The sequence below is a fragment of the Deinococcus depolymerans genome (assembly GCF_039522025.1).
GTDB classification, from domain to species: Bacteria; Deinococcota; Deinococci; order Deinococcales; family Deinococcaceae; genus Deinococcus; species Deinococcus depolymerans.
Genome location: NZ_BAAADB010000019.1, coordinates 53,862 through 168,473 on the forward strand (window position 1 = coordinate 53,862; position 114,612 = coordinate 168,473).

The following is a 114,612-nucleotide window of genomic DNA, read 5'->3' on the forward strand; positions in this document are numbered from 1 at the left end:
TGGACACCGACCTGCGTCTGGCCAGCACCGTCGGCATCCGCGAGGCCCTGATGGCCAACCCCAAGGAATTCGACCCCCGCAAGATCTTCGGACCGGCCCGCGACGTCATGAGCCAGGTCATCGAGCACAAGATGCGCGTGCTGGGCAGCGTCGGCAAGGCCTGAACACCGACCTCCGCCGCGGCGGAGCAGGAAAGGAGGGAGCCGGGAACCGCGCCGCAGGGCACGTTCCCGGCCCCCTCCTTCCCGCTGCAGGGCGCGCCGGCCACACCCGCCCCTGCCAACCTGACGGCCCGCTGACGCCCTCCTCAGGAATGAGGGCCCCTTCGGCGGGGAATTCTCACCATGCCGCACTATGCTCGCGAGTGCATGAAGGTGGCCTGGCCTCTCCCCGCAGTAGTGATGACGCTCGGCCTGCTGATCAGCGGCCTGGGCCGCGGCGCCTCCACGCCGCCCGCGCTGCCGGCCGGTTGGCAGCCGCGCCTCGCCGCGCTGCTGCCCGCCACCTCCCAGACCGCCACGCTGCTCGAGCGGCGCCCCAGCATCTCCACCGTCGAGCTGCAGTTGCGGGTCGCCAGCGTCGGCGGGAACCCGGAAGCGCTGCAGCAGGTGATCGTGAACGCCGCGCGCGGCCTGCAGCCCACCTACGACGAACGCCTCGGCATCTCCCGCGAGGAGTTCAAACGGTACGTGGTGTTCCAGGAGGTCCTGGCGTCCACCGGGAAGTCCTTCCGGCTGGCCGTCACCCGCGACGCCAGCCACGTCACCTTCGGGGACGGGCCGTACATGGACGGCGTGCTCAGGGGCGTCAGCATCGACCTGAAAACCGGCGAGATGCGCGGCCCCGAGGGCTTCAGTGCGCGCCCCACCACCGTCACGCCCAGCGCCGCGCCCGACCGCGGCCTGGATGTCCGCAGCGGCTTCCAGTGGCGCATGACCGGCAGCAACGCCACCACCGGCAACGGCGTGCGCGGCACCCTCAGCCTGCTGCACCTCAGCAGTGGCCGCGTGGTCCTCAGTTACACCCGCACCAGCATGATCCGCCGCGCCGTGGACACCGGCGAACTGATCGTCGAGTACACCCGCTGAAGCCCGGAGCGCACCGGACGCTGACCCCCGCCTGACCGCAGCTCAAGGCTTCCTCACCGTCCCTTCAGGGGCCGTCACGCGCCGCCGCATAGGCTGAGCGGCATGAAGAAGCGGAATCTCATGATGCTCGGCGCAGCCCTGACCCTGGGCGGCCTCAGTCAGGCCAGCGCCGGACGCCTCTCCCCGACCCTGCTCGAGCGGGCGAAGAAGGGAGACCAGACCCCGGTCGGCGTCATCGTCCGGTTCCAGTTCGCCAACGACGCGCAGGGCCGGGCGCAGTTCAAGAACCTGCGCGCCCAGCTGAGCGGCAAGATCGCGCAGCTCGGTCCGGCGGCCGGGTTCCTGAACCAGGCCATCAACTCGGGCCGCGCCACCTCGCTGTGGCTCGACCAGAGCGTATACCTGCCCATGACCCCGGTCCAGGCGCGCACGCTGGCCGTGCTGCCCTTCGTTTCGGACGTGTTCGAGAACTTCAAGGTGCAGATCCCGAAACCACAGCGGGCCGTGGCCCTCAGCGCCGCCGCCGCCGCGCCCGGCGAGGCCTGGCACCTCGCCAAGATCGGAGCGCCGCAGGCCTGGGCCGCCGGGTTCAAGGGCCAGGGCGTCAAGATCGGGCACCTGGACAGCGGCGTCGACGCCAGCCACCCGCAGCTGAACGGCAAGGTCGCGGCCTTCGCGGAATTCAACGCGGAAGGCGACCGCGTGCCCAACGCGCAGCCGCACGACACCACCAACCACGGCACGCACACCGCCGGGCTGCTGGTCGGTGACACGGTCGGCGTGGCACCCAGCGCCAAGGTCATCAGCGCGCTCGTCCTGCCGAACAACGAGGGCACCTTCGCGCAGGTGATCGCCGGGATGCAGTACGTGTTGGACCCCGACAACAACGCCGACACCGACGACGGCGCCGACATCGTGAACATGAGCCTGGGCATCCCCGGCACCTTCGACGAGTTCATCGTGCCGGTGCAGAACATGCTCAAGGCGGGCGTGGTGCCGGTGTTCGCCATCGGGAACTTCGGGCCGACCTCGGCCAGCACCGGCAGCCCCGGTAACCTGCCCGACGCGATCGGCGTGGGCGCCGTGGGCCAGGACGGACAGGTGGCCAGCTTCAGCAGCCGCGGGCCCGTCAACTGGAACAGCGCCATCAAGGGTGTGTTCGTGAAGCCCGACATCGCCGCGCCGGGCGTGGAGATCACCAGCGCGTTCCCGAACGGGCAGTACGGCGCCCTGAGCGGCAGCTCGCAGGCCAGTCCCATCGCGGCGGGCGCCGCGGCCCTGCTGCTGTCCGCCAAGCCCGGCACCAGCGTGGACGGCGTCAAGAACGCGCTGTACACCAGTGCCAGTAACGCCGGCAGCAAGAACAACAACACCGGGTACGGCCTGATCAGCGTGCCGGGCGCCCTGGGGAAACTGGGCGTGAATGCCGGCGCCCCGGCCCCCGCTCCCGCCCCGACCCCCGCTCCCGCCCCGACCCCAGCGCCGACCCCGGCGCCGGCCCCCGCGCCAGCCCCCGCACCCGCGCCGGCCCCCGCCCCCGCCCCTGCTCCGGCGCAGCCGACCGGTCCCAGCGGCTACAGCCTGTGCGCCCTGGAGGGCAGCAAGTGCAACTTCAGCGGCCAGAAGGACGCGGCGTTCGGTACGGCCGGGAAGTACCTGACCGGGATCGGCACCGACGGCTTCAACTGCACGGTCGCCGAGTGGGGCCGTGACCCCGCCCCCGGCGTCGCCAAGGGCTGCTTCATCAAGGACCGCCCCGGCACGCCCGCGCCCACCCCGGCACCCACCCCGACCCCCGCGCCCAGCACCGGCAAGAAACCCCGCGTGCTGCTCGTCGACGACGACATGGGCCAGGGGGCCGACGTGACGGCCGCGCTGCGCGACGCCATCAAGGCCAACGCGGTCAGCGGGGGGGCGTTCGTGTGGAACACCCAGAGCCAGGGGCAGGTGCCGCTGAGCGAACTCAAACGCGCCGACATCGTCGTGTGGGCGACCGGCGAGCAGTACCAGAACACCATCACGCCCGCCGATCAGAACGTGCTGCAGCAGTACGTGGCGGGCGGCGGGAACCTCCTGATCACCGGTCAGGACATCGGGTACGACATCGGCACCAGCGCCTTCTACACCGGCACCCTGAAGACCCGCTTCGTGGCCGACAGCAGCGGACAGGCGAAATTCGTGACGCGCGGCGCGTTCGGCAGCACCGCCTTCGCCCTGAACGCCCAGGGCAGCGCCGGGAACCAGTACTACCCCGACGTGATCGCCGATCAGGGGGGCAGCAGCGTGGTCGCCTCCTGGGGCAGTGCCGACGCCACCGCCGGGACCATCACCGCGCAGAGCATCCGCGTCGACCCGAACCGCACCCGCGCCGCGCAGAAGGTGAAGGACCCGCGCGGGCTGGTCGAGCGGCTCGCGGCCGGCGTGATCGGCAGCGTCCTGAACCAGATCCTGGGCGGCAACACCCAGGCGCAGGGACAGAACCGCCCGCGCGTGAGTGCCCAGTCCGCCGGTGAGAATGCCGGGGCGATCGTCGCGAACGACGCCGGGAAGTACCGCACCGTGACCATGGGCTTCGGCCTGGAGGGCCTGACGCCCAACAGCCGCACCATCCTGATGAAGACCTCCTTCGACTGGCTGATGAAGTAATACGGACTCCGATTGAATGGGCTGCAAAGCCCGTTCAATCCGAGCGAAGCGAGTGGGAGCTGGGCGGGTTCCGGACGTGGAGTCGGCAATCCGGTGAAGTTCCGGATTGTCGGCGAAACAAACGGCAGTCCGTATAACTGCATCCCTTCCAGGCCGCCCGCCACGCGCGGGCGGCCTTCTGCTTTGCCTCAAGATTCTCCCCGCCCGGCTTGGGCAAGCTCCCATGCGGCGCGCAGGGCCGGGGGGTACGGTCAGGGTATGACCACCCTGCGCGACATCATGACCACCGACCTGACCACCACCGACCCCCGCGCCACCCTGAAGGAGGTCGCCACGCTGATGCGCGAGCAGGACATCGGCAACGTGCTGATCATGGACGGCGATCAGCTCAGCGGCATCATCACCGACCGGGACATCGTCATCCGCGCCGTGGCGTACGGGCACGACCTGGGCAGCGCCGCGACCGACTACGCCACCGGCAATGTGTTCACGATGGACGCGGAGACCAGCGTGCAGGACGCCGCGAAGGCCATGGCGGACCGCCAGCTGCGCCGCCTGCCCGTCACGGACGGCGCGAAGGTCGTCGGGATCGTGAGCCTCGCGGACCTCGCCACGCGCGCCAGCGGCGGCGCGGACGAACAGGCGCTGCAGGGCATCAGTCAGCCCACCGTCTGAACCGGGGCAGAGGGGGCGGCTGGGGTCTTTCCCTGGCTGCCCCCTCTTGAGCGTTCCTCCATGCTGCGGGCCACGCGTTGACTTCGAGCGCACCCGAAGGACTACGGTGTCCCCATGACCCCCATCAAGAGCCCCCTGGCCCCCCGCGCCGACGCGACCGACCTCCTGAAAGACACCGACCTGACCGGCCAGACCGCCGTCGTGACCGGCGCGGCCTCCGGGCTGGGCGCCGAGACCGTCCGCGCCCTGCTGGGCGCCGGGGCGCGCGTGATCATGCCCGTCCGCGACACCGCGCGCGGCGAGCATGTCGCCCGTGACCTCGCACAGGCCACCGGGAACAGCGACGTGCACGTCCTGCATCTGGATCTCGGGTCGCTCGCGTCGATCCGGCAGGCCGCCGGCGAGATCCTCGCGCTCGCCCCGAGGATCAACATGCTCATCAACAACGCGGGCGTCATGGCCACCCCGCAGGGCCAGACCGCCGACGGCTTCGAGACGCAGTTCGGCACGAACCACCTCGGGCACTTCCAGCTCACGCGGCTGCTGATGCCGGCGCTGCTGGCCGCCGCGCCCGCCCGGGTCGTGTCCCTGAGCAGCAGCGCGCACCGCCTCAGCGACATTCGCTGGGACGACCCGAACTTCCAGACCACCCCCTACGACCCCTGGCAGGCGTACGGGCAGAGCAAGACCGCCAACGCCCTGTTCGCCGCCGAACTGAACCGCCGCTACGCCGAGCAGGGCGTCACCGCGAACGCCGTCCACCCCGGCGGGATCATGACCGGCCTGCAGAAGCACATGCCGGAAGGCGAGGCGCAGCGCCGGGGCTGGATCGACGAGAACGGCGTGCCGAACCCGGCCTTCAAGACGCCCGCGCAGGGCGCGGCCACCAGCATCTGGGCAGCCACCGCGCCCGAACTGGACGGCGTGGGCGGCCTCTTCCTCGAGGACCTCCAGCAGAGCACCCCGCTGGACGAGGCCAGCCCCAGCCCGCTGTTCGGCTACAAACCCCACGCCCTGAACGCGGACAGTGCCCGCCGTCTGTGGGCGCTCAGTGAGCAGATGATCGATCAGACCGGGAAGTAAAGCCGCAACAGCAACGCCCCCGACCAGACCGGCGGGGGCGTTTCGCTGATGGATTTACCCGAGGTCGCGCAGCCTTCGGTACAGCTCCTTCTGCTCGTCGCTCAGGGTGGCGGGCACCGTGACGTTCAGGCGGACGTACAGGTCGCCGCGCGTGCCGTCCTTCTTCGGCCAGCCCTGCCCGCGCAGGCGCATACGCCGCCCACCGCTGCTGCCGGGGGGCACGCTCAGGTTGCCCTTGCCGCTCAGGGTCTGCACGGTCACGTCGCCGCCCAGCGCCGCGACCGGGGCGGGCACGTCCACGCTGGTGGTCAGGTGGTCGCCGTCCAGTTCGAAGCGGGCGTCCTCCAGCACGCGGATGGTCAGCAGCACGTCCCCGCCGCCCGGTCCCTGCCCGGCCAGCCGCAGGCGCGCGCCGTCGCGCGTTCCGGCGGGCACGCGCAGGCTCAGGCGTTTGCCGTCCACGTTGATGACCTCGTCCGAACCGCTGAACGCCTCGGCCAGCGTGACCTGCAGCTCGCCCTCCACGTTCTGCACGAAGCGGCGTCCGCCGCCCAGCCCGCCGCCGCCCAGCAGGTCCTCGAAGTTCACCTGCGCGCCCGCGAAGCCCGCGCCCGGGCCGCCGCGCCGCCCGGTCTGCCCGAACAGTCCCTGGAAGAAGTCGCTGAACTGCCCCGGGTCGAAGCCCGAGAAGTCCCCGCCCTGGAAGCCGCCCGCGCCGGGGCCGCCGTAGCCGGGCGGAACCTGACCGGTGTGCCCGAACTGGTCGAACACCTGCCGTTTCTCGGGGTCGGACAGGACGGCGTACGCCTCGCCGATCTCCTTGAACCGCTCGGCGGCCTTCTCGTCCCCGGCGTTCTTGTCCGGGTGGTACTGCTTGGCGAGCCGGCGGTACGCGCTCTTGATGTCCGCCTCGGACGCCCCGCGGGAGACGCCGAGCACGTCGTAGTAATCCTTGTAGGCCATGTGCGCCTCCTTCAGGCGAATGAGGACGGTGGATTCCGCTCTGTGGGTTCAGGGCGGCGAGGTTCAGGTGGTCACGAGGTCGCGGTACAGCGCCTCGACCTTCGCCCGCGCCCACGGGGTGCGCCGCAGGAACTTCAGGCTGCTCTGCACGCTCGGATCGAACTGGAAGCAGCGGACCGGGACCATGCGGGCCAGTTCGTCCCAGCCGTACGCGTCGTGCAGCCGCTCGACGATCATGGCGAGCGTCACCCCATGCATCGGGTCACCGGAGGCTGAGCGGTTGACGGTTGATGGAGCCGCAGGGGCCTCCGCCGACGCCGCCTTGTCTTCTGGGTCAACCATCACCGCTTCCCCCTCAGTCCTTCCGGCTCACGACGACGCGGGCGGGGCGCACGAGACGGTCGCCCATGCGGAAGCCCAGCTGGTACACCTGCACGATCACGTCGTCCTCGTCGCCCGGCACGACCTGCAGCGCCTCGTGCCACTGCGGGTCGAAGGCCTCGCCTTCCTTGCCGGTCGCTTCCAGGCCCAGGCCGGAGAACACGGTCAGGATCTTGCCCTGCACGGCCTGCATGCCGGGAATCAGTTTGGCGGGCTCGGCGGCGCCCATGGTGACGGCGCGGTCCATGTCGTCGTACACGGGCATCAGCGCCTCGGCGGCCTTGCTTATGCCCTGGCCCTGCGCGGCGGCCACGTCCTCCTGGGTGCGGCGGCGGTAGTTGTCGAAGTCGGCGGCCAGTCGGGCCAGTCGGCCCCTGAGGTCGGCGTTCTCCTTTTCCAGCTCGTCGGCGCGGCCGAGTTTCGCCATCATCTCCTGCACCTGACCGAACATGTTCTCGTCCATGCCGTCCAGGCCGGGGAACTCGGTTTCCAGGTCTTCTTGCATGTTGTCGGTTTCGGGCAGGTCGGCGTCCGTGACGGGCTGACCGCTGTCGGCGTCGAGGGTGGGGGTGTTCTGTGCGGTCTCGGCGTCGGTCACGTCGGGGGTGCGTTGGTCGTCGGTCATCTTGGGGCCTCGCTTTCGGAACATTCCGCTCAGCTTACGGGCTGCCGGGTGCTCGGGGGGTAGGGCGGAATGAAGGGGGGAGAGGAGGCGTGGTGGCCGTCCTCTCCCGGGGTGCGCTGGTGTGTGCGGGGGCGGCGCTTACTCGGCGGGTTTGAAGTCCGCGTCGATCACGTCGTCGTCCTGCTTGTCCTTGCCGAGGTTGACGGTGTCGTCGCCCTGCGCGCCCTGACCCTGCGCGGCGGTCATGAAGGCGCGGAGTTCCTCTTCCAGCTTCTTCTGGGCAGCGTCGATGCGGGTGTCGTCGTCGCTGCGGACGGCTTCCTCGGCCTCGTCGGCGGCGGCTTTCAGCTTGTCCTTGGCGTCCTGGGCAGCGCCCTCGTTCTCCTCGAGCTGCCCGAGGGCCTGCACGCGCAGCGAGTCGAGGTTGTTGCGCTTCTCGACCTTCTCGCGGCGCTGCTTGTCGGCGGCGGCGTTCTGCTCGGCTTCCTGCACCATGCGCTCGACGTCGCTCTTGTCGAGGGTGGTGGTGTTCTCGATGCGGATGCTGGCTTCCTTGCCGCTGGTCTTCTCCTTGGCGGTGACGTGCAGGATGCCGTTGGCGTCGATGTCGAAGGTCACCTCGATCTGCGGCTGACCGGCGCGCATGGGCGGGATGCCTTCGAGCTTGAAGCGGCCCAGGGACTTGTTGTCGGCGGCCATGGGGCGTTCGCCCTGCAGCACGTTGATCTCCACGCCGGGCTGGTTGTTCTCGGCGGTGGTGTAGATCTCGGTCTTCTTGGCGGGCACCGTGGTGTTGCGGGTGATCATGGGGGCGATCATGCCGCCCTTGACCTCCACGCCCAGCGTCAGCGGGGTCACGTCGACCAGCACGATGTCGCCCAGGCTGGAGTCACCCTGGATGATCCCGGCCTGCACGGCGGCGCCCAGCGCGACGGCCTCGTCGGGGTTCACGCTCTCGTTGGGGGTCTTGCCGATCAGTTCCTGCACGATGCGCTTGACGGCGGGAATGCGGGTGCTGCCGCCCACCAGGATGACCTCGTCGATCTTGCTGGCATCCAGTTTCGCGTCGGCCAGGGCCTGCTCGACGGGCTTACGCACGCGGCGCAGCAGGTCGGCCGTGATCTCCTCGAACTTGGCGCGGCTCAGGGTGCGCTCGAGGTGCATGGGGGTGCGGGTCTCCGGGTCGAAGGTGATGAACGGCAGGCTGATCGAGGTTTCGGTCGCGTTGCTCAGTTCGATCTTGGCCTTCTCGGCCGCTTCGATCAGGCGCTGGAGGGCCTGCTTGTCCTTGCGCAGGTCGAAGCTGTTGTCCTTCTGGAATTCGGTGGCGAGCCAGTCGACGATGCGCTGGTCGAAGTCCGCGCCGCCCAGGTGGGTGTCGCCGCTGGTGGATTTCACTTCGAACACGCCGTCGCCCAGTTCGAGAATGGTCACGTCGAAGGTGCCGCCCCCCAGGTCGAAGACCAGGACGGTCTCGTTGCCCTTGCGTTCCAGGCCGTAGGCGAGCGCGGCGGCGGTGGGTTCGTTGATGACGCGCAGCACGTTCAGACCCGCGATCTCACCGGCCTGCTTGGTGGCCTCGCGCTGGGAGTTGTCGAAGTAGGCGGGCACCGTGATGACCACGTCGCGGATCTTCTCGCCCAGCTTGGCGGAGGCGTCGTTCACGAGTTTGCGCAGCACCTCGGCGCTGACCTGCTCGGGGGCGAGGTCCTGGCCGTTCACCTCGATGCGCACGGAGCCGCCGGGGCCTTCCTTGACGGTGAAGGGGCTGCGGCCGGCTTCTTCCTTGACTTCGTCCCAGCGGCGGCCGATGAAGCGCTTGACTTCGAACAGCGTGGCGGCGGGGTTCAGGGCGGCCTGACGGCGGGCGATCTGCCCGACGAGGCGTTCGTCGCCCTTGTACGCGACGACGCTGGGCGTGGTGCGCGCGCCCTCGGCGTTCACGATGACTTCGGGGCGGCCGCCTTCCATGACGGAGATAACAGAGTTGGTGGTACCAAGGTCGATTCCGACTGCTTTGGGCATGGGGACTCCTGTGTTGATGGTGTGAAGTGTGGGGATTTGCCGCCACGCGGGCAGCAGTTCTGATCTGCGAACATCATAGGCCCACAGTTCCGGAGTGTCAATAGAGTTGAGTGTATGACGCTCAAGTTTAAGGGGGGCCTCAAGACCGCAGGCCACCCCCCCTCAGAACCGCCCGTCCACCTCCGCCACCCCCACCTCCAGCTGACCCAGCGCCACCACCGCCGCCACATTCCCCACGATCCGCCCCGCATGCCAGCGCGGCGTTCCCGACACCACCACCGACACCAGCGACCCGTCCGCCCGGCGCAACCGCGTCGCGTACGACGAACTCCCGCCCGCCTGCCGCAGCGCCCGCGCCTCGCGCAGCCGGTCGTGATCCTCCGGGACCGTCCACTCGAACGGCGAACGCCCCACCACCTCCGCCGGCGTCAGCCCCAGCATCCGCGCGTACGCCCGGTTCACGTACACGAACCGCCCGTCCTCGTCCGACACGGTCAGCCCATGCTCGACCGTCTCCATGATCTGCCGCGCGAACCCCAGCTCCGCGGCATACGACGCCCGCAACTCCCGGTGCCCGCGCAGCAACCCCAGCACCCGCGGCGCCAGCCACGCCGTCCCTGCCAGGACCACCAGCACCGGCGGCAACACCGCCCACAACGCCGGGCGCGGCACCAGCCACGCCAGCAGGAACGACTCCAGGACCAGCAACGCGAACAGCGCGCACGCCCACCGCCACTCCAGCAGCCCCGGCCTCATGCCTCAGCGTGAACGGCCGCCCCTGTCAGGACCCTTACGGCGCCCAGCCGCCCGCCGCCCGTCAAGTCCGGCCGTCACTGACAGCCCGGGCCGCCCCGGCCTAGACTCGGACCATGACCGCCCCCGACGCCGCCCCCACGCCCCACATTCACGTTCCGGACGGCTCCTGCTGCAAACCCAAGCGCTTCGCGCACCTGCATCAGCACACGCAGTACTCGCTGCTGGACGGCGCGGCGAAACTCAAGGACCTGCTCAAGTGGGCCAAGGAGGTCACCCCGGAAGGGCAGACCCCGGCGCTGGCCATGACGGACCACGGGAACATGCACGGCGCGGTGCACTTCTACAACTACGCGACCGGGATGGGCGTCAAACCCATCATCGGCTACGAGGCGTACGTGGTGCCGGGCGAGGGCACCCGCCGCGACCGGACGCGCGGGCAGGACGGCGAGAAGGGCATCTTTCACCTGACGCTGCTGGCCCGTGATTTCGAGGGCTACCAGAACCTCTGCCGCCTGAGCAGCCGCGGGTACACGGAAGGCTACTACTACAAGCCCCGCATCGACCACGAACTGCTGCGCGAGCACCACAAGGGCGTCATCGCCTTTTCCGGCTGCCTGGGCAGCGAGGTGCAGCAACTCCTCCTCCAGGGCCGCGAGGACGACGCCAAGGCGCGCCTGATGTGGTACCGCGAACTGTTCGGAGAGAACTACTTCATCGAGATCCAGGACCACGGGCTGCCCGAGCAGAAGAGGAACAACCCCATCCTGAAAGCCTGGGCGAACGAACTCGGCATCGGCATGGTCGCCACGAACGACGGCCACTACGTCAAGAAGAGCGACGCCACCGCCCACGAGACGCTGCTGGCCATCCAGACGAAAGCCACGCTGGCCGACGAGAACCGCTTCAAGTTCCCCTGCGACGAGTTCTACGTGAAGAACCTCGAGGAGATGCAGGCCGCCCTGCCCGTGAGCGAGTGGGGCGAGGAAGTCTTCGACAACACCGCGCTGGTCGCCGACCTGTGCAACGTGGACCTGCCGGTCGGCAAGAAACGCGTGTACCAGATGCCCGCCCTGCCCATCCCCGAGGGCCGCACCATGGCCGAGGAACTGCGCGTGCAGACGTACCGCGGCACCGTGAAACGCTACCCCGCGCACGCCACGGAAGCGCTGCTGCGCGACTACGCCGCACGCAGCCTGAACGCGCTGGGAGCGGACGCGCAGAAGGTACTGGGCCGCGCCGGGAACTGCGACCCGCAGACCTGCGACCTGGAAACGCTGTTCACGCTGCTCGCCTTCTGCGGCAGCGAGTGGGAGGCGCGCGGCAAGGCGGCGGGCGAGAAGTACACCAAGTACCCTGCGCTGGAACTCATGGAGGCCGAGGTGGAATCCGGGCCGCTGCCCGCCTACGCGCACGAGGACTGCCGCCGCGCCGCCCAGAACAGCAGCGACACCAGCATCGAACTGACCCCCGACGCGCAGGAGGAAACCACGCGCGGCCACCACCGGCACGCGCTGGTGATCCTGCGCCGCGCCGAGTACGAACTGTCGGTCATCAACAACATGGGCTTCCCCGACTACTTCCTGATCGTCGCGGACTACATCAACTGGGCCAAGGACCAGGACATCAGCGTCGGCCCCGGCCGTGGCTCGGGCGCAGGCTCGCTCGTGGCTTATGCGATGCGCATCACCAACCTCGACCCCCTGGAATTCGAGTTGCTGTTCGAACGCTTCCTGAACCCCGACCGTATCTCCATGCCGGACTTCGACATCGACTTCAACGACGCCCGCCGCATCGAGGTCATCCAGTACGTGCAGGACAAGTACGGCGAGGACAAGGTCGCGCAGATCGCCACCTTCGGAACCATGGCGTCCAAGGCCTGCCTGAAGGACGTGGCGCGCGTCATGGGCCTCGAGTACGCCAAGGTCGACAAGGTGTCGAAACTCATTCCCATCAAGTTCGGCAAGAGCTACAGCCTCGAACAGGCCCGCGAGAGCGTCCCGGACATCCAGCAACTGCTCGCCGAGGACCAGCAGCTGCTCGAAGCGTACGAGTTCGCGCAGAAACTCGAGGGCCTCACCCGCCACGCCAGCGTCCACGCCGCCGGGGTCGTCATCGGCAAGACGCAACTGACCGACCTCGTGCCCGTCATGCGCGACACGAGCGGTGCGGGCATGGTCTGCCAGTACGACATGAAAGCCGTCGAGGACATCGGCCTGATCAAGATGGACTTCCTGGGCCTGCGCACCCTGAGCTTCCTCGACGAGGCCAAGCGGATCATGCGCGAATCCAAGGGCGTCGAGATTGACTTCGACACCATCCCCTTCGACGACAGAATCACCTACGACCTGATGAGCCGCGGCGACACCAAGGGCGTCTTCCAGCTCGAAGGGGCCGGCATCGCCGACGCCAGTCGGCGCCTCAAACCCCGCCGCCTCGCGGACATCATCGCGCTGTCCGCCCTGTACCGCCCCGGCCCGATGGAGAACATCCCCACCTACGTCCGCCGCCACCACGGCCTGGAAGAGGTGGACTACGTCCGCGACGGCTTCCCGAACAGCGCCAAATACCTGGAGAAGATCCTGGCCGAAACGTACGGCATTCCCGTCTACCAGGAACAGATCATGCAGATCGCCAGCGAGGTCGCCGGCTTCTCCCTCGGCGGCGCCGACCTGCTGCGCCGCGCGATGGGCAAGAAAGACGCCGAGGAGATGAAACGCCAGCGGCAGATCTTCGTCGAGGGCGCCGAGGGCAACGGCGTACCGAAAGACGAGGGCAACCGCCTGTTCGACCTGCTGGACGCCTTCGCCAACTACGGCTTCAACAAATCCCACTCGGCCGCGTACGGCGTGATCACGTACCAGACCGCGTGGCTCAAGGCCAACTACCCCGTCGAGTTCATGGCCGCCCTGCTGACCGTCGAACGCAAGGACAGCGACAAGGTCGCCGAGTACATCAGCGACGCCCGCAAGATGGACGTGCGCGTCCTCCCGCCCGACATCAACCGCTCGGCCGCCGACTTCGCCGTGCAGGGCGAAGAAATCCTGTTCGGCCTGTACGCCATCAAGGGCCTGGGCGAGGGCGCCGTCCTGAAAATCCTGGAGGAACGCGAACGCGCCGGGCGCTACAAGAGCCTCGCGGACTTCTGCTCCCGCCTGGGCAACAAGGTCTGCAACCGCAAGGCCCTCGAAAGCCTGATCAAGAGCGGCGCCTTCGACCAGTTCGGTGAACGCAACCAGCTCATGCACAGCCTCGAAGACGCCCTCGAAGACGCCGCCGGCACCGCCGACATCAACGCCAAAGCCCAGACCGGCATGAGCATGATGTTCGGCCTGGAAGAAGTCAAAAAGGAACGCCCGCTGCGCGTCGGCATCCCCCCCTACACCGACCTGGAACGCCTCAGCATCGAGAAGGAAGCCCTGGGCCTGTACATCAGCGGCCACCCCCTCGAACAGCACGAAGGCCTGCGCGAGGCCGCCAGCTGCCGCATCAGCGACCTCGACAGCTGGTTCCAGACGCAGAACGTCGCCCCCGGCAAACGCATCAAGGCCGTCCTGGCCGGCATGATCGAGAGCGTCGTCAAGAAACCCACCAAGAGTGGCGGCATGATGGCCCGCTTCATCCTCGCCGACGAGAGCGGCCAGACCGAACTCGTCGCCTTCAGCCGCGCCTACGACCGCATCCAGGACAAACTCATCAACGACACCCCCGCCCTCGTCATCGTCGAACTCGAATCGGAAGACGGCGGCCTGCGCGCCATCGCCGAGGAGATCGTCAGCATCGACCAGCTCGCCGAGGTGCCCAAGGTCATGTACGTCACCATCGACCTCGAAACCGCCAGCCCCGACGCCATCGGCGAATTCCAGAGCGTCCTCGACGAACACGCCGGCAGCATGCCCACCTACCTCCGCCTGGAAACCCCCGAACAGTTCGTGGTCTACCAACTCGACCACGGCATGGGCAGCCCTGAAGCCATCCGCGTCCTCAACCACACCTTCCCCTGGGCCGACGCCTACCTCGCCTACGACCAGCAGACCATCCTCGGCCGCTTCGCGCCCAAGCCGCCCGCCTGGATGAACAAACAGAACGGCGGCATGCGGGCATAGTCGCGGGCGACCCCTCCGCTGCGCGGAGAACCCCTCAGTCAGCTTCGCTGACAGCTCCCCTCAAGGGGAGCCTTTTTTATTGCTGGAGTGCCGACTCGATCAGGGCGGCCACACCCGGCAGGTTCCGCATGACTTCCGTGTTCTGCACGCGCAGCACCCGAATCCCCGCCCCAGCCAGCAGCCGTGACCGCTCGGCATCGTACGCCTGGGCCTCCGCCCCGTCATGACTGCGGCCATCCACCTCCACGCACAACCGCGCGGACGGCGCGTAGAAATCCAGAATGAACCCCAGCAGCGGCACCTGCCGACGAAACTTCACGGGATGCGTCCGCAGCAACTCGAACCACAACCGCCGCTCCGCAGGCGTCATGACCCGTCGCAACTCACGCGCACGGGGCACAAGTGTTCTGGTGTACGTGTCCCGCATGGTGCAAGGCTAACCCCTCCGCCCCCTCCGGGGGCACCTCCCCTCAAGGGGAGGCAGAAAAAAGGCTCCCCTTGAGGGGAGCTGTCAGCGAAGCTGACTGAGGGGTCGCCTTCCGCTCAGGCGTACTGGGCGCGCATCATCATGATCTTGAGTTCGTGGGGGCTGGTGGCGCTGGCCATGGCGTCTTCTTCGGTCATGAGGCCGCTGGCGACGAGGCTGGCGAGGTGCTGGTCGAAGGTGTGCATGCCGCGTGAGCCGCCTTCCTGGAGGGCCTGTTTGATTTCTTCGGTGCGTTCGGGGTCCTTGATGCATTCGCGGACGGTGGGGGTGCCGAGCAGGATTTCGAGGCCCAGCACCCGGCCGCCGGTGGCTTTGGGCAGCAGGCGCTGGCTGACGATGCCGACGATGCTTTCGCTGAGGCCCTGGCGGATCTGGTCGCGTTCGTGGGGGGCGAAGAAGTCGATGATGCGGTTGACGGTGCGGATGGCGTCCTGGGTGTGCAGGGTGCTGAAGACGAGGTGGCCGGTCTGCGCGGCGCTCAGGGCGGCCTCGACGGTTTCCTTGTCGCGCATCTCGCCGATGAGGATGACGTCGGGGTCCTGGCGCATGCTGGCGCGCAGGCCGTTGGCGAAGCTCATGGTGTCCATGCCGAGTTCGCGCTGGCTGATCATGGCCATCTGGTCTTTGTGCAGCACTTCGATGGGGTCTTCGAGGGTGACGATGTTGACGGGCTGGGTGGCGTTGATGTGGTTGAGGAGGCTGGCGAGGGTGGTGGTCTTGCCGCTGCCGGTGGGGCCGGTGACGAGGACGAGGCCGCGTTCGTGCTGGGCGAGCGCTTCGAAGGTGTCGATGGGCAGCCCGAGTTGCGCGAAGGTGGGGATGGGTTTGTCCTCGATGACGCGCATGATCAGGCCGATGGTGCCGCGTTGCCAGTAGGCGTTGACGCGGAAACGGGCGAGGTTGGGGATGCCGTACGCGAAGTCGGCCTCGCGTTTCTCGGTGAAGGCTTCCCACATGGCGGGGCTCATCATTTCGCGGGTGAACGCTTCGACGTGTTCGGGGGCGAGTCGGGTGTCGCCGTAGCGTCTGATCACGCCGTTGACGCGGCCGGCGGGGGCGCTGCCGGTGCGCAGGTGGATGTCGCTGGCTCCTTCCTTGACGATGGCGGTCAGTACGCTGTTCAGGACACTCATGTTGCACTCAGGGTAGGAGGACGGGTCTTACAGTTTTAATGCAGCGGGGTTTGGCGGGCCGGGGGGGCTGGTGGGGGGATGGACGGGCGGGCAGCGGCCGGCGGTGCGCTGGTCTCTGCCCGCCTTCGTTCGTGGTGACGTGGCGGGGATTACTCGCCGCGCAGTTTGCGGCTTTCGAGGTCGGCGTGCTGCGTGAGGTAGCGCAGCCAGGCCTTGGGGGTCATGGGGCCCAGGCTGTTGTGCTGGATGGTCAGGGTGTCGTCGGGGGGGTTGTGGCCGAGGCGGCGGGTCAGGTCGACGGTGGCGGCGCGGGTGGTGGTGATCAGCGCCTGCAGGTCCCTGAGGGTGGTGTCCTGGGGGGGGCGGTAGGGGTGGTACGTGTCGGTCTGGTCGGCGGGCTTGCCGAGGGCGGCGTTCAGGCGCTGCTGGCCCCAGCGTTCGATGCCGATGATGTGCGCGAGGAGTTCACGGTTGGCGTGCGTGTCGGCGGCGCGCGCGGCGCGGCCGGTGAGGAAGGTGCCGGCCCGTTCGAGGCTCTGCCCGAGGTCGCTGTAGCTGCTGCGCCCGGCGGGGCGTTCCAGCACGCGGTTGACGACCATGCCGGTGACTTCTTTCTTGCGGGTGCGGGCCACGTAGGCGGCCCCGGCGGCCACGCCGACCGTGGCGACCGTGACGAGGGCGGGCACGTAGGTGGGGGTGGTTTTCTTACTCATGCCGCATGGTACGCGCTTCAGGGCCGGTTCGTTCCGCCCGGCAGGTGCGCCGGGGGCGTGAGGACCCGGTCGGGCGTGCCGATCAGGGTGACGTGCGAGTCGGCGGGGCAGGGCAGGGTGGGCCGCAGCATCAGCGGGTGCGCCAGTGTGAATTCCGGCAGGCCGAGGTGCAGGCCGCGTGCGCCCCACCCGAAGCCCTTCCCGAGCCGCGCGCCGTGGTGGTCGGCGGCGACGCAGGCGAGCACGGCGGCCTGCGCGCCGGTCGGGGTGGGGGTCGCCTCGCCGTGCGCGCTCAGGGCGCTGAGTTTCGCGCCGGCCGGGTCGGTCACGCGCCAGTACCAGCCTTCCTTCTTCTGGTGCGGCACGAAGAGTGTCTTCCCGGCCTTCAGCGCCTGTTGCCGCAGGGGCAGCAGCGCCCGTTCCGGCCCGACGATCAGGGTGTGCAGGGCCGCCACGTCCGGGTGCCCGAGCAGTTGCGCGGCGGCCTTCTTTGCGTGCGTGAAGTTCGGGCAGTGCCCGTGCGGTGGCAGCGGGTACGCGCAGGCGCGGCGGGCCAGCAGGTCGTCCCACACCTGTTCGCGCAGGGCCCCGGCGGTGGTCATGGCTGCACGCTAGCAGAGGCGGAGAGCGGAGAGCAGATGGCAGATGGCGGATGGCACCCGCGCCGATAGGTCATCTGGCGGCGGTGCCCGCGCGGCGGGGCGGGTACACTCGGGCGCATGACAGGGCATGTGGGCGGCGTGGAACGGGTGCGGGTGGCGGCGGCGGCGTACCCGGTGGACTTCCTGGCGGACTGGGCGGCCTTCGAGGCCAAGCTGACGCGCTGGGTGGCGGACGCGGCGGGCCAGGGGGCGAGGCTGCTGGTGTTCCCGGAGTACGCGCCGCTGGAACTCGTCAGCCTGCTGCCCACGGACCTGCACCACGACGTGATCGGGATGCGCCCGGCATTGCAGGCCTTCGTGCCGGACTTCGTGGCGCTGCACGCGCGGCTGGCCCGCGAGTACGGCCTGGGCATCGTGGCCGGCAGTTACCCGGTCGCGCACGCGGGGGCGTTCGTGAACCGGGCGTTCGTGTTCGGGCCGGACGGCTCGCAGGGCCATCAGGACAAGCTGCTGATGACCCGCTTCGAGGCCGAGGAGTGGCACGTCGCGCCGGGCGAGGGCGTGCGGGTGTTCGACCTGCCGCTGCCGGGCGGCACGCTGCGTTTCGGCGTGGCGATCTGCTACGACAGCGAGTTCCCGGCCCTGGCGCGCGCGCAGGCCGAGGCGGGCGCGGAACTGCTGGTCGTGCCGTCCTTCACGGGCAGCCGGGCCGGGTTCACGCGCGTGCGGGTGGGCAGCATGGCCCGCGCGCTGGAAAACCAGTGCTATGCGCTGCACGCCCCGCTGATCGCGGACGCTCCCTGGACGTACGCCGTCGAGGACGCGCACGGCGCGGCGGGCGTGTACGCCCCGTCCGACAACGGACTGCCCGAGGACGGCGTGGTGGCCCAGCTCGGCTGGAACGAGCCGGGCTGGCTGGTCACGGACCTGGACCTGACCCTGACCCGCCGCGTGCGCGTGGACGGGCACGTCCTGAACTGGCGGGACCGGCACGTCGGCGTGAGTCGCGCCGTGCCGGCCGGGATCGTGACGCTGGGCGAAGCGCTGGAACCCGCGTGACTGCCCTGGTCCGCCGCCTCACGCCCGCCGACGCGCCCGCGTACCGGGCCGCGCGACTGGCCGCCTTGCAGGCCGACCCGGCCGCCTTCCTGACGAACGCCGCCGAGTTCGCCGCGCTGGGCGACGAGGCGCTGGCCGCCCGCCTCGCGCCGGACGCGCCGGGCGTCACGCTGGGCGCCTTCCTGGACACTGACCTCGTGGGCCTGCTGACCCTGGTGCGTGAGGCGGCCCCGCCCCTGGCGCACCGCGTGAACGTGTACGGCGTGTCCGTCGCCCTGACCGCGCGTGGGCAGGGCGTCGGCGCGGCGCTGGTCGCGGCGGGGGTGGAGCTGGCCCGCTCGTGGGCGGGCGTGACCTCACTGCACCTCGCGGTCATGGATTCGCAGCCCGCCGCACTCCGTCTGTACGAACGCGCCGGGTTCCGGGTGTGGGGCACCCAGCCGGACGCCGTGCGCCGTGACGGGCGCGTGTACGCCGAGCACTGGCTGAGCCTCGACCTGACCGCGCCCTGATACGGACTCCGATTGAATGGCTTGCAAAGCCGCTGGGTCCGAGCGGACTCGCAGAGCTTCGAAGAGCAAGTGGGAGCGAAACGGGTTCCGGACGTGGAGTTGACAGATCGGTGGTGTTCCGATCTGTTAACGAAACAGACGGAATCCGTATGAGCTTTTCACCAGCGGCCAGTACGCCACTCGGCGCAGGCGGCCCGCATGCCCCGGCGGTAGGCTGCCCGGCATGACCCTTCCCGATCCGGTGTCCCTGGTGCTTCCGTCCGTGCAGCGCGGGTTCGTGCGTCCGCCGCGCCTGGGGCCGGGGTCGCGGGTGGCGGCGCTGAGCCTGTCGAGCGGGTTCGTCACGGAGGTCATGAACCGCTACCGCGCCGGGGTGCGGCAGGTCGCGCAGGAGTTCGGGTGGGAGGTCGTGGCCGCCCCGAACGCCCTGCGCGGCCCGGACTTCCTGGCGGCGAACCCGCAGGCCCGCGCGGACGACCTGCACTGGGCGCTGGAGTCGCCGGACATAGACGGCATGGTGAGCATCATCGGCGGGGACGACAGCGTGCGCCTGCTGCCGCACCTGCGCCCGGACCTGATCCGCGCGCACCCGAAGGCGCTGCTGGGCTTCAGTGACTCCACCGTGACCCTCACGCAGTTCCTGCGGGCGGGCGTCATGGCGTACCACGGCCCGGCCCTCCTGACCGATCTGGCCGAGAACGGCGGGCTGCACCCCTTCACGGTGCGGGGGCTGCGGCGCGCGCTGGTGGACCCGCCCGCGCCCTTCGAGCTGGAGGCCGCGCCGGACTGGACGCAGGGCGGCCCCGACTGGGCCGACGAGGCCGCGCAGGAAGTTCCGCGCACCTTCCGCACCGGCGACGGCTGGGTGTGGTTGCAGGGTGACGCGCCCGCGCAGGGGCACCTGCTGGGCGGCTGCCTGGACGTGCTGGACATGCTGAACGGCACGCCCGGCTGGCCGGAACCGGCCCTGTGGCGCGGCGCGGTCCTGGCGCTGGAAACCAGCAACGACGTGCCGCCCCCGCATCAGGTGGGGTACTGGCTGCGCAACTACGCCGCGCAGGGCATCCTGGCGGGCGCCGCCGGGCTGATCCTGGCCCGCCCCCGCACCTACACGCCCGCGATGGTCGACGACCTGCACGGCTGGGTGCGCCGCGTCCTGGCCGAGGCAGGCCGCGCGGAGATGCCGGTCGTGGCGAACGTGGATTTCGGGCACACCAGCCCGCAACTCACGCTGCCGCTGGGCGCGCCCGCCCGTCTGGATCCCCGCGCGGGCCGCGTGACCGTCTGGCCCTGACGGGAGGCGCCCGCCGGGTGTGGACTTCCGGGTTTCACACGTTCCCCGGGCGGGGGCCGCGCTATCATCGGCAGCGTGCGGCTCCTGCTGCTGTCTGACATTCACGCGAACCACACCGCCCTGCAGGCGGTTCTGAACGACGCCGCCAACCGCCGGTACGATCAGGTCATTCACCTTGGCGACGCGCTGGGCTACGGCCCGCACCCCCGTGAGGTCCTGGACGCCCTGCGCGAACTGGACGCCGTGTGCGTCCTGGGCAACCACGACGACATGCTGCTGCAGTACGCCGACGGCCGCCGCGAGACGAAAGACTCGATCGTGTCCATGGCCCTCATGTGGCAGCTCTCGCGTCTCTCCGAGCGGGACGTGGCCTGGGTGCGCCTGTGGCGTGACGGGATCGACGACCCGCATGTCGGCGCACGCTACCGGCACGGCACGCCGGTCAGTCTGGACGAGTACACCGATTCCGTCCCGGCGGCCCGCGAGGCCTTCGCGCAGTGGCAGGGCCGCCTGGGCTTCGTGGGGCACACGCACGTCCCGGCGGTGTACGCCACCCTGAACTCGCCGGTGGGGGACTGGATCAAGGCGCAGCACTTCACGGACGGCGGGAGTTACATGGTGCCGCCCAGCACCCGCGTGATCCTGAACCCCGGCAGTGTCGGGCAGCCACGCGACGGGAACCCCCAGGCGAGCTACGCGGTGTTCGACACGGCCCGCGCCCACTTCGAGGTGTTCCGCGTGGCGTACGACATCGAACGCGCCCAGGAGGCGGCGCTGGAGGCCGGGCTGCCGCAGGTGCTCGCCGCGCGCCTCGCCATCGGCAAGTGACGCCCCCTCCCTCCCCCGAAACCGGCGCCCGGCCCGTTCCGCAGGCAGCGGCCGCCGACCTGCACGGCCCGCTGCTCGAACAGACCGGCGCGTTCGGCGGGAACGCCCTGCTGCTGACCGGCCCGGCCCGCGTGGGCAAGCTGGCCGTGGCCTGGGCGGTCGCCGCGCAGCACAACTGCAGCGGCGCAAGAGGCATGTACGGCGAGGCGTGCGGCGCGTGCCCTTCCTGCCGCGCCCTGGCCGCCGCCTCGCACCCGGACGTGCTGCTGGTCGAGCCGCGCGCCACCACCACCACCGGCAAGGCCGCGCGGCGCAAACTGATTCCCATCGGCGCGGTCCTCTCGGCGCGCGACAAGTCCCGCGAGTACGAGACGCACGTGTTCGAATTCCTGGAGGTGCGGCCCACCTTCCGGCGGCGCGTGGTGATCGTGAGCGGCGCCGAGTACCTGGGCCCGGAAGCCGCGAACGCCCTGCTGAAACTGGTCGAGGAACCCCCGCACCGGGCGCTGTTCGTGTTCCTGGCCGAGGACCTGCGCTCGGTCCTGCCGACCATCGTGAGCCGCAGCGCCCGCCTGAGCGTCACGCCCGCCACCGACCGCGCCGTGGAACACGCCCTGGACCGCGCCGGTCACACCCCGGACCCGGAACTGGTCGCCTTCGCCGCCGGGCGCGCCGGGGTGCTCGACGACCCGCAGAAGGTCAGCGCCGCGCTGGGCGACGCCCGCGACCTCACGGACGCCCTGGAAGTCGGCCTGCTGGCCGCCCTGCAGGCCGCCGAGGGCCTGGAGAAACGCTTCGATCCCGGCTGGCACCCGGAAGCGCTGCGCTTCGTGTGGCGCACCCTGCCGCCCCACCAGCGTGCCCGCGCCGACAGCGCCCTGAACGCCCTGCAGGAGGCACTCGAGGCGTACGCCAGCCCCAGCCTCAGCTTCCAGGTGTTCGCGCTGGCGCTGCGCGACGCCCTCGGGCACGCCTGACGGCCGCCCCGGCCGGAGGGTAGACTTCAGGGCATGACTGCCCCCTTCACGCACGGCCCGCTGCGCGTCTGGTCGCTGCCCACCGGTCCCATCCAGGAGAACGCCGTGCTGATCGCCGGCGAGCAGGGGCAGGGTTTCCTGATCGACCCGGGCGACGACGCAGAACGCATCGCCGCGCTGATCGCCGCGAGTGGCGTGACCGTCACCGGCATCCTGCTCACGCACGCGCACTTCGACCACATCGGCGCGGTGCAGCCCCTGCGCGGGCAGCTGGGCGTGCCCGTGTGGCTGCACCCGGCCGACCGGGACCTGTACGCCCTGGGCGCGCAGAGTGCCGCCCGCTGGAACCTGCCGTTCACGCAGCCTGCCGCGCCCGACCACGCCATCACGGACGGGCAGACCTTCACGGCGGGCGACCTGGCCCTCACGGCGCACCACCTGCCGGGGCACGCGCCGGGGCACGTGGTGTTCCGCGCGCCGGGCGTCGTCATCGCCGGGGACACCCTGTTCCAGGGCGGCATCGGCCGCACCGACCTGCCGGGCGGCAACCACCCGCAACTGCTTGCAGGGATCCGCACGCAGCTGCTGAGCCTGCCGGACGACACGGCCGTGTACCCCGGCCACGGGCCGCGCACCACCGTCGGACACGAGCGGCGCAGCAACCCCTTCCTGTAATGCCCGGCCTGCACGCGCACCCCGCCCCGCCGGCCCCGGAGGTCCGCTGATGCCCGGCACCGGCGGCGGTCCCGGCGCGTCCGCCACGCCGGGCCTGACGGACGTGAGTTACAGCACGAACACCGCCAACGCCCTGATTCACCTGTACCGCGCCGAGGTCGGCAAGATGACCGCCTACCGGCAGCGGCTGGACATGACCACCAACTGGTCGGTCGTCACGACCGCCGGCCTGGCGTCCTTCGCGCTGGGGGACGCCACGAACAGCCACGCCACGTTCCTGTTCGCCATGTTCATGAACTACTTCTTCCTGCGCCTGGAGGCGCGGCGGTTCCGGACCTTCGAGATCGCGCACCACCGCGTGCGGATCATGGAACGCTTCTTCTACCCGGCCATGCTGGGTGACCGCGTGGACCCCGGCTGGCACCAGCTGTTGCTGGCCGAACTGGGCAAACCGCGCAGTCCCATGACCCGCGCCGACGCGCTCGGGTGGCGGCTGAACCGCAACTACCTGTGGATCTACACGGCGGTGCTCGTGGCGTGGCTGGCGAAACTGGACCTCGATCAGCCCAAGGGCTGGGTGATGGAACTGCCCGAAGCGTTCGCACTGGCCGACATCGGCAACTTCCCCGGCTGGCTGGTGTTCACGCTGGTGGGCGTGTTCTACGGCTACCTGATCTGGCTGGCTGCCCGCGCCGCCCGCACCTACCCGCTGGAGGAAGGCTGACGGCGCACCTGATCCTCACGCCACAACTGCACGCCCAGCAGCAGCAGCGCCTGCACGGGCAGGCTGCGGGTGTACAGGCGGGGCCGGCCGGCCAGCACGCAGGTCCCCAGCAGCAGCAGCTGCGTGGAGAGCCCCAGGTTGGCTGTCACGACGTTCGCGGCGCGGGGCGTGTACGCGATCCGGTCGGCGGGCGTGGGGGCGCCGCCGGTCAGGCGGTCCAGGCGGCGCGTGAACACCGCCTGCAGCGCCCGCTCCTGCGGCGTGAAGTAGGCCGCGTACACGTCCTTCAGCGCCGCGAGGACCCGCGGATTGTCCCCGGCCTGCGCGGGTGGGTCGCGGAACACCTCGCCGCGCGCCGCGCGAAAATCGCGTTCCCACAGGTAATCCACGGTCATGATCAGGCTCTGTAGCAGCGTGGCCGGCACGCCTGCCGCGCCGCTGATCGCCACGTTCAGGGCCAGGTCCACCACCAGGTCCATCTCGGTGTCCAGGTAGCGGCCGGTCTCGGTGGTGCGGCCGGTCGCGCGGGCCAGTTGACCGTCCAGGCCGTCCAGCACGGTCTTGACCTGCAGCAGCAGCGCGGGGCGCAGCCGCTCGCCCCGGCTGATCAGCAGCGCGGCGTACAGCCCCAGCGCCGTGTGCAGCAGCACCACGTGCGTCGGGTCCACGTTCAGGCGGGCCAGCGGGTCCACCAGCAGTTGCGCGGCGGGGCGGAACAGGGTTTCACCCGCCCACTCGCGCGCCGGGCGTTGTTTCCTCGTCCGGGCGAGGTCCGAGCCTACCGGCGGCCCCCGTACTTCGGTGCGCCCTTGCGGACCCCGGCGTACCGGTTGCGTTCCTTGCGGCGCTGCGCGCTGCTCACGGCGGTCTTCCCGGTCGTGGCGGGGCCCGCCACGCGGCGCGGCACGAAGGCGTCCGCCGACAGGAACCGTGCGACCGGGATGTACAGCAGCAGCACGAACAGCAGGCTACCCCACCAGGTGTTCAGGTACGGGCGCAGGGGCGTCAGTTGCAGCAGGCTGCTCAGCAGGGTCGCGACCAGCGCGAACAGCATCACCCGCGCGAGCAGCTTCAGCAGTTTCGGAACCGTGAAGCCCGGGCTGGGGTCCGGGCGGGTCAGCCACTGCCAGGGGTTCACGGGTCGCGCTCCGCGGCCGCGGCGGCGGCCACCTCGGCGGCGCTGGCCGGCAGTTCCGGCGCGGCCGGGCGGGACGTGGCGGGCGCGTCGAGCTGCGCCGTGAAGCCCTTCAGTTCCGGGAACTCGGTCTGCGTGCCGTCCACGGTGATCACCGTGAAGGGCTTGTGCAGGCGCGCGGCGAGCCTGTTCACGGCGGCCGCCGCGCTGCCGTCACGGGCGGGAACGACGAACACGAAGCCCCGCACGGCCGCCTTGCCGCTCAGCAGGGACAGCGCCCCGAACAGTTCCAGGTCGCCCGGCGCGGCCCGGTCGGGCTGCTCGATCCGCTCGGCACGTTTCAGGACGTCCGGGACCGGCAGTTCATGGCTGAACACCGGGTACAGCTCCTGGGCGTCCAGCGCGTCACGCAGCGGGCCGACCAGGGCGTCCTCGCCCAGCAGGGCGCGCGGGCCGATCACGGCGACGGTGCGGCGGGACGCGCGGCTCAGGGGCGGCATCTCGGCGCGCGGGTCCAGGCCCAGCGGCCGGACCTTCTCGATGGCCAGCCGGACCCGGCCGGCACTCTGGGACACGCGCATGCCGACCTCGGCCGCCGCGCCTTCCATCAGGTCCGGGCGGTCCGGGACGCCCAGCAGCGTGGGCAGCCCGCTGATGCGCCGCGACAGCAGTTCGGGCAGCGCCTCGCTCCAGGCGTCACCGCTCACGGCGGCCCACTGGGGCAGCAGGACCAGGTCCACGCGGCCCAGCGACAGGATGCGGCCCAGCGCCAGTTGCACCGGGGCCGGCTCTCCCGGCAGGCTCTCGCGGCCCAGGGCCAGGGCCTCGGCGTCACTCAGGGCAGGCGCGACGACCTCGGCCCCCAGTTCTTTCAGGTACGCCGACCAGTACGTGGGGAGCCTCGCGGCGCGGGATTCAAGCAGACCAACCCTCATTCTGCACAGTGTACGCGCGCCGGGGCGGGGGGGTGGCCGGGTGGCTCACGTTCCAGGCCGGACCGCGGGGTCAGCCGCTGCCTTCCCCGGCGTCCACCCGGCCGGACTGCTTGGCGACGGTGGCCTGCTCGGCCATTTCGACCTCATGGTCCTCGATGTGCCGCTGCTCGGTGTTGTGCTCGAAGAGGTCCTGCCGGGCGCGCAGTTTCGCCTGCGGCTGCCCCAGGTCGCCGCCGCTGCCGCGGTGGACCCGCTGGAAGAACACCAGCGCCCCCCCGGCGAGTGCCAGTGCGCCCGCGAAGTACAGCGTGTCCAGCGGCTTCTCCCAGCGCACGAAATGCTCCAGGAAGGTCACGCCCAGGATCACGATGATCACCGACACGACCTTCTGCTCCAGGTCCGCGAGGCTCTCGACGCCCAGCGCCGAGGTCAGGTTCAGCGGCGTGATGAACAGCGAGTACAGCCCCACCCCGATCAGGTAGAACACCACCGCCTTGAGCATGGTGCTCACGATCTCCAGGAATTCCACCGCCAGCCGTCCCTGCTGACTGGCGATGCCCTGCGTGAACGTGTCGTTCCACGAGTCCCAGATGGTGTGCAGCGCCAGCAGCGTGCCCTGCAGGAACAGGCTGAACGACACGAGCAGCACCGCCACGACGGCAATCAGCACCACGAAGCGCGTGCGGCCGATCACCTCGCTGAACCACTCCCGCTTGGACGGTTCGGGGGTCGGGGAGCGCGGGGCAGAGGAGGGGCGGGTCACGCCTCTCATGATGGCGGGCCGCCGGGCCGTCCGGAGGGGCCGGGCCTTCACGCTTGCCTGAACGTCCGCTGCGCTGCCAGACTGCCTGGCGTGACCGACACTCCGGACCGCCCCACCCTGCCCGACGCCCTGAAACGCGTGCTGCCCGCCGCCCGCTGGGAACGCGTGGCGGGCGGTCAGAGCGGCGCGCAGGTCTGGCGCTCCACCCGCTACGTGCTGAAGGTGCAGCCCCGCACCCCGCACTCGCCCAGCACGCTGCAACAGGAACGCGAGCGGCTGCGCTGGCTGGCCGGGCGCCTCCCCGCCCCGCAGGTCGTGGCCTTCGAGACCGAGGGCGACCGGGACCTCCTGGCCATGACCCGCCTGAGCGGCATTCCCATGAGCCACCCCGACGCCCGGCTGCACCCGGAACGGGTCGTGAACCTGCTGGCCCGCGCGCTGCGCGAACTGCACGCCCTGCCCATCCGGGACTGCCCGTTCCGGCAGACGCTGCACGTCACCCTGCCCCTGGCCCGCGAGCGAGTGCAGGCCGGACTGATCGACGGCCGGGACTTCGACGACGACCACGCCGGACGCAGCGCCGTGAGCGTCTTCAACGAACTGGCCCGCACCCGCCCGGCCCAGGACGACCTCGTGGTCGCGCACGGGGACGCGACGCTGGACAACATCATCCTGAACGGCGAGTACGTGGAAGGCCTGATCGACGTGGGCCGCCTCGGCATCGCCGACCGGCACGCCGACTTGGCACTGGCGCACCGCAGCGTCCGCAGCGAACTGGGCGAACGCTACGCCACCCAGTTCCTGGACCTGTACGGCCGCGCCCTCGTGGACGACACGAAACTCGCGTACTACCGTCTGCACGACGAACTCTTCTGAACCTGGAAGTGGGCAGTGGTGAGTGGTGAGTGGGGTGGGGGTTCCACCGTCCACTCACCACTGCCCACTCCCTGCCCTTACGCCTTGACCCAGTTGCGGAGGTAGTCGGCCACGAGTTCGCTGACGTTCACGCCGTCGCGGGTGGCCTTCTCGATCTGGGCGGCCTTCTCCTCGCGGGTGATGGGGAGCCAGAGGGCCACGTACTCCTGGCCGCCTTCCTGCTTGAATTCCCCGCCCAGTTCATCGCGCTGCACGAATCCGGTCTTCTCCATGTCTTCCTCCCCGGCCTGCATCAGCCAGTGGGTCACGCGGGCTTTCAGGAAACGCCACTCCCGGCCGACCTTGCGGCCCGGGATCTCACCGCCCCGCACCAGGGTGTAGGCGGTGGTTTCGCTCACCTTCAGGTAGGCGGCCAGTTCCTCCAGGGTCAGGACCTCGTCCGTGGGGGTCGTCGCTTCGTTCATTCCGGCACCTCCTCTCAGGTGAGGTTATCTTGCGCTATCTGATGCTTAATGTCAATAGATGGCACAAGATGGCGCCAGTTGATGTTGAATACGCTTCGTCGGCTGCCTCCCGGTCTGCCCGGCCCGCCCGTGCTCTACTCGGGCTCATGCGCACCCTCGGCCGACTCGTCTCCCGGCACCCCTGGGCGGTGCTGCTCGCGTGGCTGCTCGCCGCCGCCCTGAGCTTCCCCTTCGCCGCGCGCGCCCCCGCCGCCCTGACCGCCGACCCCGCCGGCGGCCTGACGGACTCCGAGGCCACCCGCGTCACGGAGGTGCTGCGCGACCGCTTCGGGGAACGCGACACGAACACCGTCGTCCTCGTCACCCGCAGCCAGCCGCCGCTGGGCACCCGCGAGGGCGACGCCACCTACCAGCGCTTCCTGAACGGCCTGGAGGACGTGCCCGGCGTCACCCGCGTCACCCCCGCACAGGGCGGCGGCCCCTACCGCACCCGCTCGGCGGACGGCACCCTGGCCCTGACCCTCGCGCAGATCCCGCTGCTGGACGGCGCGAGCGACACCCTGCGCCGCGTGCGCGCCTACACCGCGCGGACAGAGAGCGCCGCGCTGGACATCCGTGTGACCGGCGGGCAGGCCATCGCCGACGACTTCACCCACTTCGCCGAGAGCGATACCAAACGCAGCGAACTCGTCGCCCTGCCCCTGATCGGGGCGCTGCTGCTCGTCGTGTTCGGCGCGCTCGTCGCCACCGGCCTCCCGCTGGCCGTCGGGATGCTCAGCATCAGCGTCGCCATGGCCGCCCTGTACGGCCTGACGCACGTCATGGACGTCAGTACCTTCGCGCAGAGCGTCATCACCATGCTCGGCCTGGGCGCCGGGATCGACTACGCCCTGCTGATGGTCAACCGTTTCCGGGAAGAGTTGAACCGCACGCCGGACCCGCGCCGCGCCGCCGAACGTACCGTGCAGACCGCCGGGCGCAGCGTCACCTTCAGCGGCCTGACGGTCGCCATCGCCATGGCGGGCCTGATCCTCCCCCCGATCGCGTTCGTGCGCTCCATCGGCATCGGCGGGGTGCTGGCCGTGCTGCTGACCGTCCTCGCCAGCCTCACCGCACTCCCCGCCCTGCTGGCGCTGCTGGGTGACCGCGTGAACCACCCGCGCTTCACGCGCCTGAACTGGGCGCAGAGCGGCGCCGCGTCCGGCGGGTGGACGGCCTTCGCGCGGCGCGTCACCGCCCGCCCCTGGATCGCCGTGCTGAGCAGCACCGCCTTCCTGCTGCTGCTCGCCTCGCCCGCCCTGAACATCCGCACCGGGTACGCCGGGGCCTGGGGCCTCACGCCCGGCGTGGAGAGCCGCGACACCCTGAAAGACGTCGAGGCGCTCGGCGCGGGCGGCCTGCTCAGCCAGTTCGAGGTGATCCTCGACCTGAAAGGACAACGCTACACCCCGCAGGACCGCGCAACGTTCCAGGCGCTCGTGACGGACCTGCGCGCCCTGCCCGGCGTGAAGGGCGTCCTCAGCCCCTTCCTGACCCCCAGCGACCTGGCGGGCACGAATGGGGGCAGCACCGACCAGCTCGCCGCGCTGAGCGCCCTGACCACCCGCTCCTTCAGCCGCGACCGCACCCTGCTGCGCGTCACCGTCATCCCCGACCGGACCCTCCCCGCCCGCGAGATTCCCGCCTTCGAACGGCAGATCCGGGACACCATCCAGGCCAGCGGGTACGCCTACCTGCTCGGCGGCGCGCCCGTCGGCGGCGAGGAATTCAGCCGCGCCATCACCGACTCGCTCCCCACCGTCGTCCTCGCCGTCTTCGCCGGCACGTTCCTGCTGCTGATGGTCGCGTTCCGCAGCCTCCTGATCCCCCTCAAGAGCATCCTCATGAACGCCCTGACCGTCGGCGCCGCCATCGGCCTCGTCACCCTGATCGTGCAGGAAGGCGTCCTCGCCGCGCCCCTCGGCATTCCCGGCGACGTCGGCGTGCTCGACGCCAGCCTCCCCGTCCTCCTGTTCGCCGTGATGTTCGGCCTCAGCATGGACTACGAGATCTTCCTCCTCAGCCGCGTGCAGGAGGAATACCTCGCCGGGCACCCCAACGACGAAGCCGTCGTGCTCGCCGTCGGGCACACCGCCCGCATCATCACCTCGGCCGCCATCATCATGTTCATCGTCTTTTCCGCCTTCATCTTCGGACGCGTCGTCGCCAGCAAGAGCATCGGCCTGGGCCTCGCCATCGCCGTCGCCCTCGACGCCACCCTCGTCCGCCTCGTCCTCGTCCCTGCCTTCCTGAAACTCGCCGGAAAATGGAACTGGTGGCTCCCCGCGTGGCTCGACAAGCGCCTGCCGCACATCCGCCTCGAACACTGAGACGGGGGAGTGGGGAGTGGGAAAGGCAAAAGGAAGGGGGCGACCGGAACCTGCGGTCGCCCCTCCTTCTTCCCACAACCCACAGCCCTCACACCTCGGTGTGCTCCTGCTCACGCTTGCGGCGCAGGAACCACGCGGCGGCCGCCACCGCCAGCACCCCCAGAATGATCCGGCTCGCCGGACCCACATACTGCTCCACCCGGTCGTAATGCTCCCCCAGCAGGAACCCCGCCCCCGCCAGCAACGACGCCCACAGACCCGACCCGATCGCACTGAACAGCAGGAACTTCCCCATCGGCATCTCACTCATTCCCGCCGGCAGACTCAGCAGACTCCGGATGCCCGGCACCATCCGCCCGAACAGCACCGCCTTCGACCCATGCCGGTCAAACCAGTCGTCCGCCTTCCGGATATCCCGCCCACTCAGCGTCAACCACTTCCCGTGCTTATCCGCCCACGCCACCAGCCGCTCCTCACCGAACGCCCGCCCCACGTAATACAGCGGCAACGTCCCGATCACACTCCCCAGCGTCCCCATCAGAACCACCAGCACCAGATTCAAGTCCCCACGCGACGCCGCGAACCCCGCCGACGGCATGATCAACTCACTCGGAATCGGCGGAAACACGTTCTCCAGCACCATCAACAGCAGGATCCCCAGATACCCCATGCTGTCCATCAGATTCTGCACCCACTCAGCCATACCCCCGAGCGTACCGGCCCACCCACAGGGCAAGCGTCCACCCAAAGTGAAGCCCACTTCACGCACGCCCCCACCCCCCACCCACACCCCCTACACTCGACGCATGACCATCCACGCCGTCATCTTCGACTTCGACGGAACCATCCTCGACACCGAAACCCCCGAATTCACCCACTGGCAGGCCCTCTACCGCCAACACGGCCGCGAACTCCACCTCCACGACTGGCAACGCGGCATCGGCACCTGGGACGCCTTCGACCCCTGGCTCGGCCTCCCCGACAGCGTCCAGCAGGACCGCCACGCCACCCACGAACGCCTCCGCACCGACATCCACCACACCATCCACAACAGCGACCTGCGCCCCGGCGTCCGCGCCGTCCTCGACGCCATCCAACCCGCCGGCCTGCGCCTCGCCCTCGCCACCAGCAGCGACCGGGCCTGGGTCACCCGCTGGCTCCAACAGCACGGCCTGTACGACCACTTCGAAACGCTCGCCACCCGCGACGACGTCACCCGCGTCAAACCCGACCCCGAGCTCTACACCCTCGCCACCCACCGCCTCGGCCTGCACCCCCACGAATGCCTCGCCGTCGAAGACAGCCTCAACGGCGCCACCGCCGCCGCCGCCGCCGGACTCCACGTCGTCGTCGTGCCCAACGACGTCACCCGCACCCAGGCCTTCCTGCCCGAATGGGGGCGCGTCGAAGGATACGAGGGGGGGCTGGAATCGCTGCTGGCGACCGTTCGGGGCTGACGTATCGGGGGGGGGCCGTCGGAAGGTGGGCGCCTGCGGCGGGCTTCCCCACCCCCCAGCCCCCTCCCCCAGAGGGGCAGGGGGAGCAGCGTTGCACTGGGCAAGAGTTTTTACTCCTGCGGCGTGTTTGTGTTGGGCGGTGAGGTGTCTGGCTTCGACGCCATCCTTCGCCCCCCTCGTAGGCCCGCGCGCTACGCGCACGACGGCCGGTGGTGATCTGCGGTCAGGTGATGGGTGGAAGGCTTCGCGCCGCTGATCGACTTTCAAAATCCCGCTTTGGCAGAAGCCAAAAAAGTAGAACCTTCCCGCACACATCAAGATTGGGAGCTCCACAACCGTCGTGGCAACGCGGCCCGTCGTGCGCGCAGCGCGCGGGGCGAACGGCGCGGGGGCGGCAGGATGGCGTGTGAGGCGTGGCCGTCCCCGCCCGACACCCCGCCCACCACCTCAGAGAAATACCTGCCCAGTGCCAACGTAAACTCCCCCTGCCCCTCTGGGGTACTCGTATGAGCCGCTTGCGGAGGGGGCTGGGGGGTGGGGCAGCCCGCCGCAGGCGCAGCCCATCAACCGTCAGTCCGTCTCCTTCAGATGTCCTCACTCCCGGTGTCCATGCGGACCACACGAGGCTGGAAGCTGGCGATGACGTTCACGAGGTCGGTCTGGCGGGCGATGACGTCCTGGATGCGTTTGTACGCCTGGGGCGCTTCGTCGATGCCGCCGCCGATGAGGGTGACGCCGCGGGTGGTGAGGTACGCCTGGACGTCTTTTTTGTTGAGGGTGCTGGCGGCGGCTTTACGGCCGAGTTGGCGGCCGGCGCCGTGGCTGGCGCTTTGCAGGGCGCCGTCGTGGCCGAGGCCGCGGATGACGTAGCCGGGGTCGGCCATGCTGCCGGGGATGAGGCCGAGTTGTCCGGGGGCGGCGGGGGTGGCGCCTTTGCGGTGCACGATGAGTTCCTGATCGCCGACCTGCTGTTTCCAGGCGAGGTTGTGGCTGTTGCTGACCTGCGCGAGGGGCGTGACGTTCAGGGCGCGGGCGAGGCGGGTGTGGATGAGGTGGTGGTTGGCGAGGGCGTAGCGGCCGGCGAGGGTCATGGCCTGCCAGTACGCCTGTCCGTCTTCGTGGTCGAGGGGGAGCCACGCGAGTTTTTTCGCTTCGGGGGCAAGGGTGGGGTGGTGGCGTTCGGCGAGGGCGGTGAAGTGCCCGGCGACCTGCGCGCCGAAGCCGCGGCTGCCGCTGTGGGAGAGGACCGCGAGGTACTCGCCGGGGTCCACGCCGAGGTCGGCGTGGGGGAGGGTGAGGGTGCCGAATTCGACGAAGTGGTTGCCGCTGCCGCTGGTGCCGATCTGCGTGGCGGCCTTGTCGAACAGGTGGCGGAGGATGGGCTGGTCGTTCCAGGTGCTTTCGTGCAGCACTTCGTGGTCCTGGCGGTCGCGTTTGTCGAAGGCGACGCCCGCGCCGAAGCGGGTGTGCCTGAGCAGGAGGGTGGTGGCCTCCTCGGTGCCCAGGGCGCCGGGCTGGATGGGCAGGACGGAGAGCATCATGGAGCAGCCGATGTCCACGCCGACGCCGTAGGGGATGACGGCGTTCTCGGTGGCGAGCACCCCGCCGATGGGGAGGCCGTAACCGACGTGCGCGTCGGGCATGAGGGCGCCGGCGCGGCTGACGGGGAGGCGCATGGCGACGTCCATCTGGCGCCAGGCGCCGGGGTCGATCAGGTCCGCGCCCCAGGTGGGGTAGGGGAGGGGCTGGGCGCGCAGGTCGCTGCCCCTGCGGGCGTCGAGGATGGCCTGCTGCGCGAGGAGTTCGGCGGCGAGCGGGGCGTACACGCCGCCCGCGGCGTACGCGGCGGGGTTCTGCTGCACGGCGCGCAGTTCGTTCAGGATGTCGTCGCGGCTCAGGCCGGCGGTTTCGCGCTGGGTGGCGGCGGTCTGGGCGAGGGCGATGGCTTTCTTTTCCAGGCCGAGTGTCACGAGGTGTTTGCCGTTCATGGGTGTCTCTCTTTCAAATGGGTGGGGAGGCGACTTCGCCTCGAGGGGTGGGGTCTGCGGGGGTGGGTGTCCGGTCGCCGGGATCGCCGTCCGGGGCGTCGGGGGTGCTGGCTGTGGTGCTGTCGGGTGTACCTGCGGGCATGGTCGCCTCCTCTCCCTGAACCGGGTCTGGGTGATACGGATTCCGTTTGTTTCGCCTATAATCCGGAACTTCACCGGATTGCCGACTCCACGTCCGGAACCCGTTTCGCTTCCACTCGCTTCGCTCGGATTGAACGGGCTTTGCAGCCCATTCAATCGGAGTCCGTATGAGTGTGCCGCGCGGGTGGGGTGGCGGGCATCCGCATGGTGGCGGATGGGCGGCGTAGGCCAGTGCCTACTCCAGCAACTCGTCCAATGAAGTGGGGTCGAAGCGGACCCGGTCGGGGATCAGCCGCCCGCCCTGCGCGCGGTACGTCAGGACGAGGCGGCCCGTGAACGCCCAGCCGCGCTGCACCTCGACCAGCGCGGTCAGGTGGCCGCCCTGCACGGTCCAGCGGACCTGATCGCCGATGCGGGCCGCCTCGGTGCGCAGGCCGGGCAGCGGGGGAAGTTTCACGCTGCGGCCGGGCAGGGTCAGGCTGCGTGTGCCCAGGCGCACCTGCTGCCGCAGGTACGGGACGGGCGGCGTGACCGGCCACTCGCGCAGGTCCGGCAGGCCCAGCACGTGGGCGTCGTTCACGGCCACGCCGGTGCCCTCGTCCGTCATGAGGGTCACGAGGACCTCGGGCGCCCCGTCGCCGGTCAGGTCCGTGACGGTCAGGCCGGGCCAGAAGGTGGGGTTGCTGATCGTCCGCCACGCCGGGAAGGTGCGCGTGGTGCCCCCGGCCGTGACGCGCAGACCGGTCAGCCAGCCCTGGCGGGCGGGCGCGGTGGTCTGCACGGTCACGGCAGGCCCCTCGTGCCGGGCGACCGTCGCCCCGGCGGGAATGCCGCCCGTGGGCGTGGGGACGGGCACCTGCGCGGCGTGCGCGGTCAGGAGTGAGGTGGCCAGCAGCAGGCGCAGGGGTCGCATGCCCCATCATGTCGCTCCTGGCCGGTCAGCGGACGGCGGGGCGGCCCTGCGCGTCGGGCTGCACCTCGCGGGCCAGGGTGGGGACGCGGCGGTCCAGGCGGAAGCCGAAGCCGGTCCAGTGCCACAGGCTCAGCGCGTGGGCGGGCGCGCCAGGCGCGGCGTACGTGGTTTCCAGCGTGGCGAGCGTCCCGCCGGGTAGCACGGTCAGCGTCGCGACCGGCTGGAACAGGGCGCTGCCCACCCAGACCTCCCGGTACCGGCCGCCGCCCAGGGGGCGCAGCACGGCCACGTGACTGCTCCGGCCGCGGGCGTCGCGGTTCCCCTGGATGGGCGTGGGGCGCGGGTTCCACTGGGCGGTGCGCCAGTCCCGCCAGGGGCGCCAGACGGCCAGCACGCATTCGGGGGTGCCGTCGCCGGTCACGTCGGCCAGGACGCTGGCCCGCACCTCCCAGTCCGGGGGGAGGGTCAGGGCGGGGCAGGGCGGCGCGGGCTGCATGGCCGCGCCAGTCGTCCAGTCGCCTGCCGAATTCAGACTGCGCCAGGGCAGGCTGCCGCCGCCCGCAAGTGCGCTGCCCAGCAGAAGGAGAAACAGGATCGGGCCTCTCACCGGGTCTCCGGGCAGGCGGGGAGGCCCAGGCGGGTCAGGGCCTGCGTCCGCTGCGTCCCGCTGGCGGGGGTCACGCGCCCCGCGCGGGTGCGGGTGGGGGCCGCGCAGGCGTGCCTCACGTCCGGCAGCGTCACGCGCACCACCGCGCCGAGTTGCGCTGACGGGAACGGCTGGTCGAACAGCAGGTTGCCCAGGCTGTACAGCACCAGCGCCGGCCCGCGCGGGCCGGTCAGGACCTCGTGCCCCTGGAGGACGTGCGGGCCGCTCCCGGCGATCACGGTCGCCCCGGCCGCCACGAGCGCCCGCGCCTGGGCGCGCTGCCGGGCGGTGGTCAGGCCGTACTCCTCGCCCCAGTGGGCCAGGACGATCACGGCGTCCGCCTGCCGGGCCGCCACGCGCACCGCCGCCAGCGGCAGGGGGGTGGCGCCGTCGTCCAGCCACGCCAGCAGCGCGACCCGCTGCCCCCTCACCGTGCGGACGGTCGGGGCAGGGGTCACGGGAGTCAGCCCGGTGCGGCGCAGCGTGCCCAGCGACTGCGCCTCCCCGGCCGGTCCGGCGTCCCGGCTGTGGTTGTTCACCACGCCCAGGTGCGTCAGGGGCCACAGGGCGGCCGCCGCGCCGGGGGGCGCTCGCAGGTCGAGGCCCGGCGTCTCCCGGGGCGCGTCCGTCAGGGGGGATTCCAGGTTCGCAGCGACCAGATCGGCGCGCAGCAGCGGCGCCACCGCCCGCAGCGTGGCGGGCCAGTCGGCGGCGTTCGCCTGCGCCACGCCCCGCGCGAGGCTCAGGTCACCGCCCAGCGCCAGCGTGACCGCGCCTGTGGGGGCCTCCCGCCCGCCCGAGGTGAGCAGCAGGCCCGCCAGCAGAGCGCAGAGGGGGCGCCTCATACGGACTCCGATTGAATGGGCTGCAAAGCCCGCTCAATCCGAGCGGATGCGAGTGGGAGAGAAACGGGTTCCGGGCGTGGAGCTGGCAATCCGGTGAAGTTCCGGATTGCTGGCGAAACAAACGGAATCCGTATCACTTCACCAGCACGCCGTCCAGCCAGGGGTGCGCGGGCGGCACCCTGCCCTGGCGGAGCTGCGTGCGCCACGCCTCGTCCGTCAGGCGGCCCGAGACGGGTACCGTGAACTCGTACTGCGAGTACACGCCGCCCCGCGCGACCTGCAGCCCGCCGCGTCCGTCCGGCACGACGGCGTACAGCTCGTGGATGAAGCCGGTGCCTTCCTCCAGGGCAACGACATTTCCCGTTCTGTCCCCGCCGGTGGCGACGTCCGCGACGACGGCGGCCATGGCGTCCTCGTCGAACTCGCTGGCGTTCTCGCCGTCCTCGGGGTCGGCGCTGGCCATCTTCATCTCCTCCAGCCACCCGCCGAAGTAGTGGATACGGTCGTACTCGTCGCGGGTCAGCGGCGTGCCCGCCAGCTGCTTGGTCGTCGCGGCGCCCAGGAAGGCCAGCATGTCGCGCAGCGAATCCAGGCTCCGCGCGGTGCGGTCCGACAGGACGCCCTGGTCCTTCAGGACGCGCCGCGTCAGGACCTCCAGGGTCTGGAGGCGGGCCCAGAGGGCCGGGTTGGGTTCCACGTACCCGCGCGGGGGCTGCGGGGGTTCCCCGCCGCCGCCCAGTTCGGCCATGGTCTGCTTGGCGTACAGGATCGTGTCGTGGCGCAGTTCCGTCCAGGAGCCCAGCGCGGTCAGCATCTCCTTGCGGGTCCAGGCGGGCGTGCGCATGAACGCCGGGTAGCGCGCGTCGCGCGGGTCGGGTTTCGCGAGGGCCTGCAGGGCGTACAGCCAGCCGGAGTACACGTTGGCGGTCCAGTCGCCCTGCTTCAGCGCGGCGAAGTTCGCGCGGAGTTTCGCCATGTTGACTTCATAGTTCGCGTACTTCGCCTGCCCGGTGCGGCGCAGTTCGTTCAGGGCGGCGTCGCTGCCCAGCACGGCCAGCAGGTCCAGGCCGCGCGGCAGCAGGCGCGGCCGATCGTCCGTGCCGACCTCGCGGTACACGAGGCGCTGGAAGGCCGCGCCGTCCAGCGTGAAGCGCTGCCCCATCAGCCGGAAGCCCAGCGTCTGCGCGTCGCGCACCTCGCGGCCCTCGCCGGGTTTGGCGATCACCACGGCGCTGTTCACCTGCGGGGGCGGCAGTTTCCGCAACTCGGCCTGGAAGGCGGCCAGGACGGCCGGTTCCGCCAGTCGGCGCACCTGTCCGCCCGCCGCTGCCCTGAGGGCCTGCGCGTACTGGCGGTAGTTCAGGTCATCGCTGCGGCCCACGAGCAGCGCGGTCGGGTCGTAGATGCGCGCCCAGAGGGTCTGCGCCTCGGCGTTCGCGCCCATCAGGGCGGTCAGCAGGCCCGCCACGCGCGTCTCGCTGGCCTTCTCCACCCGCAGGTTCAGGCGGCCCAGCCACATCATGGTCCGGAAGTACCGTTTCAGCGCCTCGCTCTTCGTGTAGTGCCCGCGCGGCACGTACTGCGAGTAATCCTCCCGCATCTGCGTGCCGCTGAAGATGGGTGAACCGGCGATCCCCTGGTGCGCGTCGATGAGTTTCAGTTCCGCCGCCACCAGGGCCGCGACCTCGGCGGGCGGGGTCACGGCCGGGTCCGCGAGTTTCTGCGCAACCGCCAGGTACGCCAGCGTCAGCCGCGCGTCGGCCTCCAGTGGCGTGCCCTTCAGGGCGGCCAGCTGCCGCCGCGAGTCGGCCACGAGCAGCGTGGTCAGGCGGCGTGCGGCGGGCGCCAGGGACTCGCGTTCCAGGTCGCGCAGCAGCTTGTCGAAGATCAGGTGGTACACGTGCAGCGTCGCGTCGGACGTGACGAACACCGGCTGGTTCGCGTAGCGGGTGCTCTCGTACGCGGCGTCGAACTGCTGCCACCGGGCAGGCGTGATCACGAAACCACTGCGGGACAGCGCCGAGCGCTGCGCGGCGTTCAGGCCGGGCAGGTCCAGGTCGGCGTTCCCGCTGACCAGCGGCGACTTCAGGGTGCCCAGGTTCACGGGCAGCGAGTACGGGGCGGGGGCCGCCACGCCGGTGCCCAGCAGGGCCAGGGTCAGGACGCACAGATGGGGACGCATGCCGCCGTCATACCACGCCGCTGGGCGCCCGGTCAGCTCAGGTGCAGGGCGTCCAGCGCCTCCTGCGTCTCGTTCCAGGGGATGGTCTCGTGGGCGCGTTCCAGGGTGTCCTCGGGGCCCTTCCCGGCCAGCAGGACCGTGTCACCGGGCCGGGCCAGGGCGATGGCGGCGCGGATCGCGGCGCGGCGGTCGGGAATGGACTGGAAGTTGCTGCGTCCGGCGCCCTGCGCGCCGCGTTCCATCTCGCGCAGGATGTCGTCCAGCGGCGTGTCGCGGCAGTCCTCCTCGGTGAAGATCGCGTGATCCGCGAGGCGGGTGGCGACCTCGCCCAGCGGGGCGCGCTTGCCCGGATCGCGCGGCCCGCCGGCCGAGCCGAGCACCACGATCAGGCGGCCCGCAGTGGTGGTCCGCAGGGTGCCCAGCGCCTTCTCGAGGCTGGGCGGCGTGTGTGCGAAGTCCACGACCACGCGCCGCCCGCGCCTGTCCGGCACGAGTTCCATGCGGCCCGGCACGCCCCGGAACGACGCGAGGCCCGCCGCGAGCGCCTCCGGGCCCGCGCCGAGGTGCGCGGCGGCGGCCATGGCGGCCAGGGCGTTCGCGACGTTGAAGCGCCCGATCATCGGCAGGTGCGCGTCGAACTCGCCCTGCGGGCTGAGGACGTGGAAGTGCAGGCCCGTGCTGCGTTCCTCGATGTCGCCCGCGCGCCAGTCGGCGTGCTGCCCCTCGGCGGAGTACGTGGTCTCGGCAGGGGCGACGCCCCGCAACCCCGCCGTCCAGGGGTCGTCCACGTTCAGCACCGCGAACGGCGCGGCCTCCACCAGTCGGCGTTTGTCCGCGAAGTAGTTCTCCAGCGTGCCGTGAAAGTCCAGGTGTTCGCTGCTCAGGTGCGTCCAGACGGCCACGTCCCAGTTCACGCTCCGGACGCGCTCCAGCGCCAGGGCGTGACTGCTGGCCTCCAGCACCGCCGCGTCCGCGCCTGAACGCACCATCTCGGCCAGGGTGGCCTGCACCTGCGGGGCCTCCGGGGTCGTGAAGTGCGCCGGGAAGTGCCGCAGCTCCCCGTCCGGCAGTTCGTACCCGACGGTGCTCAGCAGGCCGGCGCGCAGTCCGGCGGCGCGCAGCAGGTGCCGGGCCAGCCAGCTGGTGGTGGTCTTGCCGTCGGTGCCGGTCACGCCCACCACCCGCAGCTGGCGGCTGGGATGCCCGGCGAGCGCGGCGGCGGCGTCCGCCAGGGCCGCGCGGGCGTTCGGGACGTGCAGGTACGGCAGCGGACTGGTCAGGCCGTCCGGGAGGCCCTCGCCGATCACGGCCACCGCGCCCGCCTGCGCGACCCGGTCAAGAAAGCTGTGCCCGTCGAAGCGCGCCCCGCGGATCGCCACGAACGCCGAGCCCGGCTGCACCCAGTCGGCGTTGTGCGTCACGCCCGTCACCTCCGGAGTCTCGGTGGGGGCGGGAACGTTCAGGTGGGCGGCCAGCTCGGAAAGACGCATGGGGGGATGATACGGGCTGCCCCGCCCCCGCCCTCAGCGGACGTGGTGGTACAGCCCGCCGAAACCCAGGTCCGGCCCGGCGCACTGCCCGTTGTCAGCGGCGATCAGCCACGCGCCCGCCACGTACAGGCGGACCTCGCAGCGGCCGTCACGGTACGTCCAGCGGTCCGGGTCGCGGCGCAGCGGGCCGTTCAGGTTCGCGCTGCCGACCGTGCCGTCCGGAAGCGCCGCCATCAGCGACCCGGTCAGGGTCCAGCCGCCCCCGTCGGCGCGGGTGAGGGTCAGGCCGGTGTTCGCGTCGCGCGCCCAGGTCCCGGCGAGTTCCCCGCCGGGCGGCGTGGCGCGCACCTGCGTGTCCGGCAGGAACCCGCGGGTCACGCGGTCCGGCAGGCCACTGGTCGGCACGAAGTAACTGCAGCGCCGCCCGTCCGCCGCCGGTCCCTGCAGCAGCCGGGCCCCGCGCGGGGCGCTCAGCCGGGTGTCCGCGCCGCGGGCGTCCGTGAAGGTCGCGCGGGTGGCCGTGACCTGCGCGGCCCGCAGGTCGGCCGGGTCCAGGTCACGCCAGTCGACCGGGCAGGTGGGGGCCGGCGGGGTCGTGGGCGGCGTGCCGGTGGCGTCCGCAGCGCCCGGCAGGCCGGTCAGCAGCGCGGTCAGGGTCCAGCCGGTCAGGGTCCAGCGGGCCCGGCGGGGGCGGCCGCGCAGAGCGGACGGGTCGGCGGAGCGCGGGGCGGTCATCTCCGCAGCGTAGCGCCTCCCGGGGCTGGCAATGGTGGCCCGGACGTGACGGCCTGCCGGGCGCCCGCGGGCGCGACGGCCCACAGCAGGGGGAGGGCGCGGGCAGAGGCCACCTGCGCAGCGCAGCGGGGATGACCTGCGCCCGCGTTTGGATCGCGTGCCGTCTGTTTCGCTGATACGGACTCCGATTGAATGGCTGACAAAGCCGTTCAATCCGAGCGGAGCGAGTGGGAGCTGGGCGGGTTCCGGACGTGGAGCTGGCAATCCGGTGAACTTCCGGATTGTCGGCGAAACAAACGGCAGTTCGTATGACGCAGCCCCGGGCCGAGTGGGTCAGCGCAGCAGCGGCAGGCCGAAGCCGTTGGCCTGCACGCGCGCGCAGACCCATTCGAAGGCCTGCGGGTCGGCCACGAAGTCCAGCTGGTCGCCGGGGACGCGCACGACCGGGCAGGCGTCGAAACCGGACACCCAGCTGTCGTACAGGCGGTTCAGGCCGCCCAGGTACGCCTCGGGGATGTCCTGCTCGTAGGCGCGGCCGCGCTGCGCGATGCGTTTTTTCAGGGTGGGCAGGCTGGCGTCGATGTGAATCAGCAGGTCCGGGACGCGCAGGGCGCTCAGCACGCCCTCGTACAGGCTGCGGTAGGTGTCCCAGTCGCGGTCTTCCATCTGGCCGCTCTCGAACAGGTTGCGGGCGAAGATGTTGGCGTCCTCGAACACCGTCCGGTCCTGGATGACGTAGCGGGCGCCGGTCACGAGGTTCAGGTGCTGCTCCAGGCGCCGGGACAGGAAGTACACCTGCGAGTGGAAGGAGTAGCGGCGCATGTCGCGGTAGAAGTCTTCCAGGTAGGGGTTGTCGGCGTACGGTTCGTACACGGGGCGCAGGCCGTAGCGGTCCGCGAGCATGCGGGTCAGGGTGCTCTTGCCGCTGCCGATGTTGCCGGAGATCGCAAGGTACATCAGTCGGCGGCCTGGGTGGCGCGCAGGGCCTCGTCGATGCGGGCCATCAGGTCCTGCTCGTGTTCCGGGTTGTTCACGAAGTCGATGCCGGCCGCGTCGATGATCAGGTGCGGGTGCGGGTACGTGCGGAAGTACTCGTCGTAGCGGCCGGTCAGGTCCGCGAGGTACGCGGCCTGCATGTCCTGCTCGAAGGGCCGGCCGCGCAGCGCGATGCGGCGCAGCAGTTCGTCGGTGTCGGCGCGCAGGTACACCACGAGGTCCGGGGTGGGCAGGCGCGGGGACAGGTGCGAGTACAGGTCCTCGTACAGGCTGAATTCGGCGTCGCGCAGGTTCATGGACGCGAAGATGAAGTCCTTGTCGAACAGGTAGTCGCTGACCACGCTGCCCTTGTACAGTCCGGGCTGCCACAGCGCGGAGAGCTGCTTGAAGCGCGACAGCAGAAAGAACGCCTGTACCTGGAACGAGAACGCTTCGGGTTGCTCGTAGAATTTCGCCAGGAAGGGGTTCTCCTCGACGATCTCCAGGTTCAGTTCGGCGCCGTGGCGCGCGGCGAGGCGCCCGGCGAGGCTTGTTTTCCCGACCCCGATGGGCCCTTCGACGACAACGTACATGACAGTTCAGAGCATAGCGCCCCCCAGGAGTCTCAAGGGTGGATGAACGCCTTGACACGCGCGGGGGGACTGGGGGGGACTGGGGGTGGATACGGACTCCGATTGAATGGGCTGCAAAGCCCGCTGGGTCCGAGCGGATGCGACTCGGAGAGCTGCCCCGCAGAGAAGGAGAGAAACGCCCCTCCGGACGTGGAGCTGGCAATCCGGTGAAGTTCCGGATTGTCGGCGAAACAAACGGAATCCGTATTAGAGCCGTTCTCTGCCGCTGTTCCAGTCCGTCCGGCCCGTCAACCTTCACCCGCTCTCCTGCGGAGCTTTACAGGTCCGCCCGGCCAGGAAGACTGCCTCGTTATGGCAACGGCCCTATTCCCCTTCTTCTTTGTTCTTCTCTTTGAGGCGTCCGGCTTCTTTCACGGCGCGGGTGAGGAGGTACTCGATCTGGGCGTTGACGCTGCGCAGGTCGTCCGCCGCCCAGCGTTCCAGCGCGGCGTACAGCTCCGGGCTGATGCGCAGGGGGAAGTTCTTGCGCGGCGGCATGGCTAGTACAGGCTACCGGCGTTCACGACCGGCTGCGTGCCGCGTTCGCTGGTGAGGACGACCAGCAGGTTGCTGACCATCTGCGCCTTGCGTTCCTCGTCGAGGTGGACGATGTCCTGCTCGCTGAGTTCCTTCAGGGCCATCTGGACCATGCCGACGGCGCCCTGCACGATCTGGGTGCGCGCGGCGATGATGGCGCTGGCCTGCTGGCGCTGCAGCATGGCCCCGGCGATCTCGGGGGCGTAGGCGAGGTGCGACAGGCGCGCCTCGAGGACTTCCACGCCGGCGTGGCGCAGGCGGGTGGCGAGTTCGGTGGCGAGGGCCTCGGCGACCTCGTCGGCGTTGCCGCGCAGGCTCATGGTGTCGTCGGTGTAGTTGTCGTAGGGATACTGGCTGGCGAGGTGCCGCAGGGCCGTCTCGCTCTGGATGGCGACGAACTGGGTGTAGTCCTCGACGTCGAACACGGCGCGGGCGGTGTCCACGACCCGCCAGACGATCACGGCGGCGATCTCGATGGGGTTGCCCGCGAGGTCGTTGACCTTCAGGCGTTCGGAGTTGAAGTTCCGGATTCTCAGGCTGACGCTCTTGCGCACGGTCAGGGGGTTGGTCCAGTACAGGCCGTTGCGGCGTTCGGTGCCCACGTAGCGGCCGAACAGGGTGAGGTTGGTGGCCTGGTTGGGCTGCACGATGAAGAAGCCCACGACCACGAAGATCACGCTGAGGATCAGGACGCCGCTGAGGATCAGTTGCCCGGATGCGAAGGCCCAGACGGTCAGGGCGCACAGCAGGATCCACAGCAGGAAGACCGGTACGCCGGGCAGGCCGAAGGCGGCGCGCTCGACACTGGCGACGCCGCTGCGGGTGGAGACGCCGCCGTGGGGGGTGGGGACGGGAGCCTGTTGCAGTTCGTTCATGGTGGAACCTCCGGGCCGATCTCGTCTGGCTATCAAAGTGATATCACTTCTGGGCGCGATTCACCAGTTGCCCGGCCCGCGAGCAAGGACAGGGGGTAAACGGTCAACGGTTGATGGTCGACAGCGGGGGAATGCCCGTCCATCAACGATCAACCGTTCACCATCAACCCCTACTGCAGGGTGCGTTTGAGCAGCGTGACCTTCACGTCCACGCTCTTCTTGTTGCGCCACACGCGCAGCGTGACCGACTGACCGGGGCGCTTGGCGGCCACCAGCCGGATCACGTCGAACGAGTCCCGCACGCGCTGGCCGTCCACCGCCACGATGATGTCGCCCAGCGGCGCGAGCAGCTGGTCCTTGCTGTTGCGCAGGCTGCCGCGCAGGCCCGCGCGGGCCGCGGCCGTCCCGGCCGGCACCTGATCCACCAGCGCGCCCTCCGAACTGCTCAGGCCCGCCAGTTGCCGCAGCGCCGGGTCCAGGTTCTCGAGGTCCACCATGGTCACGCCCAGCGTGCCACGCTGCGGCACCCCGATCTTCTCCAGGTCGTCCAGGCTCTGCTTGACCAGGTCCCCCGGAATGGCGATCCCGACCGTGCCGGGCACCAGGGCGTTCGGCGCGGCGTTCAGGTCCGCGACCCCCACGACCGCGCCGCGCGAGTCCAGGACCGGCCCGCCGCTGTTGCCCTGCTGCACGCTGGCGGTGGTCGTCAGGTACTGGCTGATCTCGGCGCCCAGCTGGTCGTTGCGGGGCACGTCGCGGGCGCTGGCCGCCACGCTGAACACGCCGCTCCCCACGAAATTCTGAATGCGGAAGGGAGTCCCCAGCGTGATCAGTTTCTGCCCCGGAATCAGGCGCGCACTCGACCCGAAACGCAGGGTGGCGGGGGCCGTCACGCCGCTCACGCGCAGGATCGCGATGTCGATGCCCGGATCGATGCCCTCGATCTTGGCCGGCACGCGCCGCCCGTTGAACAGCGTGACGCTCAGGGACTCCTGGTACTGCACCACGTGGTAGTTCGTGACGATCAGGTCCTTCTTGTAGAAGAAGCCGGTGCCGGTCTCGATGGGATCGTCGCCGGTCTGCAGCTGCTCGCGCTGAAGCCGGTTGTCGATCCGCACGACCGCCTGCAGCGCCTTCTGACTGACCTCGACGGTGTTGATCTCGTCCGGGGTGACCAGGGCCCGTTCGGCGCTGACGCGCCCCGTGACGTACGCGCCCATGACCGCGCCGCTCAGCAGCAGGCTGACGCCCAGCACCTGCAGCGCCCGGTTGCGGAAGGCAGCTGACCGGAAGCCCGGCGTGGTGTCCGGGGCGCGTTCAGGGGTCACTCGCCGCCGCCGCCCTCGCCGCTCCTGGGACGGGAATCGGTGACGTAGAACCCGCTGCCCTTGAAGGCAATGCCGGGCCGGGCCAGGATGCGCTTGACCGGCACGCCCGTCTCGGGGTGCGTGGTGTAGGCCTCGTCACGCATGCTCTGCTGCAGTTCGTACACTTCGCCGGTTTCGATGTTCTTGTACAGGTACGTGGGCATGATGGCTATCTGATCCTCTTGGTGCGTTGCCTCTGGTGGGACGGACGGCGGGAGGGCTGGGGCGCAGGCCGCCACCTTCCCGTGACGTTTCATGGACAGGAACCGGGACGGCCGGCCCCCTTCCGCCGCCCATCCTAGCAAGGACCGCCGCACGCGGCACGTCCGGCAGGAACCGGGCCGCATTGAGCGTTCCTTCCGACTCCGCACCGGGCCTTGAGTATGGTACTCACGTGACGCACCGGCGGGCGGCGCGCTATGCTGTGCCGTGAACCGGTGGTGTCCGGTTCACCCAACAGGGCAGCGCAAGGCCCCGCCCGCCCACGCGGGACAGGGGAGACGAGGTGGAAGTCAGCGATCATTCTGCGGATGCTTCCAGGCCCGCATCAGGGCCTACCCGGCGTCCCAGCGGTTCCCACAGGAACCCGGGCCGCGAATCCCGGCCATAACCCCCGTGGCGACACGGACATAAAGCCCGGAACGATGCACCCCCCCCACACCAGCAGGCGCACCCGGCGCGGCACGCCAGGGCCGCGGGCATCCCTCCTCACGGGACCCGCGCCCCGGTTGCCGTCGGCCGGGCCCGCCCTGCGAAGGAGCAGGTTATGTGCGGAATCGTTGGATACATCGGCCCCCGGCAGGCGCAGGACGTTCTCATCTCCGGCCTTGCCAAACTGGAATACCGCGGCTACGACAGCGCCGGCATCGCCATTCATGACGGCGCGCAGATCGACGTGAAGAAGAAAGCCGGGAAACTCGAGAACCTCAGCAGTCTGCTGGGCGGCCACCCGCTGTCCGGCACGCTCGGCATCGGGCACACCCGCTGGGCCACGCACGGCCTGCCGAACGACACGAACGCCCACCCTCACGCCACCGAGGACGGCCGCATCGTCATCATCCACAACGGCATCATCGAGAACTACCTGACCCTCAAAGAGGGCCTCCAGGGACGCGGGCACCAGTTCAAGAGCGAGACCGACAGCGAGGTGCTGGCCCACCTGATCGAGGAAGCCTACGCGGGCAACCTCGAAGAGGCGGTCCGCGCGGCCCTCGCGCAGGTGCGCGGCGCGTACGGCATCGTCGTCACGCACGTCGACCACCGCGAGATCGTCGCCGCGCGCACCGTCAGCCCGCTCGTCATGGGCGTCGGCGAGGGCGAGATGTTCCTGGCGTCCGACGTGCCCGCCCTGCTGGCCTACACCCGCAACATGGTGTTCCTGCACGACGGCGACATGGTCGTCCTGAACGACGACGGCTTCCGCGTCATGGACCTCGCCGGCAACCCCCAGCAGCGCACCATCGAGCACATCGAATGGGACGCCGAGGCCGCCGAGAAGGGCGGGTACGACACGTACATGCTCAAGGAAATCTACGAGCAGCCCCAGGCCCTCACGAACACCCTGATCGGCCGCCTGCACGACGACACCGGCGAGGTCAACCTCGACATCAACCTCGACCCCGGCTCCTTCAAACGCATCAGCATCATCGCCTGCGGCACCGCCTTCTACGCCGGACTGGTCGGCGAGTACCTGATCGAGCAGCTGGCCCGCATTCCCGTCGAAGTCGACGTGGCCAGCGAGTACCGCTACCGCGACCCCCTGGTCAGCGAGAACACCCTGGCCATCGTCGTCTCCCAGAGCGGCGAGACCATCGACACCCTGGAAGCGCTGCGCGAGGCCAAGAAGTTCGGCGCGAAGACCCTCGGCGTCATCAACGCCAAGGGCAGCTCCATGACCCGCGAACTCGACGACACGCTGTACATCCACGCCGGACCCGAGATCGGCGTCGCCAGCACCAAGGCGTACACGAGCATGGTCAGCGCGTTCCTGATGCTGGCCCTGTGGCTGGGCCGCGCCCGCGGCACCCTCAGCGAGGAGCAGGGCGCCGAACTCCTGAAAGCCGCCCGCGAACTGCCCCGCCTGGTCGAGGAAGCCCTGGCCCCCGAACGCGTGGCCCGCATCAAGGAAGTCGCCGAGAAGTACGCCATGGCGCGCGACTACCTGTTCCTGGGGCGCGGCGTGAACAGCCCCACCGCCTACGAGGGCGCCCTGAAACTCAAGGAGATCAGCTACATCCACGCCGAGGCGTACGCAGCCGGCGAGATGAAGCACGGCCCCATCGCCCTGATCGACGAGAACCTGCCGGTCGCCGTGATCGCCACCGAGAGCCGCCTGCTGGAAAAGACCATCAGCAACGTGCAGGAAGTCCGCGCCCGCGCCGGCAAGGTCATCCTGTTCCTCAGTGACGGCGACACCGAGAACGCCCGCCATGGCGACGACGTCATCTACGTCCCCCGCGCGCACGAGATGGTCAGCCCCGTCGTGAACGCCGTCGCCATGCAACTCCTGGCGTACTTCACGGCCACCGCGCTGGGCAAGGACGTGGACAAACCCCGCAACCTCGCCAAGAGCGTCACCGTCGAGTAAGCAGCGTCGAGTAACGGCAATGCAGGAGGGGGGCCGCAGCCAGTCGCGCTGCGGCCCCCCTCCCTTGTTCGTTCATACGGAGTCCGTTTGTTTCGCCAACAATCCGGAACTTCACCGGATTGCCGGCTCCACGTCCGGAACCCGTTTTACTCCTACTCGCATCCGCTCGGATTGAATGGCCTTTGCAGCCCATTCAATCGGAGTCCGTATCAGAATCCGGCCATGTCGCTGGCGACGGCTCCGGCGCGCAGGTTGTACACGCCGTTCGTCTCGCGGTCCATGAAGGTGTCGGGCAGGTAGGCGTACCCGCCGTCCCCGAAGCCGCAACTCCAGGAGTTCTTGATCACGAAGTACCCGCTGGGGAGGGTCATCTTCACGTTGATCAGCCCGGCGATCTTCGTGTCGAAGGTCTGCGTGCCGGTGTTCACGTACCCGACGATGTGAACGGCGTGCCCGCCGCGTACGTTCTGGCCCATGCGGGTGGTGTCGGGCAGGCCGCTGGCGCCGACACTGTCGAACGCGCCGTCCACCGTGAAGCCCAGGATCAGCTGGTCGCCCCGGTCGATCATCTGCCTCAGCATGGCGCGGCGGTAGGCGCGGGTGGCGTCGGCGTTCCCGAGATTCAGGTTGCCCAGCGCCACCCAGACTTCGTTGCCCTGCGTGGCGCGGAAGTTGAACGCGGCGTTCGGGGCGATGTCCCACTCGGGTTTCCAGGCGCAGTTGTTCGTGCCGCTCTGGCAGACCAGTTGCGCCTGCGCGGTGGTGTCGCTGCACGCCTGATCGGCGTAGTTCACGCAGGAGTTCTTGAAGGCCGTGATGGGCTGCTGGGTGTTGGCGGGCACGCGCACGCGGCTGCGGGACGGGTTGTACTTCCAGCGGACCTCGGTCGGCAGCATGCGCTGGCGGCTGATGGTGTCGTCGAAGTCGCCCCAGCCGGCGCCGTCGCCCAGCACGCCGTCGTCGCCGCGCAGCCAGTAGTACGCGTACTGCTCGGACAGGTTGAAGGTGATCTTCTTGCGCCGCGCGATCAGGCTCTCGAGCGCGGAGGTGTACGCGAAGGCCATGCAGGTGCCCCGGCGTCCCTGGTCCTTGATGGTGGTGATCTGGTCGATGGCGTTGCCGCGCATCTGCGTGAACAGGGCGCTGGTGGGCGTGAAGCGGCACGCGCCGTCGCTGGGGGTGCTGACGAATCCATCCCCGAGTTCCCCGCCCGGTTGCGAGGGCTTGGGCGGCGCGAGGCGCGTCTGCAGGCGGGTCAGGGCGGCGGTGTTCAGCGCGGCGACGTTGATGCGGGTGTTCGCGGCGAGCGTCACGCCGCTCAGGGAGTCCTGGGACAGGAACTCGCGCGGGACGGGATTCTGGTCGTTCAGGCCGAAGGACCCGAGGATCTCGGCGCGGTTGCGTTCGGCGCCCGCCTCGGCCTGCGCGACACTGACGGCCACGGTGTCCTGCCCGAACAGCAGCACCTCGCGGTTCTCGCCGCCGCGCAGGGTGACGGTGGCGGGCACGGTCAGGCCGCGCGGGAGGCTCAGGGTGGTGCGGGCGATGTCGGCGCGCAGTTCGGTCGAGCGGGCCAGGGTGCCCACGACGTCCAGGCTGCGGCGCACCTCGGCGTCGCGGGCCTGGATGCGGGCGGGCAGGTCGGTCAGGTTCAGTTGCAGGGCGTTCGGGGCGTTCAGGGTCTGCTGGAACACCTGCGGGTCCACGCGCAGCACGTTCAGGTCCAGGTTCGCGACCCGCACAGGTTGCAGGGTCAGGTTCTTGAAGTTCAGGTTCACGGTGTTCTGTGCGTGCGCGCCTCCCAGCGCGGCGCACAGGGCGAGCAGGGCGGCGGGGCGGGTCAGGGTGCGGTTCATGGTGTCCTCCCTGAAGGCCGGGTGTCACGCCCGGACTTCCTGGCACGCAGTTCACCACCGGGCCCGTGATCACCCCATGATCGCCGCCCGCCGGCCGCCGTGAACGGCGCCGCGCGGGACGCTCAGCGGGCCGGCGTGAGGGGCCGCGCCTGCGCCAGCCACAGCCGCAGCGCACACACGCTCAGCAGCGCCCCCAGCGGGAACGGCACGCCGTTCAGGTCCATGCGGACCTCCACCCCCCGCGTGAAGGACCCCAGCCGCCCACGCACCTCGCCCGCATAGTGCCGCAGGGTCACGTCATGCCCGTCCGTGAAATTCCCGTACCGTCCGGTCGCGCCGTCCGGCGTGAAGTTCAGGGTCACGTCCACCCCGTCGGTCACGCCGCCCAGCCGGACGCGCATCACGCCCGCCTCGATCGCGGCCCGCAGGTCAAAGCCCTGCGTGACCCCACCCACCCGGCCTGACAGGCCCGGCCCGTCCAGCCACACCTGCACGTCCGTGCCTGCCGTGAAGCCCCCCACCCGGCCCGTCAGCCGCGCTCCGTCCCACTGCGCTTCCAGCGTCAGCGCGTCCGTCCATCCACCCAAGCGGCCCTCTAAACCCATGGGCCACAGGGTAGAAAACGCACTCTGGCAGAAGCCTGACGGACGCGGGAAGGGGGGAGGAGTGAACAGGAGAAAGTTGATGGTTGACAGAGGGGAATTCCCGACCATCAACCATCAACTTTCGACCATCGACGCTGTTTACAGTTCCAGCAGCATCCGCGCCGGGTCTTCCAGCAGGTTCTTGATCATCACGAGGAACTGCACGGCTTCCTTGCCGTCGATGATGCGGTGGTCGTAGCTCAGGGCGATGTACATCATGGGGGCGATCACGACCTGCCCGTTCTGCGCGATGGGCCGCTCGATGATGTTGTGCATGCCCAGGATGGCGCTCTGCGGGGCGTTGATGATCGGGGTGCTCATCATGGACCCGAAGGTGCCGCCGTTCGTGATGCTGAACGTGCCGCCGCTCATGTCTTCCAGGGTCAGCTTGCCCGCCTTGGCCTTCTGGGCGTAGCCGCCGATGGCCTTCTCGATCCCGGCGAGGCTCATCTGGTCGGTGTCGCGCAGGACCGGCACGACCAGCCCACGGTCACTGGCGACCGCGATGCCGATGTCGTAGAAGCCGTGGTAGATGATGTCCTTGCCCTCGACGCTGGCGTTGATGACCGGGAAGGCCTTGAGGGCCTCGGTCGCGGCGCGCACGAACAGACTCATGAAGCCCAGTTTCACGCCGTGCTTCGCCACGAACTGATCCTGGTACTTCTTGCGCAGGTCCATGGCGGGCTGCATGTTCACCTCGTTGAAGGTGGTCAGCAGGGCCGCCGTGTTCTGCACCTCCTTGAGGCGCTCACTGATGCGCTGACGGATGCGGGTCATGGGCACCCGCTGCTCGGGACGCGCGCCGGTCGGGACGGGCGCGGCCACCGGAGCGGCCGCGGGCGCTGCGGCCTGGGCGCCCTGCTGGGCAGCGGCGCCCAGCGCGTCGGCCTTGGTGATGTTGCCTTTCGGGCCGGTCGCGGGAAGCTGCGCGGGGTTCAGGCCGTTCTCGACGACCACCTTGCGCACCGCGGGCGACAGGTCGTCGCGGCGCGTCGCCTCGTTCCCCGCGTCGGCCGGGGCCGTGTTCGCCACCGGACCCTCCGCCGGATCCGCCGCCGGAGCCGGGGCGGGGGCGGGCGCGCTGCCCGCGTCGCCGACCACGCCCAGCGTCTCCTCGCTCAGGACCGTGTCGCCCTCCTGCTTGGCGACGCTGACCAGCACGCCGTCCTGCAACGCCGTGACCTCGAGCACCACCTTGTCAGTCTCGATCTCGGCGAGCACCTCGCCGCGCTTCACGGTGTCGCCGGGCTTCTTGTGCCACGTCAGCAGCGTACCCTCGCTGACCGACTCGGAAAAAACAGGAACTTTGATGTCCGCCATAACGCCCTCAGTTATACCCCTCCAGGACTGTGACTGGGCCGGGGACGCCCCCGGCCCCCGGCCTCAGCCCTGCTGCTTGGCCGTCTCGGCGAGTTCCTTCTGATCGGCCACGACCGCCCGGTCGAGTTTCTCCCCGAGCGCGTCCGCGATGACCTTCGCCTGCTCCCTGGCATGCACGCTGGCATACCCGGCGGCGGTGCTGGCGCTGCGCGGACGGGTGGAGCTGCTCAGCGTCTGCCCCGGTGCCAGGACCTTCTCCAGGTCCTCCCAGATCATCAGCCACGCCCCCTGGTTCTCCGGTTCCTCCTGCGCCCACACGACCTGCGCGCCCGGATGACGGGCCAGCTCGGCCGCGAGCGCCTCGGCAGGGAAGGGATACAGCTGCTCCAGCCGCACCAGCGCCGTTCCCGCGTACCCCTCGGCGTCCGCGTTGCGGGCCTCCGTGAGTTCCCAGTGCAGTTTCCCGCTGCTGATCACCACGCGCCGCGCCCCGCTCACGCCGGCGTCCCCGATGACCTCGTGGAACCGGCCCTCGGCCAGTTCCGACAGGGGACTCATGGCCAGCTTGTTGCGCAGCAGGCTCTTGGGCGTCATGACGATCAGCGGCTTGCGGTACGGACGCAGCACCTGACGGCGCAGCAGGTGGAAGATCTGCGCGGCGCTCGAAGGCACCACGACCTGCATGTTCTTCTGCGCGCACAGCTGCAGGTACCGCTCCAGGCGGGCGCTGCTGTGCTCGGGACCGGCACCCTCGTACCCGTGCGGCAGCAGCAGCGTCAGGCCGCTCAGGCGCTGCCACTTGCTCTCACCGGCCGACAGGAACTGGTCGATGACCGCCTGCGCTCCGTTCGCGAAGTCCCCGAACTGCGCTTCCCACGCGATCAGCGCGTTCGGTTCGCTCGTCGAGTACCCGTACTCGAAGGCCATGACGGCCTCCTCGGACAGCGTGGAGTCGATGACCTCCACCTTGCCCTGCCCGTCACGCAGGTGCCCCAGCGCCATGTACTCCTCGTTCATGGGATCCTGCGCGTCCTGATCGTGCAGGACCGCGTGACGGTGCACGAACGTCCCGCGCCCGCTGTCCTGCCCCACCAGCCGCACGCCGTAGCCCTCGTCGAGCAGCGTCGCGTACGCCAGCATCTCACCCATGCCCCAGTCGAGCGGCTGCTCGCCACGCGCCATCGCCTGACGCGGCTTGATCACGGTCCGCTCGATGGTCCGGTGCACCCGGAAGCCGTCCGGCACCGACGCCAGCTTCGCGCCCAGCTCTCCCAGCTTCTCGGCACTGACGGCCGTGGACACCTCGTCCTGCCAGCTGGTGTCCGTGTACTTCGACCAGTCCACCGCCAGCTTGCTCTGCGCGAGGTTCTCCATCTCGGTCACGACCGGCTCGGCGCGGTCCAGGCGGTCCCGGTACTGCTCGACCAGCCCGTCCGCCTCGCCCGCCTGCAGCACCCCGGCGGCCTCCAGCGTCCGCGCGTACAGCGCCCGCGTGCCCGGGTGCCGGTCGATCTCGCGGTACATGATCGGCTGCGTCATGCGCGGCTCGTCACCCTCGTTGTGCCCGTTGCGGCGGAAGCAGATCAGGTCCACGAACACGTCCTTGCCGAACTCCTGCCGGTACGCGAGCGCCAGATCCCCCGCGAACGCCACCGCTTCCGGATCGTCCCCGTTCACGTGCAGCACCGGCGCGTTCGCGATCTTCGCCACGTCCGTGCAGTAACGGCTGCTGCGCGTGTCACGCGGGTCGCTGATCGTGAACCCCACCTGGTTGTTGATCACGATCCGCACCGCGCCCCCGGTCGCGAAACCACGCAGGCGCGACAGGTTCAGGGTCTCCATGACCACGCCCTGCCCGCTCACGGCCGCGTCGCCGTGCACGGTGATGGGCAGCACGCTGCGGCGCGACTCGTCACCCCGGCGGTCCTGACGCGCCCGCACCGACCCGTGCACCACGGGCGACACGATCTCCAGGTGGCTGGGGTTGAACGCCAGCGCCAGGTGCATCGGTCCGCCCGGCGTGCGCACGTCACTGGAGTACCCCATGTGGTACTTCACGTCGCCCGCCACGTCCGGGTTGTCACTGAGTTTCTTCTTGCCGTCGAACTCCTCGAACAGCACGCTCGCCGGCTTTCCGAAAATGTTCACGAGCGTGTTCAGGCGGCCGCGGTGCGCCATGCCGATCACGACTTCCTTCACGCCCTGCGCCCCGGCCTGCTGAATCACGCGGTCAAGCAGCGTGATGAAACTCTCGCCGCCCTCCAGACCGAAGCGCTTGACGCCCGGGTACTTGTTCTTCAGGTACAGTTCCAGCCCCTCGGCCGCGTTCAGCTTGTACATGAAACGCCGGCGTTCCTCCGCCGAGTACACGCCCCGGCCCCGGTTCGCCTCCACCCGCGCCTGGAACCACGCGCGTTCCGTCGCCGGCAGGTAACTGAACTCGAACCCGATCGCGCCGCAGTACGTCTCGTGCAACTGAGCGATCACGTCCCGCAGCGGCCCGCTGAACGGCCCGTCCTGAACGTGCTCGCTCAGGTCCGCCGTGGACAGCCCGTAGTACTCCGGCGTGAGTTCCGGCACGACCGGCAGGCCCCGGATGGTCAGCGGGTTCGTCCGCGCACTGATGTGCCCGTACACCCGGTACGCCGTGATCAGCGCCCCCGCCGCCTGCTGCGCCCCACTGACCCCCTGCGGGACCGGCACCACCGCGCCGCCACGGCGCTGCGTGCCCAGCTCGTAGAACGCCTGCTGAATGGCGGAATGCGGCGTCTCGTGCGCTCCACCGCGAAGCTCATCGAAGTAGGAGCGCCACTCGGGATCCACACTCTGCGGGTCAGCCAGGTACGCCTCGTACAGGCCCTCGATAAAGGCCGCGTTCCCACCCGACATGATCGTCTGCGACTGCGTCATAACGCCTCAGCATACCCCCCGCACGCCCTGAAAATGGCACCTGACTCCCCCCGGATTGTTCCCCGCCGCGTACCACCCACCCCGAACCATAAGCGCTCCCGTCAGACGCGCCCCCCACCCGCCCGCTTAAGATGCACCCATGCAACTCCTGTCCCGCCTGGCCATCGCCCTGGGCCTGATCGCCCTGATCGCCGCTGCCGTGCTGCTGACCAAGGACGTGATCGACATCAACCAGCTGCACGCCGTCGCCTACGCCAACAAGAGCAACGAGGGCCCCAGCCCCCTGAACAACGTGCTGATCACCACCGGCCTCGCCGCCGCCGGCGGGTTCCTGCTGGGCCTGGGCCTCCGCCCGCCCGGTCGCCGCCTGCCCCGCACCCCCCACTGAACCCGGCCCCACAGCCTCAGGCCACACGGAAACGGACCCGCCACACCAGGGGGGTCCGTCTCCACACGTTCCACACGACTGACCGGGAGGAACACCCCCCCAACCAGAATGATTCGAAGTCCGTGTTATACGGACTGCCGTTTGTTTCGCCAACAATCCGGAACTTCACCGGATTGCCGGCTCCACGTCCGGAACCCGTTCTTCTTCCACTCGCTTCGCTCGGATTGAACGGCCTTTGCAGCCCATTCAATCGGAGTCCGTGTTACTCGGTCAGGCTGCGGTTCAGGCGGGCCTTGTCCTCGGCGATCTTGCCCAGGATGAAGAACGTCGGCGCCCAGTGCCCCACGAACAGACCATCCCGTTCCTTGTCGGACGACTCGTTCTGAAAGTACTGCGTGGCACTGATCAGAATCGAAACGAACCCGGCCGCGTACAGAATGTTATGCAGTTTCATAGACTCCACCCCTCACCGGCCCGCACAGGCGACACACCGGCCCCACTGGAAAAACCGCACCCCACCCGGCGCGGGGTGCCTCGACCCTCCCAGCAGACTCCACACCCGGCCCGCCGAACGTACCCGATACGACCCTGTGAACCCACGCGAAAGGACTCCCCAAGATCGGCACGCAACCTAGTCAGTCAGAACTCAGACCCTCTGCTAGCGTGTGGAATACCTCACACCTGAACGGGGACGTATGTTCGAAACGAAAACAAGACCAGCGGCCAGCATCAAGACAGCTGCTACCCGCAAGGAGAAGTCGGAGACGGCTGCCCCCAGGGGTGCAGTCAGCACCTCACAGCAGGTTCCCCCGGCGCCTCGCCAGGTACCTGCGGGCAGAATTCAGGTACGCCCGGCGACCACCGGAGGCGCCGTGGAACAACGCACCGCCGTCCCAGCCTCCACGCGGCCATCGCTGAGACCCACGACCCCACCACCCGGATACATTCTCAACAAAACCACCGGGACACCCAGAACGGACCTGGACAACGTGCAACTCAGAAAGGCCAGAGCCTGGTATCAGGCGAATGCCGAGCAATACACACCCGAGGTCATCAGGCAGATACAGAAGAAACTGGATCTTCCTCAGACTGGCATTGTCGACCACGCTTTCCTCAATAACGTTGGTGTCTGGCAAGCCAGCTTCGATCTCCTGCTGGCCTCTGGCCGGGGAATCCCGGTGTCAGCCGACACCGAATCGTTCAACTTCCCCGCGAACGGGGTGCTGACCCCTGAACAATTGGCAAAAATGTTTCCCAGTGGTCTCAGTCGTCCTGAATCCATGATCCGGTATGTCAAGGACATCGAGAAGATTGTGCAGAACTGGGACACCTTGGATACAGCCGGGAAACGGGCCAGCGCCATAAAAACCCTGCTGAATCAGTACAGTCAGGGCAACGGATTCCCGGCACCCAACCTGCAGTCCGTGCAGATGAACCCAGGACGCAGCGGGTCTTTCAGTTCGACCTCCTGGAGAATCAAAATAAATGCGGCCTCTCTGAATGACACCATGAACCCGGAACAGATCCGGGAAACCATGGCAACCCTGTACCACGAGGCCCGGCACGCCGAACAGAATTTCATGTCAGTACGTTTGATGCTTGGTGCTGGCATGACCCCCGCCCAGATCGGCGAACAGACAGGCATCCCCAAAGAAGTCATCACTGCGGCCGCCCGGAAACCCGTCAATCCGGCCTCGGTGCAGGGAATAGTGGCAAATGAATTCTACCAATCGAGCTTCGGGGCTTACGCGAAAGCGCGTAATAAAACGATGAGCGATCTCAACACTCGCTATAACGAAATGCTTGCTGCTCGCGCCAGTTTAAGTAATCTGGAGGAAAAACGCCGAAAGGCAGCCAAGGCACTGGCCTCAGCCGCTACGCCCACACTCAGAACCGAACGGCAGCAGGACATGCAGCAACTCGACGCTCAGATCAGCGCGGCCAGGACCAGGGAAGCTACCGCCACCCGGAATTACAACACCATCTACGCAGCATATCGAGCGCTTCCAGGAGAACGCGACGCCTGGGATGCGGAGGGAGCCCTCCCGGTCGTCCGCTACAGGAACGGCATCAAGTGAACCTGTCCCGCCGCGCCTGCCTCCTGGCGACCCTGCTGCTGAGCGCCTGCGCAAAGGATCAGACCATGTCTATAGACTTCACCGCCCCCACCACCGCCATCCAGGAACTGTGCCGCCTGATACCCGAAACCGGCGATAAGATCAGCCTCGCGCAGCAGCTCGGAACTGCCACGCTCAACATTGACGTACTGGACATTCAACCTCCGCCCGGTCTGACCGGCCTGACCGTCGGCTCTACCGGACGCCACCTGTGGACGGAACTGACCTACCAGCAGGATCATCAACCGACCGTGGCTGAACTGGAAACCGCTTTCGGAACGCACCGGCAGATGCCGCCGGACAACGACGACTTCCACTCGATCGCGCGCTTCAACGTGCCGGTCAAGGGTGGAGAGTGCGTGGTGTTCGCGCACACCAACGACATGTTCCCCACGATCCCCCCCACGGCCACAGTCATGAGCGTCACCGTCCGGTACGAACCGCTGTAAAGCCGGTTCAGTCAGCCCCCGCCCCGCTTCAGCCTCCGCACCGCCCGAAGCGACCCAGCGCCGCGCGGCCCTCCGCCGTGCCGCCCGGCACCTCCGCGCCCGCCAGCGAGATGAACGACCACCCGCCCCGCGCACCATGCTCCACCACCAGATAGTGCGTGCCTGCACCCAGCGTCCGCGCCAGCGTCGGCCCGCGCCACCCCACCACACCATGCCCCGAATACGCCGCGTACGGCCCGGACACGCCCACCGCGCCCCAGCCGTCCGGCACGAACTCCGGCTGCCCCGCCCCCACGGGCACGCCCGGCCCCACCAGCCACAGGCGGGGACGGTAAGCCGCGTCGCACGCTGAACTGACGAACACCGCCACGTCCAACCGGAAACCCGCCCCGGTCGTCAGGGCGTACCAGTCGCGGCCTCCCGCGCGGCCCTGCACGGTGATGACCTTCGACACGGTCGGCTGCGGCACCCGGAACGCCGTGTCCAGCGTGCCGCTGCCCGGATTGAACAGCGGCTGATGCGCCCCCGCCCCCGCGCACAGCACACAGCCTGCCAAGATTGCGCCGCGCCACGCCCGTAGAGTTGTCATGATCGCAGTGTGCAGAACAACCAGGGAATTTTCCGTAGGTGAAGGTGCAACCGGGAGGGGAGACCTACTCGCCCGGTGTGACCACAGCCTGCACGCGGCCTACCAAACCATTTTGGATGGACTTCTCGCTTCAGCGTAATGGAATGTGCGGAAAGCATAAAAGCCTTGAATACTTAATATGGCAAGTTCCACCTGCGATTCTTGTACTTCGCGGTAGCCATAGCGGATTCCAATAACTTAGAGGTGATGTCTAAATGGCTAGTGATTTGCGGGAAAATATGGATTTTGAAGCAGAAGTTCGAAGGGTAGCTGAGGCTGTGTGGGGTTTGGATGCTGGAGATTGTAATCCAAAATACTATGAAATGGAAAAGAGTATAAGCGAGATCGATGGATTTGCTGAAACCCGCGAAACAATAAATTTGATCATGGTGACTGTTAGTACTAAGTTGGATAAAATTAAGTCTGATGTTAGAAAGCTTGGTGCGGCGGAGAGATTGGAGAAAAATCCTTTAAAACCAATAAAGAAATGGATGATTACAAAGTCGCAGTTGGATGCTCAGCTCATTAAGCATTGCCACGAAAATGGCGTAACCGTAAAAACCCTATCTCAATTTAGCGCTCTTTTTTTGACAATCATAATTACATTAAAATGAGAAGATCCACTCCTTTCGGGTCTGCCAGGGATCTTTCGAACGGTTCTACAGTCATCCCTGAAAAAGAATATATCGTTCCTGTTATGTACTTGGAGACAATGGATGTAGCAGGTAGATTTAGCAAGAAAAGAACTGTAAAGGTCAATGATATTGTAGAATTACTTCTTGAAGGTGAAATAGTTATTGGCACTGCGCCTTTTGGAAATGGTAAGAGCATGCTTGTACGTGAGGTTTTTGAAAAGATCTCAAAAAAGGTTTTATCTACTGAAAATAAAACGTCTATGGCTCTGAATAAAACTCCTATTACGATCAACTTGCGTGAACATTGGGGGCAAGACTATTCCGAAGAAATTTTAGAAAGGCATGCCAGGAAAATCGGAGTGAAAGATAAGGAAGGGGTTAATATTGCATGGAGAGCCGGAATGGCGCACATGTTAATCGATGGATTTGATGAAATTGCTGGACAGATAATTGCTCGTACGAGCGATGTAAAATTTATGAGAAATGCTAGATCGAAGAGTCTGGCTGGCACAAGATCATTATTGAGTGTTATAAATCCAAAATGCGGCATATTGATTGTTGGGAGGGATCATTATTTTGACGATAATGATGAAATGTTGCATGCCCTGGGGCTTCTTGATAAGAAAATTAATTTACTGTATATCGAAGAATTTACCGAAGAGCAGGCGAAGCAATACCTTAACAAGAAAGGAGTGAAAGGTGATATACCGGAGTGGCTGCCGAAAAAGCCGCTTTTATTGGGTTACTTGGCCCACAACAACATGCTTGATGATGCAGTAAAGATTGATGCATCAAATGGATTCGGATATGTGTGGGATACATTTATTGATTTAATAGTAAGGCGGGAGGCATCGCATGAACATGGCGTGATTGATGCCCCCACGCTCAGAAAGATTATGGAAAGGCTCGCCACTGCCGTAAGAAGTAGTGTGCAAGGAAATGGACCGATATTAAGCAAAGATTTATCGGAGGCATATACTCTAGAAACTGATTTAATACCCGATGAGGGTGTGACGATGCAGTTGCAGCGAATACCTGGATTGACACAAAGAGACCAAGATAAAGGTGCAAGATCATTTGTAGATATGGATATGATGGGCGCACTTCAAGGCAGTCGGATCGCCCGATTCGCCGTAGGTGAGATATATGATCTTGATTCTTCATCCTGGAAAAATGGTATTAGCCAGGCGGCAATAGAAACATGTATTCAGATTGTTAAGGATCGATCGGCTGGTGATATTGATGTTGCCAGATCGGTACTTGAGTCTTGCTGTAAGAGAGTATCTAGTAATTTTTCGATGCAAAATCAGAGCCAATTGCTTGCCGATTTGTTCTCCTCCCTTATTGAGTGTTCAATTCAGATGAATCTGGATGCAATTAGTTGCAACATTGGCATCAAAGGTGCCGTATTTGAAAGTCTAAGCTTAGATGAGGTCTCTCTGGTAAATATTAACTTTAGTGACTGCGTAATTAACAAGCTCGCAATAGATATAAGCAGGCACAAAGATATTGTATTTAGGGATTGCATTTTCAGTGAAGTTTCGGGTGTGACTCTTGCGGAATTTGAAGAGTCTTTAATATTTATCGATTGCCAAGTTTACAAATGCGATGAAATTGGCAGTAATGCGGCGATTATGAGAAGTTCCTTGCCTGCGCGAATTAAGGCGCTTGGAACGGTAATAAGAAAGCTGTACATGCAAGCTGGAGTTGGGAGAAAAAGAAATGCTTTCTTCAGAGGTTCTGACAGTCGGGACATTAGGAATGATATAGAAGTAGTTATTAAATATCTAATCTCTCAAGGTTATGCGCGAGAGTTCAATGAAGTAATTTACCCCAATAGGGAATATGCCCACAGAATGAAGGAAATCATTGAAAATCTTTCAACCAGCAGGGATGCAATTGTTCAAGAAATTTTACAAGCTTGACCATAAAAACTGGGTTGGTTAATGACTAAACTTCCAGCGCCAACTTGTCCACGTCGTTCAGCAGTGGCGTCCCGGCGGGGTACTCCCCGTTGAAGCAGGCGAGGCACAGGCCGGGGCCGCTGACGGCTTCGCGGATGCCCTGCTCACTGATGAAACTCAACGTGTCCGCCCCGATCAACTCGCGGATCTCCTCAATGCTGTGCGTACTCGCCACCAGTTCCTTGCGCGCGGCGGTGTCGATGCCGTAGAAGCACGGGTGCTTGATGGGCGGACTGGACACCCGGAAGTGAACCTCGGTCGCGCCTGCCTCGCGCAGCAGGTTCACGATCTGGCGGCTGGTGGTGCCGCGCACGATGCTGTCGTCCACCAGAATCACCCGTTTCCCGGCGACGGCGCTGGTGGGCGAGAGTTTCATCTTGACCTTCAACTCACGCGCTTCCTGCGTGGGCGCGATGAACGTGCGGCCCGCGTAGGGGTTCTTGTACAGGCCGTAATCGAACGGAATGCCGCTCTCGCGGGCGTACCCGATGGCGGCGCCGATGCCGCTGTCCGGGACGGGCACGACGATGTCGGCGTCCACCGGGTGCTCCTTGGCGAGCTGGTGGCCCATGCGGATGCGGCTCTCGTGGGCGTCCACGCCGTCCAGGCGGCTGTCGCTGCGCGCGAAGTAGATCCACTCGAACGCGCAGGGCGTGGGCTTGCGGGGTTCGACCATCAGGGAGTGCAGGCCCGTGCGGTCCACCCAGACGAGTTCGCCGGGCTGCACGTCCCGCAGCAGTTTCGCGCCGACCGTGAACAGCGCGCACGGCTCAGAGGCGATCACGTACGCGCCGTCGTCCCGCTGCCCGATGACCAGGGGGCGCACGCCGTTCGGGTCGCGGAAGCCCAGCAGTTGCGTGCGGCTCATCAGCACGCACGCGAAGCCCCCCTTGAGTTGCTTCATGGCGGCGGCCGTGGCTTCCACGAGGTCCATGTGGCTCTCGCGGGCGATCAGGTTCAGCATGACCTCGCTGTCGTTCGTGGTGGCGAACAGCGCGCCTTCCATCAGCATGGCGTTGCGGACCTCGCGGGCGTTCACGAAATTCCCGTTGTGCGCCAGTCCCAGGATGCCCTTGTTCGTGCGGGTCGTCAGGGGCTGCGCGTTGAAGCGCAGGTTGCTGCCCGTCGTGCTGTAGCGAACGTGCCCGATGCTCACGCGGGCGTTCGCGAGGCGCACGCTGTCCAGGCGCCGCTCGTCGAACACCTGCGTCACCAGCCCCAGGTCCTTCTCCACGTGGAACTTCTCGCCGTCGGACACGCACATGCCCGCCGCCTCCTGCCCACGGTGCTGCAAGGCGAACAGGCCCAGGTACGTGAACCACGCCAGGTCCGCCGGTTCCGGCGAGTACATGCCAAACACACCGCACTCATCCTGCGGCTTATCAAGAATCGGATCAAAGATCATGTGAGGCTCCAGAGGAACGGGAGGTGCGGGAACGCCGGTCTGGTCGCCCCCTCACCCCCGGCCCCTCTCCCACGCGGGGAGAGGGGAGAAGGGCGGTACAGTTCGGTATGACGGTGCGTGCGGTAAAGCGCGGGACGGTGCGGGCGCGGCAGTTGCGGCGCGATCAGACGCCCGAGGAGCGGGTGGTGTGGCGTGAACTGCGGGCGGGGCAGCTGGGCCTGAAGTTCAGGCGGCAGTGGCCGGTGGGTGGGTACGTGGTGGACTTCGTGTGTTTCGAGGCTCGCCTGATCGTGGAACTCGATGGTGGGCAGCACGCCGAGGAGTCCGCCCGTGCGTACGACGCGGCCCGCACGGCGGTGCTGGAGGCGGGTGGGTTCACGGTGCTGCGCTTCTGGAACAACGAGGTCAGGCAGAACCTGCCGGGCGTCCTGGACAGCATCGATCGTCACTGCCGCCAGCAGGGTCTGCTCCCCTCTCCCCCGGTGGGAGAGGGGTCGGGGGTGAGGGGGCGTCCAGACTGACGTCCCCGTCCACCGCCCGCCCGTGGTCATCCCAGGATCTCCGCGAGGGGGGTGGTGTGGGCGTGGGTGAGGGCGCCTAGGGTCACGCTCAAGTGTATGTGGTGCTCTGGGAGGGCAATGGTGACGGTGTCGCCGCCGGTGGTGCCGAGGCGGGTGTACGGGACGCCCTGGGCGGTGAGGGCCGCTTCGGTGCCTGCGTCGTCGGGGGTGGCGATGAGGATGCGGGCGTGCGCCTCGCCGTACAGCAGGGCGTCGGCGCGGGTTTCTGCGGGGGCGTTCAGGGTGACGGTCAGGCCGGTGCTCCCGGCGATGGCCATCTCGGCGAGGGCGACGGCGAGGCCGCCTTCGGCGCAGTCGTGCGCGGTGTCGGTCAGGCCCGCGCGGATCAGGTGCAGCGCAGCGTCGATGACGGCCTGTTCGCGGGTCAGGTCGAGGGTGGGGACGTGCCCGGCCTCGAGGCCGTGGACGGTTTCGAGGTACTGGCTGGCGCCGATGGTGTCGGCGTGCTCGCCGATCAGGTAGAGGGTGTGGCCCTCGCCCTTGAGGTTCATGGTGGCGCGCTTGGTGACGTCGGGCAGCACGCCGACCATGCCGATGGTGGGGGTGGGGTGGATGGCGACGCGTTCGTCGCCCTCGGTGTACTGGTTGTACAGGCTGACGTTTCCGCCGGTGACGGGGGTGTTCAGGGCGCGGCAGGCGTCGGCGATGCCGTGCACGGCGCGTTCCAGCTGGTAGTACACCTCGGGCCGGTGGGGGTTCCCGAAGTTGAGGTTGTCCGTGATCGCCAGCGGGGTCGCGCCCACGCAGGCGAGGTTGCGGGCGGCCTCGGCGACGGCGGCGGCGGCCCCGGTGTACGGGTCGAGGTACACGAAGCGCGGGTTGCAGTCGCTGGTCGCGGCGACGCCCATGGGGCTGCCCTTGACGCGCATGACGGCGGCGTCGGCGGCGCCGGGCACGACGACGGTGTTCGTCATGACCTGATGGTCGAAGCGCTGGTAGATGGGGCGCTTGCTGGCAATGGTGGGGTGACTCAGCAGGTCAGTGAGGACCGCGCCCAGGTCGCCGGGGACGGGCACGCCGCTCAGGTCACGCTCGCGCTTGGCTTTAATCTCGTCGGATTCGATGCCCTCGCGGGTGTACTTGGGTGCCTCGTTCAGCAGGTCCACCGGGAGGTCACAGACGACCTCGCCGCGCCACGTCAGGCGGTAGTTCGTGTGCGCCTCGACCTGCCCGATGGTCACGACGTCCAGTTCCCACTTGGCGAGCAGGTCCAGCAGGTCCTGTTCCTTGCCGGGGACCGGCACCAGGATCATGCGCTCCTGCGACTCGCTCAGGCACAGTTCCATGGGGACCATGCCGTCCTCGCGGGTGGGGACCAGATCGAGGTCCATGGTGATGCCCAGCCCGGCGCGGTACGCCATCTCGCAGGTGCTGCTCACCAGTCCGGCCGCGCCCATGTCCTGCACGCCCGCCACGACGCCCGCCTGGATGGCCTCCAGCGTCGCCTCCAGCAGCAGTTTCTCCATGAACGGGTCGCCCACCTGCACCGCCGGGCGGTCCGCCTGAGACGCGTTGCTCAGGTCGGCGGACGCGAACACCGCGCCGCCCAGCCCGTCCCGCCCGGTCTTGGACCCGACGTACACGATGGTGTTCCCGACCTCACCCATCGTCCCCTTGGCCAGATCCTCGTGGCGCAGCAGGCCCAGCGCCATCACGTTCACGAGCGGGTTCTCCTGGTAGCTGGGGTGGAAGGTCACCTCTCCGCCCACCGTCGGCACGCCGATCGCGTTGCCGTAGTGCGCGATGCCCTCCACCACGCCGTTCAGCAGGAAGCGCGTCCTGGGGCTGTCCGGGTTCCCGAAGCGCAGGGAGTCCAGCACCGCGAACGGCCGCGCCCCCATGGCGAAGATGTCGCGCAGGATGCCGCCCACGCCCGTCGCCGCGCCCTGCACCGGCTCCACCGCACTGGGGTGGTTGTGGCTCTCCATCTTGAACGCCACGCCCCACCCGTCCCCGATATCCACCACGCCCGCGTTCTCACCGGGACCCTGCAGCACCTGCGGCCCGGTCGTGGGGAAGTGACGGAACAGCGGGCGGCTGTTCTTGTACCCGCAGTGCTCGCTCCACATGGCCCCCACGATGGCGGCCTCCAGCGCATTCGGCTCCCGGCCGATACGCGTGACGAGCAGGTCGAATTCTTCGGTGGACAGGCCAAACGTGCCCGCACGGTCGCGGAGGGTGGCGGCTTGCGTCATTGAAGCTCCTTGCAAACCCGGGCGCGGCCCGGGCGGGGATGGATCGGGAGTGGGAAAGAGGGGGCGCGGGTCACGCCTGCGGTTTCAGCAGCAGGTTCAGCTGCCCGCGGTGGTAGCCGATATGGCGCAGCTGCAGTCCGAGGGCGAGGCGGCGGGGGCGGGTGCCGCCCGGCGTGGCGGCGCTGAAGACCTCGCCGTCCAGTGCGGAGTCGTCCGCCTGTTCCAGCCACGCGACGACCTGCGCGCCGGTCTGTTCCAGCGCGGCCAGGATCCGCTCGCGCGGGTCGGTCTCGCCGACGGGCGCGGGCTGGGTGCCCAGCGCCTGCACGCGGGCGTTGTCCTCCCACCCGAGGTGGTGGTAGTTCGGCGTGCGGTCGTCCAGGACCATCAGGCGCAGCCACTCGGCGATGTGCAGGGCGTGCCAAGCGGGGCTGTGGCCCATCCGGGGCGTGTGGAAGGCGTCGCCCGGCGCCTGCTCCAGCGCGGCGCGGAACAGCTCCAGTTCGCTGCGGAACTGCTCGGCCAGGTAGGCCGTCACGGCGCCCGGCGACGGGGGGGTCACCGGGACACCAGTGCGCCCTTCAGGCTGTCGAACAGGCCCCGCCCGTCCTCGCTGCCCAGCAGGGCCTCCACGGCCCGTTCGGGGTGGGGCATCATGCCGAGCACGTTCCCGCGTTCGCTGACGATCCCGGCGATGTCGTTCAGGCTGCCGTTCGGGTTGTCGGTGTAGCGGAACACGACCTGCCCCTCGCCCTCCAGCCGCGCGACCGTCTCGGGGTCGGCGTAGTAGTTGCCCTCGCCGTGCGCGATGGGCACCTCGATGACCTGCCCCTTCGTGTACGCGCCGGTGAACGCCGTGCCGGTGTTCTCCACCCGCAGGTGCACCGGGCGGCACAGGAAGTGCAGGTCCCGGTTGCGCGAGAGCGCGCCGGGCAGCAGGCCCGACTCGGTCAGCACCTGGAAGCCGTTGCAGACGCCCAGCACGAACCCGCCGCGTTCGGCGTGCGCCTTGACGGCCTGCATGATCGGGCTGCGCGCGGCAATCGCGCCGCTGCGCAGGTGATCGCCGTAACTGAACCCGCCGGGCAGGAACACCAGTTCCGTTCCCTGCGGGAGTCCGGCCTCGGTGTGCCACACGAACTGCGCGTCCTGATCGAGGAGCAGCTGCGCGGCGTGCAGCGCGTCGCCGTCGCAGTTGCTGCCGGGAAACTGGATGACGGCCGTCTTCACGCCCCGACCAGCTCCTCGCTCAGCTCCCAGCGGGCGTCCTCCATCACGGGGTTCGAGAGGACGTTCTCGGTGATGTCCTTCAGCTGCGCCTCCACCTCCGCGCGGCTGCCCGAGAGGGTCAGTTCGATGTACTTCCCGACGCGCACCCCACCCACGTTCCCGTGATCCAGGTGAGACAGCGCCCGCTCCACGGTGCGCCCCTGCGGGTCGAGAATGCTGGGCTTCAGGGTCACGAACACTTTCGCTTTAAACGTGGACATGGGGGGGCTCCTTCGGAGGGCAGATGGCAAGAGGCGGATGGCGGATGGTCAGGAGGGCTGGCGCAGGTGGGTCGTGGCGGTCGGCCATCGGCCTTCAGCCATTCGCGCCCGGTGCGGTCACGCGCCGGAGCATCTCGGCGTAGGCGTCTTCCACGCCGCCGAGGTCGCGGCGGAAGCGGTCCTTGTCCATCTTCTCGTTGGTGGTGGCGTCCCAGAAGCGGCAGGTGTCGGGGCTGATCTCGTCGGCCAGGACGACCGTGCCGTCCGCGAGCGTGCCGAATTCCAGTTTGAAGTCGATGAGGCGCACGCCGCGCGCCGCGAAGTACGGCACGAGGAACGCCTGCACGTTCAGCGCCAGTTCACGGATGCGGCTCAGCTGCTCGGGGGTGGCCCAGCCGAGCGCGACGGCGGTGTCCGTGTTGATCAGGGGGTCGCCCAGCGCGTCGCTCTTGTAGCAGTACTCCACGACCGGGCGGGACAGGGTGGTGCCTTCCTCGACGCCCAGACGTTTGCTGAACGACCCGGCGGCGACGTTGCGCACGATGACCTCCACCGGGATGATCGTCACGGCCCGCACGCGCTGCTCGGTCGGCGAGAGCAGCTCGATGAAGTGCGTGGGCACCCCCGCCGCCTCCAGCTGCGGGAACAGGTGCGCGGTGATCGCGTTGTTGATCGCGCCCTTCCCCATGATCTGGGCTTTCTTCACGCCGTTGAAGGCCGTGGCGTCGTCCTTGTACTCCACGACGTACTCGTGCGGGTTCGCGGTGGCGTACACACGCTTGGCCTTACCTTCGTACTTCAGTTCGCCTCGGCTTGCGGTCATGCGTCCTCCAGGGGGGTGGGGGCGGCCTGGGCGGGCGTGTCCCCGGAATGTAGGAAAAGCGTCCCCCGGCAGGCGGGGCGACGCTGGAATGTCGCGGTGCTGAACATGTGAAGCCTCCATCGCCGTCTCTCGGACGGACTTACCGCCCTTGTTTCACGGCGCGCGGCCGGGGCGGGGCGTCTCACAGGACGCGGGTGGAAGAAAAGGGAAGTGCAATCCACCCCCCACGCGGGAGGGCTGATCACCGCCTGACAGCGTAACACCCCCGCGCGCCGGAGCGCCGGGGGTGTTCAGAGGACTCGGACGAACGCCGCCCACGACGGGGCAGACCGCGCCGCTCAGTGGCTGTGCGAGTGCCCGCCCCCACGCTTGCCGCTGACTTCCTCGCGGACCTCGGCCACCACGAACGTGCAGGCCTCCGCGCAGGGAATGCCGCCCGGCACGCCGTTCAGGAACGACTGCGTGAGCTTGTGCCCCGCCCACAGGCGCGTGCGCAGGCACCCGCTGCACACGTCCTGCGCCACGTGCTCCACCTGCGCCGGCGTCGCCTTCTGCACCTTGGCGTAGATGCCGGTCTGCCGCCGCGCCGTGGTCGCCCAGGGCGTGGGCCGCAGCGCGTGGCAGTCGTGCGCGTACGTCTCCTCGATCACCGCCGGGTACACGTAATGCATGGCGCGGCGCAGGTCCGCCTCGCTGAGCACCGCCCGCCACCCGCGCGGCAGGTTCCGCAGCGTGTGCACGGGCCGGTGCTCGCCGCCGTCCGTGAAACGCACCTGATCCCGCACGCCCTCCGGCGTGACCAGCGTGGTCAGTTCCGCGCCGGGGCGGCCCTCGTCCAGGGCGTTGCGCAGCTCGAACACGCCCAGCTCCGGCGTGACCAGCACCTCCCCGACCCGCAGGCCCGCGCGCGCACCCTTCAGGAACGCCTGCCACGCCGCCTCGTGCCCGCGCTCGGTGTCCCCGCCCGGCCCGCCCGCCCCGCGCGCCTCCTCGGCGAGGTGCAGGATCACGTCCGCGACGGCCGCGTGCGTCCCGACCGGTCTGGCGTAGTACACCCGCTGGTGCCCGTGCGGGTTCTCCGGGAAGTCCGTGACGGTCCCGGTCAGGCCCATGTCCTCCGGGATGGTCTCCAGGGTGTGCCAGCCCTCGCTGGCGAAGAACGGCACGACCACCACGCGCGGCGAGCGCACCGTGTCCGGCCAGGTGCCCACCTTGGGGTCCTCATCCAGGAACAGGGCCTGCACCTCGGCGAACAGCCCCGCCTCGCGGATGCGCTCGGCGTTCTGGTACACGACCTTGTTGCTGTTCTCGTTGCGGGTCGTGCCGTGCCCCAGCACGATCAGCGCCGTGTCCTCCGGGCTGGCGTCCGGCAGGACCTCGCGCGCGCGGGCCAGGATCACGTCGGTCATGCTGGGGTGTACGCCGTACGGCAGGGTGTAGCGCACGGTCCGGCCGCCGATCACGCGGGCCACGCCCTCGGGCGGCACCGGCCCCTGGTGGCCCAGGCCCATCTCGCGCGGAATCACGGTCTCCGTGAAGTACCCCTCGCTGATGAACATCGGAATGACCGTCACGTCCGTGCTGGCGGTCGTCTTCAGCACCTGCCGCAGCGACGGTTCCTCCTTCCAGTACCCCTCGATCACCTCGTCGAACAGGTGACGCTCGCGGATCAGTTCCGCGTACCGGTACACCGCGACCGCCGACTCACCGTTCAGGTGAGACCCATGACCAATAAGCACCAGGGAACGCATACGCCCCGACTGTAGCGTCCGTCCCCGCCCGGAATTGTCCCGGAACATGCGGTCCCGGCCCCCGCCCGGTTAGACTGTGCCCCATGAGCGATCTCTATCAGGCAGACGGTTTCACGCCCAGCCCGGAACTCAGCGCCGAGCGCCGCACCAGCTTCAACGCCGCCCCGGAACTCGGGGACGGCATCGAGCCCGGCAAGGCCTACCGCGCCGTGCTGGAAACCAGCAAGGGCCGCCTGGTCGTCGAACTGCACGCCGACGACGCGCCCGTCACCGTGAACTCCTTCGCGTACCTGCTGCGCCACCACTACTACGACGGCATCAAATTCCACCGCGTCATCGACGGCTTCATGGCGCAGGCCGGTGACCCCACCGGCACCGGCGCGGGCGGCCCCGGCTACGACTTCGAGGATGAACCCAACCCGCACCGCCACCAGGGCAAGGGCGTCCTGAGCATGGCCAACCGCGGCCCGAACACCAACGGCAGCCAGTTCTTCATCACCTTCACCAGCACCCCCCACCTCGACGGTCGCCACACCGTGTTCGGCCGCGTCATCGAGGGCCTCGACGTCCTCGACCGCCTGACCCGCATCGAGCCCGGCCGCGCCGGCACGGCCGACGTGATCGAAACCGCGTACCTCGTCGAGAAATAAGTCGAGGGTCAAAAGTCGATGGTTGATGGACTGGGGATTGCCCCGATCCATCAACCATCGACTTTGACCCTCATACGGACTCCGATTGAATGGGCTGTAAAGCCCGTTCAATCCGAGCGAAGCGAGTGGAAGAAAAACGGGTTCCGGACGCGGAGCCGGCAATCCGGTGAAGTTCCGGATTGTTGGCGAAACAAACGGCAGTCCGTATCAACCCTCGTCCGGTGAGGCTTCCACGGCGCGGCGCACGATGGGCATGATCGTCAGGCCCTGCACGGCGATCGTGAACAGCACGACGGCGTACGTGGCGGTCACCACGTGCGTCCGGTACGGGCTGTCCGGCAGGCCCAGCGCGAGGCTGATGGCAATCCCGCCGCGCAGCCCGCCCCACGTGAGCAGCCGCACCGTGTACGCCCCGTACCCCTCGCGCGCCCGCACCAGCGAGAACGGAATGGCCACGCTGATCCAGCGGGCCGCGAGCGCCACGCCGATCAGCAGGGCGCTCGCCAGCAGCTGCGCGCCCGTCGTCTCGGTCAGCAGGACGTCCAGCCCGATGAACGCGAACAGCACGATGTTCAGCACCTGATCGATCGTCTCCCAGAAGCCCTCGACGTGCTCGCGCGTGCTGTCGGTGAACACGTCCTCCTTCCAGGCGGAGATCAGCAGGCCCGCCACGACCATCGCCAGCGGCCCGCTGATGCCCAGCGCGGCCGCCGCGACGTACCCGCCGATCACGAGGGCCAGCGTGATCAGGACCTCCACGGCGTGCTCCCGGATGCTGCGCAGCATCACGTACCCCAGGCCGCCCAGCAGCGCCCCGAACAGCAGGCCGCCCAGCGCCTCGCGCGCGAACAGACCCAGCACGCTCCCGGCGCTGACGTCCCCGGCGTGCCCGCCGATCCCGGCAGCACTCGCCAGCGCCAGGAAGATCACGACGCCCACCCCGTCGTTGAACAGACTCTCCCCGGCGATCAGCGTCTCGATCTTCACCGGCACCTTCGCGCGCTTGAGCAGGTCCAGCACCGCCACCGGGTCGGTCGGGCTGATCAGCGCGCCGAACAGCAGCGACCACATCAGGGACACGTTCAGGCCCACCAGCGCGAACACCCCGTACGCCGCGAACCCGATCAGGAAGGTGCTGATCAGGGTACTCAGGAACGCCAGCGTCAGGATGCTGCCCCGCTGCCGCAGCAGCTGCCGCGCGTTCAGGCCCAGCGACCCCGCGAACAGCAGCACACTCAGAATGCCGTTCAGGACGAACTCCGTGAAGTTCAGTGTGCTCAGCACGCCCGACGCCCAGCCGCGCAGGCCCGGCAGGCCCAGCGCGTCCAGCGCGATCAGCACGATGCTCGCCAGCGCCCCCGCCAGCGTCACGCCCACCGTGGTCGGAAAATGCAGGAACCGCTCGTTCAGGAACGCCAGCAGGGCCGTGACGCACAGCAGGATGGCAAACGCACTCAACATGCCGCCCACCATATCCGTCCGCGCCGCCCGGTGAACGCAAACAGCGCCCACACCGGGGCGCTGCCTGTCCTGCCTGTGGTGGGGTCAGTCGCGTTCGCGTTCGCGTTCGGCGTTCAGCTGCGCCTGAAGCTGCGCCTGACGCTGCCGCACGTAATCCTGCTGGAAGCGCGGCTCGTCGATCAGGTTCGTGCCGACCGTGAGTTTCCCGGTCGCCAGTTCCCGCATCGCCTGCGTCACCAGGTTCCGGTGCCGCACGCGCTGCTCGACCGGCAGCACGCTCGGCGCGCCGGAACGCAGCTGCAACGCACGCTTGGCCGTGACCACACTCAGTCGGTACTTGCTGTCCGTCATGGACAGCAGCTTGTCGATGTCTTTTTCCGCCATTCTCGCAACCTCCCTGAAACACGGCCGTCCCGCGTGGAGCGGGTGGGTGTTCCGTCAGCCCCCCACTGTAGCCCAGCGGGGGCGGGCACACCAAGCGCCCGTCCCACAATGCCCCCGCCACAACCGACGTTCAGGCGTTGTACGTGCTGCTGGCCGTATCGCCGCCCCGCCCGGTCCAGTTCGTGTGGAAGAACTCGCCGCGCTCACGGTCCGTGCGTTCGTACGTGTGCGCACCGAAGTAATCCCGCTGCGCCTGCAGCAGGTTCGCGGGCAGCCGCTCGGCGCGGTACCCGTCGTAGTACGCCAGGGCGCTGCTGAACGCCGGAACCGGCACGCCCCCCACCACGGCCGCCGCGACCGTCCCGCGCCACGCCGCCTGCGCGCCCTGCACGGCGTCCCGGAAGTACGGGGCCAGCAGCAGGTTCGGCAGGTCCGGCTGCGCGTCGAACGCCTCCTTGATGCGGTCCAGGAACGCCGCGCGGATGATGCACCCGCCCCGCCACATCTGCGCGATCTGCCCGTAATCCAGCGTCCACCCGGCGTCCCGCGCACTCAGCTGCAGCAGCTGGAAGCCCTGCGCGTACGCGGCGATCTTGCTGGCGTACAGCGCCTGCCGCACGCCCTCGATGAACGCCTCCCGGTCGGCGGGCGCCGCGAAGGTCGGGCCGCCCAGCACGCGGCTGGCCGCCACACGCTCGGCCTTCAGGGCGCTCATGGCGCGGGCGTACACGGCCTCCGTGATCGTCGCGGCCGGACTGCCGGCATCCAGCGCCGCCACCGACGTCCACTTACCCGTGCCTTTCTGCCCGGCGGCGTCCAGAATCACGTCCACCAGCGGCTGCCCGGTCAGGTCATCCGTCTTGGTCAGGATGTCGGCCGTGATCTCGATCAGGTAACTGTTCAGCTCGCCCTCATTCCAGCGGGCGAACACCGCGCCCGCCTCCGGGGCGCTCAGACCCGCGCCGTCACGCAGCAACTGATACGCCTCCGCGATCATCTGCATGTCGGCGTACTCGATGCCGTTATGCACCATCTTCACGAAATGCCCCGCGCCCTCCGGCCCCACCCAGTCGCAGCAGGGCGCGCCGTCGGCCACCCTCGCCGCGATGCCCTGGAAGATCGGCCTGACCGCCTCCCACGCCTCCGGATTCCCGCCCGGCATGATGCTCGGCCCGGTCAGCGCACCCTCCTCACCGCCCGACACGCCCGTCCCCACGAACAGCAGCCCGTCCGCCGCGAGTTCCCGCGTGCGGCGCGTCGAATCCGCCGGGTGACTGTTCCCCCCGTCGATGATGATGTCGCCGGGGCTCAGCAGCGGCCGCAGGTGCCCGATGAACTCGTCGACCGCCGCGCCCGCCTTCACCATCAGCATCACCTTGCGCGGAGCCTTCAGTTGCCCCACCAGTTCCTCCAGCGACCCCGCCCCCACGATGGACCTCCCGGCCGCGCGGCCCCCCGTGAACGCCGTCACCTTGCTGACCGTCCGGTTGAACGCCGCGACCGTGAACCCCCGGCTCGCCATGTTCAGAATCAGGTTCTCACCCATCACCGCCAGCCCGATCACACCGATATCCGCCACCGGGCCCTGCCCGCCACCTGTCGCCGCGTCATTCGTCATGCGAATAAGCGTACACCGCACACCAACCAGCGCCGGAAACCTGTCAACACAGCCCCCACACCGAACAACCCCCGCACGCGGCGGGGGCTTTCCTTTGGGGCCAGAGGTCGGATTTGAACCGACGACCTACTGATTACGAATCAGTTGCTCTACCCCTGAGCTACACTGGCGGGTACGAATTGAGCTGCTCCACGCGGAAGCTCAAAAAGTATATGGAGTGCGCCGGGGAGTGTCAAGGCGCCGGGTGCGGGCCTCGGTGGCAGCTCTATGCTGGCGGGCATGGTGACCGCAGGAACCCCGGAGGCGTTCGAGACGATTCATGGCGTGGCGGGGCCACTGGACTGGCTGTGCCTCGCGCCGCACCCGGACGACGCGGAGATCGGCGCGGGCGGCACCCTGATCCGGCTGGCCCGCGCGGGGCGCGCGGTGGGCATTCTGGAACTGTCGCGGGGCGAGCGGGGCACGCAGGGCACGCCGGACGTGCGCGTGGCCGAGTGCGCCCGCGCGGCGGCGATCATGGCCCTGACGTGGCGCGGGCAGCTGGGCCTCCCGGACGGCGAACTGCGGGACACGCTGGACGGCGCGCACGCACTGGCGTCGGTGCTGCGCGCGGTGCGGCCCCGCGTGCTGGTCGTCCCGCACCACCACGACCGGCACCCGGATCACTTCGGGACGTACCACCTGAGCAAGCGGGCGGTGCATCTGGCGCAGCTGGCGAAGGCGGACCTGGCGGGAGAGCCGCACCGGGTGGGGCGGGTGCTGCTGTACCAGGGGAACGCGGACATCACCCCGAACGTGCTGGTCGACGTGGAGGCCGTGCAGGACACCTGGGAGGCGGCGATCCTGGCGCATGAGAGTCAGTTCTCGGGGGCCGCCATCTCGGAGACGGTCACGCCGGAGATCGTGGAGCGCCGCCGCGCCCGCCTGACGTACTGGGGCACCCTGGCCCGCGTGCGCTACGCCGAGGCGTTCGAGGCGGACTCGGCGCTGCTGGTGGACCCGCTGGCACTGTAGGTCGCCCCTCGCCTGGGCCGGCCGCTCAGTCCTGCGGCGGCCAGTCCTGGTAGGGGAGGGCAGGGTGTGGGCGGCTGGCCAGCAGGTCCTCGATCTCGTCGGCGAGGTCCAGGCCGTACTTGTACGCGCCCTGCCCGGCGACCACGCCGCCGCCGTACTTCTCGCGGTAGTTGCCGGGTTTGCGTTCGAAGGTCATGGCCTCGGCGCTGGCGTTCGTCTGGGGCAGCACGGTCGTCAGGATCGGGGGGGTGCCCTCGCCGGTGCCGGTGAAGGCGCGTTGCAGGTCCTCGGGGAGGCGTTGCAGGCCCTGGCGGTGCTGGCTGCTCTGGCTCTGGTACTTGGTGATCAGGACGCCCAGGCAGTTCAGGCGCAGGTTGCGGGCGCGGCGGATCTCGGCGATGCGCCCGGCGATCTGCGGGATGCCGTAGGTGCTCAGGCGGTCGGGGATGGTGGGGATCAGGTAGTGGTCGCTGATTTCCAGGCCGTTCTGCGTGACGAAGCCCAGGTTGGGCGGGCAGTCGATCAGGACGTAGTCGTACGCGTCGAAGTGCGGCGCGACGAATTTCTTCACGACTTCCATCGGGCCGGTCGAGTAGTGCGTGCGGCCCGCGATGTCCTGCATGCGGTCCTGCACGTCGATCAACCGGATGGAGGAGGGCAGCAGGTCCACGCGGCCGTAGCGGGTGCCTTCTGGTAACTGGTCCATCACCTCGGGCGGCACGCGGTTGAGGTTGCTGGCCCCGCGCACGATGGCGCGCGTGGCGTCGAACGTGAAGGTGCCGTCGCCGCGCAGCAGGTCCAGGAACAGCTGCGCGAGCGTCTGCCCGTCCTCGTCGGCCCTCGCCCAGCGTTCCTCGCCGATCAGGGCCAGGGTGGCGTTCGTCTGAGGGTCCAGGTCGATGACCAGCACGCGCTTGTGCTTCATGAACGCCAGCGTGTCGGCCAGTTGCACGGTCGCCGTGGTTTTCGCCACGCCGCCCTTGAGGTTGATGAAACTCAGGACGACCGGGGCCATCAGAGTTCGCGGATCTTGGCCAGCACAGCCTCGGGCCGCACGGTGTAGTCGCCGGTCTTCTCCTCGACGTGCTGGTAGCGCACCACGCCGGAGCGGTCGATCAGGAACACGGCCCGGCCGCTGATGCCCCGGTCGTCGATGGCCACCCCGTACGCGCGGGCCACGTCGAGTTTCATGTCGGCCAGCAGCGGCACCTCGATGCCGTACTCGGCCGCCCAGGCCTTGTGGGCGTGCACGGAGTCGCGGTTCACGCCCAGCACGACCGCCCCGGCGTCCGCGAAATCATCCTGGCGGCCCGAGTACTCCGGCAGCTGCATGGAGCACACGGGACTGAAATCCAGCGGGTAGAACACCAGCACCACGGCGCTGTGGCCGCGGTAACTGCTCAGGGTGATCTGCTCGCCGGTCGAGGCGGGCAGGGTGAAGTCCGGCGCAGGCTGTCCCACAAGGCTCATGCCCAGCAGTGTAGCGGCCCTGCCCGGCCCGCGCGGGGCACCTGAGCGGACCCCACGCGGCGGGCGTCTTGAACCGCGTCCCGCTTCGCGCTCCCCCCGGCCGCGCGGGCCTACCCTGGGTGGGTACCGTCCCCGGCGTCTGCACCGTTCACGCCCTGCCCGCACCCCAGCCGGGACGGCCCCGAGGAGGAATTCCCAATGGCTGACGTAATGCCCCCCAACATGCTGAACGACCGCCCGCGCACCCCCGCCGGGCTGCTGAGCAACGCCGAGAAGGACCGCCTGATCGAACGCGGCTTCCTGGGCCTGTACCGCTGGTACACCGCCCGCAGTCAGGAAACCCGCAACTGGAACCCGGACCGCTCCTTCGACTGGCGCGCCCTGAACCAGAACCTCCCCAAAGAACTGATCACCGTCCTCGAAGGGTTCTTCGCGGTCGAGCAGTACGCGCCGGACTTCACGAGCAACCTCATTCACCTCGTGCGCCGCAGCCACGGCCGCTCGCACTTCCAGATGCGCTGGGGCAGCGAGGAAGAAAAACACGCGGACGCCTGGGAGAACGCCGTGCTGTTCAGCGGCCAGCGCAGCCCCAAGTGGATCGAGGAGTACAAGGACCGCCTGAAATCCCAGACCTGGGAACTGCCGTTCCCGGACGCCATCCACAACCTCGTGTACACCGTGTTCCAGGAGCGCGCCACGCAGCTGAACTACCTGAACATGATGAAGATCGCGCAGGGCAAGAGCGAGAAACCGCACCTGAAAGGCGTGAGCGACCCGGTCCTCGCGAAGGTCGCGCAGACCATCGCCGTGGACGAGGCCGCGCACTACAACTTCTTCCTGGAAGGCGTGCGCATGTACCTGTACTACTACCCGGAACGCACCCTGAACGCCATCCGGAACGTCATCGGGCAGTTCAGCATGCCCGCCGCGACCCTGGTGCCCAACTGGGAGCACTTCTACGAGACGGTGTACCGCGCCGGCATCTACGGCCCCCGCGACTTCCAGCGGGACGTGATGCAGGTCGCGTTCCGCAACATGGGCATCGAGAGCCGCAAGGCCCTGGAAGAAGGCATCCGCAAGACCCGTGAGGTCCCGGACTTCGACGGCGGGAACTTCAAGACGACCGCCATCTGGGACACCTTCGACTACGGCGCCGTGGAGGGCGACGTCAGGCGCCTGCACGTGAAGATCCAGGATTACGAGAAGGAGATCGGCTTCGACCTGTACGACCCGACCGAATTCATCGAGAACCCGGAGAAACCCGCGCCCGCCCCGGCCGCCGACGACTGATACGGACTCCGGTTGAACGGCCTGCTAAGCCACTCAACCCGGGCGGACTCGGAGGGCTGCGCCGCAGAGGAGCAGAAGCGGGTTCCGTCCGTTCCGATAACAACCCGGTACACGGGCGGGTGGAGGGCGGAACAGACCGCAGTCCGGTAGAGCGCAGTCCACCCCAAGCCCGCCTGAAGCCTGAAGCCCGCCCGCGCCCCGTGCGCGTGGCGGGCTTCCGCTGTCCTGTTCAGGGCGCGTGGTGGGCAGGACGGGACCGGGCGTGGCATGCTGACGGTGTTCCCTGCCCCTGGGGCGTGCCACGGCCCCGCCCTGCCGCCCCGGTTCTGCGGAAAGCGGCGCCGCCCCCACCCTGCCTGACTTCCCCTGCGTGACAAGGAGGCCGTGAATGACCCCGCCGACCCCCCCCTCCCCGAACCCGGCGCTGGCCGCGCTGGGGTACGCGCCGGACGACCGCGTGGTGATCTTTCATGCGGACGACCTGGGCATGTGTCAGGCGACCGTGAGTGCCTGCCTGGACCTGTTCGGGGCGGGCACGCTGTCCTCGGCGTCGGTCATGACGACCTGCGCGTGGGCGCCGGCCGCCGCCGAGGTCGCCCGTGAGTTCCCGGACGCGGACCTGGGCGTGCACCTGACCCTGACCAGCGAGTGGCGCACGTACCGCTGGGCGGCGCTCAGCACCCGCGACCCCGCCACGGGCCTGCTGGACGCGCAGGGCTACCTGCACGCCACCGTCGAGGCGGCCCGCCTGCACGGCATGCCGGCCGCCGTGCGCGCCGAGATGGACGCGCAGATCCGGCGGGCGCTGGACCTGGGCATCGAGGTCTCGCACGTGGACGCCCACATGGGCGCCGTCGCGCACCCCCGGTTCCTGAAGGACTGCGTGGACCTCGCCCTGCGGCACGGCGCGGTCCCCATGTTCCCACGCCTGGACGCCGCCGGGTGGCGCTCGCACGGCCTCGACGCGCGGGACGCGGCGCAGGCGGCGCAGTTCACGCAGACGCTGGAAGCGCGGGAACTGCCGCTGGTGGATCACCTCGTGATGCTGCCGCTGCACTCGGGCGGGGATCAGGTGCCGCTGATCGAGGACCTGCTCGGCAGCCTCCCGCCGGGCCTAACGCACTTCATCCTGCACCCCGCGCGGGACACGCCGGAACTGCGGGCCGTCGCCAGCGACTGGGAGGGCCGGGTGGCGAACCACGCGGCGTTCATGGACCCGCGCCTGCCCGGCATGATCGAACGCAGCGGCGTGAAGGTCACGTCCTACCGCGCCCTGCGCGCCCTGATCGGCGGGGTCCTGCCGTGAGCGTCCTCACCCCCGCGCCGGACACCACCTCGTCGCAGCGCTGGCGGTACGCGGTCATGAATTTCGGGCTGACCATCCCGGCGCAGACGGTGAGTTTCCTGCTGCTGTACTACGTGGACGACCGCCGCATGGACCCCGCCTGGGCCGCGACCGCCCTGACCGGCTTCGCCGTGTACAACGCCGTGAACAACCCGGTCATCGGGTTCCTGAGTGACCGGACCCGCTCACGCTGGGGCCGCCGCATTCCGTTCGTGCGTTTCGGGTTCCTGCCGGCCCTGATCCTGTTCGCGCTGCTGTTCTGGGCGCCGTTCGACGGCGTGAGCAGCCCGGTCGCGCTGCTGGTGTACTTCGTGGTCGTCTGGACACTCTGGGAGACCTTCAACACGGCGGTCGGCACCGGCTACCTGGCGCTGCTGCCCGAGATGTTCCGCACCTTTCAGGAACGCACGGACGTCGCGTGGCGCATGAACGCCGTGCAGGTCGTGGGCCTGCTGATCGGGCTGGCGCTGCCGCCCCTGCTGGCCGGGCTGCTCGGGTGGGGCGTCACGGCGACCCTGCTGGCCGCGCTGGCCGCCGCCGCGATCCTGTCCGGGCTGGGCAGCCTGTTCGAGCGTCCGGGCGCCGCCGCGCCGGGCCTGGGGTTCTTCCGGGCGGCGGGCGTCACGTTCCGCAATCCGGCGTTCCTGACCGTCGTGGCCGCGCAGACCATGCGGTTCTTCTGCACGGGCACGCTCGCGACCGGGATGGGCTTCTACGTGCGCCACAGCCTGGGCGAGACGGGCGGCGCCGCCACCACCCTGCTGCTGGCCGCGGCGTTCGTCACGGCGGGCGCGGCCCTGTGGCCCTGGCGGACCTTCGTGACCCCCCGCCTGGGCGCACGCGGCACGCTGATGCTGGCCTTCGCGCTGGGCGCCGCCGCACTGATTCCGCTGGCGCTGGTCAGCACGCTGGCCGGCGCGCTCGTCTCGACCGTGCTGTTCGGAGTGGCGCTCTCCGGCATGATCCTGATGGGCGACGTGATCCTGGGCGACGTGATCGACGAGGACGAACTCCGCACCGGCGAGCGCCGCGAGGGCCTGTACTACGGCATGTCCGGCTTCATCACCACCCTGAGCGCCGCACTGACCGCGCAGGCCTTCGGGGCCGTCACGCGCGCCAGCGGCTACGACCCCACCCTGACCACGCAGCCCGACGCGGTCGCCGGGGGCTTCCGCTTCTTCATGACCGCGCCGCCCATCGCGGGCGCGCTGCTGGCCGTCGCGCTGCTGGCCCTGTACCCGCTGCACGGCGAACGACTGAACGCCGTGCGCGCTGCCCTGGCCCGGAAACGACTGGAGCGGGAGCAGACCGCAGCGGGCGGAGGCTAGCCCGGCCCCCCGGCCCGCCGCGCCTGCACGAAGCGTTCCCGGCCGGTCAGGTCGGCGTGCAGCTGCGCCTCCCAGCCGTCCGTGCGCAGCTCGGCGGCCAGCGTGGCGGCGTTGCGCGGGTCGAGTTCCAGCCACAACTCCCCGCCCGCTGCCAGGGCGGCCGGGGCCTGTGCGGCCAGCCTCCGGGCCAGGGTCAGGCCGTCCGGGCCGGAGTACAGCGCCAGTTGCGGGTCGCGCTGCACTTCCGGGGCGGCGTGCGCGCGGTCCCCGTCCGGCAGGTACGGGGGGTTGCTGACGATCAGGTCGAACGGGCCGGGCACGCCCGACAGCAGGTCCGCCTGCACCCACGTGACGTCCAGGCCGTTCAGGGCGGCGTTCTCGCGCGCCAGGGCCAGCGCGCCTGGGCTGAGGTCCGTGGCGGTCACGGCCGCGCCGGGGCAGGCGGCCTTCACGCCCAGCGCCAGCGCGCCCGTGCCGGTGCCCACGTCCAGCACGCGCGGCCGGGGCCTGGACTGCACGCCCGGCAGCAGCAGGTGCAGCAGCCACTCGGTTTCCGGGCGGGGCACCAGCGCGCGCGGGTCGCAGCGGAGCCGCACGCCGCCCCACTCGACCTCACCCAGGATGTGTTGCAGCGGCTCCCGCGCCGCCCGGCGGTCCAGCAGCGCCGCGTACCGCGCCTGACCGTCCGCGCCGACCGGTTCGTGCGCGCGGGTCAGCAGCGCCGTGGGCGTCAGGTGCAGGGCGCTCAGCAGCAGTTCGCGGGCGTCCACCTCCGGGGAGGGAACGCCCGCGCTGCCCAGCCGCGCCGCGCCCTGCCGTAACAGGTCACGCAGCTGCACGCCCTTACCCGTGGCGGGGCTTGATGATCAACCGCCGGGCGTTGCCCTCCCCGATGGACTCGCTCATCACGTCCGGGTGTTCCTTCAGGGCAATGTGAATCACGCGCCGTTCGGAGGCCGGCATGGGCTGCAACTCGTGCGGCTCGCCGCTCTTGGCGACCTGCACGGCCAGCCGCTCGGCCAGCCTGGACAGCGCCTCGGCCTGCCGCTTGCGGTACCCGCCGATGTCCACCCGCACGCGCAGGTTCCCGCGGCCCTCCTGCTTGGCCAGCACGGTGTACGCCAGCACCTCGATCGCGCCCAGCGTCCGGCCGTCCCGCCCGGCGAGTTTCGCGGCGTTCTCGCCGGTGATCTCGGCTTCCAGCGCGTCGTCGGCCTGCGTGACGCTCACCTGCAGGTCCGGGTCGATGCGGGTCAGCAGGCCGCGCAGGAAGGCTTCCAGGGCGGACCTCGGGTCCTCGGGCGTCTCGGGCGCAGGCGCGGCGCTCAGGGTGGCGTCCGGAGCGGGCGGCGGCAGCTCGCTCTCGTCGGCGTCGCTGATGCCCAGCCCCGCGAGGTAGTCGTCGAGGTTCGTGCGGTTATCCATACCCCGCAGTCTAGCGCGGCCCCCTCACGATTTTCCCACGGACTGCCCGGCCGCGCGGGCCGCGAAGGTGCGGGCGCTGCGTTCCAGCATGTCGTACATCTCCTCGAACCCCTGCGCGCCGCCGTAGTACGGGTCCGGCACGTCCGCGCCCGGCGCGAGCGGATCGAAGTCCCGCATCAGCTGCAGGCGGGTGTGCGCGTCCGGCGGGGCCAGGCGGCGCGCGTCCGCGAGGTTCGCGGCGTCCATCGCCAGGATCACGTCCTGCTCATAGAAATCCGCCGCCGACAGCTGCCGCGCCCGGCCGTTCAGACTCAGGCCGTGGCGGGCCGCCACCTCGCGGCTGCGCGGATCCGCCGCCCTCCCCACGTGCCAGTCGCCGGTCCCGGCACTGTCCACCACGGCCGTCACGCCCGCCGCCGCCAGTTCACGCCGCAGCAGCGCCTCGGCCACCGGGCTGCGGCAGATGTTCCCCAGGCACAGCGCCAGCACCCGCAGCGGTCTTCCCGGATCAGTCATGCGCCCGATTCTGCCGGGCCGGAGCCCCGTACGCCACCCGGCGCACCAGCGACTCCACCGGCCCCCGCCCGAAGCGCGCCAGCCACCACGCGCTCAGCGGCAGCTGCGCCAGCCCCACGAGCAGCGCCAGCGCCAGCGTCTGCGCCGCGCCCCACGCCGCGAACTCACCGCTGTACGGGAACGCCTCGCCCGCCCCGGCCGCCGTGGCGTCCGACACCCACCCGAACCCCTGGTGCAGTCCGTACGGGTAGAAGATCAGCGTCATGACCACGCTCTGGGTGAGGTAGTTCGTCATGGCCATCCGCCCGCTCGCCGCGAACATCCGCCACGCGCCCAGCCGACCCGACGCGGCCAGCAGACCCAGCACGCCCACGTACCCCAGCGCGCCCGCCAGTCCGCCCGCCATGCGGACCGGCAACGCCAGCGTGCCCGCCGCGTAATCCGGGCGGGTATTCAGGTACGCCAGCAGCGCCCCCAGCGGCAGCCCCACCCCCAGTCCCCCCAGCGCCAGCCGCCGCAGCAGCGGCCGGTGAGCGTCCGGGCGGGTCAGCAGACTGGTCTTCGCGGCCGCCGCGCCCAGAAAGAACAGCGCCAGCAGCCACGGCCCGTTGAACAGGTTGCCCTCCCACAGCAGCGGCCAGAACTCCGCGGCGCGCTCCTGCACGTTCGCGGCGTAGGTGGGCAGCAACCCCGGCAGCGACGTGAAGCGCGGGGCGGTCTGCGAGGCGCTGCCCAGCGCCGCCAGCAGCCCCAGCCCCAGCCACCACACGCCCAGCACGCCCGCCAGTCGCAGCAACGCCCGCACCGTCATGTGCGCCACGAGCAGCAGCGCCAGCGCCAGCGTCGCGTAGTTGCTGATGATGTCCCCGTGCCACACCAGCACGTAATGCAGCGCCCCCACGACCAGCAGCGCCGCGTGCCGCCGCAGGAACACCCCCACCCCGCGCCGTGCCAGGATGCCCGCCGCACCCCACCCGAACAGCATCGCGAAGATCGAGATGAACCGCCCGTTCGCCAGCACGTCCGTCACGACCTGCGCGGCGCGGTCCACGCCCACCTGCCGCCACTCCAGCAGCCCCGCGAAATCCTGCATGTTCACGATCAGGATGCCCAGCAGGCTCAGGCCGCGCAGCACGTCCGGCAACACCGAGCGGTCCCGCACCGGGCCGGTGTCCTGCACAGGTGGGGCCGCATCGGGCGGCAGCAGCGAAGCGGACTCGGGCGCGGTCATTCCCGGCAGATTAACGCGGACCGGGGGTCACCACCAGCGGCCCGCGCGGCCCGAGGGTCAGGCCCGGCAGCGGCGTGGGGTCGCCCCGCACGGCCCGCAGGGAAGGCAGCGCCGCCAGCGTGTCGTGAATCAGCATCTGCGCGAGGTGCATGCCCAGGCACAGCCGCTCGCCGCCCCCGAACGGCAGGTACGCCCACGCCGGGGGTCTGCCCGCCCAGCGGCCCGGATCGAACCCGTCCGGGCGGTCCCACACCGCCGGGTCGCGGCCCGACAGGTACGGCGAGTACAGCGCCAGCGCCCCGCGCGGCAACCTCACCCCGTTCCAGTCGAGGTCGCGGCCCAGGCGGCGGCTGCCCATCCAGCCCGGCGGGAACAGGCGCAGCACTTCCTTCAGGACCGCCGCGTGATGCTCGGGCGCGTGCCACTGCGGATGCTGCGCCAGGAACCAGATCGCGTACGCCAGCGCGTGCGTGGTCGTGTCGTGCGCGGCGGCCAGCGACACCCGCGCCTCCTCCAGCCCGCCCGGCAGCGGGGCCAGCACCGCCAGCAGGTCATCGTGGCCCCGCCCGGTCAGGCGCACGTGCGCGAGGCGGCGCAGCTCGGCGTCCACCCGCGCGAACAGCAGCGGACGCGGAACCGCCGGCACCGGGAACGGGCGGCGCAGCGGCGCCAGGAACGCGTGCAGCAGCCCAGCGTCGAACTCCCCGCTGAAGTACGCGGCGTTCAGCAGGCTCAGCACCGCGCCGTCCGCCCAGGCCAGCGCATCGAACTCCCCGTCCGGCACGCCCGGCAGCGCCGCCCGCGTCCGCGCCTGCAACGCCAGCAGGTGCGCCCGCCCGAACCCCGGATTCATCAGCGAGCGCCGCCCCCCGTGCCCCGGCGCGTCCGACAGGATCACCCCACCCGACAGGTACGGCACGATCCGCGACAGGCTCCCCGCACTCCGGAACGTTCCCAGGTCCGTCAGCACCGCCCGGTTCCACGCCGCCCCCACCCCCACCACCGCCGGCAGGCCCAGCCGCAACCGGAACACGTCCACGCCCGCCGAGCGCGCCCGCGCCGCCCCCTCCCCGATCAGCGGCAGAGGACTCAGAGCCCAGTCCTGAAGGTGCCCGTTCCCCGGACGGGTCGGCGGTTCAGGCAGCGAGCTCAGACTCCGGATGGCCACACCTCCGTCCCGTGGGGCACCTGACGGCCGTCGAGGTCGTCGAAGGGCAGGCCCAGCAGTTGTCCGGCGCCGTTCCAGCCGCTGAGGATGCTCAGGGGCACGCCGCCGCCGGGGTGGACGGTGCCGCCCACCTGCGCGAGGTTCCGGGCGTGCGGCAGCGTCCAGCCGGGGCGCAGGCTGCCGCTCAGGCCGTGTGGGGCGCGGCCGTACAGCGCGCCGGCCTTGGCGGTGCGGGCGTACTCGGCGGGCGACAGGGCGCGCCATTCCTGCACGGGCAGCGGGCCGCCGTCAGTGGCGCGCAGCCGCTCCTGGAGTCGCGCCAGGAGCCACGCGCCGTACTCGCGCGGGTCGTCCGTCAGGCCCGGGTCCGGTGGGGCGTTCACGAGCAGGAAGGCGCGCGTGCCGTCCAGGTGCAGGTACAGCGTCGGGTCGCGCGGCAGGCGGCCGGCGCGGATGTCCTGCCATTCGCGGGCGTACTCGGCGGGCCAGTGGATGTGGTGCGCCTGCCCCCGGTCCTCCGAGAGGCGCAGTTGCAGCGCGAAGCCGCTCACGCCGCGCGGGGTGGGTTTCTCGCTCTCGCCCAGCCAGGAGAGCGTGAGGGCGCGGTCGGCGGCGCTGACCCAGGCGTCCGCCGCGAAGGCCCCCTGGCTGGTGTGGGCGCCCAGCACCTGACCGCCGTGCGTGCTGAGGCTGGTGACGCGCGTGCCGAACTCGAAGCGCACGCCCAGCGCCACCGCCTGCGCGTGCAGCGTCCGCGCGAGATCCAGCAGGCCGCCGCGCAGGTGCCACACGCCGTACCCGAGTTCCACCCACGCGATGTTGTGCAGCACGGCCGGCGCGCGGTACGGGTCGGCACCCAGGTACGTGGCGAAGCGCAGCCAGAACGGCGTCATGAACGGCCCCGAGCGCACCAGTCGCCGCAGCGGCACGAGCGGCGCGGCCCGGCGGCCCCGCGTCAGGGCGTAACGGGCCAGCCGGGCCGGGCCGGGCGGCGGCGCGAACAGGAAGGTGTCCTGCGCGTCCAGGTACATGCGCCGCGACGAGGCCAGCAGCGCCCCGTAGCGCCGGCCCTCGGCGCGGGACAGCTGCGCCAGCGTGGCGTCCAGGCTGCCCGCCACGTGCAGCGCCTCGGGCGCGAACAGCCGCCCGCCCGGCGCGTGGTACGTGGTGGTGGGCCGAGCGGCCGACAGCGTGGGCAGGGGCAGGTCCAGGCGGGCGTGCAGCGCCCGGAACACCTGCGGCATGGTCACGACCGTCGGGCCGCTGGAGAACTCCGGGAAGCCCAGCGCCGCCTTCCCACCGGGACCGTCGAGTGCGTCGAGCACCGTCACCCGCGCCCCGGCGCGCGCCAGCCGCAGCGCCGCCGCGAGGCCCGCGAAGCCCGCGCCGATCACCGCGACGTGCTGTGGCGTGCGTCTCACCGGGGCGCCCCGGACGGGCGGGTGGAGGAGGGGATCACGAGGCAGAGCATAGAGCACCACCAGCGCCCTGCAGGGTCGGATGCGACACGCTCAGCGGGGCGTACTGACCGAGTACGCCAGTAGCGGCTCGCGGCTCAGGACCCGCCCGGCCCGCTCGACCCGCAACTCGCCGCCCGGAGCCCGCGCGGTGCCCACGACCAGCACGTACGCGTACCCGCCCCGGTTCCAGCGGTACTCGTCCCGCCTCCCGTCCGTGACGTGCATGCCGCCCGTCAGCTGCACGCCCGGCGTGCCGTCGCGGTTGCGGCTGGCGTACGTGACCCGCCCACCGGCCTCCCACACGGTCACGCTGTGCCGCGCGGTGGCGGCCAGCACCGCCGCCTGCGGCACGTAGCGGCACGCGAACGACCCGGCAGGCACGCGGAACCCGCTGACGCGCGTCAGGCGGTAGGCGGGGTCCTGCACGTTCTCCACGTTGCTGCTGTGCACGAAGAACCCCGGCGCCTGTGCTGCGCGGCCCGCGAAGGTCAGCGGCGTGTACACCTGACCCGCGCCCGCGTCGTCCGCGCCGACCGTCACGGGCACCTGCGAGCGCACGCCGCCCACCCACTGCGTCAGCGTGCCCGCCCCGGCCCCCGTGCCCGACAGCGCCAGCACCCGCCCCGGCGCATCGCACCAGAACCGCACCGGCTTCCACGCGCCCGCGCCCACCTGCGCGAACGACGCCTCGGTGAACCCCGCCCCGGACGCCACGGGCAGGAACGACAGCAGCAGAGCGGCAGCCAGACGGACCCGGTGGGACGACATACCCCGAGCCTCCGCCCCACACCTGAGCAGCCCATGAAGCCCAGTCCGCCCGGCCTTCAGGAAAGTTCCCCTCTGCCCAGGGGGTGAGGGGTCACTGTCTGTACTGGCGGCCCTTCCAGGTGACGGTGCGGCGCAGGGCGCGGCGGTACACGGGCAGCGCCAGCAGCGGCGTGAGGGGTCCCAGCAGGCCCTCGGCCAGGTCGGCGGGGGCGCGGCGACCGGCGACCACGCTGACCAGCGTGCGTTCCAGCAGCCCGGCCACGCGCAGGGCCGTCCAGCCGGGGCCACGCAGCCAGGGGCGCAGCAGCCACGGCAGGGTGTACGCGCCCAGGTGCCCGGCGGCGGCCAGCAGCAGCAGGGGCCGCGAGTGAAAGTGCAGCGGCAGGACGTTCTTGCCGAAGCCCGCCACCGACTCCGGGTACGTGCGGTACATGCGCACGCCGATGCACGCGCGGCCCAGCGCCGTGGACACCAGGAAGCCCTGCGCGCCCAGGTGCTGCGCGAGGCGGGTGTCCTCCAGCACCTCGGCCCGGACGGGCGCGTACCCGCCCACGCGGGTCAGCGCGGCGCGGCGGAAGGCCATGACCTGCCCGTTGGCAATCGAGGTCATGGGGTGGCGCAGGTGCGTCAGGGGAAACGGGAAGTACGACAGCACCGCCGCGTCCACCAGCGGCGTCAGCAGGCGGGCGCCCAGGCCCGCGTTCGCCTGACGGGGGTGAACGCTCAGCAGGTCCGCGCCCGAACGGGTCAGTTCGCTCAGCAGGCCGCCCAGCGCGCCCGCGTGCCAGTCCACGTCCGCGTCCGTGAAGATCAGCACCTCGCCACGCGCCGCGCGCAGCAGTTGCTGGCAGGCCCAGGGTTTCCCGTTCCAGCCGTCCGGTCTGGGCTCGCCCGTCAGGACCCGCGCGCCCAGGCGGCGGGCCACGTCGGCGGTCCCGTCGCGACTGCCGTCATCCAGCACCAGCACCTCGAAGGCCCCCTGGGCCAGCACGCCGGGCAGGGTGCGCGGCAGGTTGTGCGCCTCGTCCCGCGCCGGAATCAGGATGGACACGCGCGGCCCCCCGCGCGGGGTGGGCGCCGGGCGCAGGCGGGGGAAGGTGATGGCGTTCACGGCCAGCACCGCCGCCTTGGTCGCCAGCCACCCCAGCAGCAGCGCCTGCACGGGCCGCTGCGCCCGCTCCCACCCGGCAGTCCAATGAATCCTCATCCTCTGTCCCCGGTGATCCAGGCCAGCAGCCTGGAGGGCAGGTCCACCCGCTCCGAACGGCTCGCGCGGCCCGGCACGGCCCGCAGGTATCCGGCGGGCGGGGTCTCCGGGTCGCTGTCCAGCAGCTCGGCGTCCAGCGCGGCCAGTTCACGTTGCAGGGCGCCGTCCAGGGCTGGCCCCACCACCGGCCACCCGAAGCGCACGAAGGCCTCGGGCGCCTGCGCGCCGCGCATCACGACCCGCAGCGCCACCGGCACCAGTGGCACGCCCGCCGCGCCCGCGATCCACGCCGCGCCCGGCTGCGCGGCCCGCAGCGGCCCGGCGGGTTGCACCGCGCCCTCCGGGAACACCACCAGCCACCCCACCCGCGCCCGCCGCACGCCCGCCCGGACCTCGTCGGCCCGCACCGCGCCCACGCGCCGCAGGAACGGAAAGCGCGACAGCTGCCGCGCGCCCATCAGGACCGCGAAGTCGCTGCCTGCCCACAGGGCCGCCTCGCGCAGCACGTACCCGTCCCACCAGGAGTGATGGTTCGGCGCCAGGACCGCGCCACCCGCCGGGACCGGCCCGCGCACCCACACGCCGCCCAGAGAGCCGCGCACGCTGCGGCTCACGCTGCGCGACAGCAGCCACGTCGCCCAGGCGTGCCGCCCGACCCCAGATGGCCCGGCCCCAGGCTTACCGGGCACGGGCCACCGCACGCCGCGCCGGACGGAGCGCCCGCGTCAGGCCCAGACCCGCCAGCATCGCCGCCAGCGTCACCGCCGCCTCGGCGTAACGGCCCACCAGTACCAGCCCGCCCGGCAGGAAGAACGCCTCGATGGCGTACACCACCCGGAAATCCAGGCCCTCACCGGCCCGCCGCGCACCGGGCAGCAGGCTCAGGGACGGCACGCGGCTCGCCTGCACGTTCCCGTCCACCCGCTCCAGCCAGCCGGGCAACGCCCAGCCCACCCCGGCCCGCCCGAACAGCCCCGGCGCCAGCCCCGCGAACACCCACGACAGGCCCCACCCGACCGCCCACCACCCCAGGAAGTTCTGCACCGGCGCGCCCGCCCACAGCGGCAGCGGGTCCGTCCACGTCCAGTACCCCTGCGTGGTCATCAGGGGTTCCAGGCCCACGTCCCACAGCATCATCAGGGCGCCCGTCAGCCACGGCCGTCCGCGCGACAGGCTCGTGGCCGTCAGCGTCAGCGCGAACCACCCCAGCGGCACGATCAACGGCACGGTCAGCAGCGTCGGCGCGGGCGCACCCGCGTACGTGTACTCCCCGAACGGAATGCCCGTCCGGCTCCCCAGCAACTCCACGCCCAGCCCCACCCCGAACGACACGACCAGCATCAGCGCCGCCCGCAGCCACCCCACCCGCTCCCACACGAACGCCAGCGCCGCCGCGCACAGCGCCGCCGTACTCGCCAGCCCCAGCACCGGGAACCCTTCCGGCCACAGCGGCACCGGAATCTTCAGCGCCACGTACAGCGCCACCAGCGCCATCCACGGCCGCGTCGCCGCCAGCAGGCCCGCCAGCCGCTCGCCCAGCACCTCCGGGAACGCCACGCCCAGCGCGTCCCCCGCCAGCGCCAGCACGCCCGACAGCGGCAACCCCAGCGCGATCAGCGCCCAGCCCACGGGATTCCCGCCCATGACCAGCAACGCCCCCAGGAACGCCACGCCCAGTGCCGCGAACGCCAGTCCGGCGCGCCACACGGTGGGGGAGAACCTCACGCCCGCACCGCCGTCAACGCCGCGAAGTACGTGCCGGTCGCCTCCGACACGTCGTCGGGGAGGGCTGCCAGCGGCCACCAGCGCACCTGGGCCGCATCATCCGAGGCGCGCGGCTCCCCACCTGCAAAGTCGGCCGTGAACACGTGCGTTTCCCAGGCGACCACGTTCCCGTCCGGGTACGCGTGCCGGTGAGGGAACACGCCCAGCGCCCGCAGCGCGCCCACGCTCAGGCCCGTTTCCTCACGCAACTCGCGCCGCGCGGTCACTTCCGGCAACTCCCCGGCCTCCGCACCTCCACCCGGCACGTCCCACAGGGCGTTATCGTCCCGGCGGACCAGCAGGACGTCCCCTCCGTTCATGACGGCAATGCCCGCCCCCATGCGGCGCCGGGGTACCGGTGACCGCCACGCCCGGAGCTTCCTCTGGAGCCAGCCCTCGCTGTTCATGCCTACTTCCACCGTCGGCGCGTCAGGTCTTTCACGAGGACCTGCGCGGCGTTGCGGCCGGAGGCGCCCATGATGCCGCCGCCGGGGTGGGTGCTGGCGCCGGTCAGGTAGAGGCCCTGCACGCCGGGCCAGCGGTACTGGCTGGCTTTCATCCAGGGGCGGAAGGAGAACATCTGGTCGAAGCTCATTTCGAGGTGCATGACGTTCCCGCGGTGCAGGCCGAGGTTCGTCTCCAGCCACTGCGGCGTCTGCACGAGTTCGCCGACGATGGTGTCGCGTGTGCCGGGCGCGTAGTGCTCGAAGGCGTTCAGGATGTTCTCGCGGGCCTCGGCGGTGCGGGTTTCCCAGGAGCCGCTGCTCAGTTCGTAGGGGTAGTACTGCGCCCAGAGCCACAGGGCCTCGCCGCCGGGCGGGGCGAGCGAGTCGTCCACGGCGCTGAAGCTCATGGCGATCAGGGGCGGGTCCTTGGTGGGTTCACCGGCGAGGTACTCGCCGTAGCCTTTCATGAGTTGCTGTTCGTTCTTGATCAGCAGGCCCAGGCCGACGCGGCTGTCGGGTTCCTTGTGGTGGCGGTACTTGACCTTCTCGCTCAGGGCGAGGCGCAGGACCATGCCGAAGCCGTTGCCCACGCGGACCTGCCGGGCGGCGGCGGGTACGAACTCGTCGGGGAGGGCGCCGGCGGTGGTCAGGATGTGCGCGCCGGACACGACGGCGCGGGCGGTGTACGTCTCGCCGTTCTCCAGCCGGATGCCCTGAGCCTTCCCTTCTTTCACGAGGATGTCCTTCACGGGCGCGTTCACGAACACCTGCCCACCGTCCGCCTCGATGGCGCGTTTCAGGGCTTTCGTCAGGCCGCCGCTGCCACCCTTGGGCCGCGCCACGCCGCCCTCGTGGTACAGCGGGTGCCACAGCAGGAACGGCGCACTCAGCGGATCACTGGGCGGGGGGCCGCTCTGCGCCGCCATCCACACCAGCGGGGCACGGACCCGCTCGTCCGTGAAGTACTCCTTCGCCACGTCCCCGTACGGACGCAGGATGCGGGGCAGCTGCTCCATCCAGTCCTTGCCCTTCCCGCTGGACACGACCATCCTGCCCATGTCCAGCGGCCCCGGCGCGGAGTTGAACAGGTCCGCCACGGAGCGCGCAAACGGCGTCCAGTCGTCCAGGAATTTCGTGTACGCCTCACCCTGACCGGGGAACAGCGCCTCCAGTTCCCGCGCCGTGCGCCCGGCGTCCCGGTGGATGAACCAGGGCGTCTCGCCGTCCGACGCGTGGAACATCGGGTCCACGTCCAGGTAGTGCAGGCCGTGCCGCGTGAGTTCCAGTTCGCGCACCACGGGCGTCATGCGGATCAGGATGTGCGCGCTCCCGCCGTAATCGAAGCGGTATCCCGGCACGAGTTCCTCGGTACTGACGGCGCCCCCCACGATGTGTCGCCGCTCGAACACGCCCACCTTCAGGCCCGCCTTCGCGGCGTACGCGGCGGTCACCAGCGCGTTGTGGCCCGCGCCCATCACGATCACATCGAAATCCGGCATCCCGCGCAGTCTGCCACGCCCGCGCCAGGGCAGAGCGTCAGCAGGCACGCAGAATGCGGCGGAGTGGGAGCGTGGCCGCACGCTGGGTGGAAGGAGCATTCCGATTGACCCGTTCGTAACAACGGTCGATCCGGGCGGCGCGAGCAGGAGCAAAGCGGGTTCCGGGTGTCGAGTTGATCACTCGGTGTTCTTCCGGGAGGTCAACGAAGCAAACGGAATCCGTACGAGCGATTGGGTGAACTTGATTTTCCGTTGTATAAATACAACAATACGTGGCATGGTTGCCAAGTCCGCCGGGCGTTCCGCCGCTCTTACCCTTTTCAACCGACTCCCTGTCTTGCGGGCCGAGCGGGGCCTGTCCCGTCAGGACCTCGCGGCTGCCGTCGACGTGAACTACCAGACTATCGGTTACCTCGAACGCGGCGAGTACGCGCCCAGCCTGGACCTCGCCTTCCGCCTCAGCGACTACTTCGGCCTGCCCATCGAAGCGATCTTCTCCCGCGCGCCCTTCACGCCCCTGAGCGAGAAAGTTTACGGAGGTCCATCATGAACGCTGTCATCCCCGTCCGTCCCCTGCCCACACGGGCCCGCCGCCGGATCGTCACCGCGTACGCCGCCGGCTCCCTGGGCACCCTGATCCTGCTGGCCCTGCGACTGCTGGGGTTACTGGACACCGTGAACGACGCCCTGAAACCACTCCTGCTGGGCGCGTACCTGCTGGCCTTTGGCGTGTTCCTCTACGGCGCGGCCTACCTGGTCTTCCCGGCGCGACTGGGCCTGCCGCAGGGCCACAAACTGGACGAACGTGAAGCCGTGCGCGTGGCGCAGGCCAATTCGGCCGCGTACCGGGGGCTGACTCTGACGGTCCTGCTGGGCGCGGAACTGGTGTTCTTCTTCGGCGCCGACCTGTCTGCCCTGCAGGGCCGCGCTGACGGCGTGCAGGGCGTGGCGCTGCTCCTGCTGCTGGTCCTGCCGCTCCTGCCGACCGCGATTCTTGCCTGGACCGAACCCGACACAGGTGAGTAATACGGACTCCGGTTGAATGGTTTGCAAAGCCGTTCAACCGGAGCGGAGCGAGTGGGAGCAAAGCGGGTTCCGGGCGTGGAGTTGGCAACTTGGCGCCTTCCCAAGTTGTCAACGAAACAGACGGAATCCGTATAGCCCCAGTACGCGCCCGTCAGACAGAGGCGAGTAAGAGGGCGGGGGGTACGCTGCGTGGCATGTTCGGTCGCCGTGTGCCCCCCCATATCGTGTTCGCCTCTAGCGTTGCGCTGGCCGTGCTCTGCGCGGTCCTGGCGTTCCTGGCCGCTCAGTCCCAGAGCTGGGTGTGGGCGGGTGTGGCGGCGGTGCTGGCGGTGTGGTTCGCCGTGGACGCCTTCCGGTCGTTCTCGTGGGCGCAGGCGAAGAAACGTCAGGATGCCGAGAAGGCCGCCCAGAACGGGCACCGCTGAGCGGTCGGCTCGTTCCTTTCACGGGGCCGTGACTATCCCCCTGCCTGGCTTTTCCTGATCCAGTAGCGCATGGGTTTGGGCGTTTCGTGGTCGTCGCCCAGGTCCTTCCAGCTCAGGGTGGTGGTCAGGTCCGGGCGTTCCGTGTAGCCGCGCGCAGCCCAGAAGGCGTGGTGCGTGCGGTACGGGGTGGGCCGCGCCGGGTGGTCGTCCGGGCGCTGCACGGCGCAGAACGCGGTGGTGTTCAGGCCCAGGCGGGCGGCGTGGGCCTCGCGGTGGTCGAAGAAGGCGTGACCCAGGCCGCGCCCGCGGTACTCGGCGGTCAGGACGCTCTCGCCCAGGTACAGCACGTCAGCCGGGTCGAATTCCGGGGCGTGCAGCGGCGCGCGGATGTCGTCGGTCTCCTGCGTGAGCGGCAGGGCGCTGCTGGCCCCGACGACAGTGTCGCCGTCGCGGGCCAGCACGATGATGGCGTCCGGGGCGTCCAGGTACGTCTGCAAGTAGCGTTCCTCGTAGGCGGGGTCGCCGTCGTACAGGTAGGGGTACGCGCGGAACACCAGCGTTCTCAGGCGGGCCAGCGCGGGAATGAACGGGGCGAGGTCCGGGCCGCCGACGGTGGTGACGCTCAGGCTCAAGCGCTGCCCTGCTCGACCTGCCGGGTCCAGTCCGCGAGGTTGTAGTAGTTGGTGACGCGGGCGATCTTTCCGCCGCGCACGTCGAAGAACGCCCCGACCGGCAGCACGTAGCGCTGCCCCTGCGCCTCGGGCAGGCCGGGGTCGGTTTTCAGGTACTCGCCGTGAATGACGAACTCGGCGCTGGCGCGCGTGCCGTCCGGGGTGGCCATGACGACCACGTCCTCGGCCCGCTCGCGGTAGTGGGCCTCCATCTTGGCCAGGAAGGCACCAAAGGCGTCCAGGCCGGTCTGCGTGTCGCCCTCGTTGATGTCGTGGCGGACGTCGTCGGTCAGCAGGGCCAGCATGCCCGGCGCGTCGCCGCGGTTGAAGGCGTCGTAGTAGGCCTGCACCAGTTGCACGGTGTCGGGTGTCGTGACGTCGGTCATGCCGGTCAGGATACGGCAGCGCGGTCGACGCGCCCGGTCAGGGGACACGGACTCCGGTTGAAGGGTGGGCACCGACCGGTTCCATCCGGGCGGGGTTGACTCGCAGAGCGGCCCCGCAGGGGAGGAGCGCGACGGATAGGGGGGGTGTGGAGGTGAACGAACCAGACGGAGTCCGCATGAGGAGGCGTGAGGTCCAGGAGGACTGTCCGGGAGAACGACGTTCTGGACGTTCTTTTCTGGGATGGGGGTGCGGCCGGTGATGGCCGGGTGAGGGGGCGGCAGCTGGAAAGTCCTCATGAGTGTCGGTCATGCTCCGGTGCGCCCGCACCCGGCGCGCTCCCGTGGCGGCCGGCCGGGTGGGTGAATGTGCAGTTGACGGCGATAAACTCTGCTACTTTAGGAACAATTTACCCACACCTGCCGCGCCCCGAACGCCCAGGAGCGCTTTCAACGGAGGAGTCAACGCGTGAAATCAATCCGGTACATCGTTACCCGTCCCTGCCTTCAGGAAGGCAGCCTGCGCCTCCTCAAGTACCTTGAGGGCACCTTCCCGAACGCGGGGCCGGCCGTGCTGGTCGACGAGAAAGGCGAGGAGCACGCGGTGCAGGTGGACCTGGACCGCCTGCGGGTGTGGGGCATGGGCGGGCTGTACCACGCCCATCACCTGGGTGTGAACGACGTGCTGATCCTCACGCTGCTCGCGCCCGGGCGGTATCAGGTGGAGACGGTCGTCAAGCCGCACGCGCCGCAGCCGCCGCCCCGGCGGGAGGTGCCGCGCGTGCCGGAGACGCGCCGGGTCGTGGTGTCCGCCACGCCGCACGTGCGCGAGGTGCGTCTGCAGGAGGTCCGGCCGGAAGCGCCGGCCGCGCCGCCCGCCCCCCGTGCGCCGGAGCGGCCCGACGGCCGGCCCTCTGAACCCCAGGCTGCCGAGGCCCGCTCCACGGAAACCCGCCGGCCCGAGGCCCGCTCCACGGAAACCCGCCGGCCCGAGGTCCGGGTCACTGAAACCCGCGCGACCGAGACCCGCGTCAATGAGGCCCGCGTCACCGAGGTGCGTGCCGGTGAGGCGACCGGGGGCCGGCCCGCCGCCGAGGGCCGCAGGCCGGCGGTTCCCGCGGTGCAGGCGACCAGCGCCGGGATCGGCGGCGCGGTCCGTCCCGCCGCGGCCGGGCGTTCCGCTGCGCCCATGCGGACACTGGACGTCAGCTTCGACGCGCCGGCACGCCCGCCGGCCCCCGGGCCAGTCCTGTCCGCCGCGCATCTGGAAGCCGAGTCGCAACTCGCGGAACTCGCGCGTCTGACCGGATACCGCCTGGAACACCTGGGCGGCGGCGTGCTGCGCCTGAACGCGGAACTCGGCACGCACGGGTACTCGGTGCTGGTGGCGACCAGCGAGGCCGCCGTGCAGACGCCCGCCTGGAAGGAAAACGCCGATTACTGCGTGCTGCTGACCGGTGAGGACAGCCGCCCCGCGAACACCCCCTGCCTGACCCGCGAGGCGCTGGCCGCGCTGATCGAGCACGCGCAGCTGGCGCCGCTCTCCCCGGTGGACCTGCGCGGGTACTGGAAGGCCGGGAGTGTCGACCTGGAATCCGCCGCGAGCGTGGCGGAACTGGTCAGCTCGCACCTCGCGCAGCGCGGCGCGTTCAGCTTCGTGCTGCTCACGCTCTCGCAGCAGCCGGCTCACTCGGTGGTCAGCGTGCCGCGCCTCGCGGAGCGGCTGGGCAGCGGCGTGAACTACGCCGAACTGGGCAGCATCCTGGACACCCTGACCCGCCCGCCCTTCCTGGCCCTGACCCCCTTGCCCGGCGGTCAGTACCTGCTGCGCGTGGGCGTGCCGGACCTGCTGAACGACCTCGCCGAGTACGCCGACGGCGTGCGCCGCCGCGTGCGTCCGGCCGCGCGTGAGGCCATTCCCGCCTGAGCGTGCCTGCCCCGACGCGCCCCCCGGAACCTGACAGGCCGGGGGGCGCGTCCGTCGGGCTCGGCGCCGCGCACGGCCGGTCGGCAACGGATGGTGTCCGCCGCGCCCGTCGCGGCCAGACAGGCACCCTACACTGCCGCCGTGACCCCGCCCGTTCCGGCCTTCCCGTTCCCGCTTCCGGCGCTGCGCGCGGCGCTGCTGGCCTGGTTCGACCGGACCGGTCGTGCGCTGCCCTGGCGGGCGGGCCGCGAGGGGGCCCGCGATCCCTACCGCGTGTGGGTGGCGGAAATTCTGCTGCAGCAGACGCAGGTGGTGCGTGGGCAGGTCTACTATGACCGTTTTCTGACAGCCTTCCCGACCGTGCAGGCTCTCGCGGCGGCGCCGCAGGAGGCGGTCCTGAAGGCCTGGGAGGGCTGCGGGTACTACGCCCGCGCCCGCAACCTGCACCGCGCCGCGCAACAGGTCGCCCGGAACGGCTTTCCCGACTCGTACGACGGGTGGCTGGCCCTGCCGGGCGTGGGGCCGTACACGGCGGCGGCCGTCAGCAGCCTCGCGCTGAACGAGGCGCGCGCCGTGAACGACGGCAACGTGCGCCGCGTCCTGGCACGCCTGCACGGCGAGGCGCGGCCGTCCCCCGCGTGGGTGCAGGGCCGCGCCGACACGCTGCTCGACCCGCAGCGGCCCGGCGCGTGGAACGAGGCGGTCATGGACCTGGGCGCCACCGTCTGCACCCCGGCCGCGCCGCGCTGCGAGGTCTGCCCGCTGCGGCCCTGGTGCGCGGCGTCCGCGTCCGGCACGCCCGCCGCCTACCCCGCCCCGAAGGTCCGCGCGCCCGTACCGGACGTGCCGGTGGTGGCCGTCCTGATCGGCACGCCGCAGCAGGCGGTCCTGGAACGCCGCACCGGCACGCTGCTGGGCGGCCTGATGGGCCTGCCGGCCGAACCGCTCGCCGCCGGTGAGGTGCCGCACGACGCCCTCAGGCGCCTGTGTGCCCGCCTGAACGCCCGGCCCGGGCCGCCGCTGGGCCGCCTGACGCACGTCATGACCCACCGCCGGATCACGCTGCACCTGTACGCCGGGCAGGCCGACCTGCCCCGGCAGACGGTGACCGACGCGGCGCTGTCGCGGCTGGATCAGAAGGCGCTGGCCTTGGCCGCGCAGCCCACCCTGCTGTAAGACGGACTCCGATTGAATGGCTTATAAAGCCATTCAATCCGAGCGGATGCGAGTAGGAGAGAAACGGACTCCGATTGAATGGGTTGTCACTTCCATCCGGGTGGAAGCGACTCGGAGAGCGGCCCCGCAGAGGAGGAGCGGGACAGACGGGCGTGGAGGTGGCCACCCGGTGGGCTGGCGGGTTGTGCGCCAGACAGACGGAATCCGCAGAACGCGCCGGGGATCGTCCGTTCGGGGGACGTGAACGCCGCCCGGCGCGATAGACTGCGCGCATGTCGCGTGAGCCGCTCAAAGTCGCAGTCCAGACCATTCAGAAAACGCGGAACGCGGCCCGCGGCGCCCTGCTGTGGGGTTACGAGCAGCGTCTGGCGCGTGAAGTGCGCGCCCACGGCCACCTGCCCCGCCACCTGGGCCTGATCCTCGACGGCAACCGCCGCTTCGCGCGGGCCAGCGGCCTCCAGCGCGAGATGGGGCACTCCATCGGCGCGGACAAGGCCCACGAGGTCCTGCAGTGGTGCCTGGAACTCGGGATTCCCGCCGCGACCATCTGGGTGCTGTCCACCGACAACAAGAGCCGCGACCCGCAGGAACTGGCGCACATCCTCTCGCTGCTGGAAAAGGAGGCCCGCAGTCTCGCCACCGATCCGCGCATCCACGCCAACCGCGTGCGGGTGCGCGCCATCGGGCAGCACGACGGATTCCCGCCGCAGGTGCTGGCCGCCCTGAAGGACCTGGAGGAGAAGACCGCTCACTACGACGGCATGCGCCTGAACATCGCCGTCGGGTACGGGGGCCGCGAGGAGATCGTGGACGCCGTCAAACGGCACCTGAACGCGCAGGCACAGGCCGGGCAGACCCTCACCCAGGCCGCCGCCGACCTGGGTCCCGAGCACATCAGCGCGCACCTGTACGCCGCCGACATTCCCGACCCGGACTTCATCATCCGGACCAGCGGCGAGATCCGCCTGTCGGGCTTCATGCTGTGGCAGAGCGTGTACTCCGAGTACTACTTCTGCGACGTGTACTGGCCCGGCTTCCGCCGCGTGGACTTCCTGCGGGCGCTGCGGGACTTCCAGGGCCGCGACCGTCGCTTCGGCCGCTGAGCGCGCCCTTCATGAAATGCGGCGGCCCGGACCGCCGCCGCCGCCCCCATCCCGCGCCACGCCACCTCCCCCCTGACAGGGGGGCAGCCATGACCCGCACCGCCCGGAACCCGGCGGACAGGGCCCTTGGTGCGGACCCGTGCCCTTCCTCACGTTTCCGGCCGATCCAGACCGCACCCGCCGGCCGTCCGCCTCCCGCGCTGACCGGCAGAACAGCCGCGGACCTGTAAGCCGGTGGTAAGACCCGGCTTCCTAGGCTGCGGGCAGTACCAGCTCCCGGTCTGATCTCTCAGTCCGTCCGCCCCACCAAGGAGATCCCATGAACACCCGCACGCCCCTCCTGATCGCCACCCTGCTGGCCGGCACGGCCCTCGCGCAGGGCGCCACGCCGCTCACCCTGAATCTCAACATGTCCCTGGTGCGCAGCGTCAAGGTGGACGGCAAGGTCACCGAGCAGTTCTCGCCCAGCCCCAAGAACGTCCTGCCCGGCGACCTGATCAGCCAGGTCGTCAACGTGCGAAACACCGGCAGCCGGGCCCTGACGAACGTTCCCGTCACGCTGCCCGTACCGAAGAACACCGTGTACGTGGCCCCCGAGAAGGACATGAACGTGGCCCGCACCGAGTACTCCATCGACGGAGGCAAGACCTTCGCCGCCGCCCCCCTGAAGAAGAAAGTCACCGTCACCGAGAACGGCAAGACCGTGACCCGCGAAGTGGACGTCAAACCCAACGAGTACACCGCCGTCCGCTGGACGATCAGTGAAATTGGCGCGAACCAGACCCTGAAACTCGGTTACCGGGTCCAGGTCCGGTAACGTCCCGCCCGTCCATTCCCGCCCGCCGATCCACTCACCTTCCCAGGAGGAACACCATGAAACGCACCCAACTGATCGCCCTGATGGCCGCCCTGGCCGCCGGCTCCGCCAGCGCGCAGACCACCGTCAGTCCCAGCTCCAGCAAGGGTACAAACGCCGGCACTGTGATTACCAACACGGCGGTCGCCACCTATCAGGATCCCGGCAACGCAACGCAGAACCTGTCGAGCACCTCGAACACGGTCAGTACCACCGTTCTGGAGAAGTTCGACTTCGACATCACCTACCCCAGCGGTGCCGACAGCGACGCAACCGACACGACGACCAGCGCACCTGCCTCGCACCAGCGCAGTAATGTGCTGCCGGGCAGCCGTGTGGTGTTCCCTTACGTGGCAGTGAACAACGGTAACGCCACTCAGACGATCACGCTGACCTCGGACGCGACCAGTGGTGTCAGCAACGTGCTTTACTTCCTGACCAACCCCGATACGAACAACGACGGTGTGGTCTCGGACACGGAACTGGCCGCCGCAACCGCTGTCACGAGTATCGTTCTGCCGGTGGCTGGCGACGATCCCAACACTGGCGCGGTGGAGACCAACACCGGAATCGTGAACTTCTACCAGGTGTACACCGCCGCCGGCGCCCCTGGCGCGGTGGTTGGGGCTACCCCGATCGGCACAGGCCGCGTCTGGAGCGGCTCGGCGAATGTGACGGTCACGGAACAGTCGAACGCGGGCGGCCCGACTTACGATGACCTGTGGTGGCAGTACAACGCCAGCACCATCGTGAGCCCCAGTCTGACCAACAACCCCAATGCCAGCCTCACCCCCGGAGGAGTGGACAGCCCGCCGGCCGGAGGCGCCAATGTCCCTGGCTATACCGATCCTGCGGGGACCGTTGTGGGAGTCAGCGGCGACGAGCAGTTCGCCTACCCCAAGGCCGACGCCAACCTGACGGACGACACCGTGGTGTTCACGAACACCGTGAACAACAACAGCGCCGTGGCCGACGCCACCAGCCTGAGCGTGGTCCCCCGCACCAACCAGGCGGGTTACACCCAGACCGTGACCCCCACGGGCACTGCCGGGCAGTACACCGTGGTGCAGACCAACCCGGACGGCACGACCACCACTGCCACGGTCACGCTGAACACCGTGACGCTGAACGTGCCGGCCAACGGTAATGCCAGCTACACTGTCACCGTCACCTACCCTGACCAGGACTCCCTGGCCAATCCCCATCCCATCTACCTGCAGATCGGGGTGGATTCCGGTAACGATAGCAACAGCACGCCTGACGACTTCACGTACGACACGGTACTTCCGCCGGCCATGCAGTTCGCCGATTCGACCGCTCCGCTGGGCGCGACGGACATCGTCGCTTCGCAGACTGGAACTGCTGGTGCCACCGTCACTTTCCCGATGGACGTCGCGAACACCGGCGAGTACCCTGAAACCTACAACCTGAGTGGCTACACTGTCGTGACCCTGTTGGACGGAAGCCGGCAGATCGTTCCGATCAACTACACCGGGCCCGGCCTGACCTCGGCTGGCACCACTCCAGTGGCCGTGGACCTGAACGGAGACGGCGATACGAGCGACGCGGGCGAGACGGTGAACGTGCCGGTATACACCACCGGATCGGTGGCTGCGAACACCGAACTCGACGTGGATGCCAACGTCACGTTGCCCGCCAACGTCCGTGCCACCGGCGGCACCCCCTACCTGCTGACGCAGCGCGCTACCTCGGTGTACAGCGCCATCACGCGCACGGATGTGAACGACAACATCGTGGTGAACGTGGCTGGCACCCTGGCCCTGGGCAAGTTCACCCAGAGCAATGGCACGCCGGCCAACAGCGAGTACGTGCTGGGCAACCCCGGAAGCCCCGCCAGTGGCACCTCCGCCAACCCGGCTGCCATCGCCAACCCGGCTAACTACAGTGCCCTGAACCCCACGAACTACGTGCCGGGCACGACCTACTCGTATAAGATCATCGCCAAGAACACCTACAACACCCGCGTGGAGAAGTTCTTCGTGCAGGACACCCTGAACAGCAACCTGGTGTTCAACACTGTTATGGGTGCGGTCAGCGGTAACAGCTTGGTCGAGCCGGGTGACACCAGCAGCTCCACCATCATCTACAGCACCGACGGTTCCACCTGGACTTCCTCCGCCCCGGTCAGCCCCGGCAGCACCGTCTACGTGGCGGTGGACGACCCGACCCAGGCGGGACAGCAGCCCGGCAGCCTGGACCCCAACGCCGTTCTCGAAATGACCATCACGGTCACCATTAAGTAAGCGCAGTGCGGCGCACCCTGCCTGAAGGGCGGGTGCGCCATTTCTTCACTTCAACATCAGAACTCTCTTTTCGATATGCCGCACATTTGAGTGCGCCGCCCCAACGTCCTGCGCCCCCCGGGCGTCCCAAAGGAGACTTCCGTGACCCGCTTCCCTCATCCCACCACGCTGCTGTCGGCGCTGCTCGTTCTGGCCGGTCAGGCGGGCGCGGCCCGCACGCCGGCCGGCACCGAGATCACCAACCAGGCGCAGGCCGAGTACCTTCCGCCCGCTGCGACCGACCCGGTGCGGGCCGTGTCGAACACCGTCGTGACGGTCGTGCAGGCCGTGTGTTCGGTCAGTGTCACCCCGGACGGCACGGTGCCTCTGCCCGGCCAGAGCGCCACGCTGCTGCCCGGCGAGCGGGCCGTGTTCGCGTACTCGGTCGTGAACACCGGCAACACCACGGGGAGCTTCCCGGTCCTGGCGCGCAGCGAGACCGAGAGCACCATCAGTCCGGCCCTGCGGGTCGTGCGGGACCTGAACGGCAACGGCCAGCCCGACACGAACGAACCGCAGGTCACGGAGCTGAGCCTCGCCCCGGATGACCGCGCCGCGCTGCTGCTGGTCGTGACCACCAGCGACGCGCAGGGGGACGCCTACGTGAACCTGATCGCCAGCTGCGCCGGCGGGCAGAATGCCGACAGCAACAACGTCAGCCGCGTGCGTGTCGGGCCGCCCCCGGTGCTGGGCGTGCAGAAGTCCTTCACGCCGGCCCTGGTCCGCCCCGGGACTGAGACGACCGTGACCGTCACCACCAGCAATGCCGGTCAGGGCGAGAGCCGCGAGGTGATCCTGACCGACCTGCTTGCCGACCAGATCGCGCAGGGCCTGAGCTTCGTGCCGGGCAGCGCCCGCACGAACACCGGCACGCTGGAGTACACCCAGGACGGCGTGAACTGGACCGCCGCCGAGGTCAGCCCGGTGCGGGGCGTGCGGGTGCGCGCCGCGAGCCTCGCGCCCGGCGCGAGCATCACCCTGACCTTCCGCATGCTGGCGGGCGCGGAAGCCGAGAACCGCGTCATTCCGAACACCGCGACCGCCCAGACCGGCGGCAAGAGCGTGAGCGGCAGCGCCAGCGCCGACGTGCGTTACCAGCCGGCCGTGGCGATCGGCCCGGTCGGGGTGCCCGAGGCGCCCGAGAACACGCCCGCCGACGCGCAGCGCCGCCCGTTCGCGGTGGTGGGGCAGCAGGTGTGCTTCGATCACACCGTGAAGAACACCGGGGACGTGCGTGACAACTTCCGCGTCACGGTCACGTACCCGGTGGGCGGCGCGACCAGCGTGCTGTACGGCGAGAACGGCCAGCCGCTCGCGCAGCCGCTGACCCTGGCCCCCGGCCAGACGGCCCTCGTGCGCATCTGCTACGACGCGCCGCAGGCCGGACCGCTGGAATCGCTGATCACCGTCAACGGGGAGCGCGGCACCAGCAACACCACCCGTGACCTGATCGGGAACGTCGAGGCGACCTTCCCGGAACTCAGCAAGTCCTTCGAGGCGACCACCCAGGGTGACGCCGGGCAGACCGTGGGCATCCCGGCCGGTGGGACCGTCGCGGCCGGCGACACCATCACGTACACCCTGAAGGTCCGTAATCCCTACACCCGCCCGCTGACGAACGCGGTCGTGACCGACCCCCTGCCCGCGCACGTGGACTTCGTCAGCGCCAGCGACGGCGGGGTGCCCGGCGGTCAGTCCGGCGCGCAGACCGTCACCTGGAACCTGGGCACCCTCGCGGCGGGTGAGACCCGCACCGTCACCGTGACCACCCAGGTCAGCACCCGCGCGCAGGACGGCGAGGCCCTCAGGAACGTCTTCAACCTCGTCACGACCGAACTGAACACCCCCATGCCCAGCAACGAGGTGCGCACGCCCGTCTGGACTGCCAAACTGGTCATCCTGAAGACCGTCAGCGCCCCGGAAGCCACCTACGGTGACCGCCTGACCTACACCCTGAAGATCAGCAACGAGTCCGCCACGACCGCCATCACCAGCGCGGTCGTGACCGACACGCCCGCCCGTGGCCTGGAGTACATTCCCGGCACCAGCACCCTGGCCGGACAGCCGCTCGCGGACCCGGCCATCAGCGGCGGCGTCCTCACCTGGAACGCGGGGACCATCCCGGCGCGCGGCACCATCACCATCACGTACCAGACCCGCGTGACGCCCGAAGCGACCGGCCAACTGGTGAACACCGTGCAGGTCAGCGGCACCGGGGCCGGCGGCGTGGCCCGCGCCATCGCCAGCAACCGCGCGACCGCCACCACGAAACTCAACCCGCTGAAGTTCGCGCCCACCGCGGACCTCGTGGGCACCGTGTTCGTGGACCGTAACCGCAACGGCCTGTTCGATCCGCTGCTGGACACCCCGGTCGAGCGGGCGCGTGTCCTGCTGGCCGGCGGCCGTCAGGTGGTGACCGATCCGCGCGGAAGGTACTCCTTCCCGAACGTGCCGCTGGGCACCCACGCGCTGCGCCTGGACCCGAACACCACCCCCTACCCGCCGCTGCAGGTCCCGCAGGACGGCGCGCTGAGTGGCACGCAGACCGTGCACGTGCGCGGCCTGACCAGCGTGGACTTCCCGCTCGCGCCGCTGGGCGGCGACATCAGTGCGCTGCGCCGCACCACCCTGACGGTCGGTGACGTGACGCTCGAGAAGGCCGTGTACGTCACCGACCGCGGCTACGTGGTGACCCTGCGCCTGAAGACCCCGCGCGCCCTCGACGGCGTGACGCTGCTCGACCCGCTCCCGGTGGGCGCCGTTCTGAAAGAAGGCGGAAATACTTACTCCGGTAGCCTCGAGGCAGGTGAAAGGACTTTCGCCTACCGCTTTGACTGGAGTGGTGAGCCCCGCGCCGCCACCACTGACCCGGTCCTGAGCTGGAGGTACTGAACGTGCAACCCGACTTCAAGCGACTCGCCACTGCCCTCTCGGCCATCCTGGCCGTCAGCGTCAGTGCCGGCGCTCAGGAAATCAGCACCAGCCTGCCCCTGACCACCGTCGGGGACCGCCTGACCTGGTCGGTCGGGGATCAGGACCTTACCCTGAACGTTCCGCTCGACGGACCTGTCCGTCTGGAGCTGTACAGCCCCCGCGTCGACCAGAGCGACTACCGCAGTGACACCTACTACGGTGACGAGCAGTACGACGCTGGCCGCAGCGATGTCACCACCACCTTCACCCTGACCGGCAGCGACGGCCAGGTGGTCCTGACCCGCACCTTCACGCCCGGCACGCACGACTGGGAAACCCTGGTCGACCAGACCCTCCCCGCCGGCCGCTACCGCCTGAAGGCCGTCACGCAGGGCAACGGCAAGAACACCTTCGCCGTCCGTCTCGCCGGAATCAGCGCGTCCGTCAGCGCGGACCGCCTGAACGTGAACGTGCACTCGCAGGACTGGGTGCCCGCCGTGAACGTCAGCACCGACGGCCAGACGCACGTGCTGCGCATGTACGACGGCGACGGCCCCCAGGAACTCCAGGCCCGTCTGCGCGACGACCAGGGCAACGTCACGCCCCTGACCGTCAGCGCCGACCTGGGCTTCACGGACCTGCCGCTGCCGGCACAGGCCGGGCACTACACCGTCGAGCTGCGCCAGCCTCCCACCGCGCGGCAGTTCAGCAACACCGTCGGATTCAGCCTGACCCGCGCCGGCACGCCCGAACCCATCACCATCAGCCGCGTCGACCAGACCGGCCTGCTGCGCGTCACCGCCGAACTGATCCTGCCCACCGGGCCGCAGCCCACCGCGGCGGCCGCCACGGTCGGCAAGACGCCCGTCACGGTGAACGGCACCTTCACGCAGCGCGTCGCGCCCGGCGAGTACGCCGTGGTGCCCGCCCCGGTCCCCGGCGCGGACGTCCGCGTCGACACCGCCCGCGTCACCGTCCCGAAAAACGGTGAGGGGCAGGCGCACATCCAGATCCGCCCGACCGTCACCCTGGACCTCCGCAGCGACAAACTCGACGTCTGCGTCGGCGACACCGTCACCCTGACCGCCCGCGCCAGCACCGCCTACGCCGGCGAACTGCCGCTGGACCTGACCCTCGACACGGCCGAACTGAGCGTCCAGGGCCTGAACAACCTGCAGGGCACCCTGAGCGCCGCCCGCCCCGGCGAACTGAGCGTCACGGGCATCGCCACGCAGAGCGGCCCGCTGACCGTCACCGCCCGCCTCGCCCCCTGGGAACAGGCCCGGACCCTCACCCTGAACGTCCGCCCGGACGTCACGAGCCTGCAACTGAGCCGCGACCCGCTGCCCGACGCGACCATCGGCGACGAGGTCACGGTCACGCTGCGCGTCACGAACACCGGCACCCGCGCCGCGCCGTACCTGCTCGCCGACACGCTACCCGCCGGACTCGAAGCCCTGGGCGAGACCCGCTTCAGCGGCACCCTGCCGGCCGGCGAGACCCGCGAACTCAGCTACCGCGCCCGCGTGAGCGCTGCCGGCACGCAGGCCCTCGAGGCGCACCTGCGCACCCCGGACTGCGCCGCCACCCAGACGGTCAGCGCCCAGCTCAGCGCGCAGCCCGTCCCGGCCGCGCCCGCCCCCGCAGCGCGCCGCGTCAGCAGCGTCACCCTGCCCTTCGACGCGCCCCGCCAGGCGACCGAACTGATCGTCGCGCACCGCCTCCCCGACGGCGCCACCCTCACGCCCGGCAGCAGCCGCCTGGACGGCCGCGTCATTCCCGACCCGCTGCGCGGCCCCAGCGGCACCCTGTACTGGGTCCTGCCCGAACCCGCCAGCAGCCCCGTCACTGCCGGTGGCGCGGCCCTGCGCGGCGCCGTCACCTACGACCTCACGCACGAGGGCCCGCTGCCCGCCCTGGACGCCCCGGCCCTGCTGGCCCGTTTCAAGGGGGACCGCCGCGAGACCCTCGAAGGCCGCGTCGACCTGAACGACCTGAACGCCGCCCAGCAGACCGGCACGCCCACCGAGACGGCCACCGAGAACCCCGGCGCCATCAAGTTGCCCCTGAACGGCGCGCAGGTCCGCATCCGCGACCGCATCAGCGTCGTGATCGAAGTGCCACTTGGTCCCACGCCGGACGTCCTGGTGAATGGGCAGGCCTTCGGAAGTGACCGCATCGGGGAAACCACTGTGGATGAGGGCCGCGGTGTTCAGCGGCTGACCTATGTTGGTCTGCCTCTTCTACCGGGTCGCAATGAGATTCGCGTCGGTAGTGAGCGCATCACGGTCATGCGTGTTGGCGATACCGCCATGACCGAGATCCGGCCCGAACAACTGATCGCAGATGGCAGCACGCCGCTGCGTCTGCGGGTGCGGACATTGGACGCAGCCGGACTGCTGACCTCGCAGGACCGCGTAACCTTACGGACCAACCTGGAGGTCCTGAGGGCAGACGGCGGAAGTCGCGAGGCCGGCTACCAGATCCGACTGGAAAACGGGGAGGGGGTGTTGGAGTTGCAGCCCCAGTCGGCCCCCACCACCCTGCGGCTACAGGTGCTGAGTGGCAGCGCCGTGCAGACACACTTGTTCGACGTGAAGCCCGACAGCAGCCGCGTGGGCGTCGGCGTGATCAGCGCCACCCTCGGGCTGGACGGCAACCTGAACCTCCGCGACGACCTGACCTGGACCGCCCGCGCCTCCTACGAGGGTCCGCTGGCCGGCGGGAAACTGTACGTCGCCGCCGACAAGGACGGCCTGCCCACCGACCGCGACACCCTCAAGCGCTTCAGCGTCTACGGTGACAGCAGCACCGAGAGCGTGCCCCTGCAGGGCATCGACCCGGTCGCACTCAGGTACGACCACCCCACCCTGCGCGCCGAGTACCGCCAGACCAGCCTGCCCATCGACGTCCTGCCGGTCGGCGAGCAACTGACCGCCCTGACCGTCACCAGCAAGAGCAACCCCCAGGTGTCCGCCTTCGCCGCGCTCGTCCCGGACGCCCGCGTCAGCGAGCAGCGCCTGACACCCGAAGGCACCCGCCTGCTGCGCCTGAACAACGCCAGTCCCGTCACCGAAGGCAGCGAGACCCTCGAACTGCTCACCCTGGAACGCGACACCGGCAAGGAACTGCGCCGCGTCACCCTGACCCGCAACGTCGACTACATCCTCGACCACCGCACCGGCATCATCACCCTCGCCCGCGCCCTGGACCGCACGGACGCGCAACTGAACGACCAGGTCGTCCTGGCCAGCTACCGCCTCAGCGACCCCATGACCCAGCGCCGCGCCGCGTTCGGCGCGCAGGTCAAGTACACCGGCCAGCACTACACGGTCGGCGTGGCCGCCGTCAGCCTCGACCAGACCGTCACGGCCGGCGCCCGCGCCACCTACGACAACGGCACCACCCGCACCGACGGCCTGCTCGCGTACTCCGGCGGGTTCCAGGCCAGCGCCGACCTCAGCACCACCCTCGGCCAGAACACCATCCAGGCCCGCGTGCGCTACCAGGACGGCACGTACAGCGGCCTCGCGCCCTTCACGCCCGGCCTGACCACCAGCGCCAGCCTCGACAGCCGCCTCACCCGCAACCTCAGCAGCAGCGTCCAGGCCGAGTACCACAACACCCTGGGCACCACCGCCACCGCCACCAGCGGCGGCAGCGTCACCGGTCGCGCCGACTACCGCCTCGCACCGTTCAGCGTCGGCGCGGGCCTCAAGTACGCCTTCGGAGACCAGTACGGCGTCGGGGCCGTCCTCAGCGCCGGTTACCACCAGCAACCCCTCGACGTGGACATCACCCACACCCAGCCGCTCACCGGGAACCTCGACCCCACCACCACCGTCACCACCCGCTACGCCATCACCGACGCCGTCAGCGTCGGCCTGAGCGACCAGATCAACTGGAACAAGGGCCACACCGCCGCCCTCACCCTCGACAGCCGCCTGGGCAACACCAACTACCAGGTCGCGTACGACCTCCCGAACGCCGGCGGCCAGGGCAACCGCGCCCGCTTCGGCGTCACCACCACCCTCCCCCTCACCGACCGCCTGACCGCCGGCCTGCGCGGCAACGCCACCTACAACATCAGCGCTGCCCAGACCGAACTGGGCGCCGGCGCCGACCTGCGCTACGGCACCGACCGCGTCACCGCCACCGCCGGCACCGACCTCACGTACACCTCCAGGGGCTTCGGCGTCGTCCTGCGCACCGGCATCACCGGCAGCCTCAGCGACCACCTCAGCCTCACCGCCGACGGCCTGATGGAATTCGGTGCCGGCAAGAACGGCCAGCGCGCCGCCCTCGGCTACGCCTACCGCAACCGCACCTTCAACTCCCTGGGCACCGTCCGTTACGTCAACGGCACCCTCGCCGGCGGCCAGCCCGAACTGAGCAGCAACTTCGCCGCCGAGTACCGCCAGCCCACCTGGGCCGTCCGCGCCGGTCTGGACACCCGCACCCTCCTGAACGACCCCGGCAGTTTCACCGCGCAGTTCGGCGCCAGCGGCACCTACTACCTCACCGACCGCATCGGCGTGGGCGTGTGGGGCCGCGCCATCACCCAGCCCGCCAGCCAGACCACCCAGTACGGCTACGGCCTCGAAGCGTCCGTCCGCGCCCTGCCCGGCACCTGGATCACCGCTGGCTACAACCCCGCCGGCTTCACCGGCATCGGCAACACCTACACCCGCCAGGGCGCGTACCTGCGCCTTGACCTGACCCTCGACGACCGCCTGGGTCAGGACCCGACCCGACCTTGAGGCTGAGGCGCGGCTACATCCGGATGTGTAAGCCGAACGCAAGAACCTACCCGGCAGGATGGCCAGGTCTGTCCTTCCCTGAGACGCTCTGAGAGGCTTCTAACATGATGCAACCGTTCCATTCCTGGTGGCCCCTGGATTCACGGGCCTTTTTCCGGCTTCTCTGGACCTCCGGTCTGGCGCTGCTTTGCCTGATTGCCCTGTCGGGTCCGGCGCGGGCGGCGGGGCTGGACCTTCAGTTCACCGGTGGGGTGAACGTCACTGGCGGCGCGTGTGCCCTGACCCTCAACAGTCGTTGCCGTTTCAACAATGTGATCGTGGGCGAGGCAGCCGGCTCAAGCCTGCAGCGCGACATCATCGTGACAGTGTCCGATCTGGTAAATGCCACGCTCGACACAACCGTGGACAATGCAGGTCCCACGCTGAGCGGAACGGCGCCGGTCGCCTCTGCTGACCAGTTTCTGGCGCCCACGGTCCGGCCCACCCAGACGACGGCCAACGTGACCGGCTGGGCCGGCTTTACTTTCGATGTGGTGCGCTCGGGTGGGCCCGTGCCGGCTGTCGGGACGAGTACCATCACCTTGCCCGGCACGTTCTGGGTCACTTCCTTCGATACCGACGGGGACGGCGGAACTCTGCGGGAGTTCGTGGAGTTCGTGGGAGCTTCCGCCACCGGACTGTCGGCGGGAACCACGCTGACAGCCAGCACGGCCGTGGCGGGGGGAACACAGTACCAGGGGGCGACTGCGGGGCAGCCAAACATTTCCACCGGTGACCCCTACAAGGGCAGCGCTTTTTACACCGCGGCCTCCAGTTTCCGCCTGATCTATGGGGCGCGCACCGGTACCAGTGGTTCCACGGCAGGAGGTCGCCTGACTGCCTTCGACTTCTTCCGGCCAGACGCGGTCCTGCGCCAGCCGCTGCTCGACGGCTTCAAATCGGTGCGTCTAACCACCGACGCGGATGGCAGTGGGGACATCTCAGCGGGCGACACGCTGACCTATACCGTGGTCTACACAAACACCGGCAACGCGGCCGCCTCCAGCTTCCAGATTAGCGATCCCCTGCCAGCTGGCCTGACCATCACCGCCACTGGGGGCCAGACGGTCTGGATCGACGGCACGCAGAACACCGCCGCACGCAACGCGGGGTACACCGGGGGTGCAGGCGCTGTCGGTAACCTGCTGGCGACGGGACAGACCCTGGCGGCGGGCGGCAGTATTCGCGTGGACATTCCGGTCCGGGTGGGTACGGTCACTGCCTCCACCACGCTCAATAACCAGGCCTCGGCCACGGCCACCGGTGTCAGTGCCGTCCTCAGTGACAACGTGGACGAGAGCACGGCGTTCGTATCCTCGGTCCGTTCGACGACGGGCTGGCCCGGCGTGCCGGCCGGCAGTGTGACCCAGAACCAGACCGCCGCCCTGTCCCCGACTGCGGTTCTCGTCGAGCTGTCGCGGGCCGACCTCACCCTCAGCAAGAGCAACGGCGTAAACGGCCTCGCGGGGCCCAGTGTGACCACCTATACCATCGTGCTGACCAACAACGGCCCGGCCAGCGCCAACGGGACGGTGCTGCGCGACCCGGCCGCGCCTGGCCTGACCAAGACGGCCGTCAGCTGCGCTTCCAGCAGTGGAGCTGTGTGTCCCGCTGTGACCACCGCCACTCTGGAAAGTGGCGTGACGGTGCCGACCCTCCCGGCGGGCGGCCGCATCACCCTGACCCTCACGGCCAGTGTCACGGCCACCTCGGGCAGCGTCGCCAACAGCGTGACGGCCACCCTGCCCAGTGGGACTGTCGATCCCAGTCCCACTGGAACGGTCACGGATACCGACTCTGTCAACTCGGCCGATCTGGCGGTCGCAAAGACCGGGCCGGCGACGGCCCCCCAGGGCAACACCTTCAGCTACGTGATCCGGGCCTGGAACAACGGCGTGTTGCCGGTCAGTGCCGCCACGCTGGCCGACCCTGTGCCCGCGAATGTCACCGGGGTCAGCTGGACCTGCGTGGGCAGCGGCGGCGCGACCTGTGCGTCGGCCAGTGGAACCGGCAACAGCGTGAGCGTCACCGTCAACCTGCCAGTAGATGGCGGGAGTGCCACCACCCCCGACACCGACTATGTCACCCTCACCGTGACGGGCCGGGCCACCACCGGTGGGATCGTCACCAACCGGGCCACCGTTTCGCCACCTGCCTCCATCACGGATTCCGTGACGGCCAACAACAGCAGCGCTGTTGACACGGCCATCGTGGCACAGGTGACATGTCCCAACCTGTACGCCACGACCGGGGGTGACTTCACCACCAACAACAACGGCACCGAGATCCGCTCGCTGAACGACACCACCAACACGCTCGGCGACGTGGTGACCCTGATTCCTGCCACCTTAGAAGCCACTCCCCGCCCTGGGTACACCGCCACACTGGCCCTGACCCCGGACCGCAGCCGGTTCTTCGTGGTGCGTGACGTCGATACCCGCCTGCTGATTTTCGATGTTGCCAGCAGCACCTGGCAGGAAGGGCCGACTCTGCCGACCACCACCGGCCGCTACGTACGCATGGCGATCACCTCCACCGGGATCGGGTACGTGATGGACGGAGGCGGCAACCTCTACCGCTTCGCCACTACCAGTCCCTACACAGTGTCCAGCGCGATTCCGCTGACCGTGGTGCCGGCCACCGCTCCGACCGTGGGGGCGAGCGGCGACTTCTTCGCAGATGACCGTGGCAACCTCTTCCTGCTGAGTTCCCAGGCCGACGGGCAGCTCGACTTCTGGGAGGTCGAGCCGAACACCGGCCAGATGATCTACCTGGGGCGTCTCAGCGACGCTGACATTATCGGCGGGTACGGTGGGTTCGCCAGCACCCCCAACGGGCTGTTCGGGCGGGGAGGCAGCGGCCGCATGATCAGCGTGGACCTGCGGGCCTTCACGGCCACCCCAGTGGGTAGCGCTTCCTCTGGCAGCACTGACCTCACCAGCTGCTCATTCCCCACATTTAACCGCACGGTCACTGCTACCAAGGCAGCCCGCAAGGTCGCGGGCAGCGCTGGCACCCCGGTCCGGCCCGGTGACACGCTGGAATACCGCATCGTGGTGCGAAACTCCGGCTCCATCGCCGCAGGCAACACCAAGTTCAGTGACCAGATTCCGGCCGGCACCACCTACGTTCCCGGTTCAACCTTCCTGAACGGCATCCTGGTGTCCGATGCTGCCGGGGGGGTCATGCCATACGCCCCCGCCCCGCAGCTCATCAGCAGTGCCGGACAACCCAGCGGCACCCTGCTCGCTGACGTCACGCCGGCGGACGATTCGGACCGCGAGGCCGTGATCACGTTCCGGGTGCGGGTAAACACCTCTCCGGAACCCACCCAGGTCAGCAACCAGGGCATCACCACTTACCGTGACAACGGCAGCGATCTGACGGTTCTCACCGACGATCCTGCCACGACCGCCCCGAACGACGCCACCGTCACCCGCATGGCCGCCCCCGACGTTACCGTTACAAAGACCGGACCCGCCTTCGCGCAGCCGGCGGACCCGGCGAAGCCGGACCAGAGCATAATCTACACTCTGGTCGTATCGAACGTGGGCGACAAGGACGCCGGCAGCGTCACGGTCCGTGACGTACTGCCCACCGGACTGACCTTCAAAAGTGCCTCTGCCGGAGGCACCTACGTGGTCGGGACCCGCACAGTCACCTGGACCCTCCCGGCGCTGATTGCCGGCGGAGCGCAGACCCTGACCGTAGAGGTCACCGCCCCGACCGCCGCGCAGATCCAGGGAAGCTCAGGCGTGAAGCAGGTCTCGAACACTGCGGCGGTCTCGACGGCAGGGGACACTGTTCCCGGAAACGACACCTCGGCCACGGTCAACACGGCCTTCATCCTTGCCGTGCTGGCCAAGGAGGTCCGCAACGTCACGAAGAACTCCCTGTTCGGAACGTCTGGCGGCGGCCTGCCCGACGAGGTCCTGGAGTACTGCATCGACTTCCGCAACGAGGGAGGCGCGGCCCTGCCGAACTTCGTGCTGGTCGATCATGTCCCCAGCAACACGAACGCCCTGACCACCGCCTACGACGCGGATGAGCCCAGCGCCGCGACCGGCTTCGGCGTGAAACTCACGCGCGGCGCAAGTACCTCCTACAGCAGCAGCGCCGCCGATGCCGACGCTGGCAGCCTGACCACCTCGGGCGGCACCTACGGGCGCGGCACCATGACGGTCGCGCTGGGCACCCTGGCGGCCGGTGAGTCGGGCCGCGTCTGCTTCCAGGCCACCATCCGCTGACGCCCGGCCTGGCGGTCTTCCTGGACAGGCTCTCCCGCGTGGGGAGCCTGTTGCTGCTGCCGGGCTCTACAATCGCGGGCATGTCGGTTCAGGCGCGTGGGGTTCTGCTGCTCATTCTGGTGACGTGTCTGTGGGGGAGTACCTTCGCGGTCGTGAAGACGCTCGGGGAGACCCTGCCGGCGTCGGTGCTGATCGCGTGGCGGTTCCTGATCGCGTCGGTGGCCCTGCTGCCCCTGCTGCTGTGGCGCACGCCCGGCGCGGCGGCCTCCGCCCCTGCAGGCAGTGCCGGAAGGAGCGGGGCGTGGCGGGCGTGCCTGTGGCGGGACGGGGCGGTGCTGGGCGCGTGGTTGATCGCGGGGTACGGCACGCAGACCATCGCGCTGCAGACGACCAGCGCGAACCGCGCGGCGTTCTTCACGGCGCTCAGCGTGGTGCTGGTGCCGGTGTGGCTGGTGGCCGCGCAGCGCCGCCGCATGCCGCTCCTGTTGTGGACGGCGCTGCCGCTGGCGGTCGCGGGGCTGGCCATGCTGTCCTGGGAGGGCGGGGCGCTGGTCGTGGGTGACGTCTGGGCGCTGGGGTGCGCGGTGACGTACGCGGGGTTCATCGTGACGCTGGAGCGCATGGCGCACCGGCATGCGGCGCTGCCGTTCACGCTGGTGCAGGTGCTGGGCGTCACGGCGCTCGCGTGGGTGTGGGCGGCCGTGGCGGCGCCCGGGCAGCTGTGGCCTCCGGCGGGCGCGTGGGGACCGCTGCTGTACCTGGGGGTGGTGGCCACGGCCGCCACGACCCTGATGCAGACGGTCGGGCAGCGGACCGTCAGCGCCGCGAACGCCAGCCTGATCTACGCGCTGGAGCCGGTCACGGCCACGCTGTTCAGTTTCCTGCTGATCGGCGAGCAGGTGGGCGTGCGGGGTGCGCTGGGGGGGTTGCTGGTCGTGGTGGCGACCGTGCTGAGTCAGTGGGCGGACGGCCCGCACGCGCAGACGCCGGCCGCGCAGCCCGAGTGATCCGGACGCCGATGGAACGGGTTGGGCAGACCATTCCATCCGGGTGGACGCGCGGAGCTGCGAAGCAGGGCGAGTGGGAGCAGAGCGGGGCCTGCCGGACGTGGCGCTGGCAACCCGGTGCTGTCCCGGGTTGTTAACGAAACAAACGGAATCCGTATCATACGGACTCCGATTGAATGGGCTGCAAAGACCATTCAATCCGAGCGGATGCGACTCGTAGAGCTGCTCCGCAGAGTAGGAGAGAAACGGATTCCGGACGTGGAGTTGGCAGATCGGTGCTGTCCCGGGTTGTCAACGAAATAAACGGAATTCGTATAACGCTCCGCAGGAGAGCGGGTGAAGGTGGACGGGCCGGATGGACTGGCACAGCCGCAAAGCAGAGAAGGGAGGCGCCGGACGTCTGTTCTTCCGGTGCCTCCCTTTGGAGAACGGCTCTGGCTGGCCGTTCGTATCACCCGGGTCAGCGGGTCTGGTCGGGGATCACCAGGGTTTTCAGGGCGGCGCCGCCACTCCAGACGCTGCGCAGGCTGCCCTGCAGGGCGGAGTTGCGCACGGCGGTGTACAGCGCGGGCGGCAGGCTGGCGGACGGGTAGGTGGCGCGGGTGCCGCGGGCGTCGACCTTCACGTCCATCGGGAAGCCCAGGGCGACCGTGGAGATCAGCAGGCCGCCCAGCAGGAACCCGCCGAGCGCACCGGCGCCCAGATGCCAGGGTTGTTCGAGGGGGGCGGGGATCAGGCGGCCGATGGCGGCGGCGGTGCCGAAGGCCAGCAGGACCGCGAGGATCAGCGCGGCGGGCGCACCGGCCCCGAGCGAATTGGCAAGGAAGCACACGGCGACGCCCGCGACGCCCCAGGCCAGTCCGGCGAGGCCGCGCCGGGCGCCCAGCGCGGTCAGGACGGCCCAGAGGGTGACGAGCAGGGCATCGAACCAGGTGATCACGTCGGTCAGTCTAGCGGGTCGGGGCTTACAGTTTTGCTGCAGGCCGGACCTGGGGGCCTTCGTCCTGTTCCGGTGGCGGCGGTGGCCTACACTGCGGGCATGATTCGCGTGTTGCTCGTGGACGATCACGCGCTGTTCCGTCAGGGACTGCGCAGCCTGCTGGAATCCGAGGGGATGCGCGTCATCGGGGAGGCCGCCAACGGCCGCGAGGCGATCCGCTACGCGGCCGACACCCACCCGGACGTGATCCTGATGGATATCCAGATGCCGGAACTCGACGGGGTGAAGGCCACGCAGAGCATCCTAGAGATCGACCCGGCGGCGCGGGTGATCATGATCACCATGTACCGCCAGGACCGCTACGTGTTCGAGGCC

General features: G+C 69.4%; 102 protein-coding genes and 1 tRNA gene (2 of these 103 running past the window's edge). 41 read left to right on the forward strand and 62 right to left on the reverse strand.

Translation table 11 applies throughout. From position 1 onward, the window contains the following. The 5 genes from fba to ABDZ66_RS10525 all read left to right on the forward strand — a co-directional run. On the forward strand, positions 1-164 hold the final stretch of the coding sequence (fba, locus tag ABDZ66_RS10505) for a class II fructose-1,6-bisphosphate aldolase (RefSeq protein WP_343758576.1). It extends 754 nt beyond the left edge of the window; the window shows 164 of its 918 coding nt (coding positions 755-918); the start codon falls outside the window, past its left edge; its stop codon occupies positions 162-164. 237 nt (positions 165-401) lie between these two features. Further along, positions 402-1,088, forward strand: coding sequence for a hypothetical protein (locus ABDZ66_RS10510; protein ID WP_343758578.1), 687 nt, complete (start codon positions 402-404; stop codon positions 1,086-1,088). Positions 1,089-1,190: 102 nt separating this feature from the next. Then, positions 1,191-3,734: a S8 family peptidase gene (locus ABDZ66_RS10515; protein WP_343758580.1), complete on the forward strand. Its 2,544-nt coding sequence runs from the start codon at positions 1,191-1,193 to the stop codon at positions 3,732-3,734. Positions 3,735-3,992: 258 nt separating this feature from the next. Then, a complete protein-coding gene (locus ABDZ66_RS10520) occupies positions 3,993-4,409 on the forward strand; it encodes a CBS domain-containing protein (protein WP_343758582.1) in 417 nt (138 codons plus the stop codon). Positions 4,410-4,523: 114 nt separating this feature from the next. After that, complete coding sequence (locus ABDZ66_RS10525; protein ID WP_343758584.1) at positions 4,524-5,492, forward strand: oxidoreductase; 969 nt, start codon at positions 4,524-4,526, stop codon at positions 5,490-5,492. Positions 5,493-5,546: 54 nt separating this feature from the next. Here the strand turns inward: ABDZ66_RS10525 and ABDZ66_RS10530 are convergent, their stop codons facing one another. From ABDZ66_RS10530 to ABDZ66_RS10550, 5 genes are all read right to left on the reverse strand, one after another. After that, complete coding sequence (locus ABDZ66_RS10530) at positions 5,547-6,455, reverse strand: DnaJ C-terminal domain-containing protein (protein ID WP_343758586.1); 909 nt, start codon at positions 6,453-6,455, stop codon at positions 5,547-5,549. 63 nt (positions 6,456-6,518) lie between these two features. Continuing rightward, on the reverse strand, positions 6,519-6,713 hold the full coding sequence (locus tag ABDZ66_RS10535) for a VF530 family protein (protein ID WP_343758588.1): 195 nt from the start codon (positions 6,711-6,713) through the stop codon (positions 6,519-6,521). 97 nt (positions 6,714-6,810) lie between these two features. Then, positions 6,811-7,461, reverse strand: a complete 651-nt coding sequence (locus tag ABDZ66_RS10540) for a nucleotide exchange factor GrpE (RefSeq protein WP_343758590.1) — start codon at positions 7,459-7,461, stop codon at positions 6,811-6,813. Between the two features lie 138 nt (positions 7,462-7,599). Continuing rightward, a complete protein-coding gene (dnaK, locus tag ABDZ66_RS10545) occupies positions 7,600-9,486 on the reverse strand; it encodes a molecular chaperone DnaK (RefSeq protein WP_343758592.1) in 1,887 nt (628 codons plus the stop codon). Between the two features lie 162 nt (positions 9,487-9,648). Next, the gene (locus ABDZ66_RS10550; RefSeq protein ID WP_343758594.1) at positions 9,649-10,242 is read right to left on the reverse strand and encodes a PAS domain S-box protein; all 594 of its coding nucleotides are present in this window, start codon (positions 10,240-10,242) and stop codon (positions 9,649-9,651) included. Positions 10,243-10,355: 113 nt separating this feature from the next. On the opposite strand from ABDZ66_RS10550, the gene dnaE reads away from it, so the two are divergent. Continuing rightward, on the forward strand, positions 10,356-14,345 hold the full coding sequence (gene dnaE, locus ABDZ66_RS10555; protein ID WP_343758596.1) for a DNA polymerase III subunit alpha: 3,990 nt from the start codon (positions 10,356-10,358) through the stop codon (positions 14,343-14,345). Between the two features lie 76 nt (positions 14,346-14,421). Here the strand turns inward: dnaE and ABDZ66_RS10560 are convergent, their stop codons facing one another. The 4 genes from ABDZ66_RS10560 to ABDZ66_RS10575 form a co-directional block, all read right to left on the reverse strand. Continuing rightward, complete coding sequence (locus ABDZ66_RS10560; protein WP_343758598.1) at positions 14,422-14,772, reverse strand: endonuclease domain-containing protein; 351 nt, start codon at positions 14,770-14,772, stop codon at positions 14,422-14,424. Between the two features lie 116 nt (positions 14,773-14,888). Further along, positions 14,889-15,965, reverse strand: coding sequence for a PilT/PilU family type 4a pilus ATPase (locus ABDZ66_RS10565; RefSeq protein ID WP_343758600.1), 1,077 nt, complete (start codon positions 15,963-15,965; stop codon positions 14,889-14,891). Between the two features lie 149 nt (positions 15,966-16,114). Then, entirely contained in the window at positions 16,115-16,678 is a 564-nt protein-coding gene (locus ABDZ66_RS10570; RefSeq protein WP_343758602.1) for a DinB family protein, read from the reverse strand. Positions 16,679-16,695: 17 nt separating this feature from the next. Further along, a complete protein-coding gene (locus ABDZ66_RS10575; RefSeq protein WP_343758604.1) occupies positions 16,696-17,280 on the reverse strand; it encodes a 5-formyltetrahydrofolate cyclo-ligase in 585 nt (194 codons plus the stop codon). 117 nt (positions 17,281-17,397) lie between these two features. Between ABDZ66_RS10575 and ABDZ66_RS10580 the strand changes: the two genes are divergently transcribed. The 7 genes from ABDZ66_RS10580 (at position 17,398) to ABDZ66_RS10610 (ending at position 23,349) form a co-directional block, all read left to right on the forward strand. Further along, positions 17,398-18,339, forward strand: coding sequence for a carbon-nitrogen hydrolase family protein (locus ABDZ66_RS10580; RefSeq protein ID WP_343758606.1), 942 nt, complete (start codon positions 17,398-17,400; stop codon positions 18,337-18,339). Beyond that, a complete protein-coding gene (locus tag ABDZ66_RS10585; protein ID WP_343758608.1) occupies positions 18,336-18,851 on the forward strand; it encodes a GNAT family N-acetyltransferase in 516 nt (171 codons plus the stop codon). Before ABDZ66_RS10580 ends, ABDZ66_RS10585 begins: the two co-directional genes overlap by 4 nt. A gap of 223 nt (positions 18,852-19,074) precedes the next feature. Further along, a complete protein-coding gene (locus tag ABDZ66_RS10590) occupies positions 19,075-20,145 on the forward strand; it encodes a S66 family peptidase (protein ID WP_343758610.1) in 1,071 nt (356 codons plus the stop codon). 66 nt (positions 20,146-20,211) lie between these two features. Next, positions 20,212-20,973, forward strand: coding sequence for a metallophosphoesterase family protein (locus ABDZ66_RS10595; RefSeq protein WP_343758812.1), 762 nt, complete (start codon positions 20,212-20,214; stop codon positions 20,971-20,973). Next, the gene (locus ABDZ66_RS10600) at positions 20,970-21,950 is read left to right on the forward strand and encodes a DNA polymerase III (RefSeq protein WP_425544423.1); all 981 of its coding nucleotides are present in this window, start codon (positions 20,970-20,972) and stop codon (positions 21,948-21,950) included. The genes ABDZ66_RS10595 and ABDZ66_RS10600 overlap by 4 nt, the downstream gene beginning before the upstream one ends. Positions 21,951-21,983: 33 nt before the next feature. Next, the gene (locus tag ABDZ66_RS10605) at positions 21,984-22,625 is read left to right on the forward strand and encodes an MBL fold metallo-hydrolase (RefSeq protein WP_343758612.1); all 642 of its coding nucleotides are present in this window, start codon (positions 21,984-21,986) and stop codon (positions 22,623-22,625) included. Positions 22,626-22,674: 49 nt separating this feature from the next. Further along, positions 22,675-23,349, forward strand: coding sequence for a DUF2270 domain-containing protein (locus tag ABDZ66_RS10610; protein WP_343758614.1), 675 nt, complete (start codon positions 22,675-22,677; stop codon positions 23,347-23,349). Here the strand turns inward: ABDZ66_RS10610 and ABDZ66_RS10615 are convergent. The 4 genes from ABDZ66_RS10615 to ABDZ66_RS10630 all read right to left on the reverse strand — a co-directional run bounded on the left by ABDZ66_RS10615 (position 23,328) and on the right by ABDZ66_RS10630 (position 26,191). Continuing rightward, on the reverse strand, positions 23,328-24,041 hold the full coding sequence (locus ABDZ66_RS10615) for a CDP-alcohol phosphatidyltransferase family protein (RefSeq protein ID WP_343758616.1): 714 nt from the start codon (positions 24,039-24,041) through the stop codon (positions 23,328-23,330). The genes ABDZ66_RS10610 and ABDZ66_RS10615 overlap by 22 nt on opposite strands. Before the next feature lie 86 nt (positions 24,042-24,127). Continuing rightward, positions 24,128-24,487 (reverse strand): hypothetical protein, encoded by a 360-nt coding sequence (locus ABDZ66_RS10620; RefSeq protein ID WP_343758619.1) that lies wholly within the window; start codon positions 24,485-24,487, stop codon positions 24,128-24,130. After that, positions 24,484-25,419 (reverse strand): hypothetical protein, encoded by a 936-nt coding sequence (locus ABDZ66_RS10625; protein WP_343758621.1) that lies wholly within the window; start codon positions 25,417-25,419, stop codon positions 24,484-24,486. The genes ABDZ66_RS10620 and ABDZ66_RS10625 overlap by 4 nt, the downstream gene beginning before the upstream one ends. A 70-nt stretch (positions 25,420-25,489) precedes the next feature. Continuing rightward, on the reverse strand, positions 25,490-26,191 hold the full coding sequence (locus tag ABDZ66_RS10630; RefSeq protein ID WP_425544424.1) for a YqhA family protein: 702 nt from the start codon (positions 26,189-26,191) through the stop codon (positions 25,490-25,492). 81 nt (positions 26,192-26,272) lie between these two features. Between ABDZ66_RS10630 and ABDZ66_RS10635 the strand changes: the two genes are divergently transcribed. Further along, positions 26,273-27,058: an APH(3') family aminoglycoside O-phosphotransferase gene (locus tag ABDZ66_RS10635; protein WP_343758625.1), complete on the forward strand. Its 786-nt coding sequence runs from the start codon at positions 26,273-26,275 to the stop codon at positions 27,056-27,058. A 77-nt stretch (positions 27,059-27,135) separates the two neighbouring features. On the opposite strand, the gene ABDZ66_RS10640 is transcribed toward ABDZ66_RS10635, so the two are convergent. Further along, complete coding sequence (locus ABDZ66_RS10640; RefSeq protein WP_343758627.1) at positions 27,136-27,522, reverse strand: helix-turn-helix domain-containing protein; 387 nt, start codon at positions 27,520-27,522, stop codon at positions 27,136-27,138. A gap of 146 nt (positions 27,523-27,668) precedes the next feature. On the opposite strand from ABDZ66_RS10640, the gene ABDZ66_RS10645 reads away from it, so the two are divergent. Continuing rightward, on the forward strand, positions 27,669-29,891 hold the full coding sequence (locus tag ABDZ66_RS10645) for an MMPL family transporter (protein ID WP_343758629.1): 2,223 nt from the start codon (positions 27,669-27,671) through the stop codon (positions 29,889-29,891). Positions 29,892-29,979: 88 nt separating this feature from the next. On the opposite strand, the gene ABDZ66_RS10650 is transcribed toward ABDZ66_RS10645, so the two are convergent. After that, positions 29,980-30,594, reverse strand: a complete 615-nt coding sequence (locus ABDZ66_RS10650) for a DedA family protein (protein WP_343758631.1) — start codon at positions 30,592-30,594, stop codon at positions 29,980-29,982. Between the two features lie 103 nt (positions 30,595-30,697). On the opposite strand from ABDZ66_RS10650, the gene ABDZ66_RS10655 reads away from it, so the two are divergent. Further along, complete coding sequence (locus ABDZ66_RS10655; protein WP_343758633.1) at positions 30,698-31,348, forward strand: HAD family hydrolase; 651 nt, start codon at positions 30,698-30,700, stop codon at positions 31,346-31,348. Positions 31,349-31,932: 584 nt separating this feature from the next. Here ABDZ66_RS10655 and ABDZ66_RS10660 read toward each other — a convergent pair. The 13 genes from ABDZ66_RS10660 to ABDZ66_RS10720 form a co-directional block, all read right to left on the reverse strand. Further along, positions 31,933-33,336, reverse strand: a complete 1,404-nt coding sequence (locus tag ABDZ66_RS10660; protein ID WP_343758635.1) for an RtcB family protein — start codon at positions 33,334-33,336, stop codon at positions 31,933-31,935. Between the two features lie 376 nt (positions 33,337-33,712). Further along, positions 33,713-34,390: a hypothetical protein gene (locus ABDZ66_RS10665; protein ID WP_343758637.1), complete on the reverse strand. Its 678-nt coding sequence runs from the start codon at positions 34,388-34,390 to the stop codon at positions 33,713-33,715. A gap of 25 nt (positions 34,391-34,415) precedes the next feature. After that, a complete protein-coding gene (locus tag ABDZ66_RS10670; protein WP_343758639.1) occupies positions 34,416-34,997 on the reverse strand; it encodes a hypothetical protein in 582 nt (193 codons plus the stop codon). After that, positions 34,994-35,881, reverse strand: coding sequence for a CapA family protein (locus tag ABDZ66_RS10675; protein WP_343758641.1), 888 nt, complete (start codon positions 35,879-35,881; stop codon positions 34,994-34,996). The genes ABDZ66_RS10670 and ABDZ66_RS10675 overlap by 4 nt, the downstream gene beginning before the upstream one ends. A gap of 133 nt (positions 35,882-36,014) precedes the next feature. Then, complete coding sequence (locus ABDZ66_RS10680) at positions 36,015-38,063, reverse strand: DUF3160 domain-containing protein (protein WP_343758643.1); 2,049 nt, start codon at positions 38,061-38,063, stop codon at positions 36,015-36,017. Positions 38,064-38,095: 32 nt separating this feature from the next. Further along, on the reverse strand, positions 38,096-39,553 hold the full coding sequence (locus ABDZ66_RS10685) for a UDP-N-acetylmuramoyl-L-alanyl-D-glutamate--2,6-diaminopimelate ligase (protein WP_343758645.1): 1,458 nt from the start codon (positions 39,551-39,553) through the stop codon (positions 38,096-38,098). A 33-nt stretch (positions 39,554-39,586) separates the two neighbouring features. Next, the gene (locus ABDZ66_RS10690; protein ID WP_343758647.1) at positions 39,587-40,288 is read right to left on the reverse strand and encodes a hypothetical protein; all 702 of its coding nucleotides are present in this window, start codon (positions 40,286-40,288) and stop codon (positions 39,587-39,589) included. A gap of 333 nt (positions 40,289-40,621) precedes the next feature. Next, positions 40,622-41,245 carry a deoxynucleoside kinase gene (locus ABDZ66_RS10695; RefSeq protein WP_343758649.1) on the reverse strand — a complete coding sequence of 208 codons (624 nt, stop codon included), beginning with the start codon at positions 41,243-41,245 and terminating at the stop codon, positions 40,622-40,624. Continuing rightward, on the reverse strand, positions 41,245-41,856 hold the full coding sequence (locus tag ABDZ66_RS10700; protein WP_343758652.1) for a deoxynucleoside kinase: 612 nt from the start codon (positions 41,854-41,856) through the stop codon (positions 41,245-41,247). Before ABDZ66_RS10700 ends, ABDZ66_RS10695 begins: the two co-directional genes overlap by 1 nt. A 363-nt stretch (positions 41,857-42,219) precedes the next feature. Next, entirely contained in the window at positions 42,220-42,393 is a 174-nt protein-coding gene (locus ABDZ66_RS10705; RefSeq protein ID WP_343758654.1) for a type II toxin-antitoxin system antitoxin, read from the reverse strand. Between the two features lie 2 nt (positions 42,394-42,395). After that, positions 42,396-43,307: an SPFH domain-containing protein gene (locus tag ABDZ66_RS10710; protein WP_343758657.1), complete on the reverse strand. Its 912-nt coding sequence runs from the start codon at positions 43,305-43,307 to the stop codon at positions 42,396-42,398. Between the two features lie 170 nt (positions 43,308-43,477). After that, positions 43,478-44,527 (reverse strand): S1C family serine protease, encoded by a 1,050-nt coding sequence (locus ABDZ66_RS10715; protein ID WP_343758814.1) that lies wholly within the window; start codon positions 44,525-44,527, stop codon positions 43,478-43,480. A gap of 104 nt (positions 44,528-44,631) precedes the next feature. After that, positions 44,632-44,838, reverse strand: a complete 207-nt coding sequence (locus ABDZ66_RS10720; RefSeq protein WP_343758659.1) for an FmdB family zinc ribbon protein — start codon at positions 44,836-44,838, stop codon at positions 44,632-44,634. 602 nt (positions 44,839-45,440) lie between these two features. On the opposite strand from ABDZ66_RS10720, the gene glmS reads away from it, so the two are divergent. Next, a complete protein-coding gene (glmS, locus tag ABDZ66_RS10725; RefSeq protein WP_343758661.1) occupies positions 45,441-47,261 on the forward strand; it encodes a glutamine--fructose-6-phosphate transaminase (isomerizing) in 1,821 nt (606 codons plus the stop codon). A 209-nt stretch (positions 47,262-47,470) separates the two neighbouring features. Here glmS and ABDZ66_RS10730 read toward each other — a convergent pair whose 3' ends face one another. From ABDZ66_RS10730 to ABDZ66_RS10745, 4 genes are all read right to left on the reverse strand, one after another. Next, positions 47,471-49,117, reverse strand: coding sequence for a C1 family peptidase (locus ABDZ66_RS10730; protein WP_343758663.1), 1,647 nt, complete (start codon positions 49,115-49,117; stop codon positions 47,471-47,473). A gap of 122 nt (positions 49,118-49,239) precedes the next feature. Continuing rightward, on the reverse strand, positions 49,240-49,722 hold the full coding sequence (locus tag ABDZ66_RS10735; protein ID WP_343758665.1) for a hypothetical protein: 483 nt from the start codon (positions 49,720-49,722) through the stop codon (positions 49,240-49,242). 138 nt (positions 49,723-49,860) lie between these two features. After that, on the reverse strand, positions 49,861-51,081 hold the full coding sequence (gene odhB, locus ABDZ66_RS10740) for a 2-oxoglutarate dehydrogenase complex dihydrolipoyllysine-residue succinyltransferase (RefSeq protein WP_343758667.1): 1,221 nt from the start codon (positions 51,079-51,081) through the stop codon (positions 49,861-49,863). 63 nt (positions 51,082-51,144) lie between these two features. After that, positions 51,145-53,991 (reverse strand): 2-oxoglutarate dehydrogenase E1 component, encoded by a 2,847-nt coding sequence (locus ABDZ66_RS10745; protein WP_343758669.1) that lies wholly within the window; start codon positions 53,989-53,991, stop codon positions 51,145-51,147. Between the two features lie 139 nt (positions 53,992-54,130). Here ABDZ66_RS10745 and ABDZ66_RS10750 point away from each other — a divergent pair, with 139 nt between their 5' ends. Then, complete coding sequence (locus ABDZ66_RS10750) at positions 54,131-54,379, forward strand: hypothetical protein (protein WP_343758671.1); 249 nt, start codon at positions 54,131-54,133, stop codon at positions 54,377-54,379. Between the two features lie 262 nt (positions 54,380-54,641). Here ABDZ66_RS10750 and ABDZ66_RS10755 read toward each other — a convergent pair whose 3' ends face one another. Beyond that, positions 54,642-54,833 (reverse strand): hypothetical protein, encoded by a 192-nt coding sequence (locus ABDZ66_RS10755; RefSeq protein ID WP_078301700.1) that lies wholly within the window; start codon positions 54,831-54,833, stop codon positions 54,642-54,644. 418 nt (positions 54,834-55,251) lie between these two features. On the opposite strand from ABDZ66_RS10755, the gene ABDZ66_RS10760 reads away from it, so the two are divergent. Together ABDZ66_RS10760 and ABDZ66_RS10765 are read left to right on the forward strand one after the other, a co-directional pair. After that, complete coding sequence (locus ABDZ66_RS10760; protein ID WP_343758675.1) at positions 55,252-56,457, forward strand: hypothetical protein; 1,206 nt, start codon at positions 55,252-55,254, stop codon at positions 56,455-56,457. Further along, positions 56,454-56,945, forward strand: a complete 492-nt coding sequence (locus ABDZ66_RS10765; RefSeq protein WP_343758677.1) for a hypothetical protein — start codon at positions 56,454-56,456, stop codon at positions 56,943-56,945. The genes ABDZ66_RS10760 and ABDZ66_RS10765 overlap by 4 nt, the downstream gene beginning before the upstream one ends. 28 nt (positions 56,946-56,973) lie before the next feature. Here the strand turns inward: ABDZ66_RS10765 and ABDZ66_RS10770 are convergent, their stop codons facing one another. After that, a complete protein-coding gene (locus ABDZ66_RS10770) occupies positions 56,974-57,534 on the reverse strand; it encodes a hypothetical protein (protein ID WP_343758680.1) in 561 nt (186 codons plus the stop codon). Between the two features lie 254 nt (positions 57,535-57,788). Here ABDZ66_RS10770 and ABDZ66_RS10775 point away from each other — a divergent pair, with 254 nt between their 5' ends. Next, complete coding sequence (locus ABDZ66_RS10775; RefSeq protein ID WP_343758682.1) at positions 57,789-58,187, forward strand: hypothetical protein; 399 nt, start codon at positions 57,789-57,791, stop codon at positions 58,185-58,187. Next, positions 58,184-60,133, forward strand: coding sequence for an NACHT domain-containing protein (locus ABDZ66_RS10780; RefSeq protein ID WP_343758684.1), 1,950 nt, complete (start codon positions 58,184-58,186; stop codon positions 60,131-60,133). Before ABDZ66_RS10775 ends, ABDZ66_RS10780 begins: the two co-directional genes overlap by 4 nt. 25 nt (positions 60,134-60,158) lie before the next feature. On the opposite strand, the gene purF is transcribed toward ABDZ66_RS10780, so the two are convergent. After that, on the reverse strand, positions 60,159-61,577 hold the full coding sequence (gene purF / locus ABDZ66_RS10785; protein WP_343758686.1) for an amidophosphoribosyltransferase: 1,419 nt from the start codon (positions 61,575-61,577) through the stop codon (positions 60,159-60,161). Positions 61,578-61,684: 107 nt separating this feature from the next. On the opposite strand from purF, the gene ABDZ66_RS10790 reads away from it, so the two are divergent. Further along, positions 61,685-62,098, forward strand: a complete 414-nt coding sequence (locus tag ABDZ66_RS10790) for an endonuclease domain-containing protein (protein ID WP_343758688.1) — start codon at positions 61,685-61,687, stop codon at positions 62,096-62,098. A 26-nt stretch (positions 62,099-62,124) separates the two neighbouring features. On the opposite strand, the gene purL is transcribed toward ABDZ66_RS10790, so the two are convergent. The 6 genes from purL to ABDZ66_RS10820 all read right to left on the reverse strand — a co-directional run bounded on the left by purL (position 62,125) and on the right by ABDZ66_RS10820 (position 68,465). Continuing rightward, complete coding sequence (gene purL / locus ABDZ66_RS10795) at positions 62,125-64,353, reverse strand: phosphoribosylformylglycinamidine synthase subunit PurL (protein ID WP_343758690.1); 2,229 nt, start codon at positions 64,351-64,353, stop codon at positions 62,125-62,127. Positions 64,354-64,423: 70 nt separating this feature from the next. Continuing rightward, positions 64,424-64,915, reverse strand: coding sequence for a DinB family protein (locus ABDZ66_RS10800; protein WP_343758692.1), 492 nt, complete (start codon positions 64,913-64,915; stop codon positions 64,424-64,426). Next, the gene (gene purQ, locus ABDZ66_RS10805) at positions 64,912-65,583 is read right to left on the reverse strand and encodes a phosphoribosylformylglycinamidine synthase subunit PurQ (RefSeq protein ID WP_343758694.1); all 672 of its coding nucleotides are present in this window, start codon (positions 65,581-65,583) and stop codon (positions 64,912-64,914) included. Before purQ ends, ABDZ66_RS10800 begins: the two co-directional genes overlap by 4 nt. Further along, entirely contained in the window at positions 65,580-65,843 is a 264-nt protein-coding gene (gene purS / locus ABDZ66_RS10810; protein ID WP_119673141.1) for a phosphoribosylformylglycinamidine synthase subunit PurS, read from the reverse strand. Before purS ends, purQ begins: the two co-directional genes overlap by 4 nt. A gap of 94 nt (positions 65,844-65,937) precedes the next feature. After that, complete coding sequence (gene purC / locus ABDZ66_RS10815; RefSeq protein ID WP_343758699.1) at positions 65,938-66,666, reverse strand: phosphoribosylaminoimidazolesuccinocarboxamide synthase; 729 nt, start codon at positions 66,664-66,666, stop codon at positions 65,938-65,940. Between the two features lie 338 nt (positions 66,667-67,004). Continuing rightward, positions 67,005-68,465 carry a DR2241 family protein gene (locus ABDZ66_RS10820; RefSeq protein WP_343758701.1) on the reverse strand — a complete coding sequence of 487 codons (1,461 nt, stop codon included), beginning with the start codon at positions 68,463-68,465 and terminating at the stop codon, positions 67,005-67,007. Positions 68,466-68,500: 35 nt separating this feature from the next. On the opposite strand from ABDZ66_RS10820, the gene ABDZ66_RS10825 reads away from it, so the two are divergent. Beyond that, the gene (locus tag ABDZ66_RS10825; RefSeq protein ID WP_343758703.1) at positions 68,501-69,067 is read left to right on the forward strand and encodes a peptidylprolyl isomerase; all 567 of its coding nucleotides are present in this window, start codon (positions 68,501-68,503) and stop codon (positions 69,065-69,067) included. Between the two features lie 207 nt (positions 69,068-69,274). On the opposite strand, the gene ABDZ66_RS10830 is transcribed toward ABDZ66_RS10825, so the two are convergent. The 4 genes from ABDZ66_RS10830 to ABDZ66_RS10845 form a co-directional block, all read right to left on the reverse strand. Beyond that, complete coding sequence (locus ABDZ66_RS10830) at positions 69,275-70,528, reverse strand: cation:proton antiporter (protein ID WP_343758705.1); 1,254 nt, start codon at positions 70,526-70,528, stop codon at positions 69,275-69,277. Positions 70,529-70,612: 84 nt separating this feature from the next. Further along, complete coding sequence (rpoZ, locus tag ABDZ66_RS10835; RefSeq protein ID WP_055363817.1) at positions 70,613-70,912, reverse strand: DNA-directed RNA polymerase subunit omega; 300 nt, start codon at positions 70,910-70,912, stop codon at positions 70,613-70,615. Between the two features lie 130 nt (positions 70,913-71,042). Beyond that, positions 71,043-72,530, reverse strand: a complete 1,488-nt coding sequence (gene gnd, locus ABDZ66_RS10840; RefSeq protein WP_343758709.1) for a decarboxylating NADP(+)-dependent phosphogluconate dehydrogenase — start codon at positions 72,528-72,530, stop codon at positions 71,043-71,045. A gap of 95 nt (positions 72,531-72,625) precedes the next feature. Beyond that, positions 72,626-72,700 (reverse strand) — tRNA-Thr (locus ABDZ66_RS10845). A gap of 109 nt (positions 72,701-72,809) precedes the next feature. Here ABDZ66_RS10845 and bshB1 point away from each other — a divergent pair. Continuing rightward, positions 72,810-73,544 carry a bacillithiol biosynthesis deacetylase BshB1 gene (gene bshB1 / locus ABDZ66_RS10850; RefSeq protein WP_343758711.1) on the forward strand — a complete coding sequence of 245 codons (735 nt, stop codon included), beginning with the start codon at positions 72,810-72,812 and terminating at the stop codon, positions 73,542-73,544. Between the two features lie 25 nt (positions 73,545-73,569). Here the strand turns inward: bshB1 and ABDZ66_RS10855 are convergent, their stop codons facing one another. Further along, positions 73,570-74,559: a ParA family protein gene (locus ABDZ66_RS10855; protein WP_343758713.1), complete on the reverse strand. Its 990-nt coding sequence runs from the start codon at positions 74,557-74,559 to the stop codon at positions 73,570-73,572. Continuing rightward, positions 74,559-75,014 (reverse strand): peroxiredoxin, encoded by a 456-nt coding sequence (locus tag ABDZ66_RS10860; RefSeq protein WP_088250382.1) that lies wholly within the window; start codon positions 75,012-75,014, stop codon positions 74,559-74,561. The genes ABDZ66_RS10855 and ABDZ66_RS10860 overlap by 1 nt, the downstream gene beginning before the upstream one ends. Positions 75,015-75,212: 198 nt before the next feature. Here ABDZ66_RS10860 and ABDZ66_RS10865 point away from each other — a divergent pair, with 198 nt between their 5' ends. The 3 genes from ABDZ66_RS10865 (at position 75,213) to ABDZ66_RS10875 (ending at position 78,977) form a co-directional block, all read left to right on the forward strand. Further along, positions 75,213-76,304 (forward strand): acyl-ACP desaturase, encoded by a 1,092-nt coding sequence (locus ABDZ66_RS10865; protein WP_343758716.1) that lies wholly within the window; start codon positions 75,213-75,215, stop codon positions 76,302-76,304. Positions 76,305-76,692: 388 nt separating this feature from the next. After that, complete coding sequence (locus tag ABDZ66_RS10870) at positions 76,693-77,610, forward strand: polysaccharide deacetylase family protein (RefSeq protein ID WP_343758718.1); 918 nt, start codon at positions 76,693-76,695, stop codon at positions 77,608-77,610. After that, positions 77,607-78,977 carry an MFS transporter gene (locus ABDZ66_RS10875; RefSeq protein WP_343758720.1) on the forward strand — a complete coding sequence of 457 codons (1,371 nt, stop codon included), beginning with the start codon at positions 77,607-77,609 and terminating at the stop codon, positions 78,975-78,977. Before ABDZ66_RS10870 ends, ABDZ66_RS10875 begins: the two co-directional genes overlap by 4 nt. Here ABDZ66_RS10875 and prmC read toward each other — a convergent pair. From prmC to ABDZ66_RS10935, 12 genes are all read right to left on the reverse strand, one after another. Further along, positions 78,974-79,816 carry a peptide chain release factor N(5)-glutamine methyltransferase gene (prmC, locus tag ABDZ66_RS10880; protein ID WP_343758722.1) on the reverse strand — a complete coding sequence of 281 codons (843 nt, stop codon included), beginning with the start codon at positions 79,814-79,816 and terminating at the stop codon, positions 78,974-78,976. The two genes, ABDZ66_RS10875 and prmC, sit on opposite strands and share 4 nt — an antisense overlap. Positions 79,817-79,820: 4 nt before the next feature. Further along, positions 79,821-80,402: a Jag family protein gene (locus ABDZ66_RS10885; RefSeq protein WP_343758724.1), complete on the reverse strand. Its 582-nt coding sequence runs from the start codon at positions 80,400-80,402 to the stop codon at positions 79,821-79,823. Between the two features lie 24 nt (positions 80,403-80,426). Continuing rightward, positions 80,427-80,918 (reverse strand): low molecular weight protein-tyrosine-phosphatase, encoded by a 492-nt coding sequence (locus ABDZ66_RS10890; protein ID WP_343758726.1) that lies wholly within the window; start codon positions 80,916-80,918, stop codon positions 80,427-80,429. After that, positions 80,911-82,149, reverse strand: a complete 1,239-nt coding sequence (locus ABDZ66_RS10895) for a DUF418 domain-containing protein (protein WP_343758728.1) — start codon at positions 82,147-82,149, stop codon at positions 80,911-80,913. The genes ABDZ66_RS10890 and ABDZ66_RS10895 overlap by 8 nt, the downstream gene beginning before the upstream one ends. A 10-nt stretch (positions 82,150-82,159) precedes the next feature. Beyond that, positions 82,160-83,311: a cytochrome P450 gene (locus ABDZ66_RS10900; protein ID WP_425544426.1), complete on the reverse strand. Its 1,152-nt coding sequence runs from the start codon at positions 83,309-83,311 to the stop codon at positions 82,160-82,162. Beyond that, positions 83,299-84,738, reverse strand: coding sequence for a phytoene desaturase family protein (locus ABDZ66_RS10905; RefSeq protein WP_343758732.1), 1,440 nt, complete (start codon positions 84,736-84,738; stop codon positions 83,299-83,301). Before ABDZ66_RS10905 ends, ABDZ66_RS10900 begins: the two co-directional genes overlap by 13 nt. Before the next feature lie 90 nt (positions 84,739-84,828). Beyond that, positions 84,829-85,545, reverse strand: coding sequence for a hypothetical protein (locus tag ABDZ66_RS10910; protein WP_343758734.1), 717 nt, complete (start codon positions 85,543-85,545; stop codon positions 84,829-84,831). 91 nt (positions 85,546-85,636) lie between these two features. Beyond that, on the reverse strand, positions 85,637-86,752 hold the full coding sequence (locus tag ABDZ66_RS10915; RefSeq protein ID WP_343758736.1) for a glycosyltransferase family 2 protein: 1,116 nt from the start codon (positions 86,750-86,752) through the stop codon (positions 85,637-85,639). Continuing rightward, complete coding sequence (locus ABDZ66_RS10920) at positions 86,749-87,441, reverse strand: 1-acyl-sn-glycerol-3-phosphate acyltransferase (RefSeq protein WP_343758738.1); 693 nt, start codon at positions 87,439-87,441, stop codon at positions 86,749-86,751. The genes ABDZ66_RS10915 and ABDZ66_RS10920 overlap by 4 nt, the downstream gene beginning before the upstream one ends. Next, the gene (locus ABDZ66_RS10925) at positions 87,431-88,477 is read right to left on the reverse strand and encodes a carotenoid biosynthesis protein (RefSeq protein WP_343758740.1); all 1,047 of its coding nucleotides are present in this window, start codon (positions 88,475-88,477) and stop codon (positions 87,431-87,433) included. Before ABDZ66_RS10925 ends, ABDZ66_RS10920 begins: the two co-directional genes overlap by 11 nt. Then, positions 88,474-88,857, reverse strand: a complete 384-nt coding sequence (locus tag ABDZ66_RS10930) for an NUDIX domain-containing protein (protein ID WP_343758742.1) — start codon at positions 88,855-88,857, stop codon at positions 88,474-88,476. Before ABDZ66_RS10930 ends, ABDZ66_RS10925 begins: the two co-directional genes overlap by 4 nt. A gap of 68 nt (positions 88,858-88,925) precedes the next feature. Next, the gene (locus ABDZ66_RS10935) at positions 88,926-90,461 is read right to left on the reverse strand and encodes a phytoene desaturase family protein (RefSeq protein ID WP_343758744.1); all 1,536 of its coding nucleotides are present in this window, start codon (positions 90,459-90,461) and stop codon (positions 88,926-88,928) included. 277 nt (positions 90,462-90,738) lie between these two features. On the opposite strand from ABDZ66_RS10935, the gene ABDZ66_RS10940 reads away from it, so the two are divergent. The 3 genes from ABDZ66_RS10940 to ABDZ66_RS10950 all read left to right on the forward strand — a co-directional run bounded on the left by ABDZ66_RS10940 (position 90,739) and on the right by ABDZ66_RS10950 (position 91,912). Next, positions 90,739-91,011 (forward strand): helix-turn-helix transcriptional regulator, encoded by a 273-nt coding sequence (locus tag ABDZ66_RS10940; protein WP_343758747.1) that lies wholly within the window; start codon positions 90,739-90,741, stop codon positions 91,009-91,011. Next, positions 91,008-91,487 carry a hypothetical protein gene (locus ABDZ66_RS10945; protein ID WP_343758749.1) on the forward strand — a complete coding sequence of 160 codons (480 nt, stop codon included), beginning with the start codon at positions 91,008-91,010 and terminating at the stop codon, positions 91,485-91,487. The genes ABDZ66_RS10940 and ABDZ66_RS10945 overlap by 4 nt, the downstream gene beginning before the upstream one ends. Positions 91,488-91,681: 194 nt before the next feature. Further along, positions 91,682-91,912: a hypothetical protein gene (locus ABDZ66_RS10950; RefSeq protein ID WP_343758751.1), complete on the forward strand. Its 231-nt coding sequence runs from the start codon at positions 91,682-91,684 to the stop codon at positions 91,910-91,912. Between the two features lie 32 nt (positions 91,913-91,944). On the opposite strand, the gene ABDZ66_RS10955 is transcribed toward ABDZ66_RS10950, so the two are convergent. After that, a complete protein-coding gene (locus ABDZ66_RS10955) occupies positions 91,945-92,544 on the reverse strand; it encodes a GNAT family N-acetyltransferase (protein WP_343758754.1) in 600 nt (199 codons plus the stop codon). Further along, positions 92,541-92,969 (reverse strand): ketosteroid isomerase-related protein, encoded by a 429-nt coding sequence (locus tag ABDZ66_RS10960; RefSeq protein ID WP_343758756.1) that lies wholly within the window; start codon positions 92,967-92,969, stop codon positions 92,541-92,543. Before ABDZ66_RS10960 ends, ABDZ66_RS10955 begins: the two co-directional genes overlap by 4 nt. Before the next feature lie 466 nt (positions 92,970-93,435). Here ABDZ66_RS10960 and ABDZ66_RS10965 point away from each other — a divergent pair, with 466 nt between their 5' ends. From ABDZ66_RS10965 to ABDZ66_RS11005, 9 genes are all read left to right on the forward strand, one after another. Next, positions 93,436-94,893 (forward strand): hypothetical protein, encoded by a 1,458-nt coding sequence (locus ABDZ66_RS10965; RefSeq protein ID WP_343758758.1) that lies wholly within the window; start codon positions 93,436-93,438, stop codon positions 94,891-94,893. 141 nt (positions 94,894-95,034) lie between these two features. After that, a complete protein-coding gene (gene mutY / locus ABDZ66_RS10970; protein ID WP_343758760.1) occupies positions 95,035-96,069 on the forward strand; it encodes an A/G-specific adenine glycosylase in 1,035 nt (344 codons plus the stop codon). Between the two features lie 272 nt (positions 96,070-96,341). Further along, on the forward strand, positions 96,342-97,172 hold the full coding sequence (locus ABDZ66_RS10975) for an isoprenyl transferase (protein WP_343758762.1): 831 nt from the start codon (positions 96,342-96,344) through the stop codon (positions 97,170-97,172). 319 nt (positions 97,173-97,491) lie between these two features. Then, on the forward strand, positions 97,492-97,989 hold the full coding sequence (locus ABDZ66_RS10980; protein ID WP_343758764.1) for a hypothetical protein: 498 nt from the start codon (positions 97,492-97,494) through the stop codon (positions 97,987-97,989). Positions 97,990-98,045: 56 nt separating this feature from the next. Then, positions 98,046-100,292, forward strand: a complete 2,247-nt coding sequence (locus tag ABDZ66_RS10985) for a hypothetical protein (RefSeq protein WP_343758766.1) — start codon at positions 98,046-98,048, stop codon at positions 100,290-100,292. 141 nt (positions 100,293-100,433) lie between these two features. Then, the gene (locus ABDZ66_RS10990) at positions 100,434-103,223 is read left to right on the forward strand and encodes a DUF11 domain-containing protein (protein ID WP_343758768.1); all 2,790 of its coding nucleotides are present in this window, start codon (positions 100,434-100,436) and stop codon (positions 103,221-103,223) included. 2 nt (positions 103,224-103,225) lie between these two features. After that, positions 103,226-108,004 (forward strand): DUF11 domain-containing protein, encoded by a 4,779-nt coding sequence (locus ABDZ66_RS10995; protein ID WP_343758770.1) that lies wholly within the window; start codon positions 103,226-103,228, stop codon positions 108,002-108,004. Between the two features lie 251 nt (positions 108,005-108,255). Then, the gene (locus ABDZ66_RS11000; protein ID WP_343758773.1) at positions 108,256-112,290 is read left to right on the forward strand and encodes a beta strand repeat-containing protein; all 4,035 of its coding nucleotides are present in this window, start codon (positions 108,256-108,258) and stop codon (positions 112,288-112,290) included. An 80-nt stretch (positions 112,291-112,370) separates the two neighbouring features. Continuing rightward, positions 112,371-113,297, forward strand: coding sequence for a DMT family transporter (locus ABDZ66_RS11005; protein ID WP_343758775.1), 927 nt, complete (start codon positions 112,371-112,373; stop codon positions 113,295-113,297). A 460-nt stretch (positions 113,298-113,757) separates the two neighbouring features. Here ABDZ66_RS11005 and ABDZ66_RS11010 read toward each other — a convergent pair whose 3' ends face one another. Then, positions 113,758-114,237, reverse strand: a complete 480-nt coding sequence (locus tag ABDZ66_RS11010) for a hypothetical protein (RefSeq protein WP_343758777.1) — start codon at positions 114,235-114,237, stop codon at positions 113,758-113,760. A 99-nt stretch (positions 114,238-114,336) separates the two neighbouring features. Here ABDZ66_RS11010 and ABDZ66_RS11015 point away from each other — a divergent pair, with 99 nt between their 5' ends. Continuing rightward, positions 114,337-114,612, forward strand: the start of a protein-coding gene (locus ABDZ66_RS11015) for a response regulator transcription factor (RefSeq protein WP_055362301.1). 369 nt of this gene lie beyond the right edge of the window; the window shows 276 of its 645 coding nt (coding positions 1-276); the start codon lies at positions 114,337-114,339; its stop codon lies off the right edge, out of view.

Bases quoted from the DNA above. Each gene is read 5' to 3' on its own strand.
- ABDZ66_RS10535 (WP_343758588.1), bottom strand. From the start codon at position 6,713: ATGCATGGGGTGACGCTCGCCATGATCGTCGAGCGGCTGCACGACGCG.
- ABDZ66_RS10775 (WP_343758682.1), top strand. From the start codon at position 57,789: ATGGCTAGTGATTTGCGGGAAAATATGGATTTTGAAGCAGAAGTTCGA.
- ABDZ66_RS10980 (WP_343758764.1), top strand. From the start codon at position 97,492: ATGAACACCCGCACGCCCCTCCTGATCGCCACCCTGCTGGCCGGCACG.
- ABDZ66_RS10605 (WP_343758612.1), top strand. From the start codon at position 21,984: ATGACTGCCCCCTTCACGCACGGCCCGCTGCGCGTCTGGTCGCTGCCC.
- ABDZ66_RS10720 (WP_343758659.1), bottom strand. From the start codon at position 44,838: ATGCCCACGTACCTGTACAAGAACATCGAAACCGGCGAAGTGTACGAA.
- ABDZ66_RS10890 (WP_343758726.1), bottom strand. From the start codon at position 80,918: ATGACTGATCCGGGAAGACCGCTGCGGGTGCTGGCGCTGTGCCTGGGG.
- ABDZ66_RS10715 (WP_343758814.1), bottom strand. From the start codon at position 44,527: ATGGGCGCGTACGTCACGGGGCGCGTCAGCGCCGAACGGGCCCTGGTC.
- ABDZ66_RS10930 (WP_343758742.1), bottom strand. From the start codon at position 88,857: ATGGGGGCGGGCATTGCCGTCATGAACGGAGGGGACGTCCTGCTGGTC.
- bshB1 (WP_343758711.1), top strand. From the start codon at position 72,810: ATGGTGACCGCAGGAACCCCGGAGGCGTTCGAGACGATTCATGGCGTG.
- ABDZ66_RS10935 (WP_343758744.1), bottom strand. From the start codon at position 90,461: ATGCCGGATTTCGATGTGATCGTGATGGGCGCGGGCCACAACGCGCTG.
- ABDZ66_RS10560 (WP_343758598.1), bottom strand. From the start codon at position 14,772: ATGCGGGACACGTACACCAGAACACTTGTGCCCCGTGCGCGTGAGTTG.
- ABDZ66_RS10540 (WP_343758590.1), bottom strand. From the start codon at position 7,461: ATGACCGACGACCAACGCACCCCCGACGTGACCGACGCCGAGACCGCA.
- ABDZ66_RS10885 (WP_343758724.1), bottom strand. From the start codon at position 80,402: ATGGATAACCGCACGAACCTCGACGACTACCTCGCGGGGCTGGGCATC.
- purS (WP_119673141.1), bottom strand. From the start codon at position 65,843: ATGTCCACGTTTAAAGCGAAAGTGTTCGTGACCCTGAAGCCCAGCATT.
- ABDZ66_RS10895 (WP_343758728.1), bottom strand. From the start codon at position 82,149: ATGACCGCGCCCGAGTCCGCTTCGCTGCTGCCGCCCGATGCGGCCCCA.
- ABDZ66_RS10705 (WP_343758654.1), bottom strand. From the start codon at position 42,393: ATGCCGCCGCGCAAGAACTTCCCCCTGCGCATCAGCCCGGAGCTGTAC.
- ABDZ66_RS10915 (WP_343758736.1), bottom strand. From the start codon at position 86,752: ATGAGGATTCATTGGACTGCCGGGTGGGAGCGGGCGCAGCGGCCCGTG.
- ABDZ66_RS10945 (WP_343758749.1), top strand. From the start codon at position 91,008: ATGAACGCTGTCATCCCCGTCCGTCCCCTGCCCACACGGGCCCGCCGC.
- ABDZ66_RS10630 (WP_425544424.1), bottom strand. From the start codon at position 26,191: ATGAGAGGCGTGACCCGCCCCTCCTCTGCCCCGCGCTCCCCGACCCCC.
- ABDZ66_RS10690 (WP_343758647.1), bottom strand. From the start codon at position 40,288: ATGACCGCCCCGCGCTCCGCCGACCCGTCCGCTCTGCGCGGCCGCCCC.
- ABDZ66_RS10510 (WP_343758578.1), top strand. From the start codon at position 402: ATGACGCTCGGCCTGCTGATCAGCGGCCTGGGCCGCGGCGCCTCCACG.
- ABDZ66_RS10730 (WP_343758663.1), bottom strand. From the start codon at position 49,117: ATGAACCGCACCCTGACCCGCCCCGCCGCCCTGCTCGCCCTGTGCGCC.
- ABDZ66_RS10975 (WP_343758762.1), top strand. From the start codon at position 96,342: ATGTCGCGTGAGCCGCTCAAAGTCGCAGTCCAGACCATTCAGAAAACG.
- ABDZ66_RS10520 (WP_343758582.1), top strand. From the start codon at position 3,993: ATGACCACCCTGCGCGACATCATGACCACCGACCTGACCACCACCGAC.
- dnaE (WP_343758596.1), top strand. From the start codon at position 10,356: ATGACCGCCCCCGACGCCGCCCCCACGCCCCACATTCACGTTCCGGAC.
- ABDZ66_RS10645 (WP_343758629.1), top strand. From the start codon at position 27,669: ATGCGCACCCTCGGCCGACTCGTCTCCCGGCACCCCTGGGCGGTGCTG.
- ABDZ66_RS10550 (WP_343758594.1), bottom strand. From the start codon at position 10,242: ATGAGGCCGGGGCTGCTGGAGTGGCGGTGGGCGTGCGCGCTGTTCGCG.
- ABDZ66_RS10750 (WP_343758671.1), top strand. From the start codon at position 54,131: ATGCAACTCCTGTCCCGCCTGGCCATCGCCCTGGGCCTGATCGCCCTG.
- ABDZ66_RS10680 (WP_343758643.1), bottom strand. From the start codon at position 38,063: ATGCGTCCCCATCTGTGCGTCCTGACCCTGGCCCTGCTGGGCACCGGC.
- ABDZ66_RS11005 (WP_343758775.1), top strand. From the start codon at position 112,371: ATGTCGGTTCAGGCGCGTGGGGTTCTGCTGCTCATTCTGGTGACGTGT.
- ABDZ66_RS10910 (WP_343758734.1), bottom strand. From the start codon at position 85,545: ATGTCGTCCCACCGGGTCCGTCTGGCTGCCGCTCTGCTGCTGTCGTTC.
- gnd (WP_343758709.1), bottom strand. From the start codon at position 72,530: ATGACGAATGACGCGGCGACAGGTGGCGGGCAGGGCCCGGTGGCGGAT.
- ABDZ66_RS10710 (WP_343758657.1), bottom strand. From the start codon at position 43,307: ATGAACGAACTGCAACAGGCTCCCGTCCCCACCCCCCACGGCGGCGTC.
- ABDZ66_RS10660 (WP_343758635.1), bottom strand. From the start codon at position 33,336: ATGAACGGCAAACACCTCGTGACACTCGGCCTGGAAAAGAAAGCCATC.
- ABDZ66_RS10685 (WP_343758645.1), bottom strand. From the start codon at position 39,553: ATGCGTCTTTCCGAGCTGGCCGCCCACCTGAACGTTCCCGCCCCCACC.
- ABDZ66_RS10940 (WP_343758747.1), top strand. From the start codon at position 90,739: ATGGTTGCCAAGTCCGCCGGGCGTTCCGCCGCTCTTACCCTTTTCAAC.
- ABDZ66_RS10855 (WP_343758713.1), bottom strand. From the start codon at position 74,559: ATGGCCCCGGTCGTCCTGAGTTTCATCAACCTCAAGGGCGGCGTGGCG.
- ABDZ66_RS10580 (WP_343758606.1), top strand. From the start codon at position 17,398: ATGACAGGGCATGTGGGCGGCGTGGAACGGGTGCGGGTGGCGGCGGCG.
- ABDZ66_RS10700 (WP_343758652.1), bottom strand. From the start codon at position 41,856: ATGTACGTTGTCGTCGAAGGGCCCATCGGGGTCGGGAAAACAAGCCTC.
- ABDZ66_RS10860 (WP_088250382.1), bottom strand. From the start codon at position 75,014: ATGAGCCTTGTGGGACAGCCTGCGCCGGACTTCACCCTGCCCGCCTCG.
- dnaK (WP_343758592.1), bottom strand. From the start codon at position 9,486: ATGCCCAAAGCAGTCGGAATCGACCTTGGTACCACCAACTCTGTTATC.
- ABDZ66_RS10985 (WP_343758766.1), top strand. From the start codon at position 98,046: ATGAAACGCACCCAACTGATCGCCCTGATGGCCGCCCTGGCCGCCGGC.
- ABDZ66_RS10530 (WP_343758586.1), bottom strand. From the start codon at position 6,455: ATGGCCTACAAGGATTACTACGACGTGCTCGGCGTCTCCCGCGGGGCG.
- ABDZ66_RS10665 (WP_343758637.1), bottom strand. From the start codon at position 34,390: ATGCGACCCCTGCGCCTGCTGCTGGCCACCTCACTCCTGACCGCGCAC.
- ABDZ66_RS10570 (WP_343758602.1), bottom strand. From the start codon at position 16,678: ATGAGTAAGAAAACCACCCCCACCTACGTGCCCGCCCTCGTCACGGTC.
- ABDZ66_RS10590 (WP_343758610.1), top strand. From the start codon at position 19,075: ATGACCCTTCCCGATCCGGTGTCCCTGGTGCTTCCGTCCGTGCAGCGC.
- ABDZ66_RS10525 (WP_343758584.1), top strand. From the start codon at position 4,524: ATGACCCCCATCAAGAGCCCCCTGGCCCCCCGCGCCGACGCGACCGAC.
- ABDZ66_RS10735 (WP_343758665.1), bottom strand. From the start codon at position 49,722: ATGGGTTTAGAGGGCCGCTTGGGTGGATGGACGGACGCGCTGACGCTG.
- ABDZ66_RS10695 (WP_343758649.1), bottom strand. From the start codon at position 41,245: ATGTACCTTGCGATCTCCGGCAACATCGGCAGCGGCAAGAGCACCCTG.
- rpoZ (WP_055363817.1), bottom strand. From the start codon at position 70,912: ATGGCGGAAAAAGACATCGACAAGCTGCTGTCCATGACGGACAGCAAG.
- ABDZ66_RS10950 (WP_343758751.1), top strand. From the start codon at position 91,682: ATGTTCGGTCGCCGTGTGCCCCCCCATATCGTGTTCGCCTCTAGCGTT.
- ABDZ66_RS10515 (WP_343758580.1), top strand. From the start codon at position 1,191: ATGAAGAAGCGGAATCTCATGATGCTCGGCGCAGCCCTGACCCTGGGC.
- glmS (WP_343758661.1), top strand. From the start codon at position 45,441: ATGTGCGGAATCGTTGGATACATCGGCCCCCGGCAGGCGCAGGACGTT.
- odhB (WP_343758667.1), bottom strand. From the start codon at position 51,081: ATGGCGGACATCAAAGTTCCTGTTTTTTCCGAGTCGGTCAGCGAGGGT.
- ABDZ66_RS10745 (WP_343758669.1), bottom strand. From the start codon at position 53,991: ATGACGCAGTCGCAGACGATCATGTCGGGTGGGAACGCGGCCTTTATC.
- purF (WP_343758686.1), bottom strand. From the start codon at position 61,577: ATGATCTTTGATCCGATTCTTGATAAGCCGCAGGATGAGTGCGGTGTG.
- ABDZ66_RS10640 (WP_343758627.1), bottom strand. From the start codon at position 27,522: ATGAACGAAGCGACGACCCCCACGGACGAGGTCCTGACCCTGGAGGAA.
- ABDZ66_RS10825 (WP_343758703.1), top strand. From the start codon at position 68,501: ATGAGCGATCTCTATCAGGCAGACGGTTTCACGCCCAGCCCGGAACTC.
- ABDZ66_RS10960 (WP_343758756.1), bottom strand. From the start codon at position 92,969: ATGACCGACGTCACGACACCCGACACCGTGCAACTGGTGCAGGCCTAC.
- ABDZ66_RS10755 (WP_078301700.1), bottom strand. From the start codon at position 54,833: ATGAAACTGCATAACATTCTGTACGCGGCCGGGTTCGTTTCGATTCTG.
- purL (WP_343758690.1), bottom strand. From the start codon at position 64,353: ATGACGCAAGCCGCCACCCTCCGCGACCGTGCGGGCACGTTTGGCCTG.
- ABDZ66_RS10610 (WP_343758614.1), top strand. From the start codon at position 22,675: ATGCCCGGCACCGGCGGCGGTCCCGGCGCGTCCGCCACGCCGGGCCTG.
- ABDZ66_RS10865 (WP_343758716.1), top strand. From the start codon at position 75,213: ATGGCTGACGTAATGCCCCCCAACATGCTGAACGACCGCCCGCGCACC.
- purC (WP_343758699.1), bottom strand. From the start codon at position 66,666: ATGACCGCAAGCCGAGGCGAACTGAAGTACGAAGGTAAGGCCAAGCGT.
- ABDZ66_RS10625 (WP_343758621.1), bottom strand. From the start codon at position 25,419: ATGAGGGTTGGTCTGCTTGAATCCCGCGCCGCGAGGCTCCCCACGTAC.
- ABDZ66_RS10655 (WP_343758633.1), top strand. From the start codon at position 30,698: ATGACCATCCACGCCGTCATCTTCGACTTCGACGGAACCATCCTCGAC.
- ABDZ66_RS10830 (WP_343758705.1), bottom strand. From the start codon at position 70,528: ATGTTGAGTGCGTTTGCCATCCTGCTGTGCGTCACGGCCCTGCTGGCG.
- ABDZ66_RS10780 (WP_343758684.1), top strand. From the start codon at position 58,184: ATGAGAAGATCCACTCCTTTCGGGTCTGCCAGGGATCTTTCGAACGGT.
- ABDZ66_RS10820 (WP_343758701.1), bottom strand. From the start codon at position 68,465: ATGTTCCGGGACAATTCCGGGCGGGGACGGACGCTACAGTCGGGGCGT.
- ABDZ66_RS10575 (WP_343758604.1), bottom strand. From the start codon at position 17,280: ATGACCACCGCCGGGGCCCTGCGCGAACAGGTGTGGGACGACCTGCTG.
- ABDZ66_RS10565 (WP_343758600.1), bottom strand. From the start codon at position 15,965: ATGAGTGTCCTGAACAGCGTACTGACCGCCATCGTCAAGGAAGGAGCC.
- ABDZ66_RS10790 (WP_343758688.1), top strand. From the start codon at position 61,685: ATGACGGTGCGTGCGGTAAAGCGCGGGACGGTGCGGGCGCGGCAGTTG.
- ABDZ66_RS10650 (WP_343758631.1), bottom strand. From the start codon at position 30,594: ATGGCTGAGTGGGTGCAGAATCTGATGGACAGCATGGGGTATCTGGGG.
- ABDZ66_RS10675 (WP_343758641.1), bottom strand. From the start codon at position 35,881: ATGAGGCGCCCCCTCTGCGCTCTGCTGGCGGGCCTGCTGCTCACCTCG.
- ABDZ66_RS10870 (WP_343758718.1), top strand. From the start codon at position 76,693: ATGACCCCGCCGACCCCCCCCTCCCCGAACCCGGCGCTGGCCGCGCTG.
- ABDZ66_RS10770 (WP_343758680.1), bottom strand. From the start codon at position 57,534: ATGACAACTCTACGGGCGTGGCGCGGCGCAATCTTGGCAGGCTGTGTG.